The 115,343-nt window shown below is 72.7% G+C and carries 89 protein-coding genes and 10 pseudogenes; 53 read left to right on the forward strand and 46 right to left on the reverse strand.

Annotated features, from left to right (window positions below; genetic code table 11):
• From FF36_RS04465 to FF36_RS04480, 4 genes are all read left to right on the forward strand, one after another.
• The coding region (locus FF36_RS04465) for a WD40 repeat domain-containing protein (RefSeq protein WP_044883704.1) at positions 1-477 on the forward strand (477 nt) is incomplete at its 5' end.
• Positions 453-1,025 (forward strand): NADPH-dependent FMN reductase, encoded by a 573-nt coding sequence (locus FF36_RS04470; protein WP_044883705.1) that lies wholly within the window; start codon positions 453-455, stop codon positions 1,023-1,025. The genes FF36_RS04465 and FF36_RS04470, both read left to right, overlap by 25 nt.
• Before the next feature lie 303 nt (positions 1,026-1,328).
• Positions 1,329-2,150, forward strand: a complete 822-nt coding sequence (locus FF36_RS31390) for an EndoU domain-containing protein (RefSeq protein WP_157871701.1) — start codon at positions 1,329-1,331, stop codon at positions 2,148-2,150.
• On the forward strand, positions 2,147-2,497 hold the full coding sequence (locus FF36_RS04480) for a hypothetical protein (RefSeq protein ID WP_052680951.1): 351 nt from the start codon (positions 2,147-2,149) through the stop codon (positions 2,495-2,497). Before FF36_RS31390 ends, FF36_RS04480 begins: the two co-directional genes overlap by 4 nt.
• Before the next feature lie 163 nt (positions 2,498-2,660).
• On the opposite strand, the pseudogene FF36_RS04485 reads toward FF36_RS04480, so the two are convergent.
• Positions 2,661-3,226, reverse strand: a pseudogene (locus FF36_RS04485) (ATP-binding protein); the annotation flags it as partial.
• Positions 3,227-3,377: 151 nt separating this feature from the next.
• Here FF36_RS04485 and FF36_RS35340 point away from each other — a divergent pair.
• The 4 genes from FF36_RS35340 to FF36_RS04505 all read left to right on the forward strand — a co-directional run bounded on the left by FF36_RS35340 (position 3,378) and on the right by FF36_RS04505 (position 10,056).
• Entirely contained in the window at positions 3,378-3,539 is a 162-nt protein-coding gene (locus FF36_RS35340; protein WP_157866921.1) for a hypothetical protein, read from the forward strand.
• A 1,002-nt stretch (positions 3,540-4,541) separates the two neighbouring features.
• Complete coding sequence (locus tag FF36_RS04490; protein WP_044883707.1) at positions 4,542-6,227, forward strand: CocE/NonD family hydrolase; 1,686 nt, start codon at positions 4,542-4,544, stop codon at positions 6,225-6,227.
• Positions 6,228-6,473: 246 nt separating this feature from the next.
• Positions 6,474-7,367 carry a hypothetical protein gene (locus FF36_RS04500; protein WP_044883709.1) on the forward strand — a complete coding sequence of 298 codons (894 nt, stop codon included), beginning with the start codon at positions 6,474-6,476 and terminating at the stop codon, positions 7,365-7,367.
• A 181-nt stretch (positions 7,368-7,548) separates the two neighbouring features.
• Positions 7,549-10,056: a helicase-associated domain-containing protein gene (locus FF36_RS04505; RefSeq protein ID WP_242422286.1), complete on the forward strand. Its 2,508-nt coding sequence runs from the start codon at positions 7,549-7,551 to the stop codon at positions 10,054-10,056.
• Positions 10,057-10,070: 14 nt separating this feature from the next.
• On the opposite strand, the gene FF36_RS04510 is transcribed toward FF36_RS04505, so the two are convergent.
• A complete protein-coding gene (locus tag FF36_RS04510; RefSeq protein WP_044883711.1) occupies positions 10,071-11,051 on the reverse strand; it encodes a LysR family transcriptional regulator in 981 nt (326 codons plus the stop codon).
• 195 nt (positions 11,052-11,246) lie between these two features.
• Here FF36_RS04510 and FF36_RS04515 point away from each other — a divergent pair, with 195 nt between their 5' ends.
• Complete coding sequence (locus FF36_RS04515) at positions 11,247-12,131, forward strand: NAD(P)H-binding protein (RefSeq protein WP_044883821.1); 885 nt, start codon at positions 11,247-11,249, stop codon at positions 12,129-12,131.
• A gap of 325 nt (positions 12,132-12,456) precedes the next feature.
• A complete protein-coding gene (locus tag FF36_RS04520; RefSeq protein ID WP_044883712.1) occupies positions 12,457-12,696 on the forward strand; it encodes a hypothetical protein in 240 nt (79 codons plus the stop codon).
• Between the two features lie 258 nt (positions 12,697-12,954).
• Here the strand turns inward: FF36_RS04520 and FF36_RS04525 are convergent, their stop codons facing one another.
• Positions 12,955-13,689, reverse strand: a complete 735-nt coding sequence (locus FF36_RS04525; protein ID WP_044883713.1) for an IclR family transcriptional regulator — start codon at positions 13,687-13,689, stop codon at positions 12,955-12,957.
• 178 nt (positions 13,690-13,867) lie between these two features.
• Between FF36_RS04525 and FF36_RS04530 the strand changes: the two genes are divergently transcribed.
• Positions 13,868-14,521: a nitroreductase family protein gene (locus FF36_RS04530; RefSeq protein ID WP_044883714.1), complete on the forward strand. Its 654-nt coding sequence runs from the start codon at positions 13,868-13,870 to the stop codon at positions 14,519-14,521.
• Positions 14,522-14,615: 94 nt separating this feature from the next.
• On the opposite strand, the gene FF36_RS04535 is transcribed toward FF36_RS04530, so the two are convergent.
• A complete protein-coding gene (locus FF36_RS04535) occupies positions 14,616-15,098 on the reverse strand; it encodes an SAM-dependent methyltransferase (protein WP_339325591.1) in 483 nt (160 codons plus the stop codon).
• Positions 15,099-15,187: 89 nt separating this feature from the next.
• Here FF36_RS04535 and FF36_RS04540 point away from each other — a divergent pair, with 89 nt between their 5' ends.
• Both FF36_RS04540 and FF36_RS04545 read left to right on the forward strand, forming a co-directional pair.
• Positions 15,188-15,457 carry a hypothetical protein gene (locus FF36_RS04540; protein ID WP_011606673.1) on the forward strand — a complete coding sequence of 90 codons (270 nt, stop codon included), beginning with the start codon at positions 15,188-15,190 and terminating at the stop codon, positions 15,455-15,457.
• The gene (locus FF36_RS04545) at positions 15,454-15,777 is read left to right on the forward strand and encodes a type II toxin-antitoxin system PemK/MazF family toxin (protein ID WP_044883715.1); all 324 of its coding nucleotides are present in this window, start codon (positions 15,454-15,456) and stop codon (positions 15,775-15,777) included. The genes FF36_RS04540 and FF36_RS04545 overlap by 4 nt, the downstream gene beginning before the upstream one ends.
• A gap of 193 nt (positions 15,778-15,970) precedes the next feature.
• Here FF36_RS04545 and FF36_RS04550 read toward each other — a convergent pair.
• Positions 15,971-16,282, reverse strand: a pseudogene (locus tag FF36_RS04550) (SAM-dependent methyltransferase); the annotation flags it as partial.
• A 181-nt stretch (positions 16,283-16,463) separates the two neighbouring features.
• Entirely contained in the window at positions 16,464-17,486 is a 1,023-nt protein-coding gene (locus tag FF36_RS04555) for a LysR family transcriptional regulator (RefSeq protein WP_082121684.1), read from the reverse strand.
• Positions 17,487-17,737: 251 nt separating this feature from the next.
• Here FF36_RS04555 and FF36_RS04560 point away from each other — a divergent pair, with 251 nt between their 5' ends.
• Positions 17,738-18,406, forward strand: coding sequence for an O-methyltransferase (locus FF36_RS04560; protein ID WP_044883716.1), 669 nt, complete (start codon positions 17,738-17,740; stop codon positions 18,404-18,406).
• Between the two features lie 83 nt (positions 18,407-18,489).
• Here FF36_RS04560 and FF36_RS04565 read toward each other — a convergent pair whose 3' ends face one another.
• Complete coding sequence (locus tag FF36_RS04565) at positions 18,490-19,191, reverse strand: SDR family oxidoreductase (protein ID WP_044883717.1); 702 nt, start codon at positions 19,189-19,191, stop codon at positions 18,490-18,492.
• 139 nt (positions 19,192-19,330) lie between these two features.
• On the opposite strand from FF36_RS04565, the gene FF36_RS04570 reads away from it, so the two are divergent.
• Positions 19,331-20,188 (forward strand): helix-turn-helix transcriptional regulator, encoded by an 858-nt coding sequence (locus FF36_RS04570; RefSeq protein WP_044883718.1) that lies wholly within the window; start codon positions 19,331-19,333, stop codon positions 20,186-20,188.
• Between the two features lie 35 nt (positions 20,189-20,223).
• On the opposite strand, the gene ypfJ is transcribed toward FF36_RS04570, so the two are convergent.
• The 3 genes from ypfJ to FF36_RS04585 form a co-directional block, all read right to left on the reverse strand.
• Positions 20,224-21,114 carry a KPN_02809 family neutral zinc metallopeptidase gene (ypfJ, locus tag FF36_RS04575; RefSeq protein WP_044883719.1) on the reverse strand — a complete coding sequence of 297 codons (891 nt, stop codon included), beginning with the start codon at positions 21,112-21,114 and terminating at the stop codon, positions 20,224-20,226.
• 135 nt (positions 21,115-21,249) lie between these two features.
• Positions 21,250-21,681: an ester cyclase gene (locus FF36_RS04580; protein WP_044883720.1), complete on the reverse strand. Its 432-nt coding sequence runs from the start codon at positions 21,679-21,681 to the stop codon at positions 21,250-21,252.
• A gap of 116 nt (positions 21,682-21,797) precedes the next feature.
• Positions 21,798-22,565 carry a protease gene (locus tag FF36_RS04585; RefSeq protein WP_242422288.1) on the reverse strand — a complete coding sequence of 256 codons (768 nt, stop codon included), beginning with the start codon at positions 22,563-22,565 and terminating at the stop codon, positions 21,798-21,800.
• 423 nt (positions 22,566-22,988) lie between these two features.
• On the opposite strand from FF36_RS04585, the gene FF36_RS04590 reads away from it, so the two are divergent.
• Complete coding sequence (locus FF36_RS04590) at positions 22,989-24,089, forward strand: GlxA family transcriptional regulator (protein ID WP_044883721.1); 1,101 nt, start codon at positions 22,989-22,991, stop codon at positions 24,087-24,089.
• 100 nt (positions 24,090-24,189) lie between these two features.
• Entirely contained in the window at positions 24,190-25,092 is a 903-nt protein-coding gene (locus FF36_RS04595; RefSeq protein WP_044883722.1) for a TerB family tellurite resistance protein, read from the forward strand.
• 33 nt (positions 25,093-25,125) lie between these two features.
• Here the strand turns inward: FF36_RS04595 and FF36_RS04600 are convergent, their stop codons facing one another.
• Positions 25,126-25,341, reverse strand: coding sequence for a hypothetical protein (locus FF36_RS04600; protein WP_044883723.1), 216 nt, complete (start codon positions 25,339-25,341; stop codon positions 25,126-25,128).
• 177 nt (positions 25,342-25,518) lie between these two features.
• Entirely contained in the window at positions 25,519-25,989 is a 471-nt protein-coding gene (locus FF36_RS04605) for an SCP2 sterol-binding domain-containing protein (protein ID WP_044883724.1), read from the reverse strand.
• A 126-nt stretch (positions 25,990-26,115) separates the two neighbouring features.
• Between FF36_RS04605 and FF36_RS04610 the strand changes: the two genes are divergently transcribed.
• Positions 26,116-26,898, forward strand: a complete 783-nt coding sequence (locus tag FF36_RS04610) for an aminotransferase class IV (RefSeq protein ID WP_044883725.1) — start codon at positions 26,116-26,118, stop codon at positions 26,896-26,898.
• A gap of 333 nt (positions 26,899-27,231) precedes the next feature.
• Entirely contained in the window at positions 27,232-29,805 is a 2,574-nt protein-coding gene (locus FF36_RS39870; RefSeq protein ID WP_044883726.1) for a hypothetical protein, read from the forward strand.
• A gap of 66 nt (positions 29,806-29,871) precedes the next feature.
• Here FF36_RS39870 and FF36_RS37105 read toward each other — a convergent pair.
• From FF36_RS37105 to FF36_RS04630, 4 genes and pseudogenes are all read right to left on the reverse strand, one after another.
• Positions 29,872-30,195 (reverse strand): annotated as a pseudogene (locus tag FF36_RS37105) (effector-associated domain EAD1-containing protein); the annotation flags it as partial.
• Position 30,196: 1 nt separating this feature from the next.
• Positions 30,197-31,254, reverse strand: a pseudogene (locus FF36_RS04620) (effector-associated domain EAD1-containing protein); the annotation flags it as partial.
• Between the two features lie 143 nt (positions 31,255-31,397).
• On the reverse strand, positions 31,398-32,387 hold the full coding sequence (locus tag FF36_RS04625) for a malate dehydrogenase (RefSeq protein WP_044883826.1): 990 nt from the start codon (positions 32,385-32,387) through the stop codon (positions 31,398-31,400).
• Positions 32,388-32,679: 292 nt separating this feature from the next.
• On the reverse strand, positions 32,680-33,996 hold the full coding sequence (locus FF36_RS04630) for an ABC transporter substrate-binding protein (RefSeq protein WP_044883728.1): 1,317 nt from the start codon (positions 33,994-33,996) through the stop codon (positions 32,680-32,682).
• Between the two features lie 134 nt (positions 33,997-34,130).
• Between FF36_RS04630 and FF36_RS04635 the strand changes: the two genes are divergently transcribed.
• Entirely contained in the window at positions 34,131-34,430 is a 300-nt protein-coding gene (locus FF36_RS04635; RefSeq protein ID WP_044883729.1) for an Rdx family protein, read from the forward strand.
• A gap of 43 nt (positions 34,431-34,473) precedes the next feature.
• Here the strand turns inward: FF36_RS04635 and FF36_RS04640 are convergent, their stop codons facing one another.
• From FF36_RS04640 to FF36_RS04650, 3 genes are all read right to left on the reverse strand, one after another.
• Positions 34,474-34,899, reverse strand: a complete 426-nt coding sequence (locus tag FF36_RS04640) for a heme-binding protein (RefSeq protein ID WP_044883730.1) — start codon at positions 34,897-34,899, stop codon at positions 34,474-34,476.
• Between the two features lie 521 nt (positions 34,900-35,420).
• A complete protein-coding gene (locus FF36_RS04645) occupies positions 35,421-36,392 on the reverse strand; it encodes a hypothetical protein (RefSeq protein WP_242422292.1) in 972 nt (323 codons plus the stop codon).
• Positions 36,393-36,404: 12 nt separating this feature from the next.
• A complete protein-coding gene (locus FF36_RS04650; protein WP_264762543.1) occupies positions 36,405-36,620 on the reverse strand; it encodes a DUF397 domain-containing protein in 216 nt (71 codons plus the stop codon).
• A gap of 1,367 nt (positions 36,621-37,987) precedes the next feature.
• On the opposite strand from FF36_RS04650, the gene FF36_RS04655 reads away from it, so the two are divergent.
• Positions 37,988-38,854: a helix-turn-helix domain-containing protein gene (locus FF36_RS04655; RefSeq protein WP_044883828.1), complete on the forward strand. Its 867-nt coding sequence runs from the start codon at positions 37,988-37,990 to the stop codon at positions 38,852-38,854.
• 1,222 nt (positions 38,855-40,076) lie between these two features.
• Here the strand turns inward: FF36_RS04655 and FF36_RS40325 are convergent.
• Positions 40,077-41,580: pseudogene (locus FF36_RS40325) on the reverse strand (sensor histidine kinase); the annotation flags it as partial.
• Positions 41,581-41,933: 353 nt separating this feature from the next.
• On the opposite strand from FF36_RS40325, the gene hrpA reads away from it, so the two are divergent.
• Positions 41,934-46,187: an ATP-dependent RNA helicase HrpA gene (gene hrpA, locus FF36_RS04665; RefSeq protein WP_063925262.1), complete on the forward strand. Its 4,254-nt coding sequence runs from the start codon at positions 41,934-41,936 to the stop codon at positions 46,185-46,187.
• 30 nt (positions 46,188-46,217) lie between these two features.
• Here hrpA and FF36_RS04670 read toward each other — a convergent pair whose 3' ends face one another.
• The 3 genes from FF36_RS04670 to FF36_RS04680 form a co-directional block, all read right to left on the reverse strand.
• The gene (locus FF36_RS04670; RefSeq protein WP_242418032.1) at positions 46,218-47,537 is read right to left on the reverse strand and encodes a CE1 family esterase; all 1,320 of its coding nucleotides are present in this window, start codon (positions 47,535-47,537) and stop codon (positions 46,218-46,220) included.
• A gap of 382 nt (positions 47,538-47,919) precedes the next feature.
• On the reverse strand, positions 47,920-49,182 hold the full coding sequence (galK, locus tag FF36_RS04675) for a galactokinase (protein ID WP_242422294.1): 1,263 nt from the start codon (positions 49,180-49,182) through the stop codon (positions 47,920-47,922).
• On the reverse strand, positions 49,179-50,339 hold the full coding sequence (locus FF36_RS04680) for a UDP-glucose--hexose-1-phosphate uridylyltransferase (protein ID WP_044883832.1): 1,161 nt from the start codon (positions 50,337-50,339) through the stop codon (positions 49,179-49,181). Before FF36_RS04680 ends, galK begins: the two co-directional genes overlap by 4 nt.
• Positions 50,340-50,710: 371 nt before the next feature.
• Here FF36_RS04680 and FF36_RS04685 point away from each other — a divergent pair, with 371 nt between their 5' ends.
• From FF36_RS04685 to FF36_RS04700, 4 genes are all read left to right on the forward strand, one after another.
• A complete protein-coding gene (locus FF36_RS04685; RefSeq protein WP_044883732.1) occupies positions 50,711-51,871 on the forward strand; it encodes an alkaline phosphatase PhoX in 1,161 nt (386 codons plus the stop codon).
• A gap of 60 nt (positions 51,872-51,931) precedes the next feature.
• Positions 51,932-52,406 (forward strand): redox-sensitive transcriptional activator SoxR (soxR, locus tag FF36_RS04690; RefSeq protein WP_242422295.1); only part of this gene is annotated, 475 nt, incomplete at its 3' end.
• A 155-nt stretch (positions 52,407-52,561) separates the two neighbouring features.
• The gene (locus tag FF36_RS04695; RefSeq protein WP_052680952.1) at positions 52,562-53,296 is read left to right on the forward strand and encodes an NADPH-dependent FMN reductase; all 735 of its coding nucleotides are present in this window, start codon (positions 52,562-52,564) and stop codon (positions 53,294-53,296) included.
• Between the two features lie 201 nt (positions 53,297-53,497).
• Positions 53,498-54,784: an ABC transporter substrate-binding protein gene (locus FF36_RS04700; protein ID WP_044883734.1), complete on the forward strand. Its 1,287-nt coding sequence runs from the start codon at positions 53,498-53,500 to the stop codon at positions 54,782-54,784.
• Between the two features lie 25 nt (positions 54,785-54,809).
• On the opposite strand, the gene FF36_RS04705 is transcribed toward FF36_RS04700, so the two are convergent.
• Entirely contained in the window at positions 54,810-57,845 is a 3,036-nt protein-coding gene (locus FF36_RS04705; RefSeq protein WP_044883735.1) for an ABC transporter permease subunit, read from the reverse strand.
• A 530-nt stretch (positions 57,846-58,375) separates the two neighbouring features.
• On the opposite strand from FF36_RS04705, the gene FF36_RS04710 reads away from it, so the two are divergent.
• Positions 58,376-59,461: a CAP domain-containing protein gene (locus FF36_RS04710; protein WP_044883736.1), complete on the forward strand. Its 1,086-nt coding sequence runs from the start codon at positions 58,376-58,378 to the stop codon at positions 59,459-59,461.
• Between the two features lie 130 nt (positions 59,462-59,591).
• Positions 59,592-60,155, forward strand: a complete 564-nt coding sequence (locus FF36_RS04715) for a glycoside hydrolase family 26 protein (RefSeq protein WP_052680953.1) — start codon at positions 59,592-59,594, stop codon at positions 60,153-60,155.
• Here the strand turns inward: FF36_RS04715 and FF36_RS04720 are convergent.
• On the reverse strand, positions 60,071-61,171 hold the full coding sequence (locus FF36_RS04720) for an amidohydrolase family protein (RefSeq protein ID WP_479686776.1): 1,101 nt from the start codon (positions 61,169-61,171) through the stop codon (positions 60,071-60,073). The two genes, FF36_RS04715 and FF36_RS04720, sit on opposite strands and share 85 nt — an antisense overlap.
• Positions 61,172-61,391: 220 nt before the next feature.
• Positions 61,392-61,763, reverse strand: a complete 372-nt coding sequence (locus FF36_RS04725) for a hypothetical protein (RefSeq protein ID WP_044883835.1) — start codon at positions 61,761-61,763, stop codon at positions 61,392-61,394.
• A gap of 563 nt (positions 61,764-62,326) precedes the next feature.
• Here FF36_RS04725 and FF36_RS04730 point away from each other — a divergent pair.
• A complete protein-coding gene (locus FF36_RS04730) occupies positions 62,327-63,388 on the forward strand; it encodes a hypothetical protein (protein WP_277912823.1) in 1,062 nt (353 codons plus the stop codon).
• A gap of 7 nt (positions 63,389-63,395) precedes the next feature.
• On the opposite strand, the gene FF36_RS04735 is transcribed toward FF36_RS04730, so the two are convergent.
• The 6 genes from FF36_RS04735 to FF36_RS04760 all read right to left on the reverse strand — a co-directional run bounded on the left by FF36_RS04735 (position 63,396) and on the right by FF36_RS04760 (position 73,094).
• Complete coding sequence (locus FF36_RS04735; RefSeq protein WP_044883738.1) at positions 63,396-64,730, reverse strand: alkaline phosphatase PhoX; 1,335 nt, start codon at positions 64,728-64,730, stop codon at positions 63,396-63,398.
• Positions 64,731-64,961: 231 nt separating this feature from the next.
• The gene (locus FF36_RS04740; protein ID WP_044883836.1) at positions 64,962-66,662 is read right to left on the reverse strand and encodes a DUF262 domain-containing protein; all 1,701 of its coding nucleotides are present in this window, start codon (positions 66,660-66,662) and stop codon (positions 64,962-64,964) included.
• On the reverse strand, positions 66,662-67,618 hold the full coding sequence (locus FF36_RS04745; protein WP_044883739.1) for a hypothetical protein: 957 nt from the start codon (positions 67,616-67,618) through the stop codon (positions 66,662-66,664). Before FF36_RS04745 ends, FF36_RS04740 begins: the two co-directional genes overlap by 1 nt.
• Positions 67,619-67,622: 4 nt before the next feature.
• A complete protein-coding gene (locus FF36_RS04750) occupies positions 67,623-68,849 on the reverse strand; it encodes an AAA family ATPase (RefSeq protein ID WP_044883740.1) in 1,227 nt (408 codons plus the stop codon).
• 157 nt (positions 68,850-69,006) lie between these two features.
• Complete coding sequence (locus tag FF36_RS04755; RefSeq protein ID WP_044883741.1) at positions 69,007-71,355, reverse strand: FUSC family protein; 2,349 nt, start codon at positions 71,353-71,355, stop codon at positions 69,007-69,009.
• Positions 71,356-72,017: 662 nt separating this feature from the next.
• Positions 72,018-73,094, reverse strand: coding sequence for a LysR family transcriptional regulator (locus FF36_RS04760; RefSeq protein ID WP_082121677.1), 1,077 nt, complete (start codon positions 73,092-73,094; stop codon positions 72,018-72,020).
• A 167-nt stretch (positions 73,095-73,261) separates the two neighbouring features.
• Between FF36_RS04760 and FF36_RS04765 the strand changes: the two genes are divergently transcribed.
• The 5 genes and pseudogenes from FF36_RS04765 to FF36_RS04780 all read left to right on the forward strand — a co-directional run bounded on the left by FF36_RS04765 (position 73,262) and on the right by FF36_RS04780 (position 78,264).
• Complete coding sequence (locus tag FF36_RS04765; RefSeq protein ID WP_082121678.1) at positions 73,262-73,927, forward strand: succinate dehydrogenase cytochrome b subunit; 666 nt, start codon at positions 73,262-73,264, stop codon at positions 73,925-73,927.
• A 17-nt stretch (positions 73,928-73,944) separates the two neighbouring features.
• Positions 73,945-74,937, forward strand: a 993-nt coding sequence (locus FF36_RS37110; RefSeq protein WP_242422296.1) for an FAD-dependent oxidoreductase, incomplete at its 3' end; no start/stop codon positions are given.
• A 35-nt stretch (positions 74,938-74,972) separates the two neighbouring features.
• Positions 74,973-75,882, forward strand: a pseudogene (locus tag FF36_RS37120) (FAD-binding protein); the annotation flags it as partial.
• 121 nt (positions 75,883-76,003) lie between these two features.
• Positions 76,004-76,750, forward strand: coding sequence for a succinate dehydrogenase/fumarate reductase iron-sulfur subunit (locus FF36_RS04775; RefSeq protein ID WP_044883743.1), 747 nt, complete (start codon positions 76,004-76,006; stop codon positions 76,748-76,750).
• Positions 76,751-76,974: 224 nt separating this feature from the next.
• Complete coding sequence (locus FF36_RS04780) at positions 76,975-78,264, forward strand: NAD(P)/FAD-dependent oxidoreductase (RefSeq protein WP_255354297.1); 1,290 nt, start codon at positions 76,975-76,977, stop codon at positions 78,262-78,264.
• An 87-nt stretch (positions 78,265-78,351) separates the two neighbouring features.
• Here the strand turns inward: FF36_RS04780 and FF36_RS31395 are convergent, their stop codons facing one another.
• The 3 genes from FF36_RS31395 to FF36_RS04795 form a co-directional block, all read right to left on the reverse strand.
• Positions 78,352-79,773, reverse strand: coding sequence for a collagen-like domain-containing protein (locus FF36_RS31395; protein WP_052680956.1), 1,422 nt, complete (start codon positions 79,771-79,773; stop codon positions 78,352-78,354).
• Between the two features lie 98 nt (positions 79,774-79,871).
• The gene (locus tag FF36_RS04790) at positions 79,872-81,773 is read right to left on the reverse strand and encodes a DUF4012 domain-containing protein (protein WP_236705943.1); all 1,902 of its coding nucleotides are present in this window, start codon (positions 81,771-81,773) and stop codon (positions 79,872-79,874) included.
• A gap of 293 nt (positions 81,774-82,066) precedes the next feature.
• Complete coding sequence (locus tag FF36_RS04795; RefSeq protein ID WP_044883744.1) at positions 82,067-84,043, reverse strand: tyrosine-protein kinase domain-containing protein; 1,977 nt, start codon at positions 84,041-84,043, stop codon at positions 82,067-82,069.
• Between the two features lie 115 nt (positions 84,044-84,158).
• On the opposite strand from FF36_RS04795, the gene FF36_RS04800 reads away from it, so the two are divergent.
• The gene (locus FF36_RS04800) at positions 84,159-86,135 is read left to right on the forward strand and encodes a nucleoside-diphosphate sugar epimerase/dehydratase (RefSeq protein WP_044883745.1); all 1,977 of its coding nucleotides are present in this window, start codon (positions 84,159-84,161) and stop codon (positions 86,133-86,135) included.
• A 19-nt stretch (positions 86,136-86,154) separates the two neighbouring features.
• Here FF36_RS04800 and FF36_RS04805 read toward each other — a convergent pair whose 3' ends face one another.
• Positions 86,155-87,138: an NAD-dependent epimerase/dehydratase family protein gene (locus tag FF36_RS04805; RefSeq protein ID WP_044883746.1), complete on the reverse strand. Its 984-nt coding sequence runs from the start codon at positions 87,136-87,138 to the stop codon at positions 86,155-86,157.
• A gap of 155 nt (positions 87,139-87,293) precedes the next feature.
• Between FF36_RS04805 and FF36_RS04810 the strand changes: the two genes are divergently transcribed.
• The 3 genes from FF36_RS04810 (at position 87,294) to FF36_RS04820 (ending at position 89,444) form a co-directional block, all read left to right on the forward strand.
• The gene (locus FF36_RS04810) at positions 87,294-88,022 is read left to right on the forward strand and encodes an acetyltransferase (RefSeq protein WP_044883747.1); all 729 of its coding nucleotides are present in this window, start codon (positions 87,294-87,296) and stop codon (positions 88,020-88,022) included.
• Positions 88,023-88,081: 59 nt separating this feature from the next.
• The gene (locus FF36_RS04815) at positions 88,082-88,837 is read left to right on the forward strand and encodes a tyrosine-protein phosphatase (RefSeq protein WP_044883748.1); all 756 of its coding nucleotides are present in this window, start codon (positions 88,082-88,084) and stop codon (positions 88,835-88,837) included.
• An 82-nt stretch (positions 88,838-88,919) separates the two neighbouring features.
• Entirely contained in the window at positions 88,920-89,444 is a 525-nt protein-coding gene (locus tag FF36_RS04820; protein ID WP_044883749.1) for a lytic transglycosylase domain-containing protein, read from the forward strand.
• A gap of 26 nt (positions 89,445-89,470) precedes the next feature.
• On the opposite strand, the gene FF36_RS04825 is transcribed toward FF36_RS04820, so the two are convergent.
• Positions 89,471-89,677, reverse strand: a complete 207-nt coding sequence (locus FF36_RS04825; RefSeq protein WP_173667291.1) for an RNA-binding S4 domain-containing protein — start codon at positions 89,675-89,677, stop codon at positions 89,471-89,473.
• A gap of 647 nt (positions 89,678-90,324) precedes the next feature.
• Here FF36_RS04825 and FF36_RS04830 point away from each other — a divergent pair.
• From FF36_RS04830 to FF36_RS04855, 7 genes are all read left to right on the forward strand, one after another.
• Positions 90,325-91,770 carry a PucR family transcriptional regulator gene (locus FF36_RS04830; RefSeq protein ID WP_370657115.1) on the forward strand — a complete coding sequence of 482 codons (1,446 nt, stop codon included), beginning with the start codon at positions 90,325-90,327 and terminating at the stop codon, positions 91,768-91,770.
• 216 nt (positions 91,771-91,986) lie between these two features.
• On the forward strand, positions 91,987-93,015 hold the full coding sequence (locus FF36_RS04835; RefSeq protein WP_044883750.1) for an ACP S-malonyltransferase: 1,029 nt from the start codon (positions 91,987-91,989) through the stop codon (positions 93,013-93,015).
• Positions 93,016-93,035: 20 nt separating this feature from the next.
• A complete protein-coding gene (locus tag FF36_RS04840) occupies positions 93,036-93,959 on the forward strand; it encodes a beta-ketoacyl-ACP synthase III (protein WP_044883751.1) in 924 nt (307 codons plus the stop codon).
• Complete coding sequence (locus tag FF36_RS39875) at positions 93,956-94,081, forward strand: hypothetical protein (RefSeq protein ID WP_255355677.1); 126 nt, start codon at positions 93,956-93,958, stop codon at positions 94,079-94,081. Before FF36_RS04840 ends, FF36_RS39875 begins: the two co-directional genes overlap by 4 nt.
• A gap of 53 nt (positions 94,082-94,134) precedes the next feature.
• Complete coding sequence (locus FF36_RS04845; RefSeq protein WP_009742445.1) at positions 94,135-94,380, forward strand: acyl carrier protein; 246 nt, start codon at positions 94,135-94,137, stop codon at positions 94,378-94,380.
• Positions 94,377-95,603, forward strand: a complete 1,227-nt coding sequence (gene fabF, locus FF36_RS04850; RefSeq protein ID WP_044883752.1) for a beta-ketoacyl-ACP synthase II — start codon at positions 94,377-94,379, stop codon at positions 95,601-95,603. Before FF36_RS04845 ends, fabF begins: the two co-directional genes overlap by 4 nt.
• A gap of 393 nt (positions 95,604-95,996) precedes the next feature.
• Complete coding sequence (locus FF36_RS04855; protein WP_044883753.1) at positions 95,997-97,400, forward strand: acyl-CoA carboxylase subunit beta; 1,404 nt, start codon at positions 95,997-95,999, stop codon at positions 97,398-97,400.
• 125 nt (positions 97,401-97,525) lie between these two features.
• Here FF36_RS04855 and FF36_RS04860 read toward each other — a convergent pair whose 3' ends face one another.
• Positions 97,526-97,999, reverse strand: a complete 474-nt coding sequence (locus FF36_RS04860) for a DUF222 domain-containing protein (protein ID WP_052680957.1) — start codon at positions 97,997-97,999, stop codon at positions 97,526-97,528.
• A 207-nt stretch (positions 98,000-98,206) separates the two neighbouring features.
• Between FF36_RS04860 and FF36_RS04865 the strand changes: the two genes are divergently transcribed.
• Entirely contained in the window at positions 98,207-99,562 is a 1,356-nt protein-coding gene (locus FF36_RS04865; protein ID WP_082121679.1) for an MFS transporter, read from the forward strand.
• 19 nt (positions 99,563-99,581) lie between these two features.
• On the opposite strand, the gene FF36_RS04870 is transcribed toward FF36_RS04865, so the two are convergent.
• On the reverse strand, positions 99,582-102,140 hold the full coding sequence (locus FF36_RS04870) for an AAA family ATPase (protein ID WP_370657114.1): 2,559 nt from the start codon (positions 102,138-102,140) through the stop codon (positions 99,582-99,584).
• A gap of 11 nt (positions 102,141-102,151) precedes the next feature.
• The gene (locus tag FF36_RS04875; protein ID WP_044883755.1) at positions 102,152-102,805 is read right to left on the reverse strand and encodes a hypothetical protein; all 654 of its coding nucleotides are present in this window, start codon (positions 102,803-102,805) and stop codon (positions 102,152-102,154) included.
• 610 nt (positions 102,806-103,415) lie between these two features.
• On the opposite strand from FF36_RS04875, the gene FF36_RS04880 reads away from it, so the two are divergent.
• Positions 103,416-103,838 (forward strand): hypothetical protein, encoded by a 423-nt coding sequence (locus FF36_RS04880; protein WP_044883756.1) that lies wholly within the window; start codon positions 103,416-103,418, stop codon positions 103,836-103,838.
• Here FF36_RS04880 and FF36_RS04885 read toward each other — a convergent pair.
• The 5 genes and pseudogenes from FF36_RS04885 to FF36_RS37135 form a co-directional block, all read right to left on the reverse strand.
• Positions 103,802-104,173 (reverse strand): DUF6457 domain-containing protein, encoded by a 372-nt coding sequence (locus FF36_RS04885; protein WP_044883846.1) that lies wholly within the window; start codon positions 104,171-104,173, stop codon positions 103,802-103,804. The genes FF36_RS04880 and FF36_RS04885 overlap by 37 nt on opposite strands.
• A gap of 2 nt (positions 104,174-104,175) precedes the next feature.
• The gene (gene mobA, locus FF36_RS04890; RefSeq protein WP_044883757.1) at positions 104,176-104,790 is read right to left on the reverse strand and encodes a molybdenum cofactor guanylyltransferase; all 615 of its coding nucleotides are present in this window, start codon (positions 104,788-104,790) and stop codon (positions 104,176-104,178) included.
• A pseudogene (locus FF36_RS37125) lies at positions 104,787-105,094 on the reverse strand (GTP 3',8-cyclase MoaA); the annotation flags it as partial. The gene mobA and the pseudogene FF36_RS37125, both read right to left, overlap by 4 nt.
• 1 nt (position 105,095) lies before the next feature.
• Positions 105,096-105,403: pseudogene (locus FF36_RS37130) on the reverse strand (GTP 3',8-cyclase MoaA); the annotation flags it as partial.
• A gap of 1 nt (position 105,404) precedes the next feature.
• Positions 105,405-105,773: pseudogene (locus tag FF36_RS37135) on the reverse strand (radical SAM protein); the annotation flags it as partial.
• 381 nt (positions 105,774-106,154) lie between these two features.
• Between FF36_RS37135 and ppgK the strand changes: the two are divergent.
• The 4 genes from ppgK to FF36_RS04915 all read left to right on the forward strand — a co-directional run bounded on the left by ppgK (position 106,155) and on the right by FF36_RS04915 (position 111,115).
• A complete protein-coding gene (gene ppgK, locus FF36_RS04900) occupies positions 106,155-107,024 on the forward strand; it encodes a polyphosphate--glucose phosphotransferase (RefSeq protein WP_044883759.1) in 870 nt (289 codons plus the stop codon).
• A gap of 247 nt (positions 107,025-107,271) precedes the next feature.
• Positions 107,272-109,146 carry a septation protein SepH gene (gene sepH / locus FF36_RS04905; RefSeq protein ID WP_044883760.1) on the forward strand — a complete coding sequence of 625 codons (1,875 nt, stop codon included), beginning with the start codon at positions 107,272-107,274 and terminating at the stop codon, positions 109,144-109,146.
• A gap of 159 nt (positions 109,147-109,305) precedes the next feature.
• Positions 109,306-109,485: DUF7455 domain-containing protein (locus tag FF36_RS04910; protein WP_242422297.1), on the forward strand; the 180-nt coding region annotated here is incomplete at its 3' end.
• 229 nt (positions 109,486-109,714) lie between these two features.
• Positions 109,715-111,115, forward strand: coding sequence for a YihY/virulence factor BrkB family protein (locus FF36_RS04915; RefSeq protein WP_044883762.1), 1,401 nt, complete (start codon positions 109,715-109,717; stop codon positions 111,113-111,115).
• Here FF36_RS04915 and FF36_RS04920 read toward each other — a convergent pair.
• Entirely contained in the window at positions 111,109-112,647 is a 1,539-nt protein-coding gene (locus tag FF36_RS04920; RefSeq protein WP_044883763.1) for an LCP family protein, read from the reverse strand. The two genes, FF36_RS04915 and FF36_RS04920, sit on opposite strands and share 7 nt — an antisense overlap.
• 1,175 nt (positions 112,648-113,822) lie before the next feature.
• Between FF36_RS04920 and FF36_RS04930 the strand changes: the two genes are divergently transcribed.
• Positions 113,823-114,915 (forward strand): aminopeptidase P family protein (locus tag FF36_RS04930; protein WP_242422298.1); only part of this gene is annotated, 1,093 nt, incomplete at its 3' end.
• Positions 114,916-114,922: 7 nt separating this feature from the next.
• Positions 114,923-115,226, forward strand: a pseudogene (locus tag FF36_RS37140) (M24 family metallopeptidase); the annotation flags it as partial.
• Positions 115,227-115,343 lie beyond the last annotated feature (117 nt).

Consider the following 115,343-nt stretch of genomic DNA (forward strand, 5'->3'; position numbering starts at 1 on the left):
GGCGGCGCGTGGAGTCCCGACGCCACCCGCATCCTCACCACCAGCACCGACAGCACCGCGCGAATCTGGGACGCCACCACCGGACGCCACCAGTTCACCCTCACCGGCCACACCCGCCTGCTGACCGGCGGCGCCTGGAGCCCGGACAACACTCACGTCCTCACCACCAGCACCGACAGCACCGCGCGAATCTGGGACGCCACCACCGGGCAGCCCGCGGGCTGGTGGCTCGAACAGCTTCCAGGTGGCGAGCTGGCGGTCTGGTCGGCGGGCAGAGACGAGCTGCTCGGCGCCTCGGACGAGGCCTGGCGATGGCTGGGCTGCCTGGTGCCGAGCGGTGGCAAGCTGGTCCGGGTGCCGGCCGAAAGTTGGGGCCCGCTCCCGCCGCTGAATCAGTCGACCGTCGAGCCCGATGGCCCCCGGCGGCCGGCGACGATGGCGAGGATAAGCTCATGGCGGAAAAGCGACTACTCCTGATCTCGGGCAGCACCCGCGGGGCATCGACGAACACAGCCGCGCTGCGGACCGCCGTCGCGCTGGCGCCCACCGGGACGGCGGCCGTCCTCTACGACGGGCTGGCCGAGTTGCCGGCGTTCACCCCGGACGCGGACGACTCCGCGCCGCCGCCCGCGGTCGCCGCGCTGCGGGCGCAGCTCGCCGCAGCCGACGCGGTCCTGTTCTGCACGCCGGAGTACGCGGGCGCCCTGCCCGGCAGCCTGAAGAACCTGCTCGACTGGACGGTCGGCACCGGCGACCTCTACGGCAAGCCCGCCGCCTGGATCAACGTCGCCGCCCCGGGCCGCGGACTGGGCGCGCTGGCGGAACTCACCACCGTGCTGGGCTACGTCACCGCCGAGATGATCGAGGCGGCGTGCGTGGCGATTCCGGTGGCCCGCGACGCCATCGCCGCTGATGGAACGGTGTCCGACGAGAACGTCCGGGCCGCGCTGGTCGCCGCACTGCAGGCGATCACCGACCATCTCTCGGTGCGGAACTCCGCGCCCCCGGCCGCAGCACAAGCCTGACCGTTCGACCGACCTAGCTTCGCCGGATCGTCACCCCACGGTCGCGCTGCGTGCGATATCGTCCGCCGTGGGTGCATTCGCCAGAGCGACGGCCAGGAGGAAGCGATCAGTCCCTCGCGCCGCCGGCTGCCAGACCAGGCCGAACACGGACGGCAGGCCTGACCCGTGGCCGAGTTCGACAACCCGCGCCCGGCCGACGAGCCCGGCGGGGATGCCCGGGCGCCCCGACCCGACACACGTCAACCCGCCATCGACGCTCCCTCGCCCCCATCCGACCGGCCCACCGCCACCCCGCGCGAGGGAGTGGAACGCAAGGCCGCGCTCCTCGACCGCCGCGCCGCCGAGGTCCCCACCCACGACCGACCCACGCCCCCCGTCACCTCGGCCGAGCGGAAGGCGGCGTTACTCGAAGCCCGCGCCGCCGGCGTGGACCGTTCCACCTCCGACGAATCCGGCAGGCCATCCCCCGGCACTCCCCGCGCCGCCACCGATCCCGAGCGCAAGGCGGCCCTGCTCGACAGCCGCGCCGCAAACCGCCTCTCCCGGCCCGAGGCTGTCCCGGACACCGAAGAACGCCCGCCTTCCGAGACTCCGCAGGCCCCATCGCCGCGAGACCCGCCGTCTCGATTGCCGGACGGACCGCCCACCCGCCCCGCGGACACCCCCGTCCGGCCCGAGATCAGCGAGAAGGTGTTCCAGCACATCCTGCACGGTGAATGGAACAGACGCGGCCGCCCCGTCGGCTTCCACAGCGCCCCCGACGGCCATCCCCCGCCTGACCGCCGCATCACCTCGATGGAGGACAGGAAACCGGACGGCACCTACCATGCCGACGTCGAGTTTCGCCATCCGACCACTGGCGAGTGGAGGAGGAAGGATGTTCCGGAGCACACCATGTTCCCGAACCAGTGGTCGGAGCAGAAAGTGCGCGATGCCGTGCAGACAACCTACGAGAGGATCTACGACGACACCATCGAGCCTAGACTCAGAAATAATGAGGAACTTCCCAAGAAGGCGCTGCGCGACAGCTACGATGGTGTGCTGATACAGCTCTATGTCAGCCCAGGCGGAGAACTCAGGACCGCATTCCCGATCCAGAAGGCCGAACCAGGGGATCCTCGATGAGCAGATGGACGTTCCAGCGCGACGAAGAACAGAATCTGGAGGTGTCCGCGCCCTCGATCGACCGGAATACCGAGGCCGCCGTTCTCGACTTCTTGGAGAGCGATGTCGGCCCACACCCGGCTGATATCACAAGATATGTGCAACGATGGCAGAAAGTACGCACAGGCGAATTGAACGCTGCGCTGGGGAACGGCACCGTGCAGGAGATCGAGGGGGATCGGGTGTTGTTGGAGTCGTTGTACGAGCAGTGGGAGTCGGTGTATTTCACGATCGCGGAGTTCGAGGAGCTGCTCGACGACTATGCGGCGTTCCTCGACTCCCGGCGCCGGCCCGACGCCAACGGGTGAGCGGTTCCGCGGAACCGTCACCGGAGTAGGCCGCCGAGCGGTTCCGCCGCACCACCAGCAAGAGCCGAACCGTCAGCGGGGTAGGCCGACGAGCTCGTCGAAGCGGAGGTGGCGGAGCTGCACGCCGAGCCGGCGGGCCCGGCGGCGGACCGGGCCGGCGGGNTCGGGGGTGAACGCCAGGCCGGCGCCGGCGGCGATGTTCGCGGCGACGGCGCCGATCGGCAGGCCGTCGGTGGGCAGGTGGCGGGCGAATTCCGGGGCCCGCAGCAGGTGCAGGGAACGGTCGGCCTGGGTGGCGGCGAAGCTGCGGGCGGTCTCCCCGCGGGAGCGGATGCGCCGCAGCAGGACGGCCCTGTCGGCGAGCAGCGTCACGTGCCGCACCTCGTGCCCGGCGGCGCGCAACGGGTCGACGAACGCGGCGAGCAACGCGGGATCGAGCAGGGTCATCGGTACGACGACCGGGCCGCCGCAACCATCGAGCACAGTGCGGAGCGTCTGGGCGACACCGTCCCGCCACAATGGCATCTCGCGAAAGTCGCCGCGCGACTGCGCGGGCAGCATCCGGCGCAATGCGAAACCGAGATGCTCCGGGTCGCAGACGAAGGATCCGGGCAACCCGCGGTGCAGTTCGTAGGCCACCTGCGTCTTACCGATGCCATTGGGGCCGTTGAGCCAGATCAGCACCCGGGAAACGGTATCAGCATCGCGGTGGAGCAGTGGGGCGCCCACCGGCAGACCCCACTACTCCAGTGATCAGCTCAGCGAGCCGCGCCCGCGCCTACCGACCAGGCCGGCTTGTACTACCGGCAGGCCGGCTCGTACCACCGGCAGGCTGGTTTCCAATACTGGCAGGCCCGTTGGCGAGATGCACGACTCCGTGGTGTATCTGCGGCTGACCGGTGAGGGCGGGCAGTCCCCCGGAGGCGACGCCGCCGATGCCGAAAGCGAAAACGAGTACCCCGACGGCCGCCACGGCCACCTGGATCTTGCGCAGGGCTACTGTACCCATCATTACCTTTCCGTCGAGGGACGGCACATTTGATCACCGAAGGCGTCGGCAGCCCGCTCCGCAGACCGTCCAGAAATCTCTGGCGAACAAACGGCGAAGAATTCCGGAAGGGGTCGGAATTCTGCCGTAAGCGCGGTCCCGATGGCGATCCGAACACTAGCGCAGCCGGGCCCCACCGGGTGCTACCAGAAAGTGCCCATGTCAAGAGGCCGTACACTGATCGACTGGACCGTGAAGATCGGTCGGCGGTCCCGTCCAATAACTGCCGGCACTCCTGATCAGGAGAAATCATCGACTATCTCCACAGCCCGTTTTAGTTCACCGCCGCGACGGCGACATCAATCACACTCGCGGGACGATGTTCCCGAGCGGGGTCCGGCATCATCCAGCCGCGGGCTCCACCCGAAGGGCTCGCTGCGCCCGGTCGAGACAGTTCTGGGACTGGCTCGTCGGCACGAAGTCCATCGCCCGCGCAGACCCGCCCGGTAGTACTCCTGCCAGTGAGCCATTCCCTGCAACGGTTCGCCACCCTCCATAACAGTCGCGGACCGTGATGGCTGAGGGAGTGGGGGAAGGCGCAATGCACTACTGGCGGCGAAGGCCCACAACCACGGCGGCAACATCCAGGTGGTGTCATTGTCGCTGACGACGGCTGGCCGTTGTGGGTCTCCGCTGTCCGTCCCGGCCGCAGCAGGATTCGGGGCATCCAAAGCAACAGCGGCCACCATCGACGGCCAATCCGGCGGCGGCCCCACCGAAGACGGACCAACGCGGCGTCGCCGAACGCCACGCATCAAGTGTCCGCCTCAGCGGCGACGGTCGCGGCCGGCCCTACGCTTCGGGCCTGTGACCGGGAATCGTCATCGCCGCGGGTCGGCGGGTCGGCGGGTCGGCGGGTTGGCGACGAACCGGGCGGTGGTTCACGGACCACCGCCAGCCGGACAACGGTGAAATCCCGTCACCTCACCATACGGCCTGACGCCGCCGGGCGATCTGCCCTGTTCTGCTCCGACTTTCGGCAAGGAGACTCCACGAGTGGCCACCAGCCCCCAGCGAACGACGGTCTTCGATTTCGCCCCCCAGGACCGAACCCTGCTCGACGCCCAGATCCGGGCGTTGGAGAACCTGGACCGCGGTGACTTCCGGGAGCTTCCGCCCGCGACCGCCGGCAAGTTCCAGCAACTTCAGGGCGCGGGAACGTTCGCGTCCGTCCGGATTCCCGGCGCGGATCCGGACGTCCAGCTCGACGCGGGCGTGTTCGTCCCGCTCGGTGCCGGGCCGCATCCGGTGGTCGTCCTGCCGGCCCCGCTGGCTCCCACCGGGTGGCGTTCCTACCCTGGGCTGCTCGTGAACTTCGCGATCCGCGGCTATCTGGCCGTCGCGTACAGCGAGCGGGGTCTCGCCGACTCCACCGGGAAGATCGACGTCGCCGGGCCGCGGGACCGGGCGGACGGCTCCGCCGTCATCGACTGGATCCTGGAGAACCACGCCGACCGGGTGAACCCGGACCAGATCGCGTTCGCCGGATCGTCCTACGGCGCCGGCCAGAGCCTGATCATCGCCGCGCACGACGACCGGGTGAAGGCCGTCGCCGCGCAGAGCGCCTGGGCGGATCTCACCCGCTCGCTGTACGAGAACGAGACCCGGCACATCGCCGCCTTCGAGGCCCTCGCGGCGCTGTTCGGCGAGGACCGCCTGTCCGACGAGACGCGGCAGATCTTCGCGGACTTCCGCTCCAACAAGAACATCAAGAACCTGCTGGACTTCGGGGCCATCCGCTCGCCGATCAGCTACGTCGAGCGGCTCAACAGCCGCCGGGTGCCGGTCTTCCTCGGCACCTACTGGCACGAGACGATCTTCTCGGTGCCGGCCGTCGTCGAGTTCTTCAACCAGCTCACCGGCCCGCGCCGGCTGCTGGTGCAGATCGGCGACCACGGCGGCGACGAGATCCTGGGTTTCCTCGGCGGCTGGAGCCGGCCGACCGCGACGACCTTCCGCTGGCTGGACCATCACCTTCGGGGCAAGGACAACGGCATCGGGCAGGACGGCAACGTCCACACCGAGTACATGCACAACCTGTTCGACCTGCGTAAGTCCAACGACTGGCAGTCGTACGTCCAGCCGACCCGACGGTTCTATCTCGACCAGCCGCGGGGCGGCTCCACCGACGGCGTCCTGGCGTCGCGTCCGGCCACCGGGTGGACGACGACCATCCAGGCGGGCGTGGACACCCCCGCGCACGTCGCCGAGGCGCTCGTCCAGACCGGCGTCCTGGAGCGGCTCGGTGCCCCCGCGATCTACGACACGGCGTCGATCTCGCGGCGGGACGCGGCCGTCTGGGTGACCGAGCCGCTGGTCGCGCAGAGCCAGCTCACCGGCAACGTCCGGCTGCACCTGACGATCCGCCCGTCCGCGGCGACGGCGACGATCGTGACCCACCTGTTCGACGTGGACCCGGGCCGCGCCAAGGGCAAGATCATCACCAGTGCGCCGTACACGCTGCTCAACGAGCGGGAGGGCGAGGCGCGTGCGATCGACGTCCAGCTCCAGCCCGCGGACTACCGCATCGCCGCCGGCCACCAGCTCGCCCTCGTGATCGACACCAAGGACCGCCTGTTCGCCGACGCCACCGTCGACGGCGGCCAGGTCGAGTTCGCCTCCCCGGACGGGGCCGCCTCCTACCTGGAGCTCCCCCTCGCCGACCTGCCCGACGCGGAATAACCCTCCTGTTCCGCGGAACATTCGCCTGAGTCAGGGCCGGGGCGATGGCCGGGCCCGTGCGGTGGACGCCGCACGGGCCCGATCCGTCCGCGACGACGACGGCGACCGAACGGCGTTCGGCGGCCGGCCCGGCATCGCGGTACGGATCGGTGGGGCGCGGGCCCACCGGCGGCTAGGCTCGGCGGCTGCGCCCGCCGCCACCACTGCCGCCACTGCCACCACCCACCGGTTCGGAGACGTCCGCCCATGAGCTCCGACGTTGTCCTCGACGCCCGGTTCACCCATGCGGTCTACACGCGCGCCCAGACGGCCCGCCACGTCGGCCTCGACCCGGACGACCTGCATCGCGCCGCGATGTGGACGGTCGGCCGGGCACGGATCGGCAAGCAGATCGGCACGATGAGCAACAATCCGCCACCGATCGTCACCTCACTTCGCCGCCCCTCCCCGCCGGAGCCGCGCATCCCGTTCATCGGCCTCGCCGAGGCCGTGGTGTACGCGGCCGTCCGGCAGGGGACATCGCTGCCGCAGATCCACGCCCACGGGGCACTGTCCATCGTTCGGAAGAGCCTGGGCGGCGCGCACCCCCTGGCCACCAGGGCGTTCGTCACCGATGCGCTCGCCGTGCTGCGCGCCTACGCCCAGCACGAGGACGCCGCCCCGGAGATCGTCCAGGCCGTGACCGCGCCCGCCCCGTCGACCCCATCAATCCCGCCAATCCCATCAATCCCATCAATCCCGCCAACCGCGCCGCCATCACCATCCGCGCGAGACCTGCCGGTGCCACCGGCCGCTCTACCAGCCGACGAGTCGGAGTTCGCGCTCCTCGTCGCCCGAGTGGCCGCCCACGTGGACTATGGCGAGGACGGCTACACCCGCCGGATCCGACTACCCGGGTACTCGACGGCGGACGTGATCGTCGACAGCGGGATCTCCGGCGGCCGGCCGTTCTTCGCCCGCGGCGGCCCGGGGGCGGACGTCGAGACGATCGTGCGGCAGTATCAGGGCGGGGTGCCGATCGGCGAGCTGGCCGGCCGGCACGGCATCCCCTCCGCCGAGATCGCCGAGCTGGCCAATCTCACCTGGCCGGACCCCGAGCCACCCTCCGTGGCCCCGCCATCCAATGATCACCTTCGGTAGTAGGCATCCCGAGCGGTGACGGCGAGGCGTCGTCCGGCGGTGCGCCTGCATCACGACCTCGGCGATGTGGCGACCACGTCGCCCGGGCTCGTCCTACCCACTCCCCGGTTACTGTTGTCCCTGTGTGAACGCTCACGGACTGGCGGAGGGCGCGTCCGGCACAGCGGTGACAATGGTTTCGATGTCCTCCACGCCTTCCTTCGCCACGCATCTCGCCGGTCTCGATCCGGTGAAGCTGGGTGCCGTGCTGCGCGCCCGCCCCGACGTGCTGGTCGAGCCGCTGCCCCGCGGTTTCGAGCAGCTCGCCCAGCGGCTGACCGACGCCCGCTCGCTGAGCCGGGCGCTCACCGAGCTCGACCGGGACAGTCTGCAGGTGGGCGTGGCGGTCGCCCTGCTGCCGGGCCCGGTGACCGCCGACCGCCTCGCGACGTTGCTGGGCGTGCCCCGCGACGCCATGCACGCGGTGGTGGACGGTCTGTTCGCCCGCGGTCTGGCCTGGCCCGTCCCGGCGGCGACCGGCGGCGAAGGCGGCGAAGGCGGCGAAGGCGGCGAAGGCGGCGAGAGCATCCTCGGCGAGCCGGCCATCCGCCTCCCGGCGCCGCTGCACAGCCACTGGTCGGAGCCGTTCGCCGAGATTGACACCGCGACGCAGCTCGCGAGCGCCGCGCTGGTCGAGGACGTGCGGACGGCGGTGCGCGCGCTCGGCGAGGACCCGACCGGGCTGCGCAAGCCCGAACTCGTCGCGCTGTTCGCCCGACTGCTGGCCGATTCCGTGCGGGTGGCGGTCCTCGTCGCCGCGCTCCCGGCGCCGGCGCGGGAGCTGCTGACGGACCTGGGATCGGCGGTCAACAACGACCTCCCCTTCGTCCTCATGCTGGCCGAGCGGGAGCAGCGCGCCGGGCCGGCCGCCGTGCGGGCCCTGATCCACGCCGGCCTGATGCTGCCGGTCCGGGGTCTGGCGGAGCTGCCCCGCGAGGTTGCCGTCGCCGTCTGGATCACCGAGCACCGCGGCACGCTGACCGGCCCGCCGGACGTCCCCCGACCGGCGGTGGATCCGGCCGGGGTGCGATCGAGTGCGCAGGCGGCGGCGCAGGACGCCGTCCGCACCGTCGCGGCGCTGCTCGACGAGGCGGCGACCGTGCCGATCGCGGCGCTCAAGCGCGGCGGGATCGGCGGACGGGAACGGCTACGGCTGGCCAAGCGGTTGTCGCTGCCGCCGGCGGACCTGCCGGTGTGGATCGACCTGACGGCGACCGCGGGCCTGCTGATCCACGACGACGCCGGCTACGTGCCGGGACCGGGGTTCACCGCCTGGCGGGAGGCCACGCCGAGCCGGCAGTGGGCCCCGCTCGCGCTGGCCTGGTACGTCCAGGAGCATGCCCCGTCGGGCCGGGAGCTCGACGACGAGCGGGACATCGCCCCGCCGCTGCCGATCGAATCCGAAGCCGGCCTGCTGCGCGGGACCTTGCTGCGCGCCGCCGACGGCGGTCGGTCGGTGCGGCTGACCGCCGAGAACATCGACTGGTTCTTCCCGCTGGACGGCTACCCCGACCCCCTGCGGGCGGCCGTGATGGCAGCGACGATCCGCGAGGCCGAGCTGCTCGGCGTCGTGGCGGTCGACGTCCTGTCCGAGCTGGGCGAGGCGCTGCGGACCAGCGCCGCCGACCTGGCCGACCTCGCCGGCCCCGCCGCCGCCTTCCCGTCGTACCGCGCCCTCACCGCGGCGATCACCACGGCCGCGACCGCCCTCGGCGACCGCTGCGCCGAGTTGCTGCCCGAGTCCAGACCCAGCCTGATCCTCCAGTCCGACCTCACCGCCGTCGTCTCCGGCCCACCGACCGCGACGATGGCCCAGGTGCTGCGCGCCGCCGCCGAACCCGAATCCCGCGGCGCCGCCGGGACCTGGCGGTTCACCCCCGCGTCCGTCCGCGCGGCGTTGGACGCCGGATGGACCGCCGACGAGCTGCTCGACGCGCTGCGCGCCATGGCCGACCACACGCCGCCCCAGGCCCTGGAATACCTCGTCGCCGACGTCGCCCGCCGCCACGGCCACGTCCGGGTCCGCGGCCTGCGCAGCGCCATCCTCGGCGACGAGCCGACGACCACCGAGCTGCTGCACACCCGCGTCCTCGCCAAGCTGCACCTGGCCCGGCTCGCCCCGACCGTCCTGTCCAGCCCCGAGGACCTGGACACCGTCCTGGCCGAACTGCGCCGCGCCGGCTTCTACCCCGTCGCCGAGGACGCCACCGGCACCGTCATCGTCCCGTCGTCCGGCCGCGCATCGTCCGGGCCGCTGACGCGCCACCAGAAATCCGCCTCGCCGCCTCCCGCCGGTAGCGGCCGGACCCGAGGCGCCGGCGGCGCACCCCGGAGGGTGACGCCGGAGGAGCTCGTCACGCGCCTGCTCACCGACGCCGACGAGGGCGTGCCCCCGCCGAGCCCCCTGGTCCGCGAGCTCGCCGGCCTCAACGACCGCCTCAACGACGGCGAACTCGCCCTGCTCGCCGAGGCCGTCGAGTCCCGCGGCGACGTGGTGATCGCCTACCGCGACAAGAACGGCAAGCGCACCGTCCGCCGCATCACCATCAACGCCATGTTCGGCCGCTGGCTCGACGCCTGGTGCCACCTCCGCAACGACGACCGCGAATTCGCCATCGCCAACATCCAGTCCATCTCCCCCGCCGGCTGACCCACGGCAAAGGATCACATCATCGCTCGCTGCGGCGCCTCCTGATCCGTCTGGTCCTGATCCGTCTGGGCGTCCGCCTGGGCGGCCTTCGCGACGGCGGTGGCCGCACGAACGAAGGCGGCGACGGCCGGCGAGCGGGAGTCCTGCGGCCAGGCCAGGACGAGTGTGGTCGGGGGAAGATCGCCGACGTTCCGGTAGGCGATGCCGAGCCGGCGGTGCCGGGAGGCGACCGAGACGGGCAGGAACATGATGATGCTGCCCAGCTCGATCAGGTTGAAGATCTTCGCCAGGTCCAGGGGAGTCGGCTGGGCCTCAACGACCCGTCCCCGGGGCGGGGAGGGTGACTGCTCGCGGCCGTTCTGGGTCCGCGCGGTCGTGGGCGGACGGCCGTCGCGGTCGGCGGGTGTGCCGTCGGGCAGCGATCGGCCGGCCAGGTCGGCCAGGCACAGGGAGGAGCGGGCGGCCAGCGGATCGTCGGCCGCCAGCGCGAGCAGGCGGGGCTCGGTCAGCAGCGGCTCGACGTCGAGATCGTGGTTGTCGAACGGGGTGGGCAGCAGCGCGATGTCCGCCCGGCCGTCGTGCAGGGCGGGCACCTGGTCGCCACGGCCGCCGAGCAGCAGCTCCACCGGGAGGGCCGCGTCCTCGCGCTGGAAGGCGGCGAGGATCCGCGGGAGCAGCCCGGCGTCGAAATCGGCCTTGAGCGCGACGCGCAGGCTCGGCGTCGGCTGCCCGGCGTGCCGGGCCCGCCGGGCGGCCGCGGTGACCGCGTCGAGTGCGGTCCGGGCGTCGTGCAGGAAGACCTCCCCCGCCGGGGTGAGCGCTACCTGACGCGTCGTCCGCTCGAGCAACCGCACGCCCAGGTGACGCTCCAGGTCGCGGATCGCCCGGGACAGCGGTGGCTGCGCCATGCCCAGCCGCTCGGCCGCACGCCCGAAATGCAGCTCCTCCGCGACGGCCACGAAGTACCGAAGCTGCCGAACCTCCAGCTCACTCATATCCGCACGGTATCAATCCGGTGCGGATCGGTCCTTCAGCTCCGGCGCCGCGCCGGCTTGACTGGGTCATGCCGACGCCGACGCGCGGGCCCACACATCCCGCGCACGCCGTCGCCGAGCAGGCCATCTACCCGTCCCGCAGGCACAACGGCGCGCACCTCACCGTTGTCCGGGCGCAGCCCCTTGGAGCCCCTCTTGATCATCGTCACCACTCCCACCGGTCAGATCGGCCGGCAACTCCTCGGCACCCTCCTGACCAGCGGCCAGCCCCTCCGCGTCATCGCACGCGACCCCTCCCGCCTGCCCGCACACACCCGCGAGCGCGTCGAGGTCGTGCCGGGTTCGCACAGCGACGCCGACGTCGTCACCCAGGCGTTCGCGGGCGCCGACGCGGTGTTCTGGCTGGCTCCCCCGAACCCCCAGGCCGTGAGCGTCGAGGCTGCCTATCTCGACTTCACCCGGCCGGCATGTGAGGCCATCGAGAAGCACGGGGTCAGCCGGGTGGTCGGCGTCTCGGCCCTCGGCCGTGGGGTGGCCCTGGGCCGCAACGCCGGACTGGTGACGGCGGCCCTGGCGATGGACGACCTGATTGCGAGCACCGGCGTGCACTACCGGTCGCTGGCGATGCCCGGCTTCATGGACAACATGCTCAACCAGGTCGAGGCGATCAGGAACCAGGGAACATTCTTCTCGACGCTGTCCGGCGACCGCAAGCACCCGACCTGCGCCACCCGCGATATCGCCGCCGTCGCCGCCCGTCTGCTGCTCGACGACTCCTGGACGGGGCAGGACGACGTCCCGGTGCTCGGCCCCGAGGACCTCTCCCAGAACGACCTGGCGGCAATCATGTCCGAGGTGCTCGAACGCCCGATCCGCTACCAGCAGATCCCCGGCGACGCCTTCAGGGCGACGCTGATCGAACACGGAATGTCCGACGCGATAGCGCAGGCCATGCTCGACATGTTGACAGCCAAGGACAACGGCCTCGACAACGCCGAGCCCCGAACCCCCGAATTCACCACCCCCACCACCTTCCGCCAATGGTGCGAGGAAGTTCTCAAGCCAGCCGTCCTCGCCTGAGTGAGCTCTGGTCTCGCCCGAGCACGCCCTGATGCTGCCTCCGCAACGACACCCTCGACTTCGCCACGGCCAACAACGTGGCCGGCGAGTGGCACAATCGGACGGCCCATGCGTGCTCGACCAGCTTGTCCTCGATCACGGTCCGACCGCCGTCGACCTCCCGACGATCCGATGAATCGAGGCCGTCGTACGCCCCTCACCTCCCGGGACACTTCATCCGCAGGTTTCGCTTTCCGAGCACGGTGCGCTGCGTCACGCGCATCGGGTCAGGATGAGTGATCTGCGCCATGGCGCGCCGCTGCATCTCGGCCAAGATGATGGGCCGATGGATTCCGACCCCCTGATGACCGTCCTCGAGGTGGCCAACCACCTCAGGATCACTCCGTCATCCTGGCGGGCCAATGTCGCGAGCGGAGACGCCCCGGCCGCCGACGACCCCGACTCCGATCGCCCGGCGAATCGTCGCAGGCCACGCTGGCGGCGCTCGACGGTCGAGGAATGGAACCGGACTCGACGTCGCCGCGGGCGCCCGGACCAGGACACCCCGCTGGTCGATCCCGCCTGACGACCTTGTGGAACCGAGAATGCCACGCCGACCCGGAACGCCACGCCGACCGGGAACGCCACGCCGACCGAGGACGCCACCGTCGCGCCAGCCTTCCCCCGGCTCGCAGGCGACGGTAGGCTAGATCGCGGCCAACCCGGCCAAGCGGTAGAAGCCTCCCGCCGCGCTGCCCCGGCGGTTCCGCAGAACCGCCGACAGGTGGCGGATCAATTATCCGCGCATCGATGACCTCTCCAGTGGTCGGGGCGATCGGTGGGATCAGGTGAGGCGCGCCTCGGCGATCGAGTCGGGTGGGGTGAGGTGGGCGGTGAGGGCGGCGGCTGTCGCGGCGAGCAGGGGGGCGGCGCGGCGCGCGGCCGGGGTGGACGGCGCGGTCAGGAAGAGCGCCGCGGCGGGACCGGCCTCGCCCATCGGACCCACCGGGGCGGCCACCTCGCACTCCCCGAGGCGCCGTTCCTCCCTGGTGGTCGCCGGTGAGCCGCCGCGGATATCGGCGAACTGGCGCAGGAGCAGCCCTGGTGCGGTGACGGTGTAGGGGGTGATCCGCACCAGGTTGCCGAGGACCTGCCGGCGCAGGGCGTCCGGGCCGTGGGCCAGCAGGAGCTTGCCCGCCGCCGTCGCGTGCAGCGGCAGGTGCGAGCCCGCAGCCACCGCCTCGCCCAGTTCGTCGACGACGAGCAGCCGGTCGCCGTCGAGGCAGGTGAGCGCGACGGGCCGGCCCGTCGCCGTCCGCAGTCCACGCAGGTAGGGGCGCCCGGCTTCGGCCAGCCGACGCTGGCACGGGACCTGGCCGCCCAGCACCCACAGCCGGGTCCCCAGCCGGTACGACCCGTCCGCCTGGCGTTCCAGTCCTCCCCACGCCACGAGTTCCCGCACGAGCCGCAGCGCCGTCGGCACCGGAAGACCGGTCCGCGCCGCGATCGTCGTCAGCCGCAGGCAGGCCGCCCCGTCGAACACGTCCAGGACGGACAGTGCCCTTCCCACCGCCGACATGCCACCGCCTTCCGGACGCCGCACCATCCCCCGGCGTCGCGTGATCGCATCACGGCTCTGCACACGCGCCCGTCGCCGCGCCGCTTTCACCTGATGAAACCGGACGCTACCGCCCTGGCGCCGCCGCCGGGCAACCTGTGGAAGCCCCGATCCGCACCAGGCCCTGGGAGGCACGAGCATGCTGCTGGACCTGTCGTCGGACGAGCTGTTGTCCACCACTCGGGCGGTGCGCCACCGGCTCGACCTGTCCCGGCCGGTGCCGTGGGAGCTCATCCAGGAATGCGTCGAGCTCGCCGTGCAGGCACCGACGGGCCGCAACCGGCAACGATGGCACTTCGTCGTGGTCACCGACTCCGAACGACGCCGGGCGCTCGCGGATGTCTTCCGGCGGGCCGTCGCCGCAGCCGACCCGCAGGCCAGCCCGCTGACGCGGCACGACGTCGAGCGGATGAACGCCCACCCGACGTCGTTGGCCAGGATCAGCAGCGGCTTCCGGCACCTCTACGACAACATCCACCGGGTACCCGCGCTCGTCGTCCCCTGTGTGGAGGGACGGACCGACGACGCGTCCGTCCTCGCCCAGTCGATGACCTGGGGCTCGATCCTGCCAGCCGTGTGGAGCTTCATGCTCGCCGCTCGCGCGCGGGGGTTGGGCACGGTGTGGACGACCGCGCAGGCGCCCCTCGAACGTGAGATGGCCGAGGTGCTGGGAGTCCCGTACGACCAGGTGATGCTGGCCGCGTTCATCCCCCTCGCCTACACCCTCGGCACCGACTTCCGACCGGCTTCCCGCGTCCCCCTCGACCAGGTGCTGCACCGCAATCACTGGTAGCAGGTGGTGGCCGCGGTGGCAGGTGGTGGCCGCGGTGGCAGATGGTGGCCGCGGTGGCAGGTGGTGGCCGCAGAGCCCGGGGAGAAGCCGGTGGCTACGGCTTGCGGGCGATGCCGCCGTAGCCGCTGACCTGGGCGTCGGTGAGCTCGGGTGGGACGTCGGCGTCGGGGCGCCAACGATGCAGGAGCTGGACGCCGGGCTCGACCGGCTCCAGGCCGACGAACAGGGACTCGACCTCGGCGCGGCTGCGGGCCGCGGCGGGGATGCCGCGGTCCAGGTAGGTCTGGACGAGCCGCGCCACCCCCTGGTCGTAGTCGGCGGTCGAGTGGGTGATGACGACGTGGCTGCCGGAGGGCAGGCCGTCCACGAGGCGGCGCACGATGCCGTGCGGGTCGTGGTCGTCGGGGAAGAAGTGGAAGATCGCGATCAGGGAGAGCGCGACCGGCCGGGTCAGGTCGAACGTCGAGCGCAGCTCCGCGGAGTCGAGGATGCTCGCCGGGTCGTGCAGGTCGGCGTGGAGGTAGGCGGTCCGGCCCTGGGGCGTGCTGGTCAGCAGCGCGCGGGCGTGCGTGAGCACGATGGGTACCAGCCCCGGGATACACATGCCCCTGCCCTACGCGTCCACCGACCCCTTCGGATGTTGTACGTTTGTTGTACAGTGGAGTCATGAGTGTCGGATTCCGCCCCACCGAAGAGGACCTCCGGATCGTTGAGGCCAACCGTCGCCAGGACGAGAAGACCAGCGACGTCATCCGGCGCGCCCTGCGACTGCTGGACCGGGAGGCGTGGGAGGTGCGTGCCCGCGAGGACATGCACCGGCTGCGGAATGAGGACCTGTCCGCCGAGCCCGATGCATGGGAGTACGACACCAACGGCAACATCGTGATCACAGGTACGAACCTCGCGGTACCAGCCAGGTCCCAGGACCACCCGTGATCCGCGGCGCCGTGTACCCGGTGGACCTCGGCGACGCCAAGCGCGGGTATGAACAGCGGGGACGTCGACTCGGCCTCGTCCTGAGCATGGAGCAGAACGCGTGGTCCACGGTCACGATCGTGCCCACGTCGACCAGCGCACAGGCGTCCACCTTCAGACCAGAGGTGATCATTACGGGACGGTCGACCAGGATCCTGATCGACCAGATCCGCACCATCGACAGCTCCTATGTCACGGGTGAACTCGTGGACTACCTCTCCCGCGACGACATGGCCCAGGTCGAGCACACCCTCTCGCGCTACCTCGGCCTGCTGCGCTGAGCGCATCGTCTGGCTCCCGTACATCGACCTCCCCGCGCGACCGGGTGAAGACGGAGGTCCGACACAGCTGACAGACCTGTCGAGCGGTGCTTACCGCCCCCCGGCCGAGCCGCGCGGAATGCGCAACCCGGGTACGGACCCGGATACGGCCCGATCACCAAAAAGATGCAGGTCAGAACCCTGAGAGCGGTACGAGGGCGGTCGGGTCGTTGTCCGCGTAGACGACCCGGGCATCGGGGGCGATGCCCTGCACGACCTCGTGCAGGTTCGGCGAGGTCGGGATGCCGGTCCCGACGTCGAGGAACTGCCGGATGCCCACCTCGGTGGCGAGGTAGCGGGCGGCCCTGACGAGGAACGCGCGGTTCTGGCGGGCGGCGAGCGGCGCGTTCGGGAAGGCGGCGATGGCCTGCTCGGCGGCCTCGCGGTCGGCCGGGAAGTTGTCCTTCCCGCCGAGGTAGTAGTCGTACATCCGGGCCACATGAGGCTGGTCGACGCGCAGATCCACCGGGTCGCTCCGGCGCCCGGCGTCGACGGCTGATCCCTCGGACCCTGCGGCCCACCGTCCAGCATTACTCACCGCATCAACCCCCACCGGCGCGTCCGACTCGAAGAACCGAGCCCGAAAACCTTATCCCGCAGTGTTTTCAGGGGTCATCGAAGACACGACCCCCAGAGGTGGGGCCGACCTAGAATTCACTCTGAGTTATTGATCCGCGGATGACGTCGCGGACCTGGGCGCGCAGCCAGCGGTGGGAGGCGTCGGCGTCGAAGCGGGGATGCCAGGCCAGGCACAGGGACAGGGACGGCAGGTCCAGGCCGAGATCGAGGGGCACGAGGCCAAGCGCGGCGAGCCTGTCCCGGCCGAGCCGCCGCGGCGCCACGCCCACGAGATCGCTCTGCGCGACGAGCGCCAGCGCAACGGTATGTGACGGAACGGAGGCGACGACCGCGCGGCGCAGGCCGAGGGTCGCCAGCGCGTCGTCGATCGGCCCATGGAGCCGGCCGCGGCGCGAGGCGACGACGTGCCGGGCGGCCGCGAGACGCTGCGGGGTCAGCGGACGCTCGGTGAGCGGGTGTCCGGCGCGGACCACGGCGATGGCCGAATCCTCGCCGAGGGTCTCGACGCGGATCTCCGGTGCGGTGGAGTCGATCTGGCCGATCTCCAGATCGGCGGTGCCGTCGCGCAGGGGGTCCGCCGACGGCGTCGGCTCCGGCAGGAAGCGCAGGCGCACGCGGGGGGCCTGGCGGGCCAGCCGGTCGAGCAGGTCCACGCCGATCGCGGCGACGAGCATGTCGCTGCCGAGGATGGTGAAGGTCCGGTCCAGGGTGGCGAGGTCCGGCGCCCCCACCGGCGCGAACACGGCGTGGGCGCGCTGGACGAGGGCGTGCACCTCGGCGTGGATCTCCAGGGCGCGCGGGGTCGGGACCATGGCGTTGCCGGCGCGCACGAGGATCGGGTCACCGGTGGCCTTGCGGATGCGTCCCAACGCCCGGCTCACCGCCGGCTCGGTGAGGTGCAGGCGCCGCGCCGCGCCGCTCACGCTCCGCTCGGCCAGCAGCGCGTCCAGGGTGACCAGCAGGTTGAGATCAACGCCGGCGAGCGGGCGGGCCTCGGCGGATTCGCCGGGCGCGGCGGCCGGGAGGAGCACGGGATGTATCGGCCTTCCGTCGCGTCCGGTGGCGGCGGGAAGGTCGGCGGCGGAATGCATGGCATGCATCCTCGCATTGCCATAGTTGCATTTGAAGGCAGATCGTCGTCGTCCTACGCTCAGCCCTAACGACCTATCGCGATGTTACGTAAACCGTCGAAGAGCTGCCGTGACGGCCGATCCATCCAGCCGTTCTGGGCTCCGGGCAAGCGCGGCATGGACCGACCCAGCTCATCCCACCTCCACATCCCACCGCCCACCGCCCACCCGCACCTCGAATCCCACCGCACCTCGAAAGGGATTGCTTCCGCATGCCCATTTTCCTGCAGGACGAAGCCGTCAGCGCGGTCCTCGACCGCTCGTTCGCCGCCGCCGAGAACGACGCCATCACCCTCGACGCTTTCCGATCGACGGTGGGGCCCGACCGGACCATCGGGGACTTCACCGCGGTGGAGCTGGCCGAGCTCGCCGCCGACGTCTACATGCCGGTGTCCCGGGAGGTCGGCACGCTGCTCTACCTGCTCGCCCGCGCGAACCGGCCGGCGCTGACCGTCGAGTTCGGCACGTCCTACGGCATCTCGGCGATTCATCTCGCGGCGGCCGCGCGGGACAACGGCGCCGGCCGGATCATCACCACCGAGCTGTCGGCCACGAAGGCGAAGGCGGCGGCCGGGAACCTCGCCGAGGCCGGCCTGGACGCATTCGTCGAGATCCGGACGGGGGACGCGTTCGAGACCCTGCGCGAACTGCCCGGACCCATCGACCTGCTGCTCCTCGACGGCTGGAACCAGCTCTACCTGCCGCTGCTGCGCCTGCTCGAACCCCGGCTCGCCCCCGGCGCCCTCATCGTCGCCGACGACGTCACCCTGTTCCCCGCGGAGACCCGCGACTACCTCGACTACGTCCACACCCCCGGCAACGGCTACACAGGCGTCGAGATCCCCCTCGACGACGGCCTCGACCTCGCCCTGCGCCACTGATCCCGCCCTGCGCCACTGCCTCGCCATCCGCCACTGGCCGCGCCAGCCACCACTGGCCCCGCCAGCCACTACTGACCGGCCCGTCACCAGGCGGCCGGGCCGGTCCTGTCGAAGTAGCCGCCGGTCGGGCCGTCGGCGCCGATCGTCGCCAGGCGGACGATGACCTCCGCGCCCTCCTCGACGGTCTGGGTGCCCTGGTGGCCGTTGAGGTCGGTGGCGGTGTAGCCGGGGTCGACGGTGTTGAACCGGATGGCGGGGAACGCCTTGGCGTACTGCGAGGTGATCATGACCAGCGCGGTCTTGGAGGAGTGGTAGTCCAGCCCCGTCACCTGGGACTCGATCCGGCTGGGGTCGCTGGTGGCCGCCAGCGAGCCGAGACCGCTGCCGACGTTGACGACGACCGGGGCGTCGCTGTCCGCCAACAGCGGCAGGAAGGCCCGCGTGACCCGCACGACGCCGAAGACGTTCGTGTCGTACGTGGCCAGCATGTCGGCCGCGGTGACCTCGCCGAGCCGGCCGAGCTTGCGCGCGCCCACGATCCCGGCGTTGTTGACCAGAACATCGAGGCCGCCGGCCTCCGCGCGGACGGTCTTGGCCGCAGCCTCGACGGAATCCTCGTCGGTGACGTCGAGCTGCACGAAGCGGGCGCCGAGCCGCCCGGCCGCCTCCCGGCCGCGGTCCGCGTCGCGCGCCCCGACGTAGACGGTGTGCCCGGCCTCGGTCAGGCGGCGGGCGGTCTCGAAGCCGAGGCCCTTGTTCGCTCCGGTGATCAGGGTGGTGGTCATGGGTGATCGACTCCGGTGATCGGCGGGCTGGTGTCGCTTCCACCCTCGCCCGTACCCCGGACGGGCAGCCAGTGCCCATCGTTGCCGGTGGACTAGCAGTACCAGGCTGTTCGGGCACCGCCGGCGGATACTGGGAAACGTGAGCGGATCCAGGGAACTGGGCCGGGCGCTGCGTGGCTGGCGCGACCGCATGGCTCCGGCCACGGTGGGGCTGCCCGCCGGCGGAGTACGTCGGGCTGCCGGGCTGCGCCGCGAGGAAGTGGCGCAGCTCGCCGGCCTGTCGGTGGACTACCTCGTCCGCCTGGAGCAGGGCCGGGCGACCTCCCCGTCCGCGCAGGTGCTGTCCGCCCTCGCCCGCGCGCTGCGCCTGTCGGCGGCCGAACGCGAGCATCTGTACCTGCTCGCGGGCCAGTGGGCGCCGGGTCCCGGGCAGGTGTCGGCGCACATCCCGCCTGGGGTCCGACGGCTGCTCGACCAGCTCGACGGCGCGCCGCTGAGCGTGTGGGACGCCGCCTGGAACCTGATCCTGTGGAACCCGTTGTGGGCCGCCCTGCTCGGGGACCCGTCCGCGCTGCGCGGACGGGAGCGCAACATCGTCTGGCTGCATTTCACCGGTCCGCCGAGCCGGATCAGCCACACCCCCGAGCAGGAGACCCGGTTCAGGGCGGCCATGGTCGGCGATCTGCGGGCGGCGGCCGCCCGCTACCCCGACGATGCCGGCCTGCGCGCCCTGATCAGGGACCTACGGGACGTCAGCATCACCTTCGCGCAGATGTGGGACGCCGGAGTCGTCGGCGTCCACGAGGCGGTCACCAAGACCGTCCACCACCCCACCGTCGGCGTGCTCGCCCTCGACTGCGACGTGCTCACCGCTCCCGGCGGAGACCTGCGCATCGTCGCCTACACCGCCGCCCCCGGTAGCGAGGCCGCCGACCGACTCAGGCTCCTCAACGTCATCGGCACCGAGGCGATGACCGTAGGCAGTACCCCGCGGTAGCGGTCGGCGGGCGTACTCGATGACGTCGCATCCGCTCAGGCGTGGGGGACGGTGCCGCAGGAGGCCAGGGTGGCGCCGCGGTAGCCGGTGAGGAACGAGTTCTTGCGCTGCTGGGCGGAGCCGTGGGTCCAGGTCTCCGGGTTGACCTGGCCGGCCTGGGCCTGGATGCGGTCGTCGCCGACGGCCTGGGCGGCGCCGAGGGCCTCGTCGAGGTCGGCCTCGCCGATGGTGACGTTGCCCGCGTTGTTCGCCAACGTGCTCCACACCCCGGCGTAGCAGTCGGCCTGCAGTTCGAGCTGGACGCTGAGCGGGTTCTCCCGGGACGGGTCGGCCTGCTGGGCCTGGCGGACGCGCGCCTCGGTGCCGGTGAGCGTCTGCAGGTGGTGGCCGACCTCGTGGGCGACGATGTACGCCTGCGCGTAGCGGCCCTGGGCGCCGTAGTTGCGCTGGAGCTGGTCGAGGAAGCCCAGGTCGATGTACACCTTGCGGTCCGGCGGGCAGTAGAACGGCCCGACCTGCGACGACGCCGTGCCGCAGCCGGTGCGCACCGACTGGGAGAAGTAGACCAGCCGCGGCTTGGTGTAGGTCTGGCCGCTGCGGGCGAACTGGGCGCCCCACACCTCGTTGATCTCGTTGAACGCCTTGAGGACGAAGCAGTCGTCGTACTGGTCGATCGCCCCGGCGGTGTTGCAGCGCCGGGCGACGTCGCCGGACGTGCCGCCGCCGGACGTGCCGCCGCCGGGCTGTGACAGCGGCGACCCGGCCGAGCCCGACCCGCCGCCGCCGAGGACCGCGACGAGCAGGTAGATCACCACGCCGAGGATGCCGGCCCCGCCGCCACCGACCGCGAGTCCCCGGCCGAGCCCCCCACCCCCGCGCTGGTCCTCCAGCTCGGAGGCGTCCACCGAGTCGTCGTCGAACTGCATGTCCCGCCCTTCGCCCTGTCCCGATCGCGGACCTGTCCGGTTCGCCGGGTTCCGCAAGGCAGTATGTCCGTGCCGGTCAGCCGTCGAACATCGACCCGCGGTGTGCGGCGTGCGGCGGCCGGTGGGCCGGTGCCGTCAGCGGGGTGGCTGGTCGGCGGCGTCGAGCTGGCGGGCCAGCAGGGTCTGGTCGAAGTAGAGGCGGTTCTCGGTGATCAGGCCGTGCTGGACGCGGTAGACCTCGACGACCCGCAGGGTGACGCGCCGCCCGGTCGGGGGGTGCTCGGTGCCGTCGGCGTCGCGCAGGATCCCGGTGTGCGTGGCGGTGAGGGTGTACTCCTCGACGACGAGCTCGCCCTGCTCGGCGAGGATGTGCGTGTCGACGTCCGCGTCGCCGAACGCGGCGAGGAACGCGGCGCTGTACCCGGCGGCGGCGTCGCGCCCGCAGATGCGCACCCCACCGGGGGCCTCGACGACGAGGTCGTCGTCGAGCAGCGCGTGGACCGCAGCCTCGTCACCGGCGTCGAAGGCGTCCAGCGCCCGCTTGACCGTGTCCAGTGCCTCCCCCATCCGGCCCTCCCGCTGCGTCGCCGCGACCTCACCGAGGCGGAATCATCCCATCGGACACGGCCGCGCGACGACGGATTCACCGGATCCCGCGACCGACAGGCGGCGACGGACGGCGGTCAGACGCCGGTGGTCGAGCCGGGGCGGAGGATCATCAGCACGGTGACGGTGGCCCAGAGCAGGTTGAAGATGCCTGCGGTCATCGCGAGGCGCTTGGTGCGGGCGAGCGCGATGCCGTTGCCGGTCGCCGCGCCGCTGTCCAGGGCCGCCGCCACGCGGGAGGCGGGCAGGCTGGTGGTCGGCATGTCGGCGGTCGGCAGGTCCATCGCCGAGACGGCCCCGGCGGCGGGCGCGCCCCCGGGCGAGGCCTCGCCGCTGCCGGTGTCGGTGTCGGTGTCGGTGCCGGCTCCGCTGCCGGCGACGCGGGCGGCCGAGGCGGCGGTGATCTCGTCGATGAGGTTGCGCTGCGCGGGCAGGATCGCGAACGCGAGCACGAGCGCGGCGAGGCCGGTCAGCGCGATCGCGACCATGAGCCAGGTCTGGCCGAGCACGTCGAGGCTCTGCGCGGTGAAGAACCCGAACACGACCACGAGCAGGCCGAGCGCCGAGTAGATCCCGCAGATCCGGTACAGCACCCGCGCGATCCCGGCGGAGTGCTCGTCGCCGGGCCGGGCCAACGCCGCGCGGGCGGCCGGTGGGAACATGCTCGCCGCCACCGTGACCGGTCCGATCGCGACGATCGCGGCAAGGACGTGCACGCTGAGCAGGAACTTGGTCACGCTTTCGCCCCGCGGGACGCCTCGGGCGCCGGCCGCGGCGGCCGAGAGCACAGCAAGCAGTTCACGCAACACCTCGCCGGAACGGGCACCGCCCGCCCGCGAAGCCACGGAGATCACCAAGCCGCGGGGATCGCTAAGCCGCGGGGATCACCGAGCCGCGGACATCGCGGAGCCGGGAGAAGGGTCGGACGGTACGACGTCGACGCTACGACCCCCGGGACGCCGGCACGTCGGCAGGATTGCCAGATATCGCCGCCTTCTCGCCAACCCCCGCCGGTGCCGGCGGCCGCGGACCCGCCCGTCCGCGCCCCCCAGGCCTCCTACCAGCACAAACAGCTCAAATGCTGCTAAAACGCCCGCTGGACGACGGAAATGATCCGTGCGCCACCATCGGGCTCGCCCGAACCCCCGACCTCGCGCCCGGCCTCGGCCCATCGGACCGGGACGGGCCCGTCGAGCCGCCGCGGGCTCCCGTCGGCGGCCCAGGAAGCGGGCGGACGGGCGTCGCGGGACCGGGTTAGGTTGGCCGCTATGCACGTGGTGGCCGTCCTCGCGATGGACGACGTCGTCCCGTCCGACCTCGCGACACCGCTGGACATCTTCGGTCGCACCCGCCTGGCGGACGGCCGCCCGGCCTACGAGGTGCGGCTCTGCGCCGCGAACGCGGAGGTGACGACCGGCGCGTTCGCCCTGCGCGCTCCCTGGCGGCTCGACGCGCTGACCGCGGCGGACACCGTCATCGTGCCGGGTTGCGACGACCCCGCGACGGAGCCGGACGTCGAGGTACTCGACGCGCTGCGGACCGCCGCGGCGGGTGGGGCGCGGCTCGCCTCGATCTGCGCCGGCGCCTTCGTCCTCGCCGCGGCGGGCCTGCTCGACGGGCTGCGCGCCACCACCCACTGGATCGCCGCGGCGGAGCTCGCGCGGCGCCATCCCGCCGTCGACGTCGACCCGAACGTCCTGTTCATCGACAACGGGCAGATCCTGACCTCGGCCGGCGCCGCCGCCGGGATGGACCTGTGCCTGCACATGGTGCGCCGCGACCACGGCACGGCCGTCGCCGCCGAGACCGCCCGGATGTCCGTCATGCCGCTCCAACGCGACGGCGGGCAGGCGCAGTTCATCGCCCGCGAGCAGCCGCCGCCCGACGGCACCGAGCTGGAACCGCTGCTGCACTGGCTGACGGCGAACGTCCACCGCGAGCTCACCCTCGCCGACATCGCGGCGCACGCGATGGTCAGCACTCGCACGCTCAACCGCCGCTTCCGCGAACAGACGGGGTTGACGCCGGTGGCCTGGTTGCAGCGCTCGCGGCTGCGCCGGGCCCAGTACCTGCTGGAGACCACCTGCCATCCGGTGGAGGCCATCGCCGCGCAGGTCGGGTTCGGCTCGCCGGCCGCCTTCCGGGAGCAGTTCCGCCGGCTGGTCGGGACGAGCCCGCGGGCCTACCGGCGGACCTTCGGCGGCGGCACCCCGGCCCCGAGCGCCAGGACGGTCGAGGCGGCCAGAAGCGCCGGAACGGCCGGAACAGCCGGAACGGCGGTGACGGGCATGGCCCGGTCGGCGGTCCTCGTCGCGGACGCGCCCACACCGATGGGCCACCGGAGCCGGACACCTCACAGTGCACGGTGACGCAGCCGAACCGTCGGGTCGGGTCATCGGCCCGCCTGGGGGATGATGCCGTCAGCGAGTGACCCACCTTGTGCCGTGCGTCTTCGGGAGGGGAGTCGGTATGCCAGTCCAGGCCGCCGTTCGGCTCGATGTCCGGCTGTTGCTGCGGATCGACGACCGGGTGCTGCTGGCACGACCGCCGGACGATGTCTGGCACGTGCTCCCCGGTGGCCCGGTGGTCAGCGGCGAGAGCACCGACGACGCACTCGAGCGGCAGGTGGGGCGGCTCGCCGGGCCGCGGGTCGTCTCCCGGCAGTTCGTCGGCGCGGTCGAGCACGACGGCTCCATCACCGGCCGTTCTCCGGAATCCGCGACGGACCATGTGCTCAGCGTGCTGTTCGCCGGGGTCTGGCCGACCGACATCCCGACCCCATCCCGCTGGGGGGAGCACACCCTCGTCCCGGTGAACATCGACGTCCTGCTCGCGACGCGGCTACGCCCGCTGTCCATGGCCGAGGTCGTGCGCCGCTGGCTGGCCGAGGGCTGGCCGCTGTGGCGCGGGCTGGACCCCGCCGGGGCCAACCGGCGGCTGCCGTCGCTGGCCTCGCTGCGGTCGCAGCTCTTCGCCCGCCGCGAGGAGCTGCGGACGCTGGCCTTCCGCGACGCGGCGGTGGCGATGTGTGCGCTGGTCACCGCCGCCGACGGACACATCGACCCGACCGAGCGGGAGGGGGTGCGCGGCTTCGCCGCCACCGACCCGGTGCTGTCCCAGTTCCCTGAGCAGGACACGGTGCGGCTGTTCGAGGCACACCTCGATCGGCTGACCGCGGACTTCGCAGCCGGCCGCCACGCGGCGCTGGCCGAGATCGCCAAGGTGCGCGGCCGGGTGGCGCAGGCCGTCGCCGTCGTGCGGATCGGACAGGTCATCGGCCTGGTCGACGGGGAGTTCGTCGCCAGCGAGCGGGCGGTCGTGCGGGAGGCGGCGCTCGCCCTCGGGCTGGAGCCGGCCGAGTTCGCCCTCTGACCCGGCGTCCGGCGTCCGGCGTCCGGCCGCCGGTCAGGCGTCGTCCTCCGAGCCCGCCTCGATGACGCGGACCGTGCCGACCGCGCGCCAGTTCACCGCCAGGACGTCGCCGTCCGCGAGGGTGATCTGGTCGAGCCCGACGTTGCCGGCCCGGCCGCTCATCACCTCCTCGGCGCGTCGACGGAGCGCGGCCGCGTCGGTCCCGGCCGGCAGGTCATACGCCCGGCCGTCGAGCACCAGCCGCACCATTCACCCTCCCGCGCCCACCCGACCGCGCCCACCCGACCGCGCCCACCCGACCGCGTCCACCGGCCGCGCGCCCACCGACCGGAACCACCCGACCCGCCACCATCGTCAACCGACAGTAATGCGTTCCGTACACGGAGTGCGTCACCGCGAGCCGGGCGGCGCCGGGCGCACGCCGGCTCAGTCGTCCTGCTTGATCCCGAACCACCCCATCACCTTGCCGCCGAACTTCAGGTCGCCGTCAATCTTGATTTTCCGGGTGAGGAACAGCTTGGCGCCGCTGGCCTGGCCGGTGAGCACCCGAACGAAGCGGACCCGGTCGGTGGTGATGGTCAGCGCACGGTCGGCCGGCGCCGTGCCCGAGCCGGCCGGCGGCTCGGTCGCGAGCGTGCAGGCGCCGTCGACGACGCGCAGTTCGTAGGTGCGGGTGCTGCCCCCCGGGCCGCCGGTGAGCGCGAAGCGGACCAGCGCGTTCTCACCCTGCGCCTGCTCGGGCCGGAACGTGTCGCGCATCTGGCGGAAGATCTCGTCAAGGACGCCCTCCCCGGCCGGGCCACCCAGCAGATCGGAGATCTCCCGCTCCGACAGGGTGGACAGACCGCTGACGATCTTGGCCGGGTCGGCCGTGGGGTCGACGGCGAGGTCGGACATGGCCACTCCATTCGTTGACGGGCGGCCCGCCAGGCGACGGGCGCGGCACGAGCACGCTAGCGAACCCCGCGGTGGCATTCGTCGCCCGGGGCGCCCGATCGGGCACCCCGCGCCGGGGTGGCTATCGTGACCGGCGTGGCCAGCCCGGCGTTGCTGCGCATCGAGATCGACGGATGTCCCGTATCCCTCGACGATCCACCTCCGCTGGCCCTGCTTCCCCACGGTCATTTCACGGTCATGCAGGTCCGCGACGGCCGGACCCGCGGTCTCGACCTGCACCTGCGACGTCTCGACGCGGCGAACCGTGAGCTCTACGCCGAGCCGCTCGACGGCGAGCTGGTGCGCGCTCGGATCCGGGCGGCGCTGGCCGCCTCGACCCGCGACGCCACCGTGCGGGTCGTCGTCACCGGCACCCCGGACGGCGACCCGACGCGGCTCATCGTCGCGGTCGGGGCGCCCGCCGAGCCGCCTCCGGCCCCGCAGCGGCTCATGTCCGTGCCGTACTCACGGCCGTTCCCGCACCTCAAGCACCTGGGCACATTCGGTCAGCTCCAGTACGGCCGGCTCGCTCGCCGGCACGGCTTCGACGATGCGCTGCTCACCGGCCCGGGTGGCGTCGTCTCGGAGGGTGCGACGACCAACATCGGCTTCCTCGCCGGGGACGCGGTCGTCTGGCCGGACGCGCCGGCCCTGCACGGCGTGACGATGGCTCTGCTGGAACGGTCGCCGGACAGCGTGCGGGCGCCGGTGCGGCTGGCCGACCTCGACCGCTTCGAGGCGGCGTTCGTGACGAACTCCCGCGGGATCGCCGCCGTAGCCGCCGTCGACGACCACCGCTTCGCCGGCCCGACACCGCGCATCGCCGAACTCGCCCGTCGGTACGACGCCGTTCCCGGCGACCTCGTCTGAGGGGTCGGCACCCGCGGATCGGCCGGGCCGGCGGAGCCGGGTGGCGTCTCTCGCCGATCGCGCCGGCGGCCCCNCCCCTCCCGGGACGCCAGCCGCCGATAGGACGAAGTGAAATCATTCTTCTACTTGATCGTGCTTGCATTATCTTTGCGTCGACGACCATTTCCGCGAGCTACATTCGATGCCACAACCGGGCCGTCACGGAACCACCACGAACCATTTCCCGGCGGCGGAATGCTAGGTACTGTCATGGCTCCGCCGGCATTTTCCGGCGGGTCCGAACAGTCCGAACCGGATACGGTTCCGTGTCGCCCGTGAAGGAACACCGCACCGATGCCGCTTTCCTCAGCAAGGCTCCTCATAGCGCTCCTGCTGCACGAGCAACATCGCGTCGAGCCCGCCGGCGTGCCCGTGCGGTATCCCTTCCCGCCGCCGACCGAGCGCCACCTCCTTCGCGCCGCGACAGCCGTCGCCGCCGGCCGGTCCAAGGGCGCCCTGCGCGAGCTGCGCCAGAGCGAGCACGACCCCGCCGATCCCGACCACGTGGCGGTGCACGAGGCGCTCTACCTCGCGGCGCTCGCCCTCGACCGGAACTGGTCCCCGGACGACGCGGGCCTCCTGCGACCCTCGCCCGCCACCGTCGGCCGGTCCGCAGCCCCGTCCCGCACCCGCGACCCGGCGCCGTCCGTCTCCCCCGCCGACGGCCCGCTGACGGCCTGGACGGCGCAGGCGGTCGTCCGGCAGCGCCACGACCTGCTCGCCCCGACCACCGCGGTCATCTGCGTACTCGCGGCCGAGGTCATCCCCGCGATTCGGATGGCCCGCGCCCGTCTGCTCGCCGCGTCGATCCCGCCCGCGGCGGGCGCCGGCACCGAGGCGCCCGCCGCCGCCCGCCGCCCGCTCCCACCCACCGCTCGAAGACTCGGCGCCAGCCGCTCGCCCGCCACCAGCCACTCGCCCCATGCCAGCCACTCGCCCACCACCGGGACGAGGCACCGGCCCGCGGCCGCCGGGGAGGGGCGGGCTCACGCGGTCGCCACCAGACGCGGTGCCGCCGGTACCCCCTCCGCCGGCGGCACCGGCGCGGACACCACCCCCTGGCTCAACACCCTGCCCATGGTCCTCGGCTGGACGGGTGCGGCGGGGCTCGTCCGGCACACGGCCTCCGCCCACGGGCTGCACCGGACGGGACCGCGGGCTCGCTCCCGGGCCGGCGGCTTCCTCCCCGCCATACTGGGCTGGGGCTTCACCGTCGGCCGGTCGTCCGCGGGGCACCCGGGGTCCCCACCCGGGGACGCAGCGCCCGCTGCGCGCATCGGCGACCCCCGAGCGCGCCCCCCGGCCCCCCGGGAGACCGCGGTCACCCCTGGCCGGCAGATCGCCCAACCCGCGGAGGCTCCCCAAGGCACGGAGGTCATCCGAGGCCTTCCGATCCCCCAGGACCTCACCGCCCAGGTGGACCCCCCGCTCCCTCCCCACGGCCCACTGCCACCCGACCGCCCGCTGCCACCCGACGGCTCCCCGCTGCCCGACCGCCCAGTGTCTCCGGACGACTCGCCCACTCCGGACGGTCCGCTCCTCCCGGACGGCCCACTCCCATCGGACGGCCCGATCTCCCCGGCCACCGAGATCGCCGAAGTCGCCCGGGACATCGCGGTCGCCCCGGACGTCAAGAGCCCCGGGAGCGGGACGGTCCCCATGTCCGTCGCAGTCGGGCCGGACTCCCCGCTCACGTCGAACGCCGCGGCACTCCCAGCCACAGACAGCGCCCCGGCGCGAAGCGACCCGGCCGATCCGACCACTCCCACCGGCATGGCCATCCCACCCGGTATGGCCATCCCATCCGGCCCGACCGGCCCTGCTGTCGACGTCCCCACCGCGACCGGTTCCCCCCTGCCGACGGACCGGCCCTCCCCGGCGCCCACGCCCTCCCCGACCCGGGCACCCTCCCCGCCTCCAGCGCCCTCCCCGATCCCAGCGCCCTCTCCGGCCCTGACCCCCGTGCCCACCCGGACCCCCGCTCCGGGTGGGCTGCCGCGCTCCGCCGGGACCCCCAGGCCTGCGGACCCGGCCGGCCTGCCGCTCCGAGTCGCCGCGCTGGGCGGCGTCGCGTTGCAGGGAAAGGCCGCGGTGGCAGGGCCCGCCGCGCCCCCGGGTGTGGTCGCGCAGGCGCGCCCGGCAATGACCGCGGCGGTACCCGATGCGGGTGTCGAAGGCTCGGTCCTGGCGGCGGTGGACGCGCTCACGATGGCCGACGCGTTCGTCGCCCGGCTGGCCGAGCTGCCCGTGCATCAGGCCAGCGCGTACGCCCGGATCCTGCGCGCGGACCTGCTGTTCCGGCTGGGTCGGGCGGCCGAGGCCGGCGTTGCGCTGGATGTGGTGGAGACGGCGGGCGGCGCCGACGACGCGACGCTCGCGCACGCGGCCCTGGTGCGAGGCGACTGGGCCGGCTTCCCAGACGGCGGGGCGCAGACCCTGGGCCGCAGGCCGGACGGCTCGCCGATCCCCTCGGGCCGTCCGGCCTACCTGGACCGGGCCGAGGAGCTGTGGCGACGGTCGCTGGCCGCCTACGGCCGCATCGACTCCGACGCCGGGCGGGCCGCCGGACTGCTCCGGCTCGCCGAGGCGCCGACCGCCACCGGCCGGCCGATCCTGCGTCGCGCCCGCATCGACGAGGCCGCACGCCGGGCGCGGGCCGCGGGCGACGACGCCCTCACCTGGACCGCCCGGGTGCACAGCCTGATCGAGCGAGCCCGGACCGGCGAGGCATCCACGACGGAGCTGCGGACCATGATGACGGCGCTGGCGGAATGGAGCCGCTTCGACGGGAGCACCAGCTACGGCCGTGGCCTGAGTCAGCTCCTCGCGGCGGCGACCGGCGGCGCGGTGACCGTGAGCACCGTTTGACGCCGTGAGCGCCACACCACCGCAGACCGGTCTGGGCGGCGGACGTGCCGGCCAGTCGGCGAGGGATCAGGCGCGCCGCCCGCCAGGAAACGGCGGCGGCGAAGCCGAGCGCTTCCCGCGCCCCCGGAGAATCCCGATCCGTCTGTGCCCCTCGTCCCCGCCCGCCTGGCCCGTGGCCCCGGAGCCCGATGATGCCGGCGCCGCAACGGTCCCAGCCCCCTCGGCCGCGACTGCCGAGGCAGCATCCTCGGGGACGCCAGGCGGCTCGGCCATGTTCGGGGTGTCGCCGCGCGGGTCGCCCGCGGGCAGGGTGGCGGCGCCCGGCAGGCTCGGAACCGCACCGGCGGGAGCGTCCGCGGCCAGCGCGGCGGCCGGGTCCTCGTCGAGGGGNGGATTCGCGGGATGACCGGGCAGCGTCACCCAGGCGGTACCGGTGTACTTGTCGCCGACGGACACGTCGATCTCGCGGAACTTCGCCGGGTCGAGATCCCGCAGCCGCTCGGCGGCGGTGTCCCGGAAGTACTCCGGAGACAGCGCGAGGACCAGGTCGGCGTCGGGGTAGCGCTCCAGGATGCCGCGCACCTGGGGGGCGTCGATCAGCCGGGCGGCGATCACCACGGCGTTGCCCGGGGCACCGGTTCCATCGATGATCACATCGCCGTGGTGCAGCGACATCCGCAGCCGCAGCCGGCTGTCGGGTTCGCGCCCGTTGTTGTAGACGCGCTGGGCGATCTGCAGCTCGCGGACGAAATCGCTGGCGAGGTACGCCTTCGCGACCGAACCGGCCACGGCGATGAGGAAACCGTCGCCCTGGTCCTGACGCAGCCGGATCGACTCCGCCGGCAGTCGCAGCCCCGCGACGGCCGCCGCCACGATCTCCTGCAATGCCGCCCGCCAGTCGAGCTGGTCGAGCATGCCGCGCCGGCTGTACCGGCGGGCGTCGAGGAAGAACAGGCTGACCTGCTCCGGCATGCCCGCGGCCGATCGTCCCCGCCCGCCCACGGCCGGGAGGATGTCCCGCGGCGCGTCGACGTCGAGCGGAGAAGACGCGGGGCCTCGGTGGGCCCCGAAGACCTCGCTGGCCGGGAACGCCTCCGCCGCGGCGGCCAGCAGGCGTGCCCGACCGTCGACGAGCACGCCGTTCTCGAGCAGCTCCGAGATCTCCGACCAGAAGTCATAGGGCGCGCCGACGAGCTCCGGCACCCGGCCACGGGTGAGGCCGGCGCGCACCAGCAGCCGCTTCGCCTTGGAGTTCGTGTCGAACGCGTCGGCGAGCGCCCAGATCTCGACCTCGCTCAGCCGCTGCGTCACGAGTCCCCCGAACCGGTTCCAAGATGCGGCGGGCGCCGACAGGCCTCCGCCGGCCGGCGCGATTTCCGCGATCATTCTAGTCCCGGGACGGACGGCTTCGACCAGGTGCGTCTCATCCGTGACAGGTCCGGTGCACATCCTCGTCGGCAGCGCGCGGACGGTGGGATGTCGCCCGCGCGTGCCGCGAAGGGTGCGCTGCGCCTGAAGGAGCTCCGCTGACCAAGCTCGGCTGACCAAGCTCGGCCGGCCGAGCTCAGCCGACAGAGCTCAGCCGACAGAGCTCAGATGAGGCCGAGCGCGCGGACGGCCTCGCGCTCCTCGGCGAGTTCACGCACCGAGGCGTCGATCTTCTCCCGGGAGAAGGCGTCGAGCTCCAGACCCTGCACGATCTCGAACTTCCCGCCGGCGGCGGTGACCGGGAACGAGGAGATGAGTCCCTCGGGCACGCCGTACGAGCCGTCGGACGGGATCGCCGCGGAGGTCCAGTCACCCTCGGGGGTGCCGTTGACCCAGGTGTAGACGTGGTCGATCGCGGCCGAGGCGGCCGAGGCGGCCGACGAGGCGCCACGAACCTCGATGATCTCGGCACCGCGCTTGGCCACCCGCGGGATGAACTCCTCGGCGATCCACTTCTGGTCGCCGACGGCCTCGGCGCCGCTGCGGCCCCCGACCTGGGCGTGGAAGATGTCCGGGTACTGGGTGGCCGAGTGGTTGCCCCAGATGGTGATCTTGCGGATCTCGGCGCTGGGAACGCCGAGCTTCTTCGCCAACTGCGCGATCGCGCGGTTGTGGTCGAGGCGGGTCATGGCGGTGAATCGCTCGGCAGGCACATCCGGCGCGTGCGTCTGGGCGATGAGCGCGTTCGTGTTCGCCGGGTTGCCGACGACCAGGACCCTGATGTCCTCCGCCGCGCCGCTGTTGATCGCCTCGCCCTGCGGCTTGAAGATGCCGCCGTTGGCGGACAGCAGGTCGCCGCGCTCCATGCCCTTGGTCCGCGGGCGGGCGCCGACGAGCAGGGCGACGTTGGTGCCCTCGAACGCCCGCTTGGCGTCGTCGAACACATCCACCCCGGCCAGCAGCGGGAACGCGCTGTCCTCGAGTTCGAGGGCGGTGCCCTCGGCCGCCCGGACGGCCTGCGGGATCTCCAGCAGCCGCAGCTTCACCGGCGTGTCCGCGCCCAGCAACTGGCCCGACGCGATGCGGAACAGCAGCGCATAGCCGATCTGACCGGCGGCGCCGGTGACGGTGACGTTGACGGGCGTTGAACTCACTGGCATCTCCTGGTACAGGTCATCCGGAAGCTCGGGCGGCGGACCGGGACGACCGGCGGCGATCGTGGACCGGCCCACGAAATGCGATGTCTTTCCTTCGCCCCAGCGATGCTAGTCCGACCGCCTGCAACACGGGCAGCTTGGCGGGGCGGAGCGGCTCACACCCCCCGAGGAGGCGTCGGCCCGACCGGCGGGCGCGCCGGCGCCGGGCCGCGGACGTGCGCGGACAGGCCCGCGAGGGGTGGGTACGCCGGGGTCGGCACCGCCGGCGACTCCCCGGCGGTGCCGGCCCCTACTGGCCGATCTCGTCGCCGCAGCGGGGCGCCGGCGGCACGAGCTCGAAATGCTGCGCGTCCGCGGTGACCTGGAGAAAGGTATAGCAGCGGTTGATCTGCCCGAAATGCGAGGAGAAATCGATCGGCGCGGGCAGCAGACCGTCGGCGTCGTAGCCCTTCAGCCCGCGCAGCCCCCGGATGAACGACTCCCGGCTCGGGCACGGCCCGGCCGCGGCGAGACCTCGCAGGAACATGTCGGCCGAGATCCAGCCGGACAGGGCGGCCTGCTGGGCCGGCGGTGACACCTGCGGGGCGTACTTGAGCATCCCGGCGAGGAAGCGCTGGTGCGCGGGCGTGCCCACCTCGAACGGCTGGTAGTCGACGAACGTGTAGAGGCCGGCGAGCACCGGGCCGAAGACCCGCAACAACCGCTGGTCGTAGCTGACGGGCGACAGGATCACGCGCAGGTTCGCGTGGGCGGCGCGGGCGCCGACGACCACCTGGCCGAAGGCGGCGCCGGTGACCGCGCCGACCAGGACGTCCGCGCCGCTGGCCCGCACCTTCTCCCCGATGCCGGGGATGTCGATCGGGCCGGTCGCGTCGACCCGGCCGACCACCCGGATGCCTGCCGCCTGCAGGCTCAGCGCCAGCTTGTCCGCCATCGTCATCGACGTCGCCGAGAACGCCGACTGCGCGATGACCGCGGTGCGCCCGCCGCGCTCGGCCACGAACGCGCCCCAGGTGGTGACGGACGGCCCGTCCGAGATCATGTTGGAGTAGCTGAACATGTTGTCGTTCTGCGTCCAGGCCGCCTCCAGCGACGTGCCCGTCACCGGCACCCGGGCGCCGTGCAGGTAGGCCGCGGAGCCGCTGGCCACCGAGGTCGACTCGATGAGGCCGAAGACCCGGTCGGTCTGGACCAGCGCGCGGGCACCGGCCTCGTTGCCCGCGGGATTCGAGGCGTCGTCGCGCCAGGTGTAACGGACCTGGCGACCGCCCACGCCGCCGGCGGCGTCGGCGACCCCGAGCCGCGCGTCGACGCCGGCGCGGAACGGCGCGAACAGCGACGCCGCGTTGCCGGTGTCCGGGTAGAGCAGCCCGAGACGCACCGCGTCCGGGGTGACGCCCGGCTCGGCGCAGACCGGCGCCGTCGGCTTCTCGTCGCTGGACACCCGGCAGCCGACCACCCCCAGCGCGACCGCGACGCCGAGCAGGCCGACGAGGAGGCGACGGTGGGCCCGCGCTCGACGCCGCGACCCGCCCCGCGGTCGACGCCGGCCGGTAGCCGGGACCGTGACGCTGCTCACTCCACCAACCTTGGCGCAGGATGACATGCTCCGGTGCCATTCCGTTGATTTTGTGAGATTCGCCAGAGCTGGATTGGGCTGGTTTAGGCTGCCGGCGGTGCCACCGGCTCGTTGGCTCACACCGCAGCGGGCGGGGNGGNTGGGGNGGGAAGGATGGGGCGATGGCCGCGGCGAAACCGACCCTGAAGATCGAATACTGCACCCGCTGCCGCTGGCTGCCGCGGGCGGCCTGGCTCGCCCAGGAGCTGCTGACCACATTCGAGGGGGACCTGGCCGAGGTCTGCCTGGTGCCCGGGACGGGCGGGGTGTTCGTCGTGCGGCTCGGCGACCGGGTGCTCTGGGACCGGCGGGAGCAGGGCTTTCCCGAGCCGTCCGCCGTCAAGCGGCTCGTGCGGGACGCGGTTGCGCCCGGACGACCTCTCGGCCATGTGGAAGCGTCGGCAGGCGATCCGGACGCCTGACCGCGGGGAGATCAGGGCGCGGGGAGATCAGGGCGCGGGGAGATCAGAACGCGGCGGCGGCGGCTCGGGCGATGGCCTCGTCCAGCGGTGCGGGAGCGCCGCTGACCCCGACGGCGCCGACGATCATCCCGTCCCGCCGCAACGGCAGCGCGCCGGTCAGGCCCGAGCCGGGCTCGGCCGGCGGGCGTTCCCAGCCGCCGTACCCCTCGTCCCCTACCCCGGACCCGGCGGGGCCGCCCTCGCCCCCGGTGTGGTTCACCAGGCGGGCCGGCGCGGCGGAGGCCCGCGCCGCGCACGCCCGGTCGACCGAGATGTCGGCGGTCTGCAGGCGGGCGTTGTCCATCCGGACATGGGCCACCAAAATGCCCGCGTAGTCGACGACGGCGATGTTAACCGGTTGACCGAGGTGAATCGCATACCTTTCCCCGGCCGCGATGATCCGGCGGGCATCCTCGAGCGATACGGTCATCCGCGACTCTCCCCATAAAGCGGCGTTCCGGTGCGCCTGACCATAGGCCCAGATCGGCCGTCGAGTGGTGGAAGGCGCGCCGCAGAACAACCGTCGCTCACGGCGGTTCCCCGCGCGAGCGGCGGCACACAGAAGGACACAGGTTGCCCGCAGCCGACGCGGTGGCGCCGCGGCCGGGGCACGGAACACGGGGAAACAGTGAGGTCGCGCCAGGCGGGTCACGCGGCGGCGCCGTTCGCGCGGGCGTCGGCGGGACGCGGGGACCCGGGTTCCCCGACGGCCCCGGCCCGCCGCTGGGGTCGCCCGCCCGGGCCAGACGGGTGGCCCGGGCGGACCACCACCGCCGCGCCGGCCCGCGCCGGCCGGGTCCGGTTGCAGAGCCGTCCCGACCGGTGGCGGCGCCGCGCCGAGGTGGGTGGCGCGGGCGGCGGCGGTCCACGTCGCCGCCGCCCGCGCGGGACACCACGACCGACCCGCGCCGTTGCGGGGCGGCCGTGGTGAGTCCGGTGGCCGGCGCCGGGTCAGGCCGCCGCGGCCAGCGGTAGCACGACCCGGGGGAAGCGGTGGATCAGCCGGGTCGTGAGCTGACCGCCGTCGAGCATGTCGAGCAGCGCCCCGGCCCGGCGATGGTCCAGCCGGCCCGACCGGTGCAGACCCCGCAGCCGCAGCAGACCCGGCAGGTGCGCCTCGATGGCCCGCTGGTCGGGTCGGGGGGCGCCGTCGAGCCAGGCGTCGAACTGCCCGCCGGTCATGATCTCCCACACGATCGTGTCGGCCACCGCGCCGGTACCGTCGGTGATCGTCACCAGGTGGGGCACCCGGACCAGGTCGCTGAAGCCCGCCAGGTCCGGCCGAAGCCCGGCGGTCACCACGTTGTTGCCGAGCCGGGGATCGAGCCCGGGCGCCGGGCGGCGTAGCACGTTGCGCAGATGGGAGGCGAAGGCGAGGGCCAGCGCGCTGCGCCCAGGGGGGCTGGCGTGGGCGTGCAGCACGATGGCGTCGACCCCGGGCGAGCGCACCTGCTCGGCGGCGGCCCGGACCAGCCACGCCGGCTCGACCAGGACAAATCCCACCTGGGCCCGCCGACGCTCGGCGATCGCGTCGCCGCCGTCCTCTATCGAGCTGGGCACTCCGAGGGTTTCGTGGGTCCACTGGCAGGTGATGAGCCCATCGGCACCCGGCAGTGAGAGCAGGGGAAGATCTCCCGAGCTGAAGATCCGTTCCGTGGCGGGCGGGGGCATGCTGTCTCCGGTCCGGTTGGCCGGAAGCGCCGCGAAGGCGATCGCCGGCCGCAGGGGCGGGTCGGTACGGGTAGGGACAGAACGGGCCTCGTTGCACCGCATGTCCGTCCGATCCAGCAGGTTGGGGGCCGAGACGACGTCGCGTTGGGACGTCTGGGCCAGCCACGCGTGCTGCGGGCTGCGGGCGAGCGGAGCCCGCACGGCCGTGGCGCACGCCTGCCGGGAAGGGACGACCGGAGTCAGCAGGACCATGATGGCGGACGCCTACTGCAGCAGGTTGTCGAAATCGCCGTCCTTGGCGCCGAGTATCAGGGCCTCTATCTCGGCTCGGGTGTAGACGAGGGCAGGGCCGTTCGGATGCCGGGAGTTGCGGACGGCCACCTCGTCGCCCGGCAGCTTCGCCATCTCGACGCAGTTGCCCTGCGAGTTGCTCCGCCGGCTCTTCTGCCAGGTCACGCGCTCCAGCGCCGCCGCAGACATGCCACTGTAGATCTTGGTCACGCGATCTCCCGAAGCCCCGAGTAGCCGTGCCACGACGGCCCTCACCCACGCAGCCCGCCTGTCGCACCGCCGCACCGCGATGGACTCCTCGCCGGCCACCCCGGACGGGACTNCCCCCGAANCCCCCGCCGATGTGCCCGCGTGTGCGCCTGCACGAACTTCGGCTCACGATACAGCACGGTCAGGTGCACGTGCATCAAGCGGGTCGCATGTGCGCGCCACGGCCTCACGTGCGACCGGCCATGCGGTTGCCGCGGTCGCGACCCCCGGCCCCTGGACCCGGGGAGCGGCCGGCCGGGGCGCTCCCCGGGTGACCGCGTACCCCGGTGGCGCTAGCACTCCTGGTCGGGAGTTCACAGAGATGACCCGAAGGAGGTAGCGAATCGTCCGAATAAACCCGCAAAGTGGCGAATCACGCAGCCGACCAGCGACGCCGTAACGGCGTACCAAGGGACCTGGCCGCAGGAAGGGGGCGGTGACTTGCGGGAATGGCCTGCGAGCGCGGCGGGGCCCTGGGGCTCCGGAACCAAGGGACGCCGATCGGGGGGGCGCCCGCTGGTGTAAAAGTTCATAGCCCCGACACGTCGGGCATCGGGACGCAGCGGACGACGACCGGATCCGGAGGCCACTCGCACTCGCGAGGGACAACGCAATGAGAACCCATCGCCGGACCACCGGGGAGGCCCTCGCACCACGCAGCGTCTCGCCGACCACATCCCGGATCCACCGTCCCGGCGCCGGAACATCTCCGGCCGCCGCGGCGGCACCCGGCGCAGCGACCGCCACCGGTGGGCGGCGCGGGCAGCACGACCGGGCCGGCGACCCGGCCGCATTCACCCGAGTGGGGAGTCGGCCGCCCTGCCCGGTCCCGCGGTCAGGTGGAATCAGACGACGAGCAACCGCGCAGCCACTCGCGTTCCACGGCCGGGGGCGGCAGCCGACGGTCCGGGGCTTCCGGCGGAGGTTGAGCCGGCGCACCGGACGAACGCGGGGACCAGACGAACGCGGGGACCATGGGACAAACGGGCGGGCGGGGGCACGAGAGAGTGGAAGCGAACGCGTGCGAGCGGGAGGGAGTGGGGGCGACCCCAGGCGGCCTCGTCGGAGCAGATCGGAAGGCCCGCGTCACTGGGAGCTACGACCGATCCCTGGCCGCACCTTCGGGGGCATCTGTACCGCCAGGCCAGCGGACACCCACCACCGGCACTCTCTGTGAGCGTGTATACAAATAACCCTCACTGCGCTAAACAAGCAGCTGTCATCCAGACAAGAGAACCAGCCACATAACCGGATCCAGAAGATCAGATGTCATACTCTTGCGTTGACCGATGGCGAGGGGGCCGACCGTGACGACAGCTCAGCCGGGAAGTGGGCCGACCGTGCGTCGGATCCTGCTCGGCTCACAGCTCCGTCGACTTCGCGAGGAGAAGGGCATCAGTCGGGAGACCGCTGGATACCACATCCGCGCCTCCGAGTCGAAGATCAGCCGGATGGAGCTGGGCCGAGTCAGCTTCAAAGAACGAGATGTCGCCGACCTGCTGACCTTCTATCAGGTCACGGACGAAGCCGAGCGCGCTCCTTTGCTGGCGCTCGTGCGCGAGGCGAACACCGCCGGCTGGTGGCAGAACTTCAACGACGTTCTCCCCACCTGGTTCCAGCCGTACGTGGGACTTGAGGAGTCCGCCCAACTGATCCGCACCTACGAGCTGCAGTTCATTCCGGGACTGCTCCAGACCGAAGACTATGCGCGAGCCATCATCACTCAAGGTAGTGTCGGGGCTCCCGTCGAGGTCATCGAGCGGCGGGTGAGCGTCCGCATCAACCGGCAGAAGTTGCTTTACCGCAAGAACCCTCCGCGACTGTGGGTGGTCATTGACGAGGCAGCGCTGCGCCGGCCGATCGGCGGCCCCAAGGTGATGCGCGCGCAGATCGAGCATCTGATCAACATCGCGCCGTTGCAGAACCTCACCCTGCAGGTGATGCCCTTCGCCTTCGGCGGCCACGCGGCCGAGGGCGGCGCGTTCACCATCCTGCGCTTCCCGGAGATGGACCTGCCCGACGTCGTCTACCTGGAGCAGCTCACCGGCTCCACCTACCTGGACAAGCGCGAGGACGTCGACCGGTACATGGAGGTCTACAACCGGCTCAGCGTCGACAGCACGACCCCGGCGTCCACCCCCGACGTCCTGCGGCGCATCGTCAACGAGTACTGAGTCCGCGCCGGCCGGCCACGCACCTGCCCGGTGCCGGCCGGCGGCGCGGCCGCTCAGCGGCCCTGGGACCCGACGGCGCTGACGGCGGCGCACGCGGACGGCGGCCAGGTGAGCTCCAGGCTCAGCCACTGATCGTCCAGGTCGACGCCGATCCCCACCATCGGGGCGTCCCCCTCCGGCCCGACGGCACCGGCACCGTTCGGCCAGGGCGGTGGCACCCGGTCCGGCCAGGGCAGCGCGACGAAGACGCTGCCACCGGCGGGCGCCCACAGCACCGTGACGATCGCCCGCCCGCCCGAGGCCGCGGCGAGCAGCGCACCGACCCGGTCGGCCAGCGCCGCGCGCACCGGCGCCGGCGCCGAGCGCAGATCGCCGGAGAGCTGGATCTCGATGCTGATCCCCGCATTCTCGGCGTCGGCGAGCACCGGGTCCAGATCCGCGAGCGCGGACGACGGCCCGCCGCCGGTCAGCATCCGGCGGATCGTCGCAGCCCGCACCGCGCAGCGGCTGCGCACGGCCGCCGCCCGCGGGTCGAGCCGGCCGTCGGCGATCCCCGCCAGCAGCGGCAACGCGTCCGCCTCGACGGAACCCAGCCACTGGACGCGCTCGCGGCGGATCATCAGCGATGCGTCGATGCGCGCGGCGACCTCGGCCTCGGCCGCCAGGGTGCGCGCGGTGGTGTCGGCGGTGGCGCGCAGCAGCGGGCCGAGCATGGCGGCGACGATCTGCACGCCGCACATCCCGTAGATGTTCGAGCTCAACCGGGCGAGCACCAACGGATTGTCCGGGTCCCGCACGAGAACCAGGCCGACCAGCAGCAGGATCGTCACCACCAGGGCGGCGGTCCACTCCCGGCGAGGCCGGGAGGCGGTGATGAACGCGAGCAGCAGCGGCAGGACGAACAGCGGCCAGTTGGCGATCCGCACGATGTCCGGCCCGCGGGTGTTCGCCGCCCCGGCGGCGGTGACGGCCAGGGTCGTCGCCAGCAGCGCCAGCGATTCTGCGCGCCCCAGCGGCCGGTCCCGAACCCGCCGTGCGGTCTCGGCGATCACCAGCGCGAGGACCGCCCACAGCAGCGCCGCGACCGGGCGCTCCCGCACCCAACCGAGCGTCGCGACCAGCGGCGCCAGCATGACGACCAACCAGAGGCCGGCGATCTGGCCGACGGCGCGCCGCTGCCCGGCGGCATAGGCGTCATCGAGGTCGGCGGCGATCGCGGTGNCCCCCCGCCGGTCGGCGACGACCCCGCCACCGCGACCCGACGCCGGACCCGCGGCACCACCACCACCACCACCGGCACCGGCACCGGCACCGGCACCGGCACCGGCACCGGCACCGGCACCGGCACCGGCACCGGCGAGGATCGGCGTGGTCCTCGGCGTGCGCCACTGGAGCCGCACGGTCGTGCCGCGACCCGGCGCCGAGACGATGTCGACCGTCCCGGCCACGTCGTCGAGCCGGCCGACGATCGAGCGGCGCAGGCCGAGCCGGGCCGGGTCGACCCGGGCCGGGTCGAAACCGCGGCCGGCGTCGGACACCTGCACGGTGACGACACCCGCGCCCCCGTCGAGGCGGACCCGCGCCCGCCGGGTGCCCGCGTGGCGCTCCACGTTCGCCAACGCCTCGCCGACCGCGCCCGCGAACGCGGCACCGACGACGGCGGGCGGTTCGGTTCGCACCGCCCCGCGGGCGGCGCCGCGCAGGTGGTTGTCGAAGGTGACCCGCAGCCGCGGACCGTTGGCGTTGCGGACGACCTCGGCCAGACGCTCGTCGATGGGCGGCTCGTTCGCCTCGTCCGGGTCGAGCAGGCCCTGCACGGCGGCGAGACTCTGCCCGCAGCGCCTACGGGCCAGCGCCACGTCCCGCCCCCCGCCCCAGGCGATCCCGGTCAGCGTGTTGAGGACCGTGTCATGGATGATCCGCTCGCGCTCCCGGCGGTCCCGGGCGACCGCGTGGACCACGGCCTCGCCGCGGTGGCGGGCCACGACGTTCGCCCAGCGCCGGTCGGCGGTACGGGCGATCTGGCGCAGCCGGCCGATCGCGAGACCCAGCAGCCCCGGCACCAGCACCAGAATCGTCGACTCGACGATGACCTGCGGGTTGTGCCCCCAGCCCCCCACCAGGGTGCCCGCGCCGAGCAGCAGGATGCTCGGCGCGGCCAGCGCCGGCGGGAAGGCCCAGACGGCGACGACCGCCGCGTTGATCGCGGTCAGGAACACGAAGTTGCCGCTGTCCCCCACGGACTGCGGCGGCAGCCAACGCCCGGCCGTCAGCGCCAGCGCCAGCGCGACCGCGACGCTCGCGGCGGCGAGCAGGTGCCCCACCCCGCGACGCAGGCCCACCACGCAGAAGAACACGCCCCAGCCGACGCTGACCAGCACGACCGCCAGCGCCGCCGGGTGGCCGGCGTACCAGTGCCAGACGAGTAGGTAGGCCAGGGTCAGCAGGACCGCGACGGCGCGCAGCGCGACGAGCACCGCGGCCATGACCTGTTCCAGCGCCCGGTAGGCACGGCCCGCCTCGACCGACGCGCGGCCCAGCTCCAGCGCGGCGGCGCCGAAGGCGGTGTCGGTGATCCCGTCGCCGGCCGCCGGCCCGCCCGGCGTCGCCGCCCGCCTGCCGTGGCGGCCGGTACCCTCGGGTTCGAGTTCCTCCGCCGTCCCCACGGTGGAACCGATGCCGCGCCTCACCACGGTGGCTCCGTCATGGCTTGGCGGTTCCGTCATGGTTTGGCATCACTTCCGACCCGAAGCCCGTTCCGCCCGGGCGAGCTGGTCGCAGGCTACAGGTCGGGTGCCCCCTCCCGCCGGCAAAGGATGCCTCCCGCCGCCGGCACCGGGAATTGGACGTCCGGGCAGGTCGGCGGCGCGAGATCGAGGAGTCGGTCGCCGGCGGTCGCCCGGAGGCCGGCGGCCCCGCGCCCGAAGTGCCCTAGGCTTGACCGCGTGTGGAAGGACCGCCAGTGAATCCTCCGCCGTCCGCGGACCCCACCCGCGTGGACCGGGAGCAGGCCGACCGGGAGCAGGCCGACCGGGAGGGGACGCTGCGGGTCGGCGAGCTGTCCGCCCGGCTGGCGGAGCTGGGACCCCGTGACGCCCACCGGCTCGGCCGGCGTCTCGCCGACACCCGGCGCACCCGCGAGCCCGCCGCCCGCCAGCGCGCCCTGCGGGCCATCGCCGCCGACGCCGATCGGGCGGCCGCGCGGGTCGCCCGGCGGCGGGCGAACGTGCCCGCGCTCAGTTACCCCGATATCCTCCCGGTTACTCAGCGTAAGGACGAGATCCTCGCCGCGATCCGCGACGATCAGGTTGTGATCATCGCCGGTGAGACCGGTTCCGGCAAGACCACCCAGCTACCGAAGATCTGCCTGGAGCTCGGCCGCGGGGTCCGCGGGATGATCGGTCACACCCAGCCGCGACGGATCGCCGCGCGCACCGTCGCGGACCGCATCGCCGAGGAGCTGGGCACCCCCTCGCCGCAGGCCGGCGGGGTCGTCGGCTACCAGACCCGGTTCACCGACCAGGTGCACGACGACACCCTCGTCAAGCTCATGACCGACGGCATCCTGCTGGCCGAGATCTCCTCGGACCGGTCGCTGCGCCGCTACGACACGCTGATCATCGACGAGGCCCACGAACGCAGCCTCAACATCGACTTCATCCTCGGCTACCTGCGCTCGCTGCTCCCCCGCCGGCCGGATCTCAAGGTGGTCATCACCTCCGCGACGATCGAGACGGCCCGGTTCTCCGCGCACTTCGGCGACGCGCCCGTCATCGAGGTCTCCGGGCGCACCTACCCGGTCGAGGTGCGCTACCGCCCGCTGGTGCCGGGCGCCCGCGACGCCGACCCGACAGGCCCGACAGGCCCGACAGGCCCGACCGCGGCCGAACCGGATGCGCGGCCCGCCGAGGAGTCTGCCGGTGGCCGCGGGACCGGCCGGGCCCGCGGCGGCAGCGGCCCGGGCGGGCGCCGCGGGCAGCCGGTCGAGCCCGAACGCGATCAGACCCAGGCGATCAGCGACGCCGTCGACGAGCTGTGCGCCGAGGGCCCCGGCGACATCCTGGTGTTCCTCAGCGGGGAACGGGAGATCCGGGACACCGCCGAGGCGCTCGCGCGCGAGCAGCGGCCGAACACGGAGATCGTGCCGCTCTACGCCCGGCTGTCCGCCGGCGAGCAGCACCGGGTCTTCCAGCCGCACACCGGACGGCGGGTGGTGCTGGCGACCAACGTCGCGGAGACCTCGCTGACGGTGCCCGGCATCCGTTACGTCATCGATCCCGGCACCGCGCGCATCTCCCGTTACAGCCATCGGACGAAGGTGCAGCGCCTGCCGATCGAGCCGGTCTCGCAGGCGTCCGCGAACCAGCGCAAGGGCCGGTGCGGGCGGACCGCGGACGGCATCTGCATCCGGCTCTACAGCGAGGAGGACTTCGCCGGCCGGCCCGAGTTCACCGACCCGGAGATCCTGCGGACGAATCTGGCCTCGGTGATCCTGCGGATGGCCGATCTCGGGCTGGGCGACATGGCCACCTTCGGCTTCCTCGACCCGCCCGACCCGCGCCAGATCAGCGACGGGGAGCTGCTGCTCACCGAGCTGGGGGCGTTCGACGCCGGCGGCACCGGCGCAGGCGGGCCCGCCGCGGGCGCGACCACCCCAGGCGCAGCCACCCCGGGCGGTACCGGCGCGGGCGGTACCGGCGCGGGCCGGCGGATCACGCCGATCGGTCGGCGCCTCGCGCAGATCCCCGTGGATCCCCGGCTGGCCCGCATGGTGCTCGCCGGCGACGAGCAGGGCTGCCTGCGGGAGGTGCTGGTCATCGCGGCGGCGCTGGCCATCCAGGATCCGCGGGACCGTCCGGTCGAACACCAGCAGGCCGCCGACGAGCGGCACGCCCGGTTCGCGGACCCGACCTCGGACTTTCTCGCCTACCTGAACCTGTGGAACTACCTGCGCGACGCCCGCGGCGAGCTGTCCGCCAACCAGTTTCGGCGGATGTGCCGGACCGAGTTCCTCAACTACCTGCGCATCCGCGAGTGGCAGGACGTCCATGGCCAGCTCGCCGCCGTGGCCCGCGGCCTGGGTCTGAACGCCGACGCCCGCGCCGGCGACCGCGCCCCCCGCGACGACCGTGGCGGCGGGAACAGCACGGGCGGCGGGAACAGCACGGGCGGCGGGAACGGCGCAGGTGGCACGGCCGATCCGCGGGCGGTGCACCGGGCGCTGCTGACCGGCCTGCTGTCGCATATCGGCCGGTACGACCCGGAGCGCCGCGAGTACGCCGGGGCCCGCGGCAGCCGGTTCATGCTGTGGCCGGGCTCGGCCATGGCCCGCGGCCGGGGCCGGGCCGACCGCGCCGCCGCCGCGGACACCGCCGCCGACGGGACCGGCCCGGACGCGCCGCGGCAGCGTCCGTCCGGGCCGCCGGCCTGGGTGATGGCCGCCGAGCTCGTCGAGACGTCGCGGCTGTGGGGACGCACCGCGGCGCGGATCGACCCGGACTGGATCGAGCCGCTGGCCGGGCATCTCGTGCACCGCAGCTACAGCGAGCCGCGCTGGTCCCGCCGGCAGGGGGCGGTGCTCGCCGACGAGCGGGTGACGCTGTACGGGGTGCCGATCGTCGCCGGCCGCCCGGTGCAGTACAGCCGGATCGACCCGGCGCTGTGCCGGGAGCTGTTCATCCGCCACGCCCTGGTCGAGGGCGACTGGCAGACCCGGCACGAGTTCTTCCAGCGCAACCAGCGACTGCTCGCCGACGCCGAGGAGCTGGAGCACCGGGCGCGCCGGCGCGACATCGTCGTCGACGATGAGGTGCTGTTCGGCTTCTACGCCGAACGGATCCCGGCCGACGTCGTCTCCGTCCGGCACTTCGACGCCTGGTGGCGCAAGGCCCGGCGCGCCACCCCCGACCTGCTCGACTTTCCCCGTTCACTGCTCGTCTCCGCGGGCGCGGCGGACGTGCGCGAGGACGACTACCCCGACGTCTGGCGGCTCGGCGAACTGGCCCTGCCGCTGAGCTACCAGTTCGAACCTGGGTCGGCGGCCGACGGGGTCACCGTGCACATTCCGCTGCCCGTGCTCAACCAGGTGGCCGCCGAGGGCTTCGAGTGGCAGGTCCCGGGGCTGCGCGAGGAGCTGGTGACCGCGCTGATCCGGGGACTGCCGAAGGTGGTCCGGCGCAGCTTCGTGCCGGCGCCGAACTACGCCCGCGCGGTGCTCGCGCACATCACCCCGGGTCAGGCCCCGCTGCTGGTCGCGGTCGAGCATGAGCTGCGCCGGATGGGCGGCCCGGAGATCCCGCGGGACTCCTGGTCGCTGGCTGCCGTCCCGGACCATCTGCGGATCACCTTTCGGGTCTCCGACGTCCACGGGGCGGTGCTCGCCGAGGGCAAGGACCTCGACGCGATCAAGCAGCGGCTACGGCCACGGACCCGGGAGGCCGTCGCCGCCGCGGCGGACGGCGTCGAACGGTCCGGGCTGCGGTCCTGGGACGGCGTCGGCACTCTGCCCAAGGTCGTGGAGCTGCGCCGCGGCGGCCACGTCGTCAAGGCGTTCCCGGCGCTGGTCGACGAGGGAAACACCGTCGCGGTCCGGGCCACCGACACCGAGACCGAGCAGCGCCAGACGATGTGGGCCGGCACCCGCCGGCTCGTGCTGCTCGGCGTCGCCTCGCCGATCCGCGGCCTCAACGGGCGGCTGTCCAACGCGGCGAAGCTCGCCCTGAGCCACAACCCGCACCGGGACGCCGCCGACCTGCTCGACGACTGTGTCCGAGCCGCCGCCGACCGCCTCATCACCGCCGCCGGCGGTCCGGTCTGGGACGAGGCGGGTTTCACCACGCTGCTCGCCGCGGTGCGCGCCGGCCTGCCCGAGGCGTCGTTCGCGGTCGTCCGCGAGGTCCAGCAGGTCCTCGCGCTCGCGCACACCGTCGACCTGGCGCTGCGGGACCTGCGCGCGCCGGTGCTGGCCGCCTCGGTCGCCGACGCCCGCGGGCACCTCGACGCGTTGATCTACCGCGGTTTCGTCACCGACACCGGCGCGGACCGGCTCGCCGACCTCGCCCGCTACCTCACCGCCCTGGAGCGCCGGCTGGAACGGCTGCCCCGCGACCCCGGCCGGGACCGGATCAACACCGCGACCGTGGGGCGGGCGTGGGAGGCCTACCGGGAGCTGCTCGCGACGGTGCCCGCCGGCCGGGAGCCGGGCGAGGAGATCCGCCGCATCCGCTGGATGCTCGAGGAGCTGCGGGTGAGCCTGTTCGCCCAGAACCTGCGCACCCCGTACCCCGTCTCCGAGGAACGCGTCTACCGCGCCATCGACACCCTCCTCGGCTGACCGGAGCGGCCTGCGCCCGGGCCGACCGGGTTACGGCCTGTCCCCCTGGGCGGCAGGAACGGCAGGAACCTCCGCGGCGATGCTGGCGCCCAGGGCGGCGGGGGCGTCCGGGATGACCGGGGCGTCGAGGGAGGCAGGCGCGGAGAAGTCCCACAGGGCGCCGACGGCCCACCACGGCCAGGCATGGCCGCCGTCCCACAGGATGTGCTGCAGCTCGGAGCCGGGCGCGAAGCGGGTGGCCTCCGCCTCGCCATCGGGGAGGTTCATCTTCAGGTAGTCCGACCAGCCGCCGCGCCAGGGCACGGTCCTGTCCGCGGTGCCGTGGATGTGCAGCATCCGGACGGGGACGGTCGGGCAGGACACCAGCGCCTGCCCGCCGACCATGCCGACCGCGGCGACGAGGTCGGGGGCCTCGCAGGCGACCCGGGCGGCGAGCATCGCGCCGTTGGAGAAGCCCCACACGTACACCCGGCTGCGGTCCACCGGGGTGTGGCGGGCGGCGTCGTCGACGACCTGGCGCAGGTAGCCGATGTCGTCGGTGGTGGCCTGGCCGCAACAGCCGCCGGCGTTCCAGGCCTCGTGGACGCCGACCCCGTAGGCGACGGCGAAGCCGTGGGCGTCGGCGAACGGATCCGCCCCCGACATCTCCCGCACGTTCTCGGGGCTGTTGAGCAGGCCGTGCAGGAGAATCACCAGCGGGCGGGCCGTGCCGCGGAACGTGGGCGAGAGCCGGACGTCGGTGTGCAGTTCGTAGGTCCGCCCGGAGGCCACGCGGTGCACCGTGTCCGCGGACGGTGTCGCCGGGCCGGACGCGGCCGGAGAGGGCCCGGCGGACGCGGAAGGCCCGGCGGAGGTCGCCGCGCCCGAGGCTGCGGCCAGGCCGGCGACCGCGGGCGACCCGGCGGCCGCGGTCGCGCTGGTGCCGCCGGGCGCGCCTGCGCCAGCAGGTGAGCTGACGCCGGAGGGCGAGACGGCGCCGGAGGGCGAGACGGCGGTCGGAGTGCCGGCGGGGGGTGGGCTGGCCGCCGGGAGCGGGGGGACGCCCGGCAGCTGGGTACCGGAGACGGAGGCGGCGTCCGGGAGCCGGGGCGCGGCCGCCGGGTTGGACGCGGCGGGCGCGGCGGCTATCGAGGACGGGCCGGCGAGGTGGGCAGCGCCGGCCGGGGACCCTGCGGCGGCCGCCGGGGCCGAGGTGACCGACGCGGCGGTGGCCGACGCGGATGACGACGGCGACAGCGTCGCAAGGATGAGGGTGGCCAGGCCGACGGCGACAACGCCGACGATCCCGACCCCGCGCCGCAGCCGTCCCCGCCGGGACAGCCCGACCCGCGCCCAACGCAGCACGGACACCGTCCTCTCAACTCCTCGTCTCCGCCCGGTCAGAGCGGTCATGCTAACCCGCTTCCCGTCAAGAACTCCTATACCGGGCTAGCACAGCACAGCCGCGGGCGATTCGGCCGAACTCGGACGGCTTGCGCACCCGCCCGGGTGCGCCCGACCGTGCCGCGACCGCCCGGGCGCGGGCACCCGCCCGCCCCGGACCTGTGCCTGGGAGCGGCGCCATCTGTGTTCTTCTGGGGGATGAATCGGACGTTGAACCCTCCAGAAGGACCCGGGTGGGCGCTCTCCCCCGCATCCGCCGCCGACGCACGAGCCGTCGCCCGTTCCGCGACCCGCCTCCGTCACACCGCCAGCCGCCACGAACGGGAAGGGGACTGCTCGAGGCGTTGCGCTAGCGCAGCGCCGTGACCGAGGTGCCGGCGACGGCCGAACAAACATGTAGCACGGCTTCCCGGCCGGTGCGGGCGGAATAGGCGGGTTCGAACGCCGCCGTGAACGCGTCCAGCCGGGTCCGGTCCACGAGGGCCACCGCACAGCCCGCGAACCCGCCTCCGGTCATCCGGGCACCGAAGCAGCCCGGGGCGGCCTGCGCCGCGGCCACGGCCGCGTCAAGCTCCGGCCCCGACACCTCGAAGTCGTCCCGGATGCCCCGATGGCCGGCCAGCAGCAGCCGGCCGGCCGCCTCGGCGTCCCCGCGGGCCAGCGCCTCGGCGACCGCGTCGACCCGGGCGTTCTCGGCGATGACGAAGCGGGCACGGCGCAGCGCCACCGGGTCGAGACGGCTGGCGGCGTCCGCTGGCAGGGCCTCGAGGTCACGCAGCGCCGGCACCGCCAGCGCCCGCGCGGCGCGCTCACATTCGGCGCGCCGGTCGGCGTAGGCGCTCGTGACGAGCTCCCGCCGTGAGCCGGTGTCGATGACGACGACGGCGAGCCCGGCCGGCAGCGGCACGGGTGTGATGGTCAGGGTCCGGCAGTCGATGCGCAGGGCGTGCCCGGCGATCCCCCCGACGCAGGCGAGCTGGTCGAGCAGGCCGGTGGCGGCGCCGACCCAGGTGTTCTCCGCCCGCTGGGCCAGCCGGGCGAGCTCCGTCGGTGCCGGCACGGAGCCGGCGAGGTGGGTGCAGGCCACGGCGACGGCGAGTTCCAGGGCGGCCGAGGAGGACAGGCCGGCGCCGAGCGGGATGTCGCTGGCGAGCGCGCCCTGCCACGGCACGAGGCCGGCCCCGGCAAGCTCGCCGATCGCGGCAAGCTCGCCGGTCGCGGCAAGCTGGACCGCCACGCCCTGCACGTACCGGGCCCAGCCGGTCGCACGGGCCGGCGGCGGCGTGTCCGCGGCCGGCGGCGGCAGCCCGACGACGGCGGGCGCCGGATCCTGTTCGGACACCAGCCGCAGGGTGGCGTCCCCTGCGGTGGGAACGTCGTCCGTGCGGCGCAGGGCGATGCAGAGCTCGCGATCGATCGCCACCGGCAGGCACAGTCCGTCGTTGTAGTCGGTGTGCTCGCCGATGAGGTTGACCCGGGCCGGTGAGCGCACCAGCAGGGTCGGCTCGCGGCCGTAGGCCGCCACGAACGCCCGCACCGCCCGTACCGCGGCCGGCACCGCCCGTTCGCCCGGGCCGGCCGCCGAACCGGGGCGGCCCGGGGGCGGCGTCACGACGGCCGGATCCGCAGCGGCGCGGCCGGGACCGCCTCGAGGCCGCCGGGCAGGGTCGCCTCCCCGTCCCAGGCATCCGCCACGACCGCGCGCAGCCGGCCCGCGGCGTCCTCGGGGGTGAGGTCGCGCGCGGGCTCCGCGAGCATCTCGTAGCCGACGAGATGCTTGCGGATCGTCGGCGAGCGCAGCAGCGGCGGATAGAAGTGGGCGTGTAGCTGCCAGACCCCCTCGGGGGGGCGCCGCGAACCGGTCGCCCGGCCCACGGCCCCCGCCGGATGCGGACCCGGTGCGCCGTGCCAGCCCATGGAGAACGGGAACAGGTGGTCGAACAGCGCGTCGTAGCCGGCAAGCAGGCGGCCCAGCACGTCGGCCAGGCTGTCCCGCTGGGCGTGGTCGAGCTCGGCGAGCCGCTGCACGGGTCGGCGGGGCAGTAGCAGCGTCTCGAAGGGCCACACCGCCCAGAACGGCACCACGACGAGCCAGTCGGAGTCGTCGAGGACGATCCGCTCCGCGGCGCGCGTCTCGATGCGGAGGTAGTCGAGCAGCAGGGAGCTGCCCGACCGGGCGAAGTGCTCCCGCTGGTGGGTGTCCTCGGCGGCGGCCTCGTCGGGCAGGGCGTCGCAGGCCCAGATCTGCCCGTGCGGATGCGGGTTGGAGGCGCCCATCGCGGTGCCGCGGTTTTCGAAGACCTGCACCCAGCGCCACCGCTCGGACAGCTCGGCCTCCTGCGCCGCCCACGTGTCGACGACCGTGCGGACCTCGAAGGAGGACATGTCGACCAGCCCGCGGCCGTGATCCGGGCCGAAGCAGACGACCCGGCAGGTCCCGTGCGCGGGGGCGCTGCGCAGCAGGCCGGCGGGGTCGACGGGGTTGACGGGGTTGACGGAGTCGGCGCCGGGCGGCGCGGGATCGCTCCCGGCGGGTCGCAGCGCCGGGAAGTCGTTGGTGAACACGTACGTGCCCCGGTAGTCGGGGTTGCGAGCGCCGCCCGCGCGCTCGTTGCCGGGGCACAGATGGCAGGCGGGATCGTACGCGACGGCGGGAGGCGTCGCCGCCGTCTCCCGACCGCCGTGCCAGGGGCGCCGAACCCGCCCCGGCGAGACCAGAACCCAGCGGCCGGTCAGTGGATTGAACCGCCGATGCGTGGTGTCGTCCATCGATTCGACAGCCTGCCACGGCTGCGGCCGGACCAGCCCCGTCCGGACCACCCCGGAAGATCCACCGGCGGTCGCGACGGCAGGCGATCCCCACCGCCCGGTTACCTGACGCAACGCCTCAACGACCCTAGGGTGAGAGAGGTGGCACCGCCGCGGCGCGGCCGCGACAACCCGCACGTGCGGTGATCCGGATGGGCGACGGTCGGGGCCGTCGGCGCGCCACGGCCGCCCGATGCATGCAACGCGCATCACACGGCGGACGGCGGACGCGCAGCACGGCGGACGCGCAGCACGGCGAAGGCGCAGCGCACGGCGGATCAGACAGGCGGGGACGGTCGACGGCCGACCGGCGCGGAAGGGACGGGCAGGGCATGGATCGACGGATGCTGCTGCGCTCGGCGGTGGCGGCGCTGGGCACCGCCGCGTTCTCCGGAGCTACCTGGCATGCGGCCCTGGCCGCCACCGCCCGGCCCGGGGTGGGGCCCTACGGACCGCTACGCCCACCGGACCGCTCCGGGGTGGCACTTCCCGCCGGTTTCACCAGCCGGATCGTCGCCCGCTCGCACCTGCTCGTCGGCGCGACCGAGTACGTGTGGCATGACGCGCCGGACGGGGGGGCCTGCTTCCCCGGGCCCGCCGACGGCTGGACCTACGTGTCGAACTCCGAGGTGATGCTGCACGGCGGCGCCTCGGCGCTGCGGTTCCGGGCCGACGGCTCGATCGCCTCGTCGGGGCGCATCCTCGGCGGCACCACCGCCAACTGCGCCGGCGGGGCCACCCCGTGGGGGACGTGGCTGTCGTGCGAGGAGTTCTTCTCCGGCCGGGTGTACGAGGCGTGGCCGGACGGGTCGCGCAAGGCCGTGGCGCGTCCCGCGCTGGGCCGTTTCACCCACGAGGCGGCGGCCTGTGACCCCGACCACCGGGTGATCTACCTGACCGAGGACCGCAGGGACGGCTGCTTCTACCGGTTCCGCCCGGACCGCTGGGGCGACCTGTCCGCCGGCCAGCTGGAGGTGCTGGTCGCCGATGCGCACGCCGAATCCGGGCCGGTGCGCTGGGAGCGGGTACGCGATCCGGACGGCTTCCCCCGGGCGACCCGCCGGCAGGTCCGCGAGGCCCGGCGTTTCCATGGCGGCGAGGGCTGCTGGTACGCCCACGGCGTCTGCTACCTGACCACCAAGGGCGACGACCGGGTGTGGGCGTACCGGGCGGACGCCGAGCGGATCGACCTGCTCTACGACCGGGCAAGCCTGCCCGACCCGCCGCCGCTCACCGGAGTGGACAACGTCGTCGGCGCGCGCTCGGGCGATCTGTACGTCGCCGAGGACCACTCCCGTCCCGCCCTGGTGCTCATCACCCCGGACGGCGTGGTCGCGCCCTTCCTGCGGCTGCCGGAACACGACAGGTCCGAGATCACCGGCCCGGCGTTCAGCCCGGACGGGAGCCGGCTGTACTTCTCCTCCCAGCGCGGGGTGACCGGGCGCAACCGCGGCGGCATCACCTTCGAGGTGACCGGCCCCTTCCGCCGGTAAAGCCGAACCCGACGGTAAAGCTGAACCTGACTTCAGCTCCAGGGCCGTAGGATCGCGGGCATGCTCCCCACCGACCTGCTGACCGTAGGCGAGCTGTCGCAGCGCAGCGGATTCGCGCCCTCGGCGCTGCGCTTCTACGAGCGACAGGGGCTGATCGCCGCCACCCGCACCGCCGGCGGCCAGCGCCGGTACGAACGACACGTGCTGCGCCGGCTGGCGTTCATCCGCGCGGCCACCGCGATGGGGCTCAGCCTCGACGAGGTGGCGCAGGCGCTGGCGTCGCTGCCGGATGCCCGCACCCCGACGAAGGCGGACTGGTCGGCCATCTCGCGGCGCTGGCGCACCCGGCTGGACGAGGAGATCGCGGCCCTGGAGGCCCTGCGCGACGGGCTCGACTCGTGCATCGGCTGCGGCTGCCTGTCACTGCGCCGCTGCCGGATCTCCAACCCCGCCGACCGGATCGGCGCCCTCGGCCCGGGGGCCCGGGCGCTGCCCGCATCGCTGCGCGGCGCCGGGCGGATGCACCACGGCGGCCNCCGCCCGCANCCCGCCCCCGACTGCGCCGGACCGTGTCCGAGCGGACCCGCCGCCACCGAGTCGGGGTCGGTCGGATAGACAGACGTGACGGCGGGTGGCGCGGCGGTCCGCGACCGCGCCAAGGCGAGCCGAAGCAGGGTCTGAGGAGGGGTTGTGGGGGACACATACGGCGCGTTCCGGTCGAATGCCGGCTCCACGGAGCAGGTCGACGGCCACGGCCAATGGACTGGCGGCGAACCACTGTCCCCGCTGCCCAGCCGGGTCGGCCACCGACCCGTCGAGGCGCCGCCCACCGGGCCCGGCCCGGTCCGCGTCCGTCGCCGCCGGCCGATGATCGTCGGACTCGGCGGCACCACCAGGGCCGACTCCACCACCCACCGGGCCCTGACGACGGTGCTCGCGACGATGGCCCAGGCCGGCGCCGAGACGGTGCAGTTCGGGTCCGCCGAGCTGGACCTGCCGATGTACGCACCGGAACGCCCCGAGCGCTCCACCGCGGCCCTGCGCCTGCTCGCCGCCGTGGAGCAGTCCGACGCCGTCGTGATCGCCACCCCCGGTTACCACGGCGGGATGTCCGGCCTGGTCAAGAACGCGCTGGACTACCTGGAGGACCTGCGCGGCGCGCCGCGACCGTACCTCGACGGGCGGGCGGTCGGTCTCATCGTCTGTGCCCAGGGCGACCAGGCCGCCGGAACGACGCTGAACGCGCTGCGCTCGTCCGTGCACGCCCTGCGCGGCTGGCCGACCCCGCTGGGCGTGACGTTCAACACCGCGCAGCCCCTCTTCGACGCCCACGGCCGGCTCGTCGACGCGGCCGCCGCGGCGAGACTCGAAACGCTCGCCGATCAGATCATGGGATTCACCTATGCCTGGTCTCAAGTGATCTGAACCGCCGCGCCCACCGGCCGCCCCGCCTACAGACCCTCCCGGTGACACTCTCCCCGTCCCGGTACTGCTCCGCACCACGGCGGTCCCGCCACGGCGCACCCTGACGTATTCGCCCAGACGGGACGGGTCTACCGTGGCTGGCCCCGGCGGCGGAGCGCGGGTGCCCGGCCCGGCCGGGTGGGCGGACGACGAGGAGACGACGTGCGACGACGGTACGGGCTGCGTGGACTCGCCCGGACAGGTCTGGCCCGGGCGGGTCTGGCCGCCGCACTCGCGGCGACGCTCGCCGGGTGCGGCGGTGGTTCGGACGCCGCGTCGGGCAGCGCCGCAGCGTCCGATCCCGCCGCGAAGGGATCACCCGTCAAGCTGATGATCATCGCGCCGACGGGTACCGCCGGGACGAACTACCCCGAGATGGTGGCGGCCGCCCGCGCCGCCGTCCGCGGGGTCAACGCCCGCGGCGGGATCGCCGGGCACCCCGTCGAGCTCGTCCACTGCAACGAGCGCAACGACGCCGCCAGCGCGAAGAAGTGCGCCCAGCAGGCCGTCGACTCCGGCGTCCTCGCCGTCGTCAGCGAGGTCAGCGGCACCGGCGGGATCATGCCGATCCTGCAGAACGCGGGCATCCCGTCGATCGGGTCGGCCGGCATCTCCGCCGACGGCTCCGAGCTCAGCTCCCCCGCCAGCTATGTCATCAGCCCGCTGACGCTCTACCCGGCGGTCTGCCCGGCGCTGCTGGCAAAGGCGGGCGCGAGCCACCTCGGCCTGGTCGGCTACGACCTCAGCGCCAGCGACCGGCTGATCGTCATGGCCGAGGGCGGCGCGAAGGCGGTCCACCATCCGATCAACCCGAAGATCCGCATCCCGATCACGACGAGCGACTTCACCCCGGCGATCTCCCAGTTGTCCCGCTCCGGCGCCGACGGCGCCGTGCTGGTCGTGTTCGACCAGGCCGCCTACTCGGTGATCGCCAAGGCGGGCCAGCAGATCCGCACCTGCCACGCGGCGGGCACCCTGTCGCCGAAGTACCTGGCCACGCTCGGCCCGGCGGCGGACAAGCTCGTCGTCGCCACCGCCTTCCCGGAACTCAGCCAGGCCGCCCAGTTCCCCGAGGTCGCGCGGATGGTCGCCGAGCTGAACGCGGAGCAGACCGCCGGGGACGCCGACGCCGCCCCCGCCCTGCGCACCACGACGACCACCACCGGGGCGTGGCTGTCCGTCCAGATCGCCGAGAAGGTCGGCAACCAGGTGTCCGGACCGCTGACGTCGAAGAACCTGCTCGCCCAGCTCAACCGGACCAGGAAGCTGGACCTGGGCGGCATCGTCCCGCCGCTGGACCTCACCGCGACCACCCCGATCCCCGGCGCGGAGCGGATCTTCAACACGACGCTGCGGGGCGCCCGCTGGGACAGCGCCTCGAAGTCGTTCGTCCCCCTCGGCCCCGAGACCTACAACGGCCTGGACATTCTGCGCCGCGCCGCCTCCTGACCCGCCGTCCGCGGCACCGGGGCCGTCAGGGCAGCGGAAGGTAGGCCGGTTGGCGGGCCGGCTCCTCGGCGTCGCCGAGGTAGGCCGCCCGCACGAGGGGGTCGGCGGCGACCTGTGCCGGCGTTCCCTCGGCGATGAGGGCGCCGGCATCGAGGACGACCACCCGGTCGCAGATTCCCATGATCACGTCCATGTCGTGCTCGTTGAGCAGGATGCCGAGCCCCCACTCGTCGGCGAGGCGGCGCAGTAGGGCCGCGACCTCGGTGCTCTCGGACTCGTCCAGGCCGGCACAGGGCTCGTCGAGCAGCAGCACGGCCGGCCCGGCCGCGACGGCGCGGGCGATGGCCAGCAGCCGGCGGCGGCCGTAGGGCAGGTCGGAGACGGTGCGCAGCAGATCCTCGCGCAGCCCGAAGGCGTCGACGGCGGCGATCGCCGCGGCGGGCAGCGGCCGCGACCGCGGGAACACCAGATCGGTGAGATACGCGCGGGCGTCGCGGCGGTCGCTGGCCGCCTGGATGTTCTCCAGCACGGTGAGGTCGTCGAACAGCTCCAGGTTCTGGAACGACCGGCTGATGCCCGCGCGGGCCCGCCGGTGCGCGGGCAGTCGGTCGAGGCGGACCTCGCCGAGCGTCATCGAGGTGACCGACGCCGGGGTGTAGCCGGTGATCGCGTCGATGACCGTCGTCTTGCCCGCGCCGTTCGGGCCGATCATCCCGACCACCTGACCGGGAACGACCCGCAGGTCGACGGCGCGCACCGCGCGCACCGCGCCGAAGCTGACCGTCAGCCCCCACACCGACAACGCCGCCGGCTCGACCGCGCCCGACGGCGGGCCCTGGCCGGGAGCCGCGCGCAGCGCCTGGTCCAGCCGGGCGGCATCGGCACGGCGGCGGCGGTCGGCCGCGCCGGGCAGGTAGCGGTCGCGGAGCAGGCGGGCGGTGCGGGCGTTCTCGGGCGCCATTCCGCCGCCGGAGCGGGAGAGCACGACGACGAGGACGATGCCGCCGATCAGCGGCACGTACCGGTCCAGCTCGGCCAGCCAGTCGCGTACCACGCCCCCGAAGGCGGCGGCGAGCACGGCCGCGGCCGCCGCGACGAGCCAGGGCAGCCGGCGCCGCGCCGCCGCGCCGAGCCGGCCGCCGGTGCGCCGGTCGCCGGCCACCGCGGCGCCGGCAGCGAGGCCGAGCAGGCCGGCGATCGCCGCGACGACGACCCGCAGCACCGCGCCGAGACGGCCGAGCCACTCCCCGACCGAGCCGCCGATGCGGGTCGCCAGCGCGCCGGCGGCCATCGTCGCGCCCGCGAACGAGCCGCTCACCCAGCCGACCCCGCCGACGACGGCGTAGGCGATGAGCAGGATCGAGGAGAACGGCGCGAACGTCCCGTCGCCGTAGTCGATGTTGCCGCGCTCGCCGTAGACGTAGAAGGCGTAGAGCACCCCGCCGAACCCGGCGATGGCCGCGGACAGCGCGAACGCGTACAGCTTGGCGGCCACGACGCTGATGCCCAGCGCCGCGGCGGCCCGCTCGTTGGTCCGCACCGCGATGAGCCGTCGCCCGGCCCGGCCGCGGCGCAGGTTCGCGACCGCGAGCGCGACCAGGACGAAGGCGAGCACGGACACGGTCGCGAAGCCCCGCGGATCGGTCACCTTGTCGAGCGGGACGCCGAGGAAACGCTGGCGTCCCACCACCGTCCCCTCGGGCGAGGCGAGGTCACCGAACAGTGAGCCCAGCGCCCCCGCCCCCGGGGGTGGCGGGGAGTGGTAGCCCCGCTGGAACAACAGGGCGTCGACGGCCGCGCCGAGGCCGAGGGTCACCACCGCGAGCTGCAACCCCCGGGTGCGCAGCGCGGGCAGCGCGAACAGCAGCCCGACGACGGCGGTGCCGGCCACGCCGACGGCCATCGCCGCCTCCAACGGCCAGCCGCGGGCCGCGACGAGCCGCCCGGCGATCAGCGCCGCGATCCCGGAGAAGGCGAGCTGGGCCAGGGAGAGCTGCCCGGTGAACCCGACGAGCACCACGACGGACAGGATGATCAACGCCCACAGCGCGTTGGCGTCGAGGGCGTCGACCCAGTCGCGGGGCAACAGCCAGACCGCCGCCAGCATCGCCGCGACGGCGACGGCGAGGGCACGCGGATGGACCCGGCCGCTGCCGAGCACCGGATGGCGTTCGGCGAGGTGACCCCGCTCGGGCAGGCCCCGGCCGCGCACGGCCAGGTAGAAGACGATGACGGCCAGCGGCACCGCCCGGTCGACCCCGCGCCACCAGGGATGGTGCGCGACGAGCTCGTACTGCGCCTCCACCTCGATGACGCCGAGCACGAGGCCGCCGAGCAGCACCCCGGGGAAGGACTGGAACCGCGCCACCAGCGCCACCGCCAGCGCCGGCACGATGAGCAGCAGCAGGTTCGTCGCGGACAGCGGGTTCTGCAACGGGGCGAGCAGGACGCCACCGAGCCCGGCGAGCGCGCCGCCGGCACCCCACGCGCCGGCGGCGATCGCGTCGACGGACCAGCCGAAGGTGGCGGCGGCCCGCGGGTTCTCGGTGGCCGCCGTCGCGGCGAGCCCCACCGTCGTGAACCGGAAGACCGCCCACGCCGCCGCGATGAGCACGACGACCGCGGCGAGCCGGACGAACACGTCCACGCCGACGGACTCGCCGAACAGCTCGACCGTGCCGGTGGGCAGCACCGTCGGGGAGGTGCGCACCGCACCGGCGAACATCAGCGTCAGCGACGACTGGAGAATGATCAGCAGGCCGAGGGTCGCCATCAGCCGCAGCAGCGCCGTCGCCTCCCGCAGCGGGCGCATGACCAGCACCTGGAACCCGACGCCGATGCCGACCGTCGACGCGACGGCGAGCACCGCGGCCAGGACCAGCGGGAGCCCCCACGGGTCGCGCAGGCCGTGGAAGGCGTAGGCGGCCCACGCCACCAGCGCGCCCTGGGCCATGTTAAGCACCCCGGCCCCGCGGGCGATCACCACCACGCCCGCGGCGACCAGCGCGTACAGCGCGCCCGTCCCGAGGCTGAGCAGCGCGAAGCCCATGACGTCGTTCACGGTCCACCCTGCTCCGGGCGCCACACACCGGCGCGCCCTGCTTCATCCCCCAGCGGTCCCCCACGGCGGCCACCGGCCCGCCCCGGTCGCGACGAGCGACTCCCGCCCATCGCGCCACGGACCTCGCGCCGGAACCGCTGATCACGGCGACCGACGCAGACGGTACGGCGGGCGCGACCGGCGTGACAAGCAAACCATCCACAACAGCCACGGCAACCCACGCCGTGATCATTGGTTGGCGGAGGCGGCCACCGCGACCCACGGGACTCCCGGCGGCGAACCAAGTCGGGTGATCGTGGTCTTACGGGCAGACACCGGACACTCACGGAGGTCACTCGGACGAGCCACAATCCCGCCCGGACGTGGCACGGACCTGATGCCGCGCGGCGTCAGGCATGGTGGCCGCGCCCATCACCCGGTACATCTAGAACAGGCGGACACGTCGCTGTCGCCCGGCGCCCGCCCGCACCCGGCGATCGGCCGGCGGCAGCGCATTCGCACCGACCAGAACAGCCACGGGAGTGGGACGGATGACAGAGCTCGTGCCCGGTGCGAACGCGCCGCTGCCCCGCGGCCCCGTCTCGGTTCGCCTGATCGGGCCGTTCGACCTGTGCGCGTTGGTGACCGCGGCGCACGGCAAGGTCGACGGGGATGACGACTTCGTGTTCTACAACCAGCCGGCGACGGCCGGCGTCATCCTCAGCGGCGACGAGGTCATGGTCGACCCGGAGCGACTGCGGCCCGGCGCCGAACGCGTCGTGATCGTCGCCAGCTCCGAGGACGGCACGACGCCCTTCGGGCAGCTGCCCGGGCCCGTCGTCACGCTGCACGACCGGCGCGGCAACCTCAGCGCCCACTTCACCCCGCCGCCGCTGTCCAGCGAGACCGTGGTCACCCTCATCGAGATCTACCGCCGGGGAGCGGAGTGGAAGGTCCGCGCCGTCGGGCAGGGTTACGCCGACGGCCTCGCCGGCCTCGCCCGCGACTTCGGCGTGGACGTCGACGACGACAGCCCGGCCACGCCGGAGTCCGCGGCGCCCCCGCCCGATCTCACCCCGGCCGTCCCCCGCCAGGACGCCCCCGCCAGCGCCGCCCCCGCCAGCGCCGCTCCCGTCCCCGTCGGCGGCCCGCCGGCACGGTGGGGCGACCGTTCCGCGTCCGGCCACGGGCAGGTGCCCGACGATCGGCCGGCGCCGGACGGGGCCGGGTGGGCCGGGGAGGGCGGCGTCCCGGCGATGTTGGCCCAGGTCGTCACGCTGACGAACATCGAACGCGAGCGGGAGGGTCTCGCCCCGCTCGCCGTCGACCCCATGCTGACCGCCGCCGCCGCCGAGCACAGCCGGGACATGGTGGCGCGTGGCTTCTTCGCCCACACCAGCCCGGACGGCCGGACCGTGTCCGATCGGGTCACGGACCTGGGCTACCGCTACGCCCGGGTCGCCGAGAACATCGCCGCCGGCCAGACCACCGCCGAGGAGGTCGTCGCCGGCTGGATGCAGAGCCCCGGCCACCGGGCGAACATCCTCATCCCCCAGCTGCGCCAGATCGGCGTCGGGCATGCCACCGGCGGGGAGTACGGCACCTACTGGACGCAGGTCTTCGGCGTCCTGCTCTGAGCCGCCGACCGATCGCGGGGGGCGCCCCCGCGAGCTGAACACCTATGGCCGGCAGAACTCCTTCATCCGCCTCGCCTGGGAGCCCAACGGGGACTGGTACCCATGGTCCGGAACCAATCCCACCGTTTAGGTGAATTGCTGGCGCCACATCGCGGACGCGATCAACTCGACCGCGGAACCTGATCCCACCCTGTGCTGGTGCCTCAACGCCCACTACTCACAGAATCCGCCCAGCCACAACGCGCTCGAGCTCTACCCGGACGACGCCTGGGTGGACAGCATCGGTATCGACGCCTGCGATGGCTATCCGCCGTCACCGACGAAGGCCCAGTTCGATGCTCAGACCAATGCACAAGGCGGTCTGAACCACTGGTGGAACTTCGCCCAGACACGCAACAAGGCGATGGGGGTCGGTGAATGGGGAGTGGCCGCCGGCGACGGCACGAACGGCGGCGGCGACAGCGCGAACTACATCCAGTGGATGTACGACTGGTTCACGGCCCACGCCGGCAAGGGGCTGATGTACGAGTATTACTTCAACAACTGTGACCCCAACAACGTCGGCTCCAATCTCTACCGACCGCGCTCGACGAGTTGCGTCTATCTGAATCAGGGGACGATGGGGAGGCCGCGTAGGACGATGAGGTCGGGGGCGGCGAGGACGCCGACGTCGGCGCGCGGGTCGACGGGGTAGACGACCAGGTCGGCGGGGGCGCCCTCGGTGAGCGCCGGATGGCCCAGCCAGGCCCGTGCCGACCAGGTGGCCGCGGACAGCGCGGCCTGCGCCGGCAGGCCGGCGCGGCGCAGCTCGGCGACCTCGGCGGCGACCAGGCCGTGCGGCAGGCTGCCCCCGGCGTCGGTGCCGACGTAGATGGGGATCCCGGCGTCGTACGCGGCCCGCACCGTGTCATAGCGGCGGGCGTGCAGGGCCCGCATGTGCCGGGCGTAGGCGGGGAACTTCTCCTCGGCGCCGCGGGCGATGCCCTCGAAAGTGGCGATGTTCACCAGGGTCGGGACGATCGCGACCCCTCGCTCGGCGAACAGCGGGATCGTGTCCTCGGTGAGCCCGGTGGCGTGCTCGATGCAGTCGATGCCCGCCTCGACGAGGTCGGCGAGCGAGTCCTCGGCGAAGCAGTGGGCGGTCACCCGGGCGCCGGCCGCGTGGGCCGCGTCGATCGCCGCCTTCGCGGCGTCCGCGGGCCAGCAGGGCGCGAGGTCCCCGACGCCGCGGTCGATCCAGTCCCCGACGAGCTTGACCCAGCCGTCGCCGCGGCCGGCCTGGGCGACGACCTCGGCCACCAGGTCGTCCGGCTCGACCTCGGCGGCATAGTTGCGGATGTAGCGGCGGGGACGGGCGATGTGCCGGCCGGCGCGCACCAGGCGGGGCAGGTCGTCGCGGTCGTCGACCCAGCGGGTGTCCGCCGGGGAGCCGGCGTCGCGCAGCAGCAGCGCGCCGGCCGCACGGTCGGTGGTGATCTGTTCCTCCGCGGTCGGCCGGTCCACGGCGCCGCCGGCATCGAGGCCGACGTGGCAGTGCGCGTCGACCAGGCCGGGCAGCGCCCAACCGGACACCGTTCGCACGTCCCGGGCGGCGGTGCCGACGGGCGCGGTGAAGCTGATTCGACCGTCGACGACCCAAAGCTCGTCGCGGACCTCCTCCGGCCCGACCAGCATCGCGCCCCGGATCCGCAGGGCCGGCTGACCCGTCACCACCGGCCTGCCTCCGACCGGCCTGCCCCCGACCGAGCCGACCCCGTTCCGCGAGCTTCCGTCTCGGGAACGGCCAGCCTGGTTCCGACCCATGTCGTCACGTTCGCCTCCGCTGCTCCGTCGGGCCCAGTCTGCCCTTTTCCCGACGGAGCAGCGCGCCCCGGCCCGCGCTGAGGCCGGGACGCGGGGATGCGCCGAAGCCGGGGCGACGGTGGCGGCGTCAGACGTCGAGCTGGGTCTCGATGGCGCGCAGGCGGTGGCGAGCCAGCGCGAGGTTCGCCCGCCCCTTGTCCAGCACCAGGTAGAGGAACAGGCCGCGGCCGGAATGGCTCTGCAACAGGCGGATCAGGTGGTATTGGCGGCCGAGCGTGATGAGGATGTCCTCGATGGTGTCCTGCAGACCGAGACTCTCCATGGTCCGCAGCTTCGCCCGGATGACCTCGGTGTTGCCGGCAGCAGCCACCTCCAGGTCGAGAGTGTGCGCGTTTCCGGCCGTGCCGAGGGTCATGCCGCTGGTGAAATCGACGAGGGCCACCCCGAGCGCGCCCCCGATCTCCAACGACTCCTTCAGCGCTATATCGACACTGTTCATATCGCCTCCCGCGTTGTCGAGGTGGACGGCGGCGCCGACGCCGCCGCCCGTGTGCACCGACGTGGGCTCACGCGAACCGCGCGTCGACAATCGTCCCCGCATCACAGTCCCTCGCAGACTTCAAACTGCCCGATCTACGACTGCTCATCCAACTTTAATCGGCCGCGACCGGAACGCACGAGGCTGAACCAAAAAGTTACGTCCGCGGACAGCGAGACCACATTGGCCGGCCGACGCCGACCCGCGAAAAGCCTCCCCACCGAACCACCAGGCATTGCATTAACATGCAAAAATGATTATGAAGATAGGTCTTCGACGATGGAGATATCGGTCAGAGGCCGCGCAGGCCGCGCGGGAGCCGTCGACGGCCCCGTCGTCGCCGCCGAATCCGCCTGGGCGGCAGCGCACATCCCCCGGCGCGGGCGCCATGATCCGGTGTTGCGCGGGGTAGGAGCGGCGGCATGGCCGATCACCGAGCGACATGGCACCGGGGCAGCCTTCGGCAGAACGACACGCGGCGGGGCGGCGGGCAGCCCGGGCGGCGAGGTGCACTGCCGGTCGCGGTGCTGGGCCTTCTGGTCCTCGTCTCGGTTCTCGGGGCGGGATGCGGCTCGCAGCCCAGGGGGGCGCAGCAGACCGCGGCGGCGCAGCGCGCACCCGCCGGCGACACCAGTCCGACCAGTCCGACCAGTCCGGGTCCGACCAACCCGACCGGCTTGATCGGCCCGACCGGCCCCACTGTGCAGAGCGGCCCCGGCGGGGGGCCGGGATCGAGACCCGAGCCCGGTGCGGCCGGGCATGGGGACGAGCCGGGGCGGCCCGCGGCCGGGGGCGCCGACGCGCCGCAGCTCCCGATGGGCGGTCGCACGCTGCTGCCGCGCTTTCGGATCGTGGCGCACTACGGTTCGGCGGGCGGGGGCGCGCTCGGCGTGCTCGGCGAGGGGACGCCGGAGCAGGCGGCGCAGCGCGTGCTCGCGGCCGCGGCACCCTTCGCGGCGGGCGGCCGGCCGGTGCAGCCGGCGATGGAGCTCATCACGACCGTCGCGTCGGCCTCACCCGGCGCGGACGGGCTGTACAGCTCCGCGCTGCCCCCGGCCGCAGTCGAGCCCTACCTCGCCGCCGCCCGGGCGCACCGGATGCTGCTCATCCTCGATCTGCAGCCCGGACGCGGGCGTTTTCTGGACCAGGCGCGCCGGTACGAGCGTTTCCTGCAGGAACCGGACGTCGGGCTCGCCCTCGACCCGGAATGGAAGATGGGACCGGGCCAGGTCCCCGGCCGCCAGATCGGTAGCAGCGACGCGGCCGGGCTGAACGAGGTCTCCGCCTGGCTCGCCGGCGTCGCCCGGGCGCACAATCTGCCACAGAAACTGTTTGTGATACATCAGTTCACCGAATCGATGCTGCCCGACCGGGCGGCCATCGCGGCCCGCCCCGAACTCGCCACCGTCTTCCATATCGACGGGTTCGGCGTCCGTCAGGACAAGCTCGACAAGTACGCGCTGCTGGCGGCCAAGGCGCCGTTCTTCACCGGATTCAAGCTCTTCCTCGACGAGGACACGAACATGTTCAGTCCGGCGGAGACGCTCACCCTCACGCCCCCGCCGGACCTCATCACCTACCAGTGAGCAGCGTTCAGCCTCGCCACCACGGCCCGGTGATGGCCACCGTAAGACCGTCGCCCTGGACGTTGGCGTACAGCCAGCGGCCGTCCTGGGAGAAGGTGGCGCCGGCCCACTCGCTGTCGCTGCCGGCGTTGCGGGCGAGCGGATAGGGGGTGCCGTCCGCCGAGGGGGCGACGAGGTAGTTCTCGCCGTCGCCGTCCTCGCAGAGGACGATCCCGCCGAGCGGCGAGACGGTGATGTTGTCAGGCCCGTCGAACCGGCCGCCCGGCTCCAGGCGCAGGACGAGTTCCAGGGTGGAGCGCTTCGGGTCGAACCGCCAGACCTGCCCGGAGTGGTCGGTGGCGGCGCCGTCGGACTTCTTCGCGTAGCTGGAGACGATGTACGCGGTGCCCTCGGACCAGAAGATGCCCTCGGCCTTCGGCACCCGGGTGATCTTCGCGGCGTCGAACTGCGAACGGACCGACACCGTGGTCGCGTCCGGATCGGGCACGTCCACCCAGGTGACGGCCAGCTTGGTGTGCAACTCCCGCACCGCGGACAGGTCACGCACGTCGGGCACCGACAGCGCCTGCAGCTTTCCGCCGGCCCGCAGGCTGCCGGGGCCGCCGAGCGGGCGGCGCGGCAGGAACCGGTAGAGCAGGCCGTACGGCTTGGCGGCGTCCTCGGTGAGGTAGACGATGCCGGAGTGCGGGTCGATCGCGACCGCCTCGTGCGGGAAGCGGCCCAGCGCCGTCAGCGGCACCGGGGCGGCGTCGCGCAGCCGGCCGAAGGGGTCGACCTCGAACACGTAACCGTGCTTCTTGGTCAGCACCGCCTCGGTGGCCGGGGTGGCCTCGGTCTCCTCGCAGGACAGCCAGGTCCGCCACGGCGTGCCGCCGCCGGCACAGTTGCGGTAGGTGCCGGCGAGGCTCGGCACGTGGCCGAGCAGCCGGTCGCCCGCGACCGTGAGGGTCGTCGTCCCACCGGCGCAGGCCGGGTCATAGACGAGGCCGTCGCGGTGCGGTACCGCCGGGATGTCGGTTCCCGGCGACAGCTCGTGGTTGCGCACCAGCACGCTGCGCCCGAACCCGCCGGGGAAGGCGTACATGCCGTCGTGCGACCCCGGCACCGCGCCGCCGCCGTCCAGCGTGTCCTTGCCGGCGCGCGAGAACACCGTGTAACGGAAGCCGGCCGGCAGGTCGATGACCTTCTTCGGATCCGCGACGAGCTCCCCGTACCCGCGGAAGGCCTTCGGCGTCGCGGCGTTCGCGGTCCCCGCGAAGACGGCGTCCACCGCCCCGGCCAGGGCGAAGCCGAGGCCGGCGGTCCCCGCGCCGGCCATCAACTGTCGACGGTTCACAACCATGTGTGTCCTCCTCCGGCGCCGGTCCCATCGACGCCGCAGGGAACGCTGTCAGCCGAACATGGCCGGAGATCGACACGGACGGAAACATCAGTGCACGTACAACCAACCGATACGCTCGCCCACCGTCACCGAGCCGACCCTCCCCAACCCCGACGACCAGCACCAACGCCGCTCTCCCGCCGTGGCACCGCGAGCAAGCCCGGCCCGATGGTTGCGCAGTGTTACGTCACACTACTCGGTATCGATCTCCGTCTCGCCCGCCGTCGCATCGGCCGGACGTATTCCCTTCCGCACGATGAATTCACGCTCCCGCTCGGCAAGATGTTTCGCGCGGTGGGCGATGAAGCCCTGGTCGTCGCCGCCCTGCAGCAAGGCCATCGCCTCGGGCGGGATGCCGTGGCTCGCCAGCACCGCGTCGGCGACGTCAGGCGCGAGCGCGAGCAGCGCCCGCCGAACGGACAGACCCGGCACAGTCGGCATGATCAGCCTGTTCGCGGGGCTCTGCTCACCGCCGGTGGTACCGGACGTGACGACGTGCCGATACGCCCTGGTGTCCGCCTTGACCAACTCCTCCAGGGCCTGGAACTCCTCTCCGGTCGGATAACGCCGCTCGGGCAGTTCCTGGAGCTCCCAGAGCAGGTAGGTCCGCACCCGGGCGCTGCGCATATCGAAGCGATCCGGGAACGGGCGGGCCTGCTCGTCGCAGCCGTCGGGATCGGGCCCGCCCTCCGCAAATTTCTTCATGGCCGCGAGATAGTTCTTGACCTGGGTCGTGTTGGCGCTCGCGAAGAACCCGGACCAGGACGTCGACCAGAACCAGCGGACCAGCACATCGCGTTGACGCCTGTCGGGTTCCGGGCACAGATCGAAGAAGGCGGTGAGCAGGAGAACCTGGATGCTGTATGGAACCAAGCGGGCGAGCGGCACTCCGACGGCAGAGCATAGAAATTCGACCGTCAGACCAAGTGCTGTCTCAGTCCGTACGACCGCAGTGTCGAGCTTTCCCTTTCTCCGCCTGGCGAGGCTCTCCCACCGCCCCGTCTGGACATCTTCCTCACCGGCGACGGCAAGCACTGCCCGGAAGACCGTGCTGGACGGCAGCTCGGCGAAACCCCGACTTCCCAGCCCCTCGAGAATCAAGGAGATCCGATCCCCCAGAGTGTCCGCCGAATCCGCGTTATAGGTCAACGCGGAGACCATCTGCTGCGGAGTCATCGGGCTGCCCTTACTGTTCAGCCGAGAGAAGACTTCGACGGCCTGATCCAAGGTGCCGCCCTGCAGCCGGACGACAGCGAACCGATAGGATTTGATGCGCTGCGAGACCTGTTCGGCCTCGTCGATCATGTTCTCGACATCGCGCGGATCAACAATGAAATCAGTTCCACTCTGAAGCCTCCGAGCAAAATTTAGGAAGTCCAGCGTTCGCAGCACCGAGCGCATCGGAAGAAGTTGCGCGGGTGGCATACCGACCTGCTTCCAATGCCGGTAGCGGTTCCGCGAGGAGCGATCGCCCGACTCTCGAGAAGGACGGTCACCGAGCTCCCGAAAAACCCTCCAGATCCAGTCGCTCTGACCATCGGGTACGGCCTGGTCGACCGACCTCATGAGGGTCCCGAAAAGGGTGGATAGTCGCTGATGGCCGTCGAGCACAAAGGCCGTGGGCGTCCCTTGAGGGGGCCCCGGAACCGCTATGTCGCCCACTCGGTCGAGGCTTGGGAGGGGAAGATTCGTCTCCCAGACGAGCAGGCTGCCGACCGGGTATCCGCGCTCCAGACTGTCGAAGAGCTCCAGCATCTGGTCCGGTCGCCAGACGTACGGGCGCTGGAACCGAGGAATCCGCAGTGTCCCCTGGGCGATCGCGCCCAGAATGTCACCCAGTAGCTGTACCTCCGGCTTCACGATCATCTCGGTCTGCCCCGGGACGGTCTCCATCACAGCACCTCGTCGATCATTGCGATCAGCTCGTCAAGTTCGGCCCGGACGCCCGGCCCGACAGCCCCAAAATCGGCAGCCGTCAGGTCCAGGTCGCGACGCATCAGACACTTGATGATTTTCCCGTCGAAACCGTGCCCCAGTTCCTGCACCAGTCTCGGGTCCAGATCGGCGAACAGATCCCGCTGCTCAGGCCTCACCGCCGCCGGCTTCGATCCGGTGGCACCGAAGCCGTTCTTCATGTCATAGTAACCACGCTGCTCGGGGCTGAGTCGAGCAAGTGCCGTGACAGCACCTCCCACACCAGACTTCTCCACCAGCGGCGCCAACGCGGCGGGAGGAATGTAGTTCTCTACCTCCCGCAGCGCCAAGACCAGGACGGCGACACCGTGGTCGGCTAACTGGGCAGCGTGGCTGTGGGCATCCGTGCGAGCATGGGGCACCAGCCGGTCGCTGTCCATCACGCCGCAGACGCGGACGTGAACGCCGTACTCGCGGGCAGCCTCTATCGCGATCTTCCTGAAAATCACCTTGCCGCCTCCCGCGTGTCGGAACGACAACCGTCCCGCGTCAAGGGCTGCGAGCAGGTCATCGCGACCAAATGCGCGGAACACCGCATTGAGAAAGGTTCCGTCCGACTCCTGGTTCTCCAGGACCACCAGTGCCGGCCGCTCCAGATCCCGGATGCTCGCCCGTGCCGTCGAGAGGGTTATCCTCGGCCGACCAGCGGCAGGCGGCGGTCTGTACGCCGCGTCCGTGACGCTTTTCTGCATGAGCTGGCGGTAGACTGCCGCACGAGCCGGGGCGTTCCGCTCGAAGTAGTCCGATGCGCGCTTCTCGCTCACCGGATCGACATCCCAGTGATGGCGCGCCTCGATGATCAGAGCGATGAATCGGACCAGAACCTCGAAGAGGTCGTCGTCCGAGAATATTTCGGGATCGGTGGCGACACGCACCAGATCACGTCCGCTCGATCTGGGCAGCCGCCAACGCGCGGGTCTCGGCATAGTCCTCGGAGAAGATGCCTGTCGGCCAGTTCTGCACGTTTCCGAGATTGTCGAGCTCGATACGACGGATATCCGCCGACGAGCCGTCGTGTTCCACGTAGTAAAGAGCGATCTGGTTCGATGGTATCCGACCCTCGGCCACCCGTCGACGCAGTCGGAGCACGAACGTCTCACTGTGCGTCTCGATGAGGAAACGGCATCGCTTCTGCGCCGTCCCGGCTATGTACAGATCGGCGAGCGCCGCGTGCGCCGCCGGGTGCAGATGCAGCTCCGGCTGCTCGATAATCTCCAGTACCGATCTTTTCGGAGGCCGCAGCTCGTCCATCGTCCGTTGCACAAGAATGGGCAGTACCTGGGCGAGACCGGTGCCGGTATCGGCAAGGTTGACCCGAACGGTCGAATCGGTGCCCGAGGTCAGCACCAGCGAGTACAAACTGCTACTCCGGTCCACGCCAAGCAGCCAGCCGGGGAGCTCGCGGCGGAGATAATCGTTCACCGCAGCCAGCAGACCTCCGTCACCACGGCTCACATCATCCGCAAGAATATGCGGTGCATCCTCGCCCAGAACTCCCACGGCGGCGGGTGCCCGCGAGGGGAGCCGATAGAACCGCTGTGGCCTGTCCCTGAAGGGGCCCACATACCGAATCAGAGGATATTCATCGGGGATGGCACTCATACGTGAACGACGCTTGAGATGAAGGTCCGGCGGCCACGGAATAAGTCCCCGAAATGTTACATCAATTGAATCACGAACAGACGTCGACGAGCTCCAAGTCGGCCTCCTCGGATCATCCAGGTTCCAAGTGGCATTGAGAAATGAACCATCCCGAGACGAGGATCGGAATTCACTGACCACCTGGATCTGGTACTCGTCGACGTTCTGGATGGTTGCCTCGATATCCGCAGCGTCAAAATGCAACCCGAAGGTGACATTTCCATGCGGACGCTGACCGAAGATGAGGTCGGTGAAGTCGCCGGCCAGCTCGATCCCGAGATTTTCCCGTTCGAGCGGTGCCTCGGACTCGGTGCGCAGCCCGGTCTCCAGCAGAAGTGGCAGGCGGGCGAGGGCGCTCTTGCCGGAGTTGTTGCGGCCCAGCAGGACGGTGATCGGGCGCAGCTCGAGGGTCTGGCGGCGCTCGAAGCACTTGTACTTCTCGACGGTGAGGGCCACCAGGGACATGTGGCCAGCCTAGCGGGGCCCCATGTGGTATCCCGCGCGATCGCGGCAGGCGGCCCCCGCCCGGGGGCGAGGTCCACTCCGGCGCGGACGCGCTGCCGGCCCGGCGGTCGATGCCGCCGGGCCGGGAGCGCGACAATGCGGGATCGTGGGGCGAAGGTCAGCCGACGGCCACGGTGTCGTAGTCGGCGATGCGCAGGGACATCGTCTCGGCGAGGCGGGCCATGGCGCCGTCGATGAGCTTGAGGTCGCGGATGGCGAGCTGGCCGTCGTGGACGGTGCCGGCCAGCTCCTCACTGCGGCGTTCGGCCCGGTCGAGCAGCGCCGACGACCGGGTGTAGGTCGCGTCGCGCGGGCCGTTCAGCGCGGCGGCGATGACGTCCAGCGACTCGTGCAGGGTCGCGGTCGCCCCCTTGATCTCCCGTCGGCTGCCGAGGTCGAGCAGGCCGGCCTTCTCAACGTCGTGCACGAGGTTGCGGCTGTAGCTGCGCGACGCGGTGGCCAGGCGCATGACCTCCCCGAGGGCCTCGTCGATGCCGCCGACCACGGTGCGGCGCAGGGGCTGGGCGGTGGCGACCAGGCCCTGGTAGGCGGCGTCGACGGCGCGGGCGTCGGCCCGCAGGGCGGAGTCGCCGCCGACCGGGTCGCCGAGCAGGCGGGAGCTGGCATGTTCGACGAGGTTCGCCACCGCCTGCACGTACGCCCGCAGGGCGATCCGCAGCACCCGGCGCGTACGCAGCGGGAACACCACCATCACGACCACGATGGCGACCCCGGCGCCGAGGGCGGTCTCCTCCAGCCGCAGGCGCAGCAGCGAGTTGGAGAACTCGTCGAGCTGGACGTAGAGCTGGGAGACCATCACGGTGATCCCGACGACCATGAAGGCGTAGTTGATCCGCATCAGGTAGAAGCCGAGGAACAGCGAGACGAAGATGACCGTGAGCGAGAGCGCGGTGTCGTGGCCGACCGCATGCGCGAGCACCGAGCCGATCAGGATGCCGACCAGCGTGCCGATCACCCGGGACAGCGCCTTGCGCACCTGCTCGCCGGAGTTGTTCGCCCCCATGAAGGTGATGAACGCGGCGATCACCGCCCAGTAGAACCGCCGGCCCGACAGCAGGTCGCCGAGCGCGATCGCCCCCGCGACCGCGACGCCCATCTGGATGGCCGCTCGCACGTGGGGGGCGAGCCGGACGCTGCCACCGGAGTGGACGCCCCGTTCCAACGAGGCCACGGCGCTCGGCACCGCGGACCCCGGCAGCCAGCCACCGAACAACATCACCGATGGTTGGAACGCGGCCGCACCGTCCTCGGCCTGCACCGAGCCCAGGGCGAGCCACTGGACCATCGCCTCGGTCAGCGCGAGCACCGACCCGGCGAACCGGTGCACGACGACGACCGCGGTACGGTCCCGGTTGCCGGCGAGGGGATCGGGGTCGTGGTCGACCGCCCGCAGCAGCTCGATCAGCGCCCGGGCGTGGGCGTCGGCCGCCTCGGCGTCGCGGTCGAGGATCCCGTGCAGGGCCCCGCGGACCTCGGCGAGCTGGTCGGCGGGCAGGTCGAGGCGGGCCATGGCCTGGGCGAACCGGGCGACGTTGGTCAGGGCCAGCTCGACGTCGAACAGGCGCTGGTGCAGGAGCTGGCCCGACGAGCCGTCCGCCACCGCGGCCGGATCGCCGAGCTGGGCGTCGATCATCAGGGCGGCCTCGTTGAGCCGGACCAGCTGTCGCTGCAGGCGCTGCTCCTGGCGCGCGCTGTGTTCCGGGTCCTCGAACAGCTCCAGCGCCAGCTTCGCCACCTTGCGGGCGCGGGCGGCATAGGAGCGCTGGGTCCGCTGCAGGGCCTTCGCGGGATGCGGATAGAACAGCACGAAGCGGACGACGATCGCCACCGCCAGCCCCACCCCGAGCTCGGCACACAACCAGCCAAGGTCACCCAACGACACGCCCGCTCCCAGGAAGAACCCCAGGAAGACGCCCATGAACAGCACCATGCCGCCGATGAAGCCACGCATGCCGAACCGTCGGCAGTAGGTGCCGACCGCCAGGCTGGCGGCGAGGACGATCAGCGAGATCGTCCGGTGATCGGCGAGGCTGATGCCGAGCACGAGCATCGGGACCATGGGGACCGGCAGCAGGAGCATCGTCACGAGCTGGCCCCGCGCGGTCGCGTCCATCACCCCGAAGACCGAGATCAGCCCGATCAGCGCGCCCAGCATCATGGCGATGACCTGGTACTGGTGGTTGGCCGCCGCCACCGCGGCCGCCTTCGCCGCGGGCAGGTGGGCGCCGTGGGTGTCGATCTGCAGCGCGTGGGTGGCCCGAACGAACAGCCATTCGGCCAGCAGGATCGCGCCGATCGTGACGACGCAGTGCAGCGCCATCCGGAACCGGTTCAGGCCGGGGTCCGATCCAAGGAAGCGGTCAACCCAGCGGGTGCGAAGCTGCTCGGCCGGCCGGGCCGGCGGGCTGGCGGTGGCGACGTCGAGCCGGGCCTCACCGATGCTCAATACATCCCTCCAACGGGGGTCGCGATCCGCCCTGGTCGAGGATCGGATCGACTGGCCGAGGGCGACGGGGGCCCGCCCTCGTGCATGACGCGGCAGTGCCCGGCGAACGGCATCGGTCATCCAGACCGCGCCCGTGCGGGCGATGGACGCGGCGAGGCCGACAGCCCCGGCGGCGATTCGCACGATCGGAACCCGATGTGCGGCTATTTATAAGTTAGCAATATTTCAGCTACCGGAGTGCTCTCTCCGGATGTGGGAGATGTGACAGCAGGTGAGGGAATAGGGTGATCTCCCCTGAGCCTTTCGGGCTGGTCGCGACGGGGACTCACCGCGCGCCCGCCGCGCACCACGGAACGTGCGACGGTCCGCGCCCCGCCCGCCGCGCCCGAGCGCGATCAGCCACCCCTTCGGTCGCCGAACGTGACGGCGCGCTCGCCGGTCACGCGCGACCAACCCCGCCGCCGGCACCAGCGGGACAACACGCGGCGACCAACATTCCCGGACAGGATTATCCGTAGACAGACTTCCCCGAGAATCCCGGTGTGCCGAATTTCGGCACACTGTCATCACGGGTCCCGGCGAACTACGAAAAGCCGGCCGGCGTCGATGCCCGACCGACAGTTTTCCGGCCTCGTCGACAATCCTGCCACCAACTCGCTTCGTCAGTCCCGGCCAGGCACCGGGAGGTCCGTGGCCGAGGGCTCCCGCCGAACGGACTCAATCCCGACCTCGACCCCGGCGGCGGCCGCGACGGTAGGGGCGGCCGCGATGGTGGGGGCAGCGGGGACAGCGGGGGCGGGACCAGCGCGGTCGCCGAGCAGCCGGGTGCCGTCGGGGAGGTTGCCGGTGGCGGCGGCGTGGCGCAGGTACTCCCACAGGGCGCGCTGGAGCTCGACGGCGGCGCGGGTCGGCTCGACATCGCGGCGCCGCGCGAGCCCGATCGTGCGTTGCAGCCCGGGTGCCACGAAGGGGGTCACCCGCATGCCGAGGCGACGGGCGACCATGCTCGGGATCACGGCACTGCCGAGTCCCGCCGCGACGAAGCCGAGCACCGCGTCCATCTCCCCGCCCTCGATCGCGAAGGTCGGCTCGAAGCCGACCTCCCGGCAGGCCGTCACGGTGGCCTCGCGCAGGTCGTAGCCGCGCCGGAACATGACCAGCGGCTGGTTGCGCAGGTCTGCGACGGTCAGCGAGCGACCGGTGACAACGGGCGGCTCGTCGAGGGAGGAGACCAGGACCAGGCTCTCCCGGATGAGCGGGGAGGTGACCAGTGCCGGGTCGGAGCTCTGCAGCGGCAGGATGATCAGGGCAAGGTCGAGGTCGCCGCCCGCGAGGTCGCGGACCAGGTCACGGGAGCCGCCCTCCTCGACCAGCAGGCGGATGCCCGGGTAGCGCTCGTGGAACAGGCGCAGCACGTCGGGCAGGAAACCGGTGCACAGGCTCGGCGTCGCGCCGAGGCGGACCGTGCCGTGGCGCAGGTCCAGCAGCTCGTTGACGCGCTGGCGAGCCGTCTCCGTGTCCGCGAGGATCCGTCGCGCCAGCGGCAGCAGCGTCTCCCCGGCCGCGGTCAGGCTGATGTTGCCCCGGGCACGGTTGAACAGTGGTGTGCCCAACTCCTGTTCGAGCGCGCGAACCTGTTGGGACAGCGAGGGTTGCGCCACATGCATCCGCTGCGCGGCCCGGGTGAAATGGCGGGTCTCCGCGACGGCGACGAAATAGGCGAGCTGGTGGAACTGCACACCGGCCAGCGTAGACCTCGATAGAAGCCGGCTATGGAGTCCAGGTTTATCATGTCTTGGACCACTCGAGGCCCCGGCTCTAGGGTGCGGGCGTGGCTGTAACAACCCCGACGCGACCGGCGCCCGCTGGACGCCCCCCGCGCCCCGCGCGGTCCTCCTTCGCCCCGTTGAACTTCTGGCGTTCGACGATCGGCAAGAAGACCGTGATGGCGGTCACCGGTCTGCTGATGTTGCTGTTCCTGATCGTCCATATGCTCGGGAACCTGAAGATCTTCTTCGGCCGAACCGACTTCGACCACTACGCCCACTGGCTGCGCACGATCGGAAATCCGGTCCTGCACGAAAGCTGGTATCTGTGGATCCAGCGGTTCGTCCTGGTAGTGGCCGTGGTGCTACACGCTGTCTCGGCCTACCAGCTCAGCCGACGTGACCTGAAGGCCCGACCGACGAAATACTCCCACCACCAACGGGCCAGGGCCGGCTACGCCACGCACATCATGCGCTACGGCGGCATCACCCTGGCGCTGTTCATCGTTTACCACATCCTCGACTTCACCACGCTCACGCTGAACCGCCACGGAGTCGACGGCGCCGCCTACGACAACGTCGTGTCGAGCTTCAGCGTGTGGTGGGTCACGGTCATCTACATCGCCGCCATGATCTGCCTGGGCCTCCACATCCAGCACGGTTTCTGGAGCGCCGCCCAGACCCTCGGGTACAACCGGCCGAGCCGCGACCGCGCCTTCAAGGGTGTGGCGACGGGTCTCGCCGTGCTTCTCACGGTGGGATTCCTGATCGTTCCGGTGTCGGTCCTCGCCGGCCTCGTCGACTGAGCACGAAAGAGGCTGACATGTCCTTCTACAAGCTCGGCGATGACATCGCCGACACCACCGCGCCGGACGTGCCGATCGAGCAGCGCTGGGACAAGCGCCGCTTCGACGCCAAGCTCGTCAACCCGGCGAACCGGCGGCGACACAGCGTGATCGTCGTCGGGACGGGGCTGGCCGGCGGGGCCGCCGGGGCGACCCTCGCCGAGCAGGGCTACCACGTCATCCAGTTCTGCTACCAGGACTCGCCGCGCCGGGCGCACTCCATCGCCGCGCAGGGCGGCATCAACGCCGCGAAGAACTACCGCAACGACGGCGACTCGGTCTACCGGCTGTTCTACGACACGGTCAAGGGCGGTGACTTCCGCTCCCGGGAGTCCAACGTCTACCGGCTCGCGCAGACGTCGACCCAGATCATCGACCAGTGCGTGGCGCAGGGCGTGCCGTTCGCCCGCGAGTACGGCGGCCTGCTCGACACCCGGTCGTTCGGCGGCGTGCAGGTCGCGCGCACCTTCTACGCCCGCGGCCAGACGGGCCAGCAGCTCCTGATCGGCGCCTACCAGGCGCTGTCGCGGCAGATCGACGCCGGCAACGTGGAGATGCACGCGCGCACCGAGATGCTCGACCTGATCGTCATCGACGGCCGCGCCCGCGGCATCGTCGCCCGTGACCTGATCACCGGCCAGATCTCGACCTACATCGCCGACGCGGTCGTGCTCGCCACCGGCGGGTACGGCAACGTGTTCTACCTGTCGACGAACGCGAAGAACTCCAACGCGAGCGCGATCTGGCGGGCGCACCGGCGCGGGGCGTACTTCGCCAACCCGTGCTACACGCAGATCCACCCGACCTGCATCCCGCGTTCGGGCGACCACCAGTCCAAGCTCACCCTGATGAGCGAGTCGCTGCGCAACGACGGCCGGATCTGGGTGCCGAAGAACCCGGGCGACACCCGTTCGCCGGACCAGATCCCCGAGGCCGATCGCGACTACTACCTCGAGCGCATCTACCCCGGCNTCGGCAACCTGGTCCCCCGCGACATCGCCTCACNCGCGGCGAAGAACCAGTGCGACCTGGGCCGCGGGGTCGGCCCCGGCGGCCTGGGCGTCTACCTCGACTTCGCCGACGCGATCAAGCGGATGGGCGAGGCCGCCGTCCGCGAGAAGTACGGCAACCTGTTCGAGATGTACGACCGGATCACCGGCGAGGACCCGTACAAGGTCCCGATGCGGATCTACCCCGCCATCCACTACACGATGGGTGGCCTGTGGGTGGACTACGACCTGCAGAGCACCATCCCGGGCTGCTTCGTCATCGGTGAGGCGAACTTCTCCGACCACGGCGCCAACCGGCTCGGCGCGAGCGCGCTGATGCAGGGCCTGGCCGACGGCTACTTCGTGCTGCCGCCGATGCTCGGCAACTACATCGCGTCGAACAAGTTCGACAAGGTCGACGCCAGCCACCCGGAGGTGGCCGCGACGGTAGCCGAGGCGACGGGCCGGCTGGACCGGCTGCTGTCGATCGACGGCGAGCGCACCGTCGACTCGTTCCACCGCGAGCTCGGCGAGATCCTCTGGGACGAGTGCGGGATGGCGCGCAGCGAGGACGGCCTGCGCAAGGCGCTGGGCCGCCTGCCCGAGCTGCGTGAGGAGTTCTGGCGTTCGGTGAAGGTGCCCGGCAGCGGCGCCAGCCTGAACCAGAGCCTGGAGCGGGCCAACCGGGTGTCGGACTTCCTCGAGCTCGGCGAGCTGCTGTGCGTCGACGCGCTGCACCGCGAGGAGTCCTGCGGCGGTCACTTCCGGGTCGAGAGCCAGACCCCGGACGGGGAGGCCCGCCGCGACGACGACCGGTTCGCCTACGCCGCCGCCTGGGAGTTCGGCGGCACCGGCGGCACCCCGATCCTGCACCGGGAGCCGCTCGAGTTCGACTACGTCCACCTCGCCCAGCGCAACTACGCGTGAGACGGGGTCGGGTAGCCGTGAACCAAGCCATGAACCACGAGACACCAGTGATCGACGCGCAACCCATGACCCGCGCGCTCCCGGAAAACCACGACAGCGCAGACAGCGCAAGGAGCCGACCGTGAAGCTCACCCTGCGGATCTGGCGCCAGGCCGGCCCGGCCGAACCCGGCCGCATGGTGGCCTACGAGGTGCCCGACGCGAACCCGGACATGTCCTTCCTCGAGCTGCTCGACGTGCTCAACGAGCGGCTCACCCTGGAGGGCGAGGACCCGGTCACCTTCGACCACGACTGTCGCGAGGGCATCTGCGGCTCCTGCGGCGTGGTCATCAACGGCCAGGCGCACGGGCCGCGCGCCCTGACCACCACCTGCCAGCTCCATGTGCGCTCGTTCTCCGATGGCGACGTGATCGACATCGAGCCCTGGCGCTCGGTCGCGTTCGGCGTGCTCAAGGACCTGATGGTGGATCGGTCGGGCCTCGACCGGATCATCCAGGCCGGCGGGTACATCAGCGCGCCGACGGGCAGCGCCCCGGAGGCGCACTCCACACCGGTGCCGAAGCCGATCGCGGACACGGCGTTCGACAACGCCACCTGCATCGGCTGCGGGGCCTGCGTCGCGGCCTGCCCGAACGGCTCGGCGATGCTGTTCACCTCGGCGAAGGTGACGCACCTCAACAGCCTGCCGCAGGGGGCACCGGAGCGGGCGAGCCGCGTGCTCAACCTGGTCGAGGCGATGGACGCCGAGGGCTTCGGCGGCTGCACGAACACCGGCGAGTGCACCAACGCCTGCCCGAAGGGCATCCCGCTGGACAGCATCGCGACCCTCAACCGCGAGTACCTGCGCGCCTCCCTCGGCCGCAAGTAGCCCGCCCCGCCCGACTTCCTTGCCTTTCCACAGGGACGAAACAGACACAGAACCCGCTGGAAGGGCAAGGAACCGGAGGGCACAGAGAAGGCCGGCCCGCGCCCCGTCGACAGCACTCCCGTCGGCGGGGCGCCGCCACGTGGCGGCGCCCGAGAATCATGGCAATCGTGGCAAAGCTCGCGGACGGGGCGGAACCGCGGCGCTCCCGCGGCCGCCGGCGGACAATCGTGACGGTGGACAGGCGGGCGCGGGACGTTCCCGATCAAGTGGCGGTGGTCGGCGGCGGGATGGTCGGGCTGTGCGTGGCCTGGTTCCTGCAGGAACGCGGGGTGCGGGTGACGGTCTTCGACCGGGATCGGCTCACCACCGGGCCGACCTGGGCCGGCGCCGGCTCGTCGTGGGGCAACGCGGGCTGGCTCACCCCCGGCCTCGCCACCCCGCTGCCGGAGCCGGCGGTGCTGCGCTACGGGCTACGGGTGCTGCTGCGGCCGGATTCGCCGGTGTACGTGCCGCCGGTCGCCGACGCCGGGCTCGCCCGCTTCGTTGCCGGATTCGTCCGGCACAGCACGACCGGTCGCTGGCGGCGCGCCATGCGGGCACTCGCGCCGCTGACCCGGGCGGCCCTCGGCGCGTTCGACGAGCTCGCGGCGGGCGGCGTGACCGCGCCGACCCGGGCCGCCGCGCCCTTCCTCGCCGGTTACCAGGACCGCGCCGACCTCGACGCGCTGCTCGTCGAGCTCGCCGAGGTGCGCGCCGCCGGCCAGCCGGTCGACGCCGAGGTGCTCGATCCCCTCGCCGCCCGCGACCTCGAGCCGCTGCTGTCCGAGCAGGTCCGTTACGTCGCCTCCGTGCACGGGCAGCGGTTCTGCGACCCGGGACGGTTCGTCGCGGCCCTCACCGAAAGCGTGCGGGCCCGGGGCGGTGCGGTTCACGAGACGACGGCCGTCGCGGGCGTGCGTGAGGTCGGCGACCGGGTCGAGGTGCTCGGCCCGCTCCCCGCGGCGGGCCTGTTCGACGCCGCCGTCCTCGCCACCGGCGCCTGGCTGCCCCGGCTGGCCCGACCCTTCGGGGTCCGCCTGCCCGTGCAGGCCGGCCGCGGCTACAGCTTCCACGTCACGACCGAGCGGCCGCCCAGCGGGCCGATCTACTTCCCGGCCTCCCGGGTGGCCTGCACGCCCATCGGCGACGGCCTGCGGGTCGCCGGGATGATGGAGTTTCGCCGTCCGGACGCACCGCCGGATCCGCGCCGCACCCGCGCGGTGGTCGAGGCCACCCGTGGCCTGCTGCGCGGGGTCGACCTCGACACCCGCACCCACGAATGGGTCGGGCCGCGTCCCTGCACGCCGGACGGCCTGCCGCTGATCGGCCCGACCGCGTCGCCACGGGTGTTCGTCGCCGGGGGCCACGGCATGTGGGGCATCACCCTGGGCCCGGTCACCGGCCGGCTGCTCGCCGACGCCATCGTCGTCGGCACGCCCGCGGCCGACCTGGCCCCCTTCGACCCGCTGCGCTGAGCCGGAACCCCACCGCACGCGTGAGTGCGGCCGGGATGGGTTGACACACCCGTCCCGGCCGCACCCGACTCGCGTTACCGGGCTCGATCAGGCCTCGGTACGCGTGGTGGCGCCGGCACCCCGGCGACGCCGAGCGGCGACCCGCAGCAGCGCACCGCCGCCGAGCAGGGCCACCGCGATCGAGGCCATTGCCCCGGTCTCGACTCCGGTGAAGGGCAGCGCACCGCCGGCGGGCGCCGCGGCACCGGCGCCGACACCCGCGCCCGCGCCGAGACCCGCGCCCGCGCCGACGCCCGCGCCGACCACGCCGACCCCGGCGCCGACGCCGACGCCGACGAAGCACGGGCCGCCGTCACGCTTGTCGCGGTCCTTGTCGTCCTTGTCCCCGAACCAGTCGTCCTTGCCGTCACGGAAGTCCGAGCCGTCCTTGCCGATCGTGCCGTCACGGCCGTCCTTGCCGTCACGGAAGTCCGAGCCGCCCAGCTCGTCGGCCCGCAGCTCCTTGTCGTTGCGGATGTCCTTGTTGCCGAACCCGTCCTTACCAAACCCGTTGTTGCCGAACCCGTCCTTACCGTCGCGGCCGTCCTTGCCGAAGCCGTCCTTGTTGTCCCGGCCGTCCTTGTCGCCGAAGCAGTCGTCGCGGTCGTTCCGATGCCTGCCGTTGTGGTCGAACACGAAGTCGTTGATCCAGTTGCCGATCCAGCCCGGGTTGAACGGCAGGCCCTCGATGCCGTCTTCGCCGAACCCGATCACCAGCACGGAGGCGCTGACGACGCGGGTCTGCAACGCCTGCTTCGCGGGCGTGAGCGGAACCGCCAGCCCGGTGTTGATCGGGGGCAGGATCGACCTGTCCTTGCCCGGCTCGTAGCCGGGGGGGCCACCTGGTCCCCCCGGACCGCCGGGCAGGCCCGGCTGCTCGGGGCCGCCCGGCCCGGCAACCAGACCCGGGTCAGCCGGGATGCTCTGATCGTCGAGCGACTCCGGGCCGCCGGGCACGTCCGGCGAGTCCGTAACCGAGGGCGAGTCCGCGACCGAGGGCGAGTCCGCGACCGAGGGCGAGTCCGTAACCGAGTCCGGCGGTGAAGCGATGATGCCCTCGCCGACCGCGGTGATGGTGTGCTGGCCGGTTCTGGGGAGGTTGACCGGCGCGCTGAACTCACCCGTGCCGCCCGTTACCTGGGCGTGGTACAGGTACTCCCCGTCGAGCGCGATCTCGACCTCGGTGCCCGGGAGGAATCCGCAACCACTGAATGTCACGGTCTCACCGACAGTGACAACGGAATCGTCGAGGGTGCCCGCCCCGGTCGGACCGGCACACACGGTGCCCGCGTCGCCCACCGGCGAATAGCCGGTGTCAGGGCCGCCCGGACCGTCGGGGCCGCCCGGGTCGCCCGGGCCGTCGGGGCCGAAGATGGGCGTGTCGAGCGCCGCAGCTGGAGAAACCGGCAGGGCGGCGAGCGCCATGCCGCCGCCTGCCACCAGCGCAACTCCGAGGGATCGGAACTTCATACAGGCACTCTCCCTGCGGATCATCAGGTCAAGCAGTTGGATGATTGAATACACAGAGAGTAGCGATGATTACTCTCCGTGTCTACAACTCTCCATAGTCAGTTCTTGACTCTGCGTGACCAAGGGGAGGTGACCGGCACCCCCTCGACGTCGAGGCGCTCGGGAACCGGCAGCGGCTGGGGACGGACCGCGAGCGCGGGGCCCGCCTGCGGCTCGAGCACCTTGAGTTCCAGGGTCCTGGTCTGGCCACGATCGACGGTCAGGTAGGTGGAGACGATGGGCAGACCGTCCTCGGAACCGCTGGTCAGCCCGAGCGGCTGGCCGTCGAGATGAGCACCGGCGAACAGGCTGCCCCGACCCGTGTACACCGACAGCCAGAGGTTGTTCTGGGCCTGCGGGTTGCCGCCGAAGTTCCGGACATCCTCGCGCTTGCGGACGTACTCCGGCAGGCCGTCGGGGGCCATGTTGGTCAGTTGGACGGCGATCGTCACCGCGCCGGCTCCGTTCGGCAGCCGCTGCACCCGATAGCTGGTCCGGCGGCGAAGCCAGTAGTCGAGCTTGCTTGCCGTGGCGTTCTGCGTAACGACGGCGAGATAGGGGCCGGATCCCGTCGGCAGCGCGCCACCCAGCGCGGTCGTCGAAAGAACGTCCTGCTCATCGGAGTGGTTGCTTGACAGATTGAGTCGCCCCTCCTTGGCCGCCTTGGACATGGCGGTGAGCAGCTTCGTCGTGTCCCCGCTGCCCGATTCCACCGCCGCATAGACGGCCTGACCCACCTGAGCGAAGAAACGGTCTCGGGCAGGCACCGTCGGGATGCGGGCGTACACCTTGGACTCGACGAGGTCGACCAGGTTTGCCGAGGTGACGACCTGGCCGTCGGGCAGCACCGCAGGCCGGCTGGCCGCCAGCAGATAGGACAGCGTGGTCGGGTCGACGCTGATGGTGCCGTCCACGTCGATGCCAGTCCCGGTCCGGTAGAGATGGGAGTAGAGCTTGCCGACCGTGGGGTAGTCGGGCGTCAGGTTGGCGTTGGCCCACACCCGGTCCGGCCAGAACGACGCGTAGCGCGCCGCGAACGGGCCCGGTAGCACGGTGGCCGGGGTCTGCTGGGTGGGACCGCCAGGTAGCGAGCCGTTGCCGGAGATGCCGTCGAGGGACAGGCGCCCCCGATCCGCGGTCAGCAGGCCGAAGCCGCCGATGATCCCGCCGGTCGCCCGGGACTCGGCGGGGTTCTGGACGATCAGCAGGTAGCGCCTCCGCTCGGAGGCTCCGAGCATGTCCGGCCCGATGCGGGCCGCCAGCGCCACGCTGTCCAACGCCCCGGACAGGGTTCGCCCGCGGTCGATCACCTCGGCGCGGGCGTCCTCGACGCCGCTGACCCGACCCGGCCAGCCGCAGGTCTCGGTTCTCTCGGCGGCCGCCGACAGCGCCGACAGCGCCGCCGCGGCCCGCTCGGCCGGGACGCGGGCCGCCGCCAACGCGGAAACGTTGATCGTCATCTGGTGGCGCAGCCGGTCCGGATTGAGGTCACCGCCGAGGTCCGCGACGGACGGCAGCCCGGCGCCGGCCATCGTGTCGACGGCCCGCACGAGCGCCGCCGCCGAGCGCAGCGGGCAGCCTGCCCACGGCAGCCGTCCGAAGGCCGACCACACCGGGTCGCCGGTGAGTGACCGGGCAGCCCGGGCCCGCTCGGCGATCCCCGCCACCTGTGCCCGGAGCTCATCGTCGGCCGGGATGTCCCCGGCCAGCACCTGCCGCTGCAACGTCGCGATGCGCGTACGGGCCTCGTCGAGCTGCGAGTGCGCCATCAGACCGCGGACGGCCACCCAGCCGGAGAGGCCCGCGATCAGGGCAAACGCGACAGCGAGGCCCCCGATCAGCCAGCGGGCCCGTCCGCCGCGTCGGCGGGACGACGCTGTTCCGCCCGCGGGCTGCCCGCCGCTCGCGCCGGCCACGGTCTGTTCCCCGGCCACGGTCTGTTCCCCGGCCGGATCTGCCACACCACTCGCATCCGCCGCGCCGATCGACTCGGACGCAACGATCGCCTCAGACCCACCTGGCTGACCGGCGGCACCGATCTCACCGGGGGCAGCGGTGACAGTCCCGGGCGCAGGAGCCACCGCACCCCGGTCGGCCGGCCTGCCGGCCGAGGACGCCGAACGCGCCCCGGCCCGGCTCGGCACGCCGTCCGGGGCGGACTCCACGCCGAGCTGGCGCGGAATGGCCTGTCCTGCGTCCGGGCGGCCGCCTGCACCGCTGTTCCCGGATCCCTCAGCCCCCGAATTCCCAGCCGTCACCGGTTGGACGGCGGTCGGGTGGAGTCGCGTCCGCCCGTCGCCGCGGCGGAGCCGGTACCACCCGGGCCGCCGAGACCATGCGAGCTGCCAGCACTCCGCGAGCTGCCGGCACTCCGCGAGCTGCCGGTTCCGGGTGAGCTGTCGGTCCCGGCCGAGCCGTCGGGCCGGCCTCCGGGCGTGTGGCGATCCGCGGGCGGCTTCGTCGCCGACCTGCCGGCGTCGCCCGGCCGAGTCTCACCCCGGCGGGTACGGGCGTGCCCCGGAACAGCGGAGCCGCTGCGCAGCCCGGCGCCGGCCAGGTCTCCCGGCTCGCCGGATTCCGCCGAGGCGGCCGGATCCGCATCGATCGGTTCCCGCGCGGCCGGTACGGAGATGGCCCCACGCCCGCTGTCCCCGGCCGCGGCTCGGGTGCCACCGGAACGGCCGGCCGCGGCGGCCGACGACGACGAGCCCGACGACGACATTCCTGACGGGAACGATCCCGACGACGACGCGCCGGTCGACGCGGGCGCGCCGAGCGGTCGGGCGGGCCCGACGCCAGCGTCCGGCGCGGGGATGCTGGCCGCCCGTAGCGTCGACGAGCGGGCGTGCCGGCCTCGCGGCGCGTAGTTGCCGTACTGGCCGTAGTAGTAGGCGGCGTCCCGCCCCTTCGTCGGGACCATGTTCAGTACCGTGCCGACCATCCGGGCGTCCACCGCGCGCAGCGCCTCGGCGGCGCGGCGAAGCTGCTCGCGACGGGTCCGGCCGACCCGCACCACCAGCAGTACCCCCTCGGCCCGGGTCGCGAGCACCGCCGCGTCGGTCACGGGGAGCAGAGGCGGGGCGTCGATCAGTACGATGTCGAACCGGGCCTGCAGGAGCGCGACGAGATCGGCCATGCCCTTGGAGCCCAGCAGCTCGCTGGGGTTCGGGGGAACCGGTCCGGAGGCGAGCACCTCGACCCGACCCTCCCCCACGCGGCCCTCGCCCCACGGCTGCAGCACGTCGTCGAGGTCGGCGGCGCCAATAAGGACGGAGGTCAGGCCCGCCGCGGACTCGACGCCGAGATAGTCCCCGAACGACGGGCGGCGCAGGTCGCCCTCGATCAGGCAGACCCGGGCACCGCCCTGGGCCAGGCTGATGGCCAGGTTGCAGATCGTGATGGTCTTGCCCTCTCCCGCCACGGAGCTGCTGACGAGGATCGACCGGGGGCCGGCATCCACGTCGACGAACTGAAGGTTGGTGCGAAGCTGACGGAATGCCTCCGCGCGGGCGGAGTGCAGCCGGGCGTTGGTGATGAGCGGCCGGCGGACCGCGTCGGTGTCGAAGGCGATCACGGCCAGGTTGGGCAGGTCCGTCGACTCCCGCGCGTCCTCCACCCCGGAAATGCTGGTGTCCAGGCGGAAGCGGACGAGCGCCACCGCCACGCCGGCAATCAGCCCGAGCAGCAGACCGAGAGCCATGTTGCGGGTCGGTTGCGGGGAGACCGGGGAGACCGGCAGCTTGGCGCGTTCCCAGACGCTCACCCGAACCGACGGCGATTCGTTGCCCGCGGGAGCCTCGATCTGGGCGACGGCGACGGAGAACGACTCGCCGACCGCGTCGGCGATCGACTGGGCCCTTCTCGGCACCCGGTCGCGAACGGTGGCGCGCAGCAGCACGGTGTCCGGGACCGCCTGCGCGGAGATCTGCCCCCGCAGTGCCTCCGGGGTCGACTTCAGGTGGAGCCGGTCGATGACCGAGGCCGCCACCCGCTCGCTGGCCACGAGGTTCGCGTAGGACTTCACCCGCTGCTGGGAGAGCAGCCCGCCCTGGTAGGCCGAGGCGGCGCCCTCGGCATTGTCGGGCGAGGAGACGACCATGGTCACGGACGCGGCGTACTCCTTCGTCGCCCGCCAGGTCGAGGCGGCGGCAAGCAGGCCGCCGAGCACCACGCAGGCCACCATGAGCATCCAGCTGCGGCGAAGGACGCGGACATAGTCGCGCAGTTCCACTCGTCGACCACCCTCCGGGATGTATGTACCGACCACTCACGTCATCGAGGATCGCCTCAACATACTCGATGAGTAGCGATTATTTTACTCTCAGTCACGCTTACCCTATGACCTCATGTGGAGACGTAGAGTAGACGGCACGGTCGACCGGCGGCGGACAGCGCACCTCGCGCGGCGCGTCCTGAGGCTCAACCTCCGCCAACGGGTCGGACTGCAGATCGCCCTGGACAGCGCGGCGATGGTCCTCGGCCTCACGTCGGCCCAGCTCGGAAGGTTCGACTTCGCCCACGACGCCCTGGCCGACCTCGACTTCTGGGTGATCTGCGCCCTGGCGGTCTGCCTGCTCCATTTCCTGGGCACGGCGCTGCACCTCTATCTGGGGCGTTACCGCTTCGGCGGCTTCGAGGAGGTCCTCGGGCTGCTCGTGGCGGTGCTGCTGACGAACGTCGGCGTGCTCGTCGTCATCGCCGTGTTCAGCTCGCCGCGCCCGATGCCGCTGAGCGTGCCGCTGCTGGGCGGTGCGGTGACCCTGGTCGTGATGTTCGGCGTGCGCTACCTGTGGCGGCTGGTGGAGGAGCAGCTACGCCGGCCGAACCGGGACAGCGCCGAGCCGGTGCTGATCTTCGGCGCCGGCGACGGAGCCGAAGGGGTCCTCGCGGCGATGCTGCGCACCCAGGACAGCCCCTACTACCCCGTCGCCCTGCTGGACGACGACCCGAACCTGCACAACCTGCGCCTGTTCGGGGTCCGGGTGCTCGGCGGACGGGAGTCGATCGGCCCGGTTGCGGCAGCCACCGGAGCGAGGACCCTGCTGGTGGCCATCCCGAGCGCGGACGCCGGACTGCTCCGGGACATCAGCAGAATCGCCGAGAGCGTCGGTCTCATCGTGAAGGTCCTGCCCAAGGTCGCCGATCTGATCGACGGACGGGTCGGAGTCGGCGACATCCGCGACCTGGACCTCGCCGACCTGCTCGGCCGCCGCCAGGTCCGCACCGACATGGCCGCCGCCGGGAGCTACCTGGTGGGGCGCCGGGTGCTGGTGACCGGCGCGGGCGGGTCGATCGGCTCGGAGCTGTGCCGACAGATCGCCGGGTATGGTCCGGCCGAACTGATCATGCTGGACCGGGACGAGTCCGCGCTGCGGGCGGTGCAACTGTCGATCACCGGCCGCGCGATGCTCGACGACGACGCGATCGTGCTCGGCGACATCCGCGACCTCGACCTCGTCACCACGCTGTTCATGGAGCGCCGACCGCAGGTCGTCTTCCACGCCGCCGCCCTCAAACACCTCCCCCTGCTCGAACGCTTCCCCGGGGAGTCGGTGAAGACCAACGTCTGGGGCACGCTGGCGATCCTGCGGACGGCCGTGGCCTGCGGCGTCGAGCGGTTGGTGAACATCTCGACGGACAAGGCCGCCAACCCGGTCAGCGCGCTGGGCTACTCGAAGCGGATCACCGAACGGCTCACCGCCCACCTGGCCCGGGAGGCCGACGGAACGCTGGTCAGCGTGCGGTTCGGCAACGTGCTGGGCAGCAACGGCTCCGTGCTCACCGTCTTCGCCGGCCAGCTCGCCGCCGGTGGCCCGATCACGGTCACCCATCCCGACGTCACCCGGTACTTCATGACCATCCCCGAGGCCGTTCAGCTCGTGCTGCAGGCCGGCGCGCTCGGCGCCCCCGGTGAGGCCCTCGTCCTCGACATGGGCGACCCGGTGCGGATCGCGGACGTCGCCGCGCGGCTCGCGGCTCGCGAGAGGCAGCCGATCGAGATCGTCTACACCGGCCTGGGCCGCGGGGAGAAGCTGCACGAGGAGCTGTTCGGCGACGGCGAGACCGACCAGCGCCCGCACCATCCCCTGATCTCGCATGTCGATGTGCCCGCGCTGGACCCGACCCGGGCGCTCGCCCTCGACCCCTGGGCCCCGCCGGCGCAGGTGCTGGCCGAGCTCGCCGCCCTGGCCCGCGAGGAGGTCCTCGTCCCCGCCACCGCGGCTGTCGAGACCCCGGCCGCCCCGCCCGCCCCGGCGGCCGGCCTGATTCCCCGCCAGCCGACCGCGGACCGCTCCGACGCCACCCGGCCCGTCACGCCGTGACCCGGCGGGCGGCGATGGGTCAGAATCGCTCGGATGCCGGTGCACCGGGCACCGCGCCGGGACCGGCGCCCGGTGTGGTGCCGGTCCGGTCGGCGTACCAGGCGACCGTCGCCTCCAGCGCGGCGGCGAGGTCCAGTCCGGTCGCATCGGGGAACAGCGTCCGCATCGTCGCCGCGTCCGCCTGGGAGTCGCGGATGTCGCCGGTGCGAGGGGCGTCGTGGTGCACGCTCAGCCGGCGCCCGACGATGCGCTCCAGCTCGCTGATGACGGTGAGCAGATCCGTGCGGGTGCCGAAGGCGATGTTGACCGGCCGCGGGTGGCTCACCCGGCGCACCGCCGCGTCGCACAGCATGTCGGCGATGCCCGCCACGTAGGTGAAGTCCCGGGTCTGGCGGCCGTCGCCGTGGACCGTCAGCGACCGTCCCGCGAGCGCGGCGTCGATGAAGGAAGGGACGACGGCGGCGTAGGCGTGCCCCACCGACTGGTACGGGCCGAACACGTTGAACAGCCGGACGGCCAGCACGGGCAGGCCGAACCCGGCCTGATAGGCCAGCGCGTACCCCTCCGCGGCGAGCTTCGAGGCCGCGTAGGGGCTACGCGGCAGGGTGGGGGCGTCCTCCGCGCGGGGCAGCGGCCCCGCCCCGCCGTAGACGGACGACGACGACGTGAGGACGACGTGGGTTTCGGCGCGCTGGGCGACGCCGAGCACCGTCAGGGTGCCCGTCGCGTTGACCGTGTGGGTGGCCATGGGGTCCAGCAGTGAACGTTCCACCGACGGCCGCGCGGCCAGGTGCACGATGCTCCCCGCTCCCGTGCACGCCTCCTCGACCAGGGAACGGTCGGTGACGCTGCCGATCACCAGCTTCACGGGCAGGCCCGCGAGGTTCGACACCGCCCCGGTACTGAGATCGTCGATCACCACCACCTCGGCCCCGGTGGCGAGCAGCGCTCTGGTCAGGTGGGCACCGATGAAACCGGCACCGCCCGTCACGACTACCTTCACCGATTCATCACCCTTCGAATTCAGAAGGATGCTGATAGTAGTTGAGTCGACCCGATCCGCCGACCACCCCGCGCGGAGGCGGCCGAGAACACCGCCCACACGGCTACCTTGAGTGTCACGTTGAACTCATAGTGACGCCGGTCTAGGGTCACCGCGTGCCCGACCACCCGCGCTCGCTGGTCATCGTGGGCGCCGGCGGCCACGGCCGGGAGTTGCTCGACGTGGTCGAGGCGGTCAACATGGCCGACGGCCGGACCCGCTACACCTTCCTCGGCTTCCTCGACGACGGGTCGGCGGACCCCGACCCCGTCGCCCGCCGCGGCGCGCCCCTGCTCGGCGGGCTGGACCTGCTCGGCCGCCTCGACGCCGACTACCTGATCGGCTTCGGTGACGCCGCCGCCCGCCTCCGCGTCGACCGGTACGCCAGCGTCCACGGCCGGCGCCCCGCGACTCTCGTCCACCCCCGCGCCAGCCTCGGCGGCGACGTCCGCCTCGGGCCCGGCACCGTGGTCTGCGCGCTGGCCAGCATCACCACGAACGTCCGCACCGGTCGGCACGTGGTGGTCAACGTCGGCGCCAGCGTGGCCCACGACTGCCGCCTCGGCGACTACGTGACGGTCGCGCCAGGAGCGCGGATCTCCGGCGGGGTGGCCGTCGGCGCCCAGGCGTGGATCGGCGCCCAGGCCAACATCGTCGCCCGCCGCAACGTCGGCGACCGCGCCGTCGTCGGCGCCGGTTCCGTCGTCACCGACGACATCCGCGCCGCCCAGGTCGTCGCGGGCGTGCCCGCCCGGCCGATCGACGCCGCCCCCGACCGACCGCGGCCGCCCGGCGACCGCACCGGCCGCCCGCCCGGCCAACGCGACGCCCCGACATCGGGCTGAGGGCACCGATTCGCCTGTTTCGGCCCGGCGGGTGCCACCCATGGCCCTAGGATCGCCTTGTGGAGCGTTGGTTCAACCTCGCGGGCTGCGACAACGTACGCGATCTCGGTGGGCTGCCCACCGTCGACGGAGCGGCCACCCGGCACGGCGTGTTCCTGCGCTCCGATTCGGTGCAGACGCTGACCGAGGCCGATGTCCTGCTGCTGCGGGAGACCTTCGGTCTGCGGACGATCATCGATCTACGGGCCAGGGAAGAGGCGGCGCGGGAGGGCCGGGGGCCCCTCGCCGCACATCCCATCGACTATCACAACCTGTCGTTCCTGCCCGGCGAGTGGGTGATGCCGGACGATCCGCGGTACCCCGCGATCGTCCGGGACCTCGACTCGGTCGACCGCATCGAGCACTACCTGGACTACCTGCGGCTGGCCGGCCCCGCCGTGGCACAGGCGCTGCGGGTGCTGGCCCAGCCCACCACGGGCCCCGCGTTGTTCCACTGCGCGGCCGGCAAGGACCGCACCGGCGTCCTCGCGGCCCTGCTGCTGAGCATCGCCGGGGTCGACCGGGACGCGATCGTCGCCGACTACGCGCAGACCAACGAGCGGATCCACCTGGTCAACGCGCGCCTGGCGAAGCGTCCCTCCTACAACCGGCCGACCGCCCCGCTCACGCCCGACCAGCTCTCCTGCCGCCCGGAGGTCATGCGGGGCTTCCTCGCCGGCGTCGACGCCGGCTGGGGCGGCCCGGCCGCCTGGGCCCTGAAGGCGGGTCTCGCCGAGTCGGACCTGACCGCGCTGCGTCAGAGCCTGGTCGCCTAGTCCACGCCGGCAGCGGACCGTCCGGACTGCCATGACTGACCGGACCCCACCGACCCCACCGCCGCCGGGGGAAGATGCGCACATGTACCACCGGGTGTCCCTGCGAGCGGTCCTGGCCGTTCTGCTCGCGGTCACGCTGGTGGCGAGCTGCGGCATCCTGCGGCGGACCCACCGCGTGCCGGACGACCTGATCCCGGTGTTCCGCTCGGCCGCCACCGCGTACGGCATCCTGACCCCCGCCCAGCTCGCCGCGCAGGCACGCGTCGAAAGCAAGTTCGACGCGCGGGCGGTGTCGCATGCCGGTGCCCGCGGCATCATGCAGTTCCTGCCCACCACCTGGGCGGCCTTCGGGCTCGACGGCAACGAGGACGGTGTGGCGGATCCGCTGGACCCCCGCGACGCCATCCTGTCCGCCGCGTACTACGAATCGCGGCTCGCCGAACAGGTCGCTCACCTGCCGGGGGACCGCGTCTCGCTGATCCTCGCCGCCTACAACGCCGGGCCGGACGCCGTGCGTCTCGCGGGCGGCATCCCCGACATCGGCGAGACCCAGGCGTACGTGACGAAGGTCCGGGACTGGGCGGACACCTACTCCGACCAGCTCTGACCAGACCGCCCGCGCCGTCGGTCTCCTCAGCCCACCCGCAGCCGCTCCCCCGGCACCACGACCTCGTCGCCGGGGACGAGCTGACGCCCGCGGCGACTCTCCACCTCTCCGTTGACCCGCACCAGGCCGCCCGCCAGCAGCCCCTTCACCTCCGACCCGACGCCGACGACGTCGGCGAGCTTGAGGAACTGGCCCAGCCGGATCGCGTCACCCTGGATGCTCACCTCACGCATGCCCTCAAGCATCGCCGGTACCCGTGGCCGGGCGCGCGGGGCATCCCCCGGTGCACCCACCCCGTCGAGCCCGCCCGGTCCGCCGGCCTTGGGCCGGACACGCCGCACAGCGGGCTGCTCGCGGCCGACGCCCCGCACAGGCACCATCGGGCGTGGCCGGCGCGACCGTGAACACACCCGCTCACCCGCGTCACCGGCCCGTCCGGACCACCGTTCGGGAACGACAATCCACATCCCGGGCGGAGGGCTGAGGCATGCTGGCGGACGTGGCAGGTATCCCCTCGGACCCGTCGGACGGGACGGGCAGGCGCGGCAGCGGATCCCCGCGACCAGCGAAAACGCCCGGCAGCGGCCCGCCGGCACCGCGCGCCGCGCCCCCGCCTGCCGCGCCGGACGGTCGAGAAGCCCCACTCCACGGCTCACCCGCCGCGCCGGCCGACCCACTCCGTCCACCGGACGGCCCAGGTGACTCGCCGGACAGCCTGCTCGACTCGGACGATTCACGCGCCCCATCAGGCGAACCACGCGCCCCGGCGGACGGTCCCTTTGCCTCGGCGGGCGACGGGGACGGCGACCCCACGCCGGCCGAGGCCGATCGGGCGGCCGCGCGACGCCGCATCGCCGCGCGCGGGCGGGCGAGGCGCGGCGTGCGCACCCCCGCCCTCGGCACCGCGGCCCCGGGCGAGCTACCCGCCCTCGACGACTACCCGGACCAGCGCATCCCCCCGCTGGACAGCCTGCGCACGGGTGTCCAGACCGGCGATGGGTCGGGATCGGCGACTGTCGGCCGCACGGGCGAGGACGTGGTCCGACGGGTCGAACGCTCCAGCGGGATGCTCGCCTCCCGGGCCGCGGCGCGGATGAGCGAGGTCCTGCCCTGGTTTCCGGCCATGTCGGCGAGCCATCGGGCCGGAATCCAACTCGTGGTGCAGGCCGGTATCTCCTCGTTCGTCGAGTGGTGCCGGCGGCCCGAGCATGCCCGGCAACTGTCGGAGGACGTCTTCCGGGTCGCCCCACGCGAGCTCGTGCGGGCGGTGACCTTCCGCCGCCTGGTCGATCTGGTCCGGGTCGCGGTGGAGGCGATCGAGGCCGAGGTGCCGAACATGGCCGGCCCGGAGGACGAGCTGCGGCTGCTCGCCGACGTCCTGCGCTACTCCCGCGACATCGCCTTCGCCGGGGCGGTCGTCTACGCCCGCGCCGCCGAGGAGCGCGGCGCCTGGGACGCCCGGCTGGAGGCGCTGGTCGTCGATCACGTGGTGCGCGGCGAGGTGGACCGGGCGCTGCCGTCACGGGCGGCGGCGGTGGGCTGGCGCAACCCGCCGGCCGTGACCGTCATCGTCGGCGGGGCCGAGGGCAACGCGCCGGAGGCGGTGGTCGACGAGGTGCACCGGCTGGCCCGGGCGGCCCAGCTGGAGGTGCTCGCCGGGGTCCATCACAACCGGCTGGTGATGGTGGTCGGCGGCCGGTTCGCCACTTCCGACAGCACCGGCCGACCCGACGGGATGGCGACCGCCACCGCGGCCGGCGACAACGCGACCGCTGGCGGCCCCACCGGCGCAGGCACGCCGAGCGGCCCGGCGCCGGGCCGGCAGCCCGGCACTGCGGTGCACACCGCGCTCGACGCGGCCCGGGCGCTGCTGCCCGCCTGCGGTCCGGGGCCGGTCGTCGTCGGCCCGGTCGTCGCCGACCTGACCGGCGCGCCGCGCGCGGCTCGGGTGGCGCTCGCCGCGACCGACGTCGTCGCCGCCTGGCCGGCCGCGCCCCGGCCGGTTCAGGCCCGGGCGTTGCTGCCGGAACTGGCGCTGGCCGGGGATGCCGACGCCCGGCGGGCGCTTGTCGAGGAGGTCTATCTGCCGCTGCGCGACGCGGGCACGCCGTTGTTGGAGACCGCCGGGGCATACCTCGACTTCGGTTCGTCCCTGGAGGCCACGGCCCGAGCCCTCTATCTCCATACCAACACTGTCCGTTACCGGCTACGGAAGGCCGCGGAGGTCTGCGGTCTCGACCCGGCGGATCACCGGGAGCGTTTCATCCTGCATGTTGCGCTCGTCCTGGGACGCCTCGACGGTGCGTTATCTACAGGGAAAACATGATCGGGTGCATCGCTCCGGAGTCGTCGCACCCCAGTGCGAGAACGGTCACATCAGGCCACTCTGCTGGCCTGTCACGCGAATCCGGCCCGATGCCCGCAGCACGAACGAATTCACGGTGACGGCAGATCGGTTTGTAGGCCATCTACAACGCCCGGTCGGGACATCGGTGAGTGGCCGCCAGCGACAAGTAGTCCTCGCGAAGGGTTAGGTAGTCACGTGCTCGCGATCCTCGCACCCGGCCAGGGTGCACAGACCCCCGGACAGCTCCGCGCCTGGCGTGGCCTCCCCGGGGCGGAGGAAAGGCTGCGCTGGTGGTCGGCCGCGGCCGGCATCGATCTGCTGGAGGTCGGGTGCGAGGCGCCCGCCGAGACGATCCGGGACACGGCGATCGCTCAGCCGCTCATCGTCGCCAGCGGTCTCATCGCCGCCGAACAGCTCGGCCTGCCGGTCGCCGCCCCGGTCGGTACCACCTCGCTCGTCCTGGCGGGCCACAGCGTCGGTGAGATCACCGCCGCGGCCCTCACCGGCATCCTCTCGGCGGAGGAGGCCCTGGTCCTCGTGGCCCTGCGCGGCCGCGCGATGGCCGAGGCCTCCGCGCGGACCGAGACCGGAATGACGGCGCTGCTCGGTGGGGAGCCGGAGGCGGTGACCGCCCGGCTGGACGAGCTCGGTCTGACTGCGGCGAACCGCAACGGCGCCGGCCAGATCGTCGCCGCCGGCACGACGGAGGACCTCGCCCGGCTCGCGGCGCAGCCGCCCGCGGGCGTCCGGCTGCGCCCGCTGTCCGTCGCCGGTGCCTTCCACACCCACCACATGTCCTCGGCGCGCGACGCGCTCGACGCCGTCGCCGGCGGCATCCGGCCGGCCGTGGCCCGGGTGGCGACCCTGTCCAACGCCGACGGCGCGATCGTCACGGACCCGGCCGATCTCGTCTCCCGACTCGTCGCCCAGGTCGCCGCGCCGGTGCGGTGGGACCTGTGCCTGGCGACACTGCGGGAGCTCGGTGTCACCGCGGTCATCGAGCTGCCACCGGCCGGCACCCTGGCCGGAATCGCCCGCCGCGAACTGCCCGGCGTGAAGATCCTCGCCGTGAAGAGCCCGGACGACCTGCCCGCCGCGCGCGACCTGATCGCCGAACACGTCGGCACCGACCACCTCAGCCAGGCGCCGGCGAGCCCAGCGCCGCGGACGCCGCCGGACGCGCTGCCGGCAGGCGACGCGGCCCTCGTCGGGGTGCGGGCGTGAGCGCCACGGGCGGAGCCCGGATGCTCGGGCTCGGCGTCTACCGCCCGGCGCGGGTCGTCACCAACGACGAGATCGCCCAGCGGGTCGACACCTCGGACGCGTGGATCCAGAGCCGCACCGGCATCGCCACCCGGCGGATCGCCGACGAGGAGGAGACGACCGTCGCCATGGGCGCGGCCGCCGCGGAGAAGGCGCTCGCGGCCGCCGGCCTGACGGCGGACACCATCGACCTCGTCATCGGCGCGACCTGTACCTCGCCCTCGCAGATCCCCGGCGCCGGGCCGCAGATCGCCCACCGCATCGGGGCCGGCCAGGCCGGCGCGTTCGACATCAACGGCGCCTGCGCCGGGTTCAGCTACGCGGTGTCGACGGCCGCCGACATGGTTCGCGCCGGCAGCGTGCGCCACGTCCTCGTCGTCGCCACCGAGCGGCTGTCGGACTACACCGACTGGGATGACCGCAGCACCTGCATCCTGCTCGCCGACGGCGCCGGGGCGACCGTGATCGGCGCGGCCGAGACCGACGAGATCGGCCCGGCGGTCTGGGGCCACGACGGCTCCCGGCCGGAGGTGATTCGCGTCCCCGGCTACGGGGACAACATGTTCCGCATGGAAGGCCAGGCGGTCTTCCGCTGGGCGATCTCCCTGGTGCCGACCGTGCGGCAGATCTGCGAACGGGCCGGCGTGGCGCCCGACGAGCTCGCGGGTATCGTTCCGCATCAGGCCAACCTGCGGATCGTCGAGGCACTCGCGACGGGCATCGGCGCCACGAACGCCGCCGTCGCCCGCGACGTCGTCGACTCGGGCAACACCTCCGCCGCGAGCATTCCGCTGGGGCTCGCCCGCCTGCTCGACACCGGCGAGATCCGCCGGGGCGACCCGGTGCTGCTGTTCGGTTTCGGCGCCGGCCTGACCTACTGCGGGCAGGTCGTGCGATGCCCGTGACCTTGCTTGACCTCGCGGCGCGGATGTCCGCGCGCCGCGCCCCCGGCGGTCCGATGACCGGGCCCGCCACACCCCTGTCCCAGGTACCAGCACCCCGGCGCACGCCCGCGACGATCGCCTGATCGCGCGCAGCCACCGCCGCCACCAGAGCCCAGATCCCACAGGAGGAACCACCGTGTCCCAGGACATTCTCGCCGGTCTCGCCGTCATCCTCGAAGAGGTCGCCGGTGTCGACCCCGCCGACGTCACCCCCGAGAAGACCTTCATCGACGACCTGGACGTGGACTCGCTGTCCATGGTCGAGGTGGTCGTCGCCGCGGAGGAGAAGTTCTCCGTGAAGATCCCGGACGACGACGTGAAGTCCCTCAAGACCGTCGGCGACGCGGTCTCGTACATCCAGCGGGCTGGTGTGGCGGCGTGACCACAACCCCAAGGCAGGTCGTCGTCACCGGCCTCGGGGCAACCACTCCCCTCGGTGGCGATGTCGCCTCGACGTGGGCGGGTCTGCTCGCGGGCCGCTCCGGCGCCAGGCGGCTCACCGAGGAATGGATCGAGCAACTTCCGGTCCAGATCGGCGCGCCGCTCGCGGCAGAACTCCCGCTGGGCCGGGTCGAGGCACGCACCCTCGACCGCAGCCAGCAGATGGCGCTGGTCGCCGCCCGCGAGGCGTGGGCCGACGCGGGCTCGCCCGACGTCGACCAGGAGCGCCTCGCGGCCTGCGTAGCCTCCGGCATCGGCGGCGTGATCACCCTTCTCACCCAGCACGACGTGCTGCGGGAGAAGGGTGCCCGGCGGGTCTCGCCGCACGTGGTGCCCATGCTCATGCCCAACGGACCGGCGAGCACGGTCGGCCTGGAGTTCAAGGCCAAGGCGGGCGTGCACGCCCCGGTCAGCGCCTGCGCGTCCGGCTCGGAGGCCATCGCCCTCGGGCTGGACATCATCCGGGCCGGTCGGGCGGACGTCGTCATCGCCGGCGGGACCGAGGCCGCGATCGCGGCCCTGCCGATAGCCGGCTTCGCCCAGATGCAGGCCCTGTCCCGCCGCAACGACACGCCGGAGACGGCGTCCCGCCCGTTCGACAAGGCGCGGGACGGCTTCGTGCTCGGCGAGGGCGCGGCGATCCTGGTCCTGGAGGCCGCCGAGCACGCCGCCGCCCGCGGCGCGCGGGTCCACGGCACGCTGGCGGGCGCCGGGATCAGCTCGGACGCCTACCACATCGCCGCGCCGGATCCCACCGGTGCCGGCGCCGCGCGGGCCGTTCGTGCCGCGTTGCGCTCGGCGTCGCTGGAGCCCACCGACATCATCCACATCAACGCACACGCCACGTCGACCCCGTCGGGTGATGTGGCTGAGGCAGTGGCCCTGCGCTCCGCGCTGGGCAACCACATCGACGAGGTCGCGGTGACGTCGACCAAGTCGATGACCGGTCACCTGCTCGGGGCGGCCGGCGCGGTGGAGGCGGTGGTCAGCATCCTGGCCCTGCGCGAGCGGATCGTCCCGGCGACCCGCAACCTCGACGCCCTCGACGACGAGATCGCGCTCGATGTCGTGAGCATCGACAACCGCAAGATCGGCACGGGCGCGGCCCTGTCGAACTCGTTCGGCTTCGGCGGCCACGACGTCTGTCTGGCCTTCACGGTCTGACGACCCCGCCGCGGGGACGGCCCACGCCGCCCCGTACCGGCCGGGCACCCGGCCGTCACCGTCGGGACGCCGGCGGAGCCGCATGCCGCGCCCAGCCAGGCGCGGATCCGGATCCGCCGGCCACAGCGACGGCGGTGAGGCACCGAACGGGTGCCCGCCTGGCTCAGCACCACCCCTGCTCCGCCGCTGAGCGCTGCACCAGATCCGCCCATCGCAGTCACCTAGATGTCGCCGTGACGCCGGCCGCCCCACCGCCGCCACGGCACCGCCCGCCGGTGCGGCGGGCGCCCATGGTCGCCGGACCGAGTGTCTCGCGGGTGCCGGCGCGTACCCCAGGTGGTCGCGCGTCGGCCGATGAACCGGTCCGACGCCGTTCAGGCAAGGAGACGCACGGTGAGTCTGTCCACGATCGACCGAGTTGACCCCCGCACACCCGAGGCCCGGCTTGGCCGGTTCTTCGACGCCGACACGGTGTCCCTGTTCGCAGCCGGCGACACCTCTGGGGTCGTCGCCGGCCAGGGCCTCGTCGACGGGAACGAAGTCGTCGCATTCGCCACCGACCCGACCGTACAGGGTGGGGCGATGGGGCGCGACGGCTGCGCCCGCATCGTCCACGCCATCGAGTCCGCCGTCCGGCTCGGCTGCCCGGTCGTCGGCATCTGGCACTCCGGCGGCGCCCGACTGCAGGAAGGCGTCGCCTCGCTCGACGGTGTCGGACGGATCTTCGCCGCGACCGTCCGGGCCTCCGGCCGTGTCCCCCAGCTCTCGCTGGTGCTCGGCGCGGCGGCGGGCGGCGCTGCCTACGGCCCTGCGCTGACCGACATCGTCATCATGGGGCCCGAGGCGAAGGTCTTCGTCACCGGCCCGGACGTGGTGCGATCGGTGACAGGCGAGGAGTGCACCGCCACCAGCCTCGGCGGCCCCGAGGTGCACTCCAAGCGCAGCGGAGTCGTGCACGTGACCTGCGACTCCGAGGACGAGGCGATCGAGCGGACCCGCGCGCTCGCGGTGCTGCTCGCCGACCAGCGTGACATCGGCCAGGTCGCCGGGCGCGAGCTCGCCGAGCTGCTGCCCGAGAACCCGCGGCGGGCCTACGACGTGCGGCCGCTGGTGAACGCCGTGCTGGACGGCGAGGGCATCGAGCTGCACCCGAAGTGGGCCCCGAACATCGTGACCTCGCTCGGCCGGCTCGGTGGCCGCACCGTCGGGGTGGTCGCGAACAACCCGCTGCGCCGCGGCGGCTGCCTCGACGCCACCTCCGCCGAGAAGGCGGCGCGCTTCGTGCGCATGTGCGACTCGTTCGGCGTGCCGCTGATCGTCCTGGTCGACGTGCCCGGCTACCTGCCGGGCGTCGGGCAGGAATGGGAGGGCGTCGTCCGCCGCGGGGCGAAGCTGCTCTACGCCTTCGCCGAGTGCACCGTGCCCCGGGTCACCGTCGTGACGCGCAAGGCCTACGGCGGCGCGTACATCGCGATGAACGCCAGCTCGCTCGGGGCGACGGCCGTGTTCGCGTGGCCGACGGCGCAGGTCGCCGTCATGGGCGCGGAGGCCGCCGTCGGCATCCTGCACCGGCGCAAGCTGGCCGAGGTGCCGGCCCAGCGCCGACCGGACGTGCTCGCGGAGCTCACCGAGGAGCACATCCGCACCGTCGGCGGCATCGACCGGGCCGTCGAGCTGGGTGTGATCGACGCCGTCGTCACCCCGGCCGCGACCCGAGGCGCTGTCGCCTCCGCGCTGGCCAGCGCGCTCGCCGACGCCCGCGCCGACAAGAACGTCCACGGCAACATCCCGCTGTAGCGGCCACCGGGGCCACCGCGCCCCGTCTCCCGGTACCCTCGGACTCCCCTGACCCGGGGTCCGAGCCGGAGACCGTTCCGCCCCCGACCGTCTTCCCCTGCGTCTGTACCGCCCGATCGTGGCACTCATCCGTCCGCCAACTGCATCCAGGTGCGCACGACGTTGCTCATCTGCCGCGGGTTCATCCACAGGGCGGCGCGGGCGAAGATCGGATCCGCCCGCAAGGCGACCTCACGCCGCTCCGGTGCGGCGGCGGGCGCGATCGCCCGCATGTGCTCAAAGCTGAGACTGCCCGCGCGGAAGGCTTCACCGGAGGCCGGCAGCGCCTCGACGGCACGCGCGACCACCAGTGCCGTGGCCGTCGTGGGGTGCACCAGCCGGCATTCCCGCCGCAGCCAGGCCGCGGCCGACCGCGCACCGTCGAGCCGCCACAGCCCGCGCCGGTCGAATTCGGCCAGCAGCCGGATCCACAGCGCGTCGGTGGCGTCGACCAGCCGGCGGACGTCGACGACCAGCAGGGCGACCTCCGCATCGGGCAGCTCGCGCGCGTCGACGGCGACGACCCCGCCCAGCAACGCCTCGACATCGATCACGATCACCAACCCCTCCCGCACCGATGCACCGCACCGGACTCGGGCGGAACTCTGCCCACCCCACGGCGCATCAATCGAACGTATGTTCGCATAGTAGAGCGGGTTGCGGCGAAAGCCAACCGCCGACTCAGCTCCGTCACCATCGGGCAAGATGTTTACCTGTTGCGAAATAACGATTCGCCGCCAGGCGTTGATCCGCCTGGAGGTGTGTGCATGTCCCTGCAGGTCGACAGTCCCGGCCGGCCCCCGGCGACGGAGCCGGACCGGCCGGACTCCGGTACCAGTGCCACGGCTGGATCAGCCGTGGTGGCCGCACCGAGCGGCGGCACCTTCGCCGCCCTGCGGATACCGAACTTCCGCCGCTTCCTCACCGGGCAGGTCGTCTCGCTGTGCGGGACCTGGATGCAGACCATCGCCCTGGGCTGGCTGGTGCTGTCGCTGGGCGCCTCGGGAACCGCCCTCGGCCTGGTGACGGCCGCACAGTTCCTGCCGGTGCTGCTCTTCGGGCCCTACGGCGGCCTCATCGCCGACCGGACCAACCGACGACAGCTACTGATGATCACCCAGGTCGGTTCCGGGCTCGCCGCGCTGGCCCTGGGCGTGCTGGATCTGACGGGCACCGCCCGGCTGTGGATGGTCGCGGTGGCCGCGGCGCTCATCGGCCTGTGCAGCGCGGTCGACAACCCGGCCCGGCAGAGCTTCGTGCAGGAGATGGTCGGTTCCGATCACCTCCCGAACGCGATCACCCTGAACTCGGTGACGGTGAACGCGGCCCGCATCGTCGGACCGGCCATCGCGGGCGTGGTCATCCTGGCCGTCGGCACGGCCGGGTGCTTCCTGATCAACGCGGCGTCGTTCGGCGCGGTGCTGGTCGCCCTGCACCGCATGGACACCTCGGCGCTGTACGAGAGGCCGCCGGTGCACCGGGCGCCGGGGCAGCTACGGGCCGGTTTCGCCTACGTCCGACGCACCCCGGCGCTGCGCATTCCGCTGATCATGATGCTGGTCATCGGCGCGCTGTCGTACGAGTTCCAGGTCGTGCTGCCGCTGGTGGCGCGGGAGACCTTCGGCGGCAACGCGGCGACCTACAGCATGATGACCTCCGCCATGGGAGCCGGCGCGGTCATCGGCGGGCTGCTGGTGGCCCGTCGCCGCCGCATCGGCGTCCGGCCGCTCGGAGTGATCGCCGGGGCCTTCGGCATCGCGTTCCTGCTCGCCGCCGCCGCGCCCTCCATCGAGCTGGAGCTGGCCGCGCTCGTGCTGGTGGGCGGGACGAGCGTCGCGTTCATCTCGACGGGGAACGCGACCGTGCAGCTCTCCGCCGACCCGGCCATGCGCGGGCGGGTGCTGGCGCTGTGGTCGGTGGCGTTCCTCGGCACGACCCCGTTCGGCGGGCCGATCGCCGGTTGGGTCGCGCAGACCTTCGGCCCGCGCGCCGGCCTGCTACTCGCCGCCGGCGCGGCCCTCGCCGCGGCCGTGTTCGCCCTCGCCTCGCTACGCCCCTCCCCGGCCGCCGACACCCAGCCCCCGGCACGGGGCAGAGCGGGGCGGGCGAAGGCGATCGAATGACCCTCAGCGGTCACTCGACCTAGTTGCCGGGGGCCTCCTGGCCCTGACCCGTGGCCGACGGCCGGCCGGCGAGTGGGGTCGGCGGGGCCGCCGCCGGGACCGTGAACGACGACCCTGCCGCCTCGGCGGAGCTGCTCGCCGCCGCGCGGCCGAGCTCGGGCAGCTTGTGCAGCTCCCGGGTCTGGCCGCGATGCGCCCGCACGGCGTCGGAATGGTAGCGCTCGGCGACGTTGAGGAAGTCCGGCTCGTGGTATCGACGGCCGTCGACGGTGGGCCCCGTGCGGCCCTCCATGATGGCTTCCACATCCTCGCCGGTGATCGTCTTGTGGGTCTCCAGGGCGTGGGTCAGGGCGAGGATCTCCCGACGGTTCGCGCCCAGCACCGCCTCGGTGCGCTCGTAGAGCTCGCGCAGCTTGACCTCGACCTGCTCGCCGAAGGGCCGGTCGGCGTCGATGGAGGCGTTACCCATCTGCTGTTCGAGCATGGACAGCCGGGAGGCCAGGGTCTCGCCCATCGCCGCCGAGGAGATGAAGTTGGCGACGAGCAGGGTGGCGCTGCGCAGGTCGCCGCCGACCCCGACGGTGTTGTCTCCCTCGAAGAACATCCGCTCCCCGGCGAGGGAGGCCAGCGAGACCATCACCTGGATCTCGATCTCGGACTTCCACATGAACATCCGGTCCTCGACGGCGACGTGGGCCACGAAGCCGCCAACACCGCCGCGCCGCTCGATGGTCGCCAGATCGATCACGCGACCGCGCTGCATCCGGTAGGCGACGACGGCGTGGCACGCCTCGTGCAGGGCGATGCTGTGCCGTTCCCGGTCGATGTGCTCGTGGTCGTCGGCGAGGCCGTACTCCTTGATCACCCGAGCCCGGAGCATGTCCTGCCAGGTGATCACCTCGCGGCCGTCCTTGACCGCCTGCACCAGCGCCTCGTTGACGGTGTCCTTGATGGTCGCGCCGGTGGACTCCGGGCTCATGATGGCAAGCCGGTCGATCTGCTCTGGGGTGAGCTCGTGGCGCACCTTCGCGAGGTACCCCTCGAAGGTGCGGATCCGGCCCTCCTTGCTCGGGTAGCCGACCTTGTACTGGCGGTCGATACGGCCGGGACGCAGCAGCGCCTCGTCCAGCGACTGCGGCATGTTCGTCGCCATCATCACCAGGATGCGGTACTTCGGCGGCGGCTTCGGACGCATGCCGAGCGTGCGGCGCACCACCCGGTTGAGGAACCCACGCGGCTTCTTCAGCCCCGACATCTCGGTGAGCAGCGCCTGCAGGGTGCCGTCGAACCCGCCGCCACCACCGCCCATCACGAACTGCTCCCGCGCCTGCTCCCGGGTGATCTCCGAGCGGGCGGCGGAGCTGAGGTAGGACAGGCCGTTGCACAGGTCACGCGATCCGCCGTCGCCCCGCGCGCCGAACGGGTCGGCGAGGCGTCCCGCCGGGCCCGATCCGGCCATGCCCGACGCCATCCGGGACGCCCCGGCCGCGGGCGCGCCCTGGCGGGCGAACCACGACCGCGCCCCGCTGCCCATCCCACCGAAGCCGCCGTTCAGCGCGCCGCGGCTGCCCAGCGTGTCGGCCTCGTCGAAGAAGACGATGACGCCGCCGTAGCGCAGCGAGAGCTTGCGCAGCTTGCGGAACAGCGACTTCACCTTGAGGATGCCCACGCCGATGAACATCGCCGAGAAGGCGCCCGGGTCGACGAACACGAAGGGTTTGCCGGTCTCCCCGGCCACCGCCTCCGCGATGAGCGTCTTGCCGGTGCCGGGCGGCCCCCACAGCAGGATGCCGCCGGGCACGTGCCCGCCGCGACTCTCGATCTCCTCGGGCCGTTCCAGGTAGAAGACGTTCTCCTGTACTCGGCTGACGACGTGGTCCTGACCCCACACGTCGGCGAAGCGGGTGGTGATGTCCTCCGGGAAGTAGGTGTCGACCCCGCCCTTGGACAGGAACCAGAACATGACGACGAACTGGCCGACGACCAGGACCATCAGCAGGACGATCTGCAGGACGAACGGGATGGCCTTCCACAGATCACCCGGCACCTGCACGAGCGCGTCGAAGACCGAGGTGTGGGACAGCCGGGCGTAGACGAACAGGGCGAGGGCGAGCGCCACGACCCACTTCGCCGCGCGGCTGAGCCGGTAGCGGTTCCAGTCGTTGAGCCGCAGCATCCGGCGCTCCGCCCGGCCGAAGACCCGGTCGGTCCAGAACACGTGGTAGGCCGACCACCGCTCGGCGATGAGCATGTGGAGCTGATGCAGCACCTCAAGGCCGAACAGGACGAGCACCCAGGCGCTCTTCCTGGCCTGGATCCGGAACGCGTCGCCCCAGGTCATCAGCGGATCGCCGGAGACGTCCGCAGCCACCACGAACAGGAACACGGCGCCGAGCAGGATCAGGAACTTCACCCGGTCCCACAGCGGGAGCGGTCGGCGGCGCGGCTTCCCGTCGCCCTTGGCCGTCGTCTCCGGCTGCGCCGTCGCAGTCGACGCCGTCGGCCCGCCGGGCGGCACAGGGCCGTCCGGCCCGTCAGCGCGGATCCCGTCCGCGCGGATCCCGTCTGCGTGGTCCATCACGCCCATCCCTACTGCCCTCGGTCCGTCGGCTCGATCGTGAAGGACTTGGCCACATCGCCGATCTGGTCTGCGTGTTGCGCATAGCACAGCGACGAACACGCGAGGATGAGCTGGTAGAGAACCGTCTGCCCGTTGTCGAGCAGACTCGTCTGGTCGATGGTGACCAGGCCGGCGTCGGTCTGCACCTGGTAGACGAGGTGCACCCCGTGCACGCCGTCCTTCTTGTGCACGACCTCGTCCGCCAGCAGCAGGAAGTCGGGCGTCAGCCGGGCGCCGTAGGGGTCCTGGCGCACGGCCTTTTCCTGCGCGGCCACCGCGTCGTCCACCGACAGGACGAAGTTGCGCAGGTCGTTGGTCGACACCGCGTTCGCCTCCTCCGGCAGCAGGTGGCGAACCTGCGCGAACCCCTTGGGCAGGGTGGCGTCCGGGACGAGCAGGCGCGAGTCGTCGAATCGCCGGGCCGCGTCGATGCCCACGACCCATTCCCGCGACATCAACCCCTGCAGCATCTCGGGACTGACGTTGCGGGCATCGATACCGAACAGGGCCGGGCCGGGCATCTCCTGGTGATTCCACCCGTTCGGAACCCGGAGAAACGCGCCGTCCTTCTTGTTTGTCACATATTCGTAACTCGGCGAGCCGCAGCCGCCGACCAAAAGCACCGCCGCCGCTACCGTGAGCAGTAGCAGGGTGCCTGGGAGAGACTTTCGGCGCGGACGGGTCGTCCGACGTCGAGCCGCCACGGCAAACCTCCCGCCTCGCAAGGTCGAACGCATGGTGCGGCGCCGGGCCATGGGTCCATATCGCTTTCCTCCGAAAAGTGTGGCCCAGAAGCCGCCCGACGTGCACAACCTTCACCAAAAAGGGTGAGGCTCCATACCCTCCGCTGTCGGGCCTCGACCGGCGGCGCCACCGTCACGCGCAACCGCGCCACCTGCCCACGGAGGGCTCCCGCCGGCCGGTCCGACGCCCCGCGGCCGAACTTTCGGGCGGCCAGAATCACCGTCCCGTGCCGGCCCGGTCGTCGGCCCGGGTGTCACCCGGGTCCGGCGAGCATCGCCGCGGGGTCGCGTCGCGCCGGTCAGGTCCATGGTGGATACCCGGAAGGCCTCGGCCGAATCGGTGGGACGCGACCCACGTTCCCGCTCACCCACACCGGGCCTCACCCATCGGACGAGCGTGCCGGTCGATTTCCCGGCCGGAGCCGGCTCCACACCCCGCGGGCCCGACCGACCACATCAGGACACGCCGACCGTGGGGCACACTGTCGGTATGGCGCACTATCGGCGTGGTCGAAAGGTTCCTGCGCTTCGTCCCACTCGACGTCACCTCGTCGGGGGGCTGACGGTGGTCGCGGTGTTCGCCCTGGTGGGGCTGACGGCGTGGAACCCGATCGCGGCCGTGCCCGCGCTGGCGGCGATCATCGTGCTCGGCGTGATCGACTGGGCCGTCGTGACGGCCGCGCCCGGCGCGGACGACCTGCCCTCCGGCCCGGCCGCCTTCACCGGCGACGAGCCCGAGTGGGCCGACGACCTCGACACCCCGACGCAGGTGCTGCCCCGGCTGACCTTCGGCTACGCCCGGGCGACGAGCGGCGGCGAGCAGTACGAGGAGCCCGACCAGGACGCGGTGCGCACCATGGCGATCGACATGCGCGGCTACCTCGACGAGGCGGGCCCCGGCCGGATGGGCTGAGCGGTCTCGTCCGCCCGCCGGTCGAGCACCGCCCGCCGGTCAAGCAGACCGTGCACGGCGGCCGTCACCGCACGGACCGCCGCCACCGTGTCGGTGCCGCCGACGGCGGCGTCTCGGCCCGCCGCGAGTCCCACCAGGAAGGCGGTCAGCGGCGCCGCCGGGCGCGCGACCCCGTGGGCGACGTCCCGAGTGAGATCGAGGATCGCGGCGACGTCGACGCCCGTCATCTCCAGACCGAGCTCGGCGCCGACCTGGGCGAGCCATCGGTCCAGGACGTCGCCGCCACCACCGGGCGGCGGGCTGTCCCCGGGGGGCGGGGTGTGAGCGGAGGTCATCGTCACATCGTGCCCGGCCGGACCCGGCCGGCCCATCGCCGTGCGCGAGCCACGTCGGCGGGCGCGTCACAGTCCAGGCAGGCGAGGGCGTCCGCGCGCACGGACGTCACCACCTGGTCGGTGAACAGGCCGCGCACCGGCCGCCCGACCGGGTCGGCCGGCAGCGCGGCACGCAGCCTCGCGGTACGCCAGACCGCGGCGAGGTACTGGCGCCGCCCGCCCGGGTCGACCAGGACGGCGGCGTGCGCCGCTGGCTCCTCGGCGCCGCGGCGCAGCAGCTCGATCTCCCGACCGGTGAGGAACGGCAGGTCGGCCGCGAGGACGGCGACGAACGGGGTGGCGACCACGGCCAGCCCCGCGGCGATCGCCGCGACCGGGCCGCCGCCCGGCGGGTCCTCCCGGCACCACCACACCCCGCCCTCGGGAGGCGCCGCGAGCTGTCGGCGGGGGCCGACGACGACGATGCGCTCGGTGCCGGCGCCGGCGACCGCGGCGAGCACCCGATCGAGCAGGGTGGTGCCGCCGACGACGACGGCCGGCTTGTCCCGACCGCCGAGGCGGCGGGCGGCACCGCCGGCGAGCACGAGTGCGCTGCAGCCGGCCCGCGGGGCGGTCATCCGCCGATCGCCGACATGGGCCGGTCCGGCTGCCGGAAACCGCGCTCGCCGATCCCGTGGCCGGTCTTCTTGCCCCACACCGCGGCCCGCCACAGCGCGGCGAGCCGCTCGTCGTCCGCGCCGGCGCGCAGGGCCGCGCGCAGATCGCTCTCCTCCCGGGCGAACAGGCAGTTGCGCACCTGGCCGTCGGCGGTCAGCCGGACCCGGTCGCAGGCCGCGCAGAAGGGGGCGGAGACGGAGCCGATCACCCCGACCCGACCGGGCCCACCGTCGACCTCGAACAGCTCGGCGGGCGCGCTGCCCCNCCCCGGCAGGGGCCGCAGCGTGAACTCGGCGCGCAGGGCCGCGAGGATCTCCGCCGCGGTGACCATCGCCGAACGCTGCCAACCGTGCTGGGCGTCGAGCGGCATCTGCTCGATGAACCGCAGCTCGTACCCCCCGGCCAGCGACCAGCGCAGCAGGCGGGCAGCCTCGTCGTCGTTGACGCCCCGGACGAGGACACTGTTGACCTTGACCGGGGCAAGACCGGCCGCCGCGGCGGCGCGCAGCCCCGCGAGCACGTCGCCGTGCCTGTCGCGGCGGGTGATCCGGGCGAAGCGGGTCGGTTCCAGGGNGTCCAGGGAGACGTTCACCCGGTCCAGGCCGGCCGCGCGCAACGGCTCGGCCAACCGGACGAGCGAGAGCCCGTTCGTGGTGAGCGAGAGTTCCGGCCGCGGCCGCAGGGAGGCGAGCCGGGCCACCAGCGCCGCGAGACCCGGCCGCAGGGTGGGCTCACCGCCGGTGAGTCGGACCTCGGTCACGCCGAGCAGCCGCACCGCGATGCCGACCAGGCGAACGATCTCGTCGTCGGTCAGCAGACGCGCCGGCGCCAGCCAGGGCAGGCCGTCGGCGGGCATGCAGTAGACGCACCGCAGATTGCACCGGTCGGTCAGCGACACTCGCAGGTCCGTCGCAACGCGACCATGGGTGTCGACAAGACTCACCGGTCCAGCGTATAGAGCCCAAGCGCCCCAACCCACCGGGCCCTTCGGCCGGGGCGGACGGCCAGGCGGACCGACCGGTGATGCCGGCAAGGCAGACCCGGTCGGGCCGACCGAACCACGCCCCGGCCGAGCCCGCGGACGCCGCCGGGCGGCGGGCCGGGGGCGTCGCGCCGCCCCTGGCCGTCGCGCGCCGAAGGGGCTGCCGGGCGGGCGGCCGGCGCCCGTGGTCAGCGGGCCTGCGAGACTTAGCTCTCGGCGGTCGATGGACCGGCCCACCCGGCCGCGCATGTGCGGCGGGCGGCGCCGTCCGCGCACGCGACCGCGGGGCCGGCGACGCCGGCGCCACAGGCGGGAACTTTCGGCGCGGGGAGGGGCTGGGCAATGCAGGTCTTCGGAGTTGACGTCGGAGGAAGCGGGATCAAGGGCGCTCCGGTCAACATCGAGGACGGCACGCTGGCCGCGCCCCGGTTGCGGATCCCGACCCCACAGCCCGCCGAGCCCGCCGCCGTCGCGGCGACCATCGCCGAGGTCGTCGGCCACTTCGGCTGGTCCGGTCCGGTGGGTGTCGCCCTGCCGTCGGTGGTCAAGAACGGCGTGGCGCTGACGGCGGCGAACATCGCGTCGTCCTGGATCGGCACCGACATCGTCGGCCTGCTCGCCGGCGTCCTCGGCCGAACCGACGGGGATGCCACCTCGGTGCCGGCGCAGCCGCCCGGATCCGCCACTGCGGCGGACATCACCACGGTGAACGACGCGGACGCGGCCGGGATCGCGGAGATGGCCTTCGGGGCGGGCCGCGACACCGCCGGACTGGTCATCATGACGACGTTCGGCACCGGCATCGGGACCGCTCTGTTCCTGCACGGGCAGCTCATCCCGAACACCGAGCTCGGGCACCTGGAGATCCAGGGACACGACGCGGAGACGAAGGCCTCCGACGCGGCCCGCGAGCGGGAGGACCTGTCGTGGGAGAAGTGGGCCAAGCGGGTGACCCGGTACCTCAACACGCTCGAGGCACTGCTCTGGCCCGATCTGATCATCATCGGCGGCGGGGTCAGCAAGAAGACCGACAAGTTCCTCGACCAGCTCGACCTGCGCACCCGAGTGGTACCGGCACAGCTACAGAACGAGGCGGGCATCGTCGGCGCCGCGCTGTCCGGCCTGGCCGATCAGAGCCGCCCGCGCCCGTCGGCCCGCCCGACGCGGCGGCGGGGACCGGCGACCCGCCCGCCCGGCGGCCGCCGGCCGTAGGATCATCCGGCCGGCTCCCGGGCCCGGACGGACAGGCCCGACTCGGTCAGACTGTGCGTGTCGTCCGCCGTCAGCCCACCAGCCGGCCGCATCGATGGCAGGGTGTCACCTACCGGGACGCACAGGCCGAAGGCGGGTTCAGGTGCGTCATGCCGATCTGCTCGCAGGCTCGTCGGCCGACCGGCGAGATGTGCGCCGCGGCATGCCGACCCGGGCACGGTACGGCTTCGAGTGAACAGGAGGCGCCATGCGTGAGCTGAGGGCGGTCGCACTCAGCGAGGACGGCGGCTACCTCGTGCTCGCGGACGCAGGCGGCAGGACCGACGGTGAGCAGTTCCGAGTGCCGGTGGACGACCGGCTCCGGGCTGCCCTGCGCGGGATGCGCCGCAGCGAGGTGCGCACCGAAAGCGCGCTGACCCCGCGGGAGATCCAGGCCCGGCTGCGCGCCGGGGAGACCGCCGCGGAGGTCGCCAGAGCCGCCGGCATACCCGTGGAGCGGGTGGAGCGTTACGAGGGTCCCGTGCTGGCCGAGCGCGCCCGCGTCGTGCAGGAGGCCCGGGCGGCGCTGCTGCCCAAGGACCCCGGCGGGGTGCCCGGGCGGCCGCTCGGCGAGGTCGTCGACGCCCGGCTGATCGTCGCCCAGGACAATCCCGCCGCCGCTCAGTGGGACGCCTGGCGCCGCGTCGACGGAATCTGGCTCGTTCAGCTCACCTCGGACAGCCGCTGCGCCCGCTGGACGTGGGATCCGGTCGTGCGCCGGGTCCGCCCCCACGACGACGCCGCCCGGGCGCTGGTCGCCCCGGAAAGCGCCGAGCAGCCCCCACCGCCGCCGCCCGCGCCGCCCGTGCTGCGGGCCGCGGGTCCGGCGCTGACGCTCGTGTCCGACCAGGGGCTGCCCGCCACGCCAGCCCAGCCGACGGTCGCCGCCGCCCCGCCCCCGGCGGCGCCGCAGGAGCCCATGGTCCGGCCCCATGTCCAGCCCACCGCCTTTCCCGCCGCCCCGGCGGCCGCCTACCCCGCCGAGGATCGTCCGTCCGGTGGCGGCGGGACGCCTCCGCAGCGTCCCGCGGCCGTGCCGCCGGCCGCCGCCACGATGCGGCACCCGTCGGCACGTGCCGACGGCCGCTGGCAGCCGGCGCCCCGGGAGCACTGGGACGAGCCGGCCCGGACCGAGACGTTCCGCGCCGTGCCGGAGCCGGGCCCTGCCGCCGGCCGTGACGAGCCGGCCGCCGACTACTCCGCCACGACCCGCCCGGTGACCCGGCCCGAGCCGGAGCCGGCCGAATCCTGGGCCGCCCCGGCGGGGGGCGAGGCGGCCGGTGAGGCTCCTGACCTTTCCCTGCCCGCCGAGGAGGCTGGTGCGCGCCGCCCCGAGCCGCAGACGCCGCGGCGGACGGCGGCGACCCGGGTCGGCTCGCTGCCGCGCGGGACCGGCCGCCGGGTCGCCCCCGAGCCGGGCGGCACCAGGACCGCCGCCGCGCCGCCGGCAGCCGCCACCGGTCGCGCCGCCCCGGCCGCCCGGTCGTCCCGACCGGGCGCACCGGCCGCAGCCGGATCCGGACGAACGGGAGGAACCCCCCGGGCCGCCGTCGCCCAGGCCGGCGCGCCGGCCGTGACTTCCGCCACGTCGCCGGCCGGATCCGGCGTGACGCCCGCCGCGGCCGCCGGCCCGAGCGCCGCCGCCGGGGCACCCACCCGCCCGGCCAGGCCGGTCGCCACCCCCCCGGACCGGCGTCCGGGGCAGGCCGACGATGCCGCCGCCGCAGCGCCATCCGCGGATGGCGGCGCCTCCGCCACCCCCACCGAGGAGTCGGCCCAGACACCCGCGGTGAGCTCCCCCGCGGTCCCGAGCGCGGCGGAAGGAGCCCCCGCCACCGCCGCCAGGCAACGCCGAGGCGCGTCGGCGCCAGCGGCCAAGGGTGAGCCGTCTTCTACCGATCCGGAGGATTCGACGACGGAGGGTACCGACGAGTCGACCGCAGAGAAGTCGAGTGCACCCGCTGCGTCACGAAGCCGCCAGAACAACGGCACCCGTGGGGGGGAACGTCCCGCAGGCGGTCGACGTGGACGCAAGTCAGTGCCAGCATGGGACGACATCGTCTTCGGCGCCCGACGGCCCTGATCAGGCCGTAGCTCGCCGGGGGCGAGTAACCGTCCGCGGGTCCGAAGCTCCGCGGACACCACGCCGCTCTGGATGCAATGACGCCACGAGAGCCGGCTGTGAGTAAACCGTCACATGGTCAGCAGGAACGTCTGACCGCCTAACACAGTTGGAGTAGATGTGACAGGGACTACCACGAAGCCGACGCTGACCAACCTCGATCGTTGCGACCGGTGCGGTGCCCAGGCATACGTGCGGGTGGTGCTGCCTGGCGGCGGGGATCTCCTTTTCTGCCGCCATCATGCCAAGTCGCACGACTCCAAGCTGCGTGAGATGGCCGTCGAATACCACGACGAGACCNACAAGCTCAGCGTGTCCTGAGTCCTACGCTCAGGTATTAAAGGGGCATGCCACGACCACGTGGCGTGCCCCTTTCGCTGCTCCCAGTCACGGTGGAGAGCGGGCACGGTGACGTCAGACCGAGCGTTTCCCCGCCCCCTCCCCCAATCAGGGGATCTACCCCGACACCGTGTGGGCGCCGTTGACCTCCAGGCACTCCACCAGGCCATACGGTGGGGCCGTGTCCGCCATGGGGAAGGAGGCGTCCACCCTCGTGGCTCGCAGCCCGGCGCGGGGCCGCTGGTCGGTGCTGCTTCGCCGGGTCGTCCTCGAGGCCAACCCGGAACTGGTGGCGCACGCCCGGGAGCGTCGCACGGTGGCCCAGGCGAAGGTGCGGCGCAGCGCGATGTTCCGCCGTCTTGACCGCCAGCAGCGCCGGGTCCCCCGGGGGCCGCTGCGCCTGGCCCGCACGACGCTCGCCAACGCCTGGCGCCACCGGGTGCTGGGCCTGGCGGCGGAGGCGGGATTCTGGCAGTTGCTGTCCCTGCCGCCGTTGCTGCTGTCCCTGCTCGGTGCGCTCGGCTATGTCGCCGACGCCATCGGCGGGGACGCCCTCAGCAGCATCCGGGACAGCATCCTGCGCGGAGCCGGTGACCTGCTGACCGAGTCGGTGGTCGACGACGCGGTGCGGCCCACCGTGGACGAGATCCTCTCTCGCGGTCGGCCGGATGTGATCTCCATCGGCTTCGTGCTGTCGTTGTGGACCGGTTCGACGGCGATGGCAACCTTCGTCAACACCATCACCATCGCCTACGGCCAGCGCGACCAGCGCTCCGCGGTGCGTAGCCGACTGGTGGCGCTGGGGCTGTTCCTCGCCCAGGTCGCCAGCGGCGTGATCATCCTGCCGGCGCTGATCTTGGGACCTGGGCTGATCTCCCGGATTCTCGACGCCGACCAGCACCCGTCGGTCGACCATCTGCTGACCCTGCTGTTCTGGCCGGTCGTCGGGCTGGTCGCGCTGTCGATGCTGACCTCGCTGTACCACCTCTCCCTACCGGTGCGCAGGCCCTGGTGGCGGGCGCTTCCCGGGGCCACCCTGGCGCTGGTGTGCTGGCTGGTCGGCAGCGACGTGCTGCGGCTGTACCTGGAGATCGTGTTCAGCCACGAGCTGGTCTACGGCTCGCTGGGAGCGCCGGTGGCGGCGCTGTTGTTCTTCTACATCACCGCTCTGGCGGTACTGCTGGGCGCCGAGCTCAACGCGGCGCTGGACGAGCAGTCCTCCCAGCGCAGGAGGAGGCGGGACGGCGGGCCCACCACCGGCGACACCTCACCTCCCACCGACAGTCCGCCCGCCGCCGACAGTCCGCCTTTCCCAGACAGCCCGCCTCCCGCCGGCAACCCGCCTGCTGCCGGCGGCCCGGCTGCTGTCGGCGGCCCGGCTGCTGTCGGCGGCCCGGCTTCCACGGAGCATCCGCGTTCCGCCGGCGGTCAGTCCGCCGGCGGCGGCTCGCCGACCGGTGACGGCCCGTGCCCGGTCGTCAGGGAGGCCGATCCGCCCGGCCCCGGCGGCGGCGTCTCGTTCGAGCGTTGCGCCGTCGACGACGGCCCCACCACGCCGACGACCCCGCTGTGGCGAGGGCCTGCTCAGTAGGTGCAGGAGACGCCCGCCGGGGCGGCGGCCGGAGTCGACTGTGCGCTGACCGGCGCTCCGTCGCCCACGGCCACAGCCGGCCGGGACCAGGACACCGGGACGGCCGCGGTGGTGGCCGGACCGGCGGGCAACGCGCCCGCCGGACTCACCCCGGCGGCGCGACCGCCGAAGGGCTTCAGGAAGGCACCGAGCTGGTCGGAATCGGGCACCAGCACGCTCTGCCCGGCGCGTTGACCGGCCGCGGCCGGCACGGTGGCGAACGCGACCCCACCGGAACCGATCGACTGCATGCGGACCGCCAGCAGGCGCAGATCGGCCAGGGAGGTGCCGTCATCGAGGGTGATCGCCGAGGTCGCGGCGTCGACCACATCGATCAGCTTCGCCGGATTGAGCAGCGTGTCGGTGGAGGCGATCCGTTGGAAGACGACCCCCAGGAACTGCTGCTGGCGGCGGATCCGGTCGATGTCGCTCTCCGGTAGGCCGTACCGCTGGCGGACGAAGGCCAGGGCCTGCGCGCCGTTCAGCCGGTTCTCCCCCACCTGGCCGGAGAACCCCGAGTAGTGGTCATGCAGGTTGTCGAAGCCGCGCGCCCTCAGCTCGGCCGGCAGCTCCCTGATGCAGACGGTGACCCCGCCCAGGGCGTCGGTCATCCCCTGGAAGCCGACGAAGTCGATCTGCACGTAGTGGTCGACGCGGATCCCGGTGAGGCCCTCGATGGTCGCGACCAGCAGGGACGGGCCGCCGTAGGAGAAGGCCGAGTTCAGCTTGGAACGCTGGGCCGCGTGCTGGGCGCCCCGCGCGTCGGTGTAGGCCGGGATCCGCACCCACAGGTCGCGGGGGAAGGAGATCAGGGTCGTCGAACCGTTGCCGTCGAGATGGGCGAGGATCGTGGTGTCTGACCGCTGCCCCTCGGCCACCCCGAACTCGCCGTTGGTCCCCGCCCGGGTGTCGGATCCGACCAGCAGGATGTTCTGGGTGCCGCCGGCGGCGGACGCCGGCCGGTCCACGCCGGCGGAGAAGGTCAGGGGGGTGTGTCGGACCCGGCCGTCGTAGTGTCGCAGCACGGCCCAGCCGCTGGTGGCCAGAACGAGCACGACCGCGGCGAGCACCGCCGCGACGGCGGTGACGCCGCGGCGGATCGAGCTGTGGCGCGGCGCGGGTTCGCCGGTTTCCGGCAGGTCCGGCCGGGTCGGGCCGGGCGCAGCGGCAACCCGACGGCCGCCGGGCGGCGCGGCGCGACCAGCCTGGGGATCACGCCCGGCGTGGGGATCACGGCCCGAACGGGGATCGCCGTAGGGATCGCGGGAACCGCCGCCGGCGCCCGGCTGGGCCCGTGGACGAGCCGGGCGGTCCACCGCGGGCGGAGGCGACCCGGCGTCGCGGCGCGGCCACTGCCCCGCGGGCCAGTTCTCCTCAGCGGCGGGCCGGGGGGCATCACGTCGGGGGGCATCACGTCGCCGGCCGCCGCCCTCCCCCGCGCGGCGTCCCGCGGGCGGCCCGTGCCGTTCCGGCCGCTCCGGAGGCCAGGTCATGGCCGCCTCCCCCTCCCTCATCCACCGGGAGCAGATCTCCCGCGCCGGCCGGCGCCGCGATCGACGCGTTGCCGCCGGTCCCGGCGGTGCGCCGCGAGCCGACGAACGGAACACTCCGGGACAGCCTCTCACCGATCCCGTGCCGTGGGGCACCCTCGGCGTCCTCGGCGGCTGTCGGATGGGCGACCCGGCACGCCGGCGACCGCGGGTCCGACCAGCACGCTGCACGCGGTCCCGACTCACAATCCGTGGACGCGGCCGTCGACCGCAATTGCGGACCCGCATCGACGATCGGGCCGAAAATGCCGACATCGGCCGGATGTGAGGTCACTTACAGCACCCTGGTGGAGTCACCCGCGTCGACTCGGATGTCCCGGCTCACCGGGAGCCGCCCGATCCCTGCCGCAGGAGGCGGATGAACACGCGGATATCGGGCCGGGATTGCGGTGACCGATGACGTCCGCACCCGGACCGAACCTCCCTCGGGCGCACCGCCCCGGGCCCTTACCCGGGGTCCGGGACCCCCGTCAACGGGCAGCGACAGAAAGTTACGTAACGGCGGATTTGGCGGATCTCGCACAACCGATTGCTTGCCCGCGTTAACCCGTTCGAAGCGGGAAGGCCAGCCCTTGGGTAACCTTCCGAAGTTGCCGGACGCAGCCGGCACAGACCCTCGACCCCGGCGAACGGATGACGGCGCGCACGAGTACCCGATCGCCGAGCGACGGATCGGGTCGGGCGCCATCCGGATCGGCTCACATCATCCGGACGATCGGCGTACCGAAAATCCGGCTCCGACCCCGGCGAGATGTCCGCTGCGGTCTCGATGGACGGCGGACCGGTTCAGCACTACCCGCCGGAGCGCGACCCGGCCTACCGTTAACGGTATGAGTGCCCAGTCCCACCAAAGCACACCTCCACCGGCCGGCACGGGGGTACCCGAGGGAGCCCCGGCGGAGCGTGACCAGAACGTCAGCACAGCCGGCGAAGCGGACGTTGTCCGCCCCCGCATCGATGTACCCGGGGCGACGACGGATTCCGCTGGCGCGGAGTCGGATTCGGAGCCCGCGACCGCCGGGACCGGCGAGTCGACGGTCGAACCGACGGCGCCTTCCGGCCGCGAACCCGGCCAGGCCAACCACGATGAGGAACCACACGCGGCGTTCCGGCGGTTTATGGCAACCGGCTGGGCGCCCATTGACGACGCTGTGCCATCCCGCGATGACTGTGCACCCTACACCGCGAAACGCCGCGCCTTGTTGGGCTCACGGTTCCCGACCGATGCCCTCGTGGTGCCCAGCGGCGGCCTGCGGGTACGGGCAAACGACACGGATTTTCCGTTCCGTCCGGGAAGTGACTTCTTCTGGTTGACAGGCTGTCATGAACCCGATGCGGTGCTGGTTCTGCTACCCAACGCGGCCGGTGAGCACGATGCCACGCTGTATGTCGCCGGCCGCTCGGACCGGTCGAGCTCGGCGTTCTACACCGACCGCCGATACGGGGAACTCTGGGTCGGTCCCCGGCCGGGGGTTCGCGAGACAGCCGCCGCCCTGGAGATCGAGTGCCGGCCGCTGACCGATCTGCGGGGCGCGCTGGCCCGACTGGCGCCGGGAAACACCAGGACGCTGCGGGGAATCGATCCACTGGTCGACCGCTCGGTGCTGCGGTGGTCCGACGACAGATCGGGCGACGACCGCGATGTGGTCCTCGCGCAGGCCCTTTCCGAGCTGCGGCTGGTCAAGGACGACTTCGAGATCGCCCGGTTGGACGAGGCGGTCGCGGCGACGGCGCGAGGCTTCACCGAGTGCGTGGGGGAAATCGGCCGCGCGATGGAGCTGCCCAACGGGGAACGCTGGTTGGAGGGCACCTTCTGGCGGCGCGCTCGCGTCGACGGCAACGACGTCGGCTACGGCTCCATCGTCGCCTGCGGGCACCATGCAACCACCCTGCACTGGGTGCGCGACGACGGACCGGTGCGCGCCGGTGAGCTGGCCCTGCTGGACATGGGGGTGGAGGGGAGGTCGCTCTACACCGCCGACGTCACCCGCACGCTGCCGATCACCGGCCGTTTCACGGACCTGCAGCGCCAGGTATACGACGTGGTTCTCCGCGCGCAGCAGGCCGGCATCGACGCGGTCCGCCCGGGAGCCTCGTTCCTGGCTCCACACCGAGCGGCGATGCAGGTCATCGCCACCGCGCTGGCGGACTGGGGGCTGCTGCCGGATGGGGCCCAGGCATCGCTGTCGGAGGATCCCCACGCACCGGGCGNGGGGANCCACCGCCGATACACGTTGCACGCCACGTCGCACATGCTCGGGCTGGACGTGCACGACTGCGCCCAGGCGCGGGACGAGACCTACCGGGATGCGGCACTGGAGCCGGGGATGGTGCTGACGGTGGAACCGGGCCTGTACTTCCAGCCCGACGACCTCACCGTTCCGCCCGAGCTGCGCGGCATCGGGGTCCGGATAGAAGATGACATCCTGGTCACCGGCGAGGGAAGGCGGAACATGTCCGCCGGGCTTCCGCGAACCTCGGAAGACGTCGAAAACTGGATGGGCCGGCATCTGCCGAACTGACGCAACGAACAGAGCCGACGACAGCGCGCGTCGGCTCGGAGGTCAAACGTTCCTGCCACACCGGCCAGGCCGGTGTGGCAGGAACCTGCCCTGGCAAAACCTGATCAGCAGGTCTTT

It is taken from the genome of Frankia torreyi (genome assembly GCF_000948395.1).
GTDB classification, from domain to species: Bacteria; Actinomycetota; Actinomycetes; order Frankiales; family Frankiaceae; genus Frankia; species Frankia torreyi.

What these genes read in the sequence shown, in the direction of transcription:
- FF36_RS04880 (WP_044883756.1), top strand. Translation starts at nt 103,416, where the DNA reads ATGGCGCACTATCGGCGTGGTCGAAAGGTTCCTGCGCTTCGTCCCACT.
- mobA (WP_044883757.1), bottom strand. Translation starts at nt 104,790, where the DNA reads ATGACCGCCCCGCGGGCCGGCTGCAGCGCACTCGTGCTCGCCGGCGGT.
- FF36_RS04505 (WP_242422286.1), top strand. Translation starts at nt 7,549, where the DNA reads ATGTCCTCCACGCCTTCCTTCGCCACGCATCTCGCCGGTCTCGATCCG.
- FF36_RS04565 (WP_044883717.1), bottom strand. Translation starts at nt 19,191, where the DNA reads ATGACCACCACCCTGATCACCGGAGCGAACAAGGGCCTCGGCTTCGAG.
- FF36_RS04710 (WP_044883736.1), top strand. Translation starts at nt 58,376, where the DNA reads ATGACAGAGCTCGTGCCCGGTGCGAACGCGCCGCTGCCCCGCGGCCCC.
- FF36_RS04600 (WP_044883723.1), bottom strand. Translation starts at nt 25,341, where the DNA reads ATGGTGCGGCTGGTGCTCGACGGCCGGGCGTATGACCTGCCGGCCGGG.
- FF36_RS04750 (WP_044883740.1), bottom strand. Translation starts at nt 68,849, where the DNA reads ATGTCCCTGGTGGCCCTCACCGTCGAGAAGTACAAGTGCTTCGAGCGC.
- FF36_RS04725 (WP_044883835.1), bottom strand. Translation starts at nt 61,763, where the DNA reads ATGAACAGTGTCGATATAGCGCTGAAGGAGTCGTTGGAGATCGGGGGC.
- FF36_RS04820 (WP_044883749.1), top strand. Translation starts at nt 88,920, where the DNA reads ATGTACCACCGGGTGTCCCTGCGAGCGGTCCTGGCCGTTCTGCTCGCG.
- FF36_RS04580 (WP_044883720.1), bottom strand. Translation starts at nt 21,681, where the DNA reads ATGGGGGAGGCACTGGACACGGTCAAGCGGGCGCTGGACGCCTTCGAC.
- FF36_RS39870 (WP_044883726.1), top strand. Translation starts at nt 27,232, where the DNA reads ATGCCGCTTTCCTCAGCAAGGCTCCTCATAGCGCTCCTGCTGCACGAG.
- FF36_RS04530 (WP_044883714.1), top strand. Translation starts at nt 13,868, where the DNA reads ATGCTGCTGGACCTGTCGTCGGACGAGCTGTTGTCCACCACTCGGGCG.
- FF36_RS04735 (WP_044883738.1), bottom strand. Translation starts at nt 64,730, where the DNA reads ATGGTTGTGAACCGTCGACAGTTGATGGCCGGCGCGGGGACCGCCGGC.
- FF36_RS04800 (WP_044883745.1), top strand. Translation starts at nt 84,159, where the DNA reads ATGTGGAGACGTAGAGTAGACGGCACGGTCGACCGGCGGCGGACAGCG.
- FF36_RS04865 (WP_082121679.1), top strand. Translation starts at nt 98,207, where the DNA reads ATGTCCCTGCAGGTCGACAGTCCCGGCCGGCCCCCGGCGACGGAGCCG.
- FF36_RS04650 (WP_264762543.1), bottom strand. Translation starts at nt 36,620, where the DNA reads ATGTCTGCGGCGGCGCTGGAGCGCGTGACCTGGCAGAAGAGCCGGCGG.
- FF36_RS04825 (WP_173667291.1), bottom strand. Translation starts at nt 89,677, where the DNA reads ATGCGTGAGGTGAGCATCCAGGGTGACGCGATCCGGCTGGGCCAGTTC.
- FF36_RS04520 (WP_044883712.1), top strand. Translation starts at nt 12,457, where the DNA reads ATGGATTCCGACCCCCTGATGACCGTCCTCGAGGTGGCCAACCACCTC.
- sepH (WP_044883760.1), top strand. Translation starts at nt 107,272, where the DNA reads ATGCGTGAGCTGAGGGCGGTCGCACTCAGCGAGGACGGCGGCTACCTC.
- FF36_RS04500 (WP_044883709.1), top strand. Translation starts at nt 6,474, where the DNA reads ATGAGCTCCGACGTTGTCCTCGACGCCCGGTTCACCCATGCGGTCTAC.
- FF36_RS04510 (WP_044883711.1), bottom strand. Translation starts at nt 11,051, where the DNA reads ATGAGTGAGCTGGAGGTTCGGCAGCTTCGGTACTTCGTGGCCGTCGCG.
- FF36_RS04840 (WP_044883751.1), top strand. Translation starts at nt 93,036, where the DNA reads ATGCTCGGGCTCGGCGTCTACCGCCCGGCGCGGGTCGTCACCAACGAC.
- FF36_RS04680 (WP_044883832.1), bottom strand. Translation starts at nt 50,339, where the DNA reads ATGGACGACACCACGCATCGGCGGTTCAATCCACTGACCGGCCGCTGG.
- FF36_RS04540 (WP_011606673.1), top strand. Translation starts at nt 15,188, where the DNA reads ATGAGTGTCGGATTCCGCCCCACCGAAGAGGACCTCCGGATCGTTGAG.
- FF36_RS31395 (WP_052680956.1), bottom strand. Translation starts at nt 79,773, where the DNA reads ATGAAGTTCCGATCCCTCGGAGTTGCGCTGGTGGCAGGCGGCGGCATG.
- FF36_RS04915 (WP_044883762.1), top strand. Translation starts at nt 109,715, where the DNA reads ATGGGGAAGGAGGCGTCCACCCTCGTGGCTCGCAGCCCGGCGCGGGGC.
- FF36_RS04630 (WP_044883728.1), bottom strand. Translation starts at nt 33,996, where the DNA reads ATGTCATCCTGCGCCAAGGTTGGTGGAGTGAGCAGCGTCACGGTCCCG.
- FF36_RS04555 (WP_082121684.1), bottom strand. Translation starts at nt 17,486, where the DNA reads ATGCATTCCGCCGCCGACCTTCCCGCCGCCACCGGACGCGACGGAAGG.
- FF36_RS04470 (WP_044883705.1), top strand. Translation starts at nt 453, where the DNA reads ATGGCGGAAAAGCGACTACTCCTGATCTCGGGCAGCACCCGCGGGGCA.
- ppgK (WP_044883759.1), top strand. Translation starts at nt 106,155, where the DNA reads ATGCAGGTCTTCGGAGTTGACGTCGGAGGAAGCGGGATCAAGGGCGCT.
- FF36_RS04635 (WP_044883729.1), top strand. Translation starts at nt 34,131, where the DNA reads ATGGCCGCGGCGAAACCGACCCTGAAGATCGAATACTGCACCCGCTGC.
- FF36_RS04885 (WP_044883846.1), bottom strand. Translation starts at nt 104,173, where the DNA reads ATGACCTCCGCTCACACCCCGCCCCCCGGGGACAGCCCGCCGCCCGGT.
- FF36_RS04595 (WP_044883722.1), top strand. Translation starts at nt 24,190, where the DNA reads ATGCCAGTCCAGGCCGCCGTTCGGCTCGATGTCCGGCTGTTGCTGCGG.
- FF36_RS04525 (WP_044883713.1), bottom strand. Translation starts at nt 13,689, where the DNA reads ATGTCGGCGGTGGGAAGGGCACTGTCCGTCCTGGACGTGTTCGACGGG.
- FF36_RS04640 (WP_044883730.1), bottom strand. Translation starts at nt 34,899, where the DNA reads ATGACCGTATCGCTCGAGGATGCCCGCCGGATCATCGCGGCCGGGGAA.
- FF36_RS04480 (WP_052680951.1), top strand. Translation starts at nt 2,147, where the DNA reads ATGAGCAGATGGACGTTCCAGCGCGACGAAGAACAGAATCTGGAGGTG.
- FF36_RS04920 (WP_044883763.1), bottom strand. Translation starts at nt 112,647, where the DNA reads ATGACCTGGCCTCCGGAGCGGCCGGAACGGCACGGGCCGCCCGCGGGA.
- FF36_RS04605 (WP_044883724.1), bottom strand. Translation starts at nt 25,989, where the DNA reads ATGTCCGACCTCGCCGTCGACCCCACGGCCGACCCGGCCAAGATCGTC.
- FF36_RS04560 (WP_044883716.1), top strand. Translation starts at nt 17,738, where the DNA reads ATGCCCATTTTCCTGCAGGACGAAGCCGTCAGCGCGGTCCTCGACCGC.
- FF36_RS04590 (WP_044883721.1), top strand. Translation starts at nt 22,989, where the DNA reads ATGCACGTGGTGGCCGTCCTCGCGATGGACGACGTCGTCCCGTCCGAC.
- FF36_RS04870 (WP_370657114.1), bottom strand. Translation starts at nt 102,140, where the DNA reads ATGGACCACGCAGACGGGATCCGCGCGGACGGGATCCGCGCTGACGGG.
- ypfJ (WP_044883719.1), bottom strand. Translation starts at nt 21,114, where the DNA reads ATGCAGTTCGACGACGACTCGGTGGACGCCTCCGAGCTGGAGGACCAG.
- FF36_RS04645 (WP_242422292.1), bottom strand. Translation starts at nt 36,392, where the DNA reads ATGGTCCTGCTGACTCCGGTCGTCCCTTCCCGGCAGGCGTGCGCCACG.
- FF36_RS04685 (WP_044883732.1), top strand. Translation starts at nt 50,711, where the DNA reads ATGGATCGACGGATGCTGCTGCGCTCGGCGGTGGCGGCGCTGGGCACC.
- FF36_RS04740 (WP_044883836.1), bottom strand. Translation starts at nt 66,662, where the DNA reads ATGGAGACCGTCCCGGGGCAGACCGAGATGATCGTGAAGCCGGAGGTA.